A 111542-nucleotide genomic window follows, 5' to 3' on the forward strand; every position below is an offset into this window, starting at 1 on the left:
CGTCGAAGGTCATGCCTTCGTCGGTGCCTTCGGGGAACAGCGCGCGCGGTTCCAGAAAGAGCAGCTGGTCGTTGAAGTCGCCGAAGGCCTGCTCGGGCTCGAGCTGAACCTGGACGCGGGCGCCCGGCTCATGGCCCTGCAGCACGGCCTCGATCGCATCGAAGAGATCGTCGCCGCCCACCAGGAACTCCACCGGTTCGTCGAGCACGTCCAGCACGTCGCCGAGGGTGTCCTTGATCGTCCATGTGAGGCCGACCACGCATTGTTCAGAAATTTCCATTGCAGAATTCTCCCATGGACCTTCATTCCCCTTTGCCGCTCCTGGGCGGCCTCACGCCGGCGCAATTCATGCGCCGCCATTGGCAGAAAAAACCCTTGCTGGTGCGCCAGGCCCTGCCCGGCATGCTGCCGCCGGTCGAACGCGGCGCGCTGTTCGCGCTGGCCGGCTCGGAAGACGTCGAATCGCGGCTGGTGCGCCAGACCGCCAAGGGCTGGTCGCTGCGCCACGGCCCGTTCCCGCGGCGCGCGCTGCCACCGCTGCAGCAACCGGGCTGGTCGCTGTTGGTGCAGGGCGTCGACCTGCATCACGAGGGCGCACATGCGCTGATGCGGCAGTTCGGCTTTCTGCCCGACGCGCGGCTCGACGACCTGATGATCAGCTACGCCAGCGACACCGGCGGCGTCGGCCCGCACTTCGACAGCTACGACGTGTTCCTGCTGCAGGCCAGCGGCCGGCGCCGCTGGTCGATCGGCCGGCAGCGCGACCTGCAGCTGCAGCCCGACGTGCCGCTCAAGATCCTGCAGAACTTCGAACCCGAGCAGAGTTTCGTGCTCGAGCCGGGCGACATGCTCTACCTGCCGCCGCGCTATGCCCACGACGGCGTGGCCGTGGGCGACGACTGCATGACCTGCTCGATCGGCCTGCGTTCGCCGGCCGCCGCGCCACTGGGCGCCGACCTGCTGGCGCGCATTGCCGAAGCGCAGGCCGACGAACTGCAGGACATCCCGGCGGTGCACTACCGCGACCCTTTGCAGGAGGCGGTCGACCGTCCCGCGGCGATGCCGGCCGACCTGCAGTCCTTCGCGCGCAAGGCCGTCGAGGCCGCGCTGCGCGACCCCGATGCCATCGACCGCGCCCTGGGCGAGTCGATGACCGAGCCGAAGTCCAACGTGTGGTTCGACGCGGGCGAACTGCCCGATCGGCTCGAGGGCGTGCGCCTCGACCGGCGCACGCGCATGCTCTACGACGCGCGCCATCTGTACATCAACGGCGAGAGCTTCCGCGCGGGCGGCCGCGATGCCACGCTGATGCGCCGGCTGGCCGACCAGCGCGGGCTCGATGCGCGCGATCTGAGCCGCGCCAGCGACGACGCGCTGGCCTTGCTGGGCGACTGGTGTGAGGCCGGATGGGCCCATGCCGTCTGAGACGGCATGGCCTGACGGCCCCTTCGACGGCCGCCTGGCTTTCGACGCGGTGCTCAAGGCCGCACTGGACGCGGCCGCTCGCGAAGGCTGGCGCGAGATCGTGCTCAGCGACCCCGACTTTGCCGACTGGCCTCTGGGCGAGCGCGCCAGCATCGCCGCGCTGCAGGCCTGGGCCGCGAGCGGCCGCAGCCTGGTGCTGCTGGCCGAAGGCTTCGGTGTGTTCGATCGCGCGCACGCGCGCTTCGTCGAGTGGCGACGGCTCTGGAGTCATATCGTCGAGGCACGGGCTTGCAGCGGCAGCGGTGCGCCCGCGGTGCCCAGCGCGGTCTGGACGCCGACCTGGTCGCTGCACCGCATCGACCCCGAGCGCAGCCGCGGCGTCTGCAGCAGCCAGCCCGAGCGCCGGCGTGCGCTGCGCGAGCGCATCGACGAATGTCTGCGGCAGTCGCGCCCGGCCTTCGCAGCCTCGACATTGGGCTTGTAAGCCGAGGCCGCGCTCACATTTGGAAGCACCGATGCAGGCCTAGAATTTTTTGTCCTGTCCATCACCAAAGGAGATTCCATGAACAAGTCCGTCCTGCTCGGCGTCGTCATCGCTGCCGCCGCGCTCAGCGCCTGCGGCAAGAAAGAGGACCCGGCGCCCGTGGTCGTGACGCCACCGCCCGCGGCCGTCACGCCCGCACCGGCATCGCCCAGCACGCCGCCGGCCGGCACGATGGCACCTTCAGCCTCCGACCCGGCCGCCGCCACGCCGTCGCCTGCGGCCTCCTCGGCGCTCGATGCGGCCAATGCCGCCACCGAAGCGGCGCGCAACGCCGCCTCCGCGCCCAAGTGAGCCACGCATGAAAAAGCCCGCCCGGTGCGAACCGGGCGGGCTTTTTCAATGGGATGGACCGACGTGCCCCTCAGGACGGATCCTTGCCCCGCGTGCGGCCGACGGCGCTGAAGATGCCGATGCCCAACACGATGAGGGCGCCGATGCCGATGTACAGCGTGGGCACGCCGGCCACCGAGGCGCCCCAGGCGAGGCCGGCCATGAAGATCACAAATCCGATCATGTAAAGCGCGAAGGACATGGTTCTCTCTCTCCGAAACAAGGAGCGCCCAGCCTGCCTGCGCGCGAGCCCCGCGGACCCGCGCCATCGTCGCCAATCTGTGTGGGAGTCTGCTTACTGCGAGACCGTCGCGCCGGCTTCCTGGCTGGCCGCGTCGAGCAGCGCGATCGAGGCCGTATCGAGTCGAAGCGTGGCCGCGCGTGTGAGTTCGTCGAGCTGCGCGACCGAGGTGGCGCTCGCGATCGGTGCGGTGATGCCCGGGCGCGCGATCTGCCAGGCGATGGCTGCCTGCGCCGGCGTCACGCCGTGGGTCTTCGCCACGCCGTCGAGCGCGGCCAGGATGCGCAGGCCGCGTTCGTTGAGGTACTTCTTGGTCGTGTTGGCACCACGCGCGCTTTTGGCCGCATCGGCCTCGCTGCGGTACTTGCCGGTGAGGAAACCGGCCGCCAGCGCATAGAAGTTGATCACCCCCACGCCGCGTTCGAGGCACAGCGGTTCCAGCGCCTCTTCGAACACCGCGCGGTCGTAGAGGTTGTAGAGCGGCTGCAGGCTTTCGTAGCGCGGCAGGCCGAGCCGCTCGGACACGTCCAGCGCCTCGGCCAGGCGCGGCGCGGTGAAATTCGAGGCGCCGATCGCGCGCACCTTGCCGGCCTTGATCAGCGCGGCGAAGGCCTCGAGCGTTTCTTCCAGCGGCGTGTTCGCATCGTCGTCGTGCGACTGGTAGAGGTCGATGTGGTCGGTCTTGAGCCGCTGCAGCGAGGCATCGACCGCCTCGCGGATGTAGGCGGCCGACAGGCCCACCTTGTCGTCGCCCATCGGCTTGCCGACCTTGGTGGCCAGCACCACGCGGTTGCGCTTGCCGCTCTTGCGGAACCACTTGCCGATGATCGCCTCGGACTCGCCGCCGGCATGGCCCGGCACCCAGCGAGAGTAGACGTCGGCCGTGTCGACGAAATTGAAACCGGCGTCGAGCCAGGCATCGAGCAGACGGAAGGACAGGGCCTCGTCCACGGTCCAGCCGAAGACGTTGCCGCCGAAGGCGAGGGGTGAGACCTGCAGGGCGGAACGGCCGAGGGGGCGAAGTTGCATGGAATTCTCCTTGTGTGGATTAAACGAAGCCGATCGCACCGAGCAGCGCACCCGCGCCCAGCAGCCACAGCAGATGAAGGCGCGTGCGCCAGACGATCAGCGCCGCAGTGCCCGCGAGCAGCCAGAGGTGCCAGGCCGGCGCCATGCCTGTGCTGTTGCCCGCGGCCAGCACCCAGCCGGTGGCGATCAGCAGCCCCACCACGACCGGTCCCATGCCCTGCTTGAAGGCGCGCACGGCGCGCCGCTCGCGGTTGCGATGGCCCCAGCGCGTGGCGAAGTAGGTGAGGGTGGTGCTGGGCAGCATGATGCCCAGCATCGTGACCGCCAGCCCGAACAGGCCCAGCAACCAGGCGTGCGGACCCGCTTCGATACCGCCCGCCGCGTTGAGGCCGACGTTCCAGCCCATGAGGCCGACGAAGAGCACGTTGGGTCCGGGGGCGGCCTGCGCGATGGCGACGGACGAGGTGAACTGCGCATCGGTGAGCCAGCCGTGCTGCACGACCAGGTAGCGGTGCATGTCGGGCACGGTGGTGATGGCGCCGCTGATCGACAGCATCGACAGCATCAGGTACTGCCCGAAGAGCGCGAGCCAGTCGTGCCAGTGCATCGTGATGCTCATCTGCCGAGCCGCCGCCAGGTTTCGCCACAGGCGATGCCGCCCACCACGATCAGCACCCAGCCCAGCGGAATGCGTGCCAGCGCGATGGCGGCGAACACGACGGCCACGATCGCCAGGCACAGGCCGAAGCCCAGGGGATTGCGGCGCAGCGGCGTGATCAGCTTGATGCCCGTGGCCGCGATCAGTCCGCCGGCCACCGCGCCCATGCCGCGCAGCGCGCCCGCGACCTGCGGATTGCCCGCGAAATGCGCATAGAGCACCGCGAGCGCGAGGATCACGAACAGCGGCACCGTCAGCATGCCCGCCAGCGCCGCGGCGGCACCGCGCAGGCCGAAGTAGCGGTCGCCGATCATCACCGCGAGGTTGATCACGTTGGGGCCGGGCATGACCTGGGCCACGGCCCAGTCTTCGAGGAATTCGTCGGCCGTGAGCCACTTCTTCTTCTCCACCATCTCGCGTTGAACGATGGTCAGCACGCCGCCGAAGCCCTGCAGCGCGAGCCAGGTGAAGGACAGGAAAAGGTCGCGTGGGGACTGGGGTCGGGGACGGTCGGGCGCGGTGGCCGCGTCCGGAGAGGGCGGGTGCATGGCGGCGATTATCTGCGCGGGCGCGCAATGCTGCAGCGCAGGGCAACACAGGCACTGCGCCGACACGGGTCCAGACTTCGGCCTGCAATACTCGCGCCATGCAACTGCGCGCACTCCTCGAGCTCTCCAAGCAGGCCTTCCTCTCGTGGAAGAGCGACTACGCCCCGAGCATGGGCGCGGCGCTGGCCTACTACACGGTGTTTTCCGTGGCACCGCTGCTGCTGATCGTGATCTCGGTGGCGGGCCTGGTGTTCGGCCAGGAGGCCGCGCGCGGCGAGATCTTCGCGCAGCTGTCGGGCCTGATGGGCGCGCAGGGCGCACTGGCCGTGCAGGGCATGCTCGAAGCGGTCAACAAGCCGCGCGAAGGCATCATCGCCACCGTGATCGGCCTCGGCCTGCTGCTGGTCGGCGCGACCACGGTGTTCGGCGAACTGCAGGACGCGATGGACCGCATCTGGCGCGCCCCGGCACGCGACACGCGCGGTGGCGTGATGAGCCTGCTGCGGGTGCGGCTGCTGTCCTTCAGCATGATCATGGGCATCGGCTTCCTGCTGATGGTGTCGCTGGTGGCGAGCGCGGCGCTGGCGGCGCTGGGCAAGTGGTGGTCGCCGGTGTTCGGCGGCTGGGCCGCGCTGGCGCAGGGCGTCAACTTCGTGTTCAGCTTCGGGATGGTGACGGTCATCTTCGCGATGATCTACAAGCTCATGCCGCGCGTGAAGGTCGAATGGCGCGACGTGTGGGTGGGGGCGGGCGTCACGGCGCTGCTGTTCACGGTGGGCAAGCACCTGATCGGCCTGTACATCGGCAAGAGCAGCGTGGCCTCGGGCTATGGTGCCGCCGGCTCGCTGGTGGTGGTGCTGGTCTGGGTCTACTACTCGGCGCAGATCTTCCTGCTGGGCGCCGAGTTCACCTGGGTCTATGCCCGCCGCTACGGCTCGATGAAGAACCTGCCGGGCGTCGATGCGGCCCCGGCCACACCGACGCGCGACGACGCCTGATCCCCTCCGCTCAACCCGCGAAGCCGCCGGCGTCGAGGAAAGCCTGTTCCTCGGCGGTGGATGCACGGCCCAGCATGCGGTTGCGGTGCGGGAAGCGGCCGAAGCGCAGCACGATGTCCCGGTGCAGCACGGCAAAGCGCTGCGTGTTCGCGTCGAGCGATGCATTCAGTTCGAGCGAGCGCTCCTGATCGGCCGGCAGCTCGGAATGCATGAAGGGCAGATAGAAGAAGGGCTGCAGCGCCGCGTCGACCTGCCGGTCGTAGCCCGCCGCCACCGCACGCTTCGCGAAGGCCAGGGCCTGTGCGTCGGTGGCCAGCATGTGCGGGTTGTTGCGCCAGGCGTTGCGCGGGAACTGGTCGAGCAGGATCAGCAGGGCCAGTGCACCTTCGGCATCGTGGGCCCAGGCCTCGAGCTCGCCGCGTGCCGCGGCTTGATGGGCGTCCGCGCACAGCGCGATGAAGGCGGTGTCGAAGTCGTCGTTCTTGGCGAACCAACGGGCGGGACCGGCGTCGCGCCAGAAATCGACCACCTCGCGGGCGGTGGGAAGGGGCTGAGATGTCATCGCGACATTCTTGCAGGCCCGGAGACCCGGCCCCGCGTGAGCGCCGGTCACGCGGCTGGTGTCCAATGAATCCATGACGACGAAGAAACCCCGCGCGGCCGCGCCCGCGCTTCATCCTTTCGAGGCCCGTCGCAAAGACATGCGCAATGCGCGCAAGGCGCTGGTGCTGCAGGGCGGCGGCGCGCTCGGGGCCTACCAGGCCGGCGTGTATGCCGCGCTCAGCGAGACCCGCATGAAACCGGACTGGATCGCCGGCGTGTCGATCGGCGCCATCAACGCCGCGCTGATCGCCGGCAATGCGCCGGAGAAGCGTGTCGATCGGCTGCGCGAGTTCTGGCACCTGGTGTCGTCCGCGCCGTCTCAGCAGCTGCCCGCATGGTTCGGCGGCCGGGCCCAGCAGAACCAGTGGAGCGCCACCATGGCCTCGCTGGTGGGCATCCCGGGCTTCTTCGAGCCGCGCTATTCGCCGGCGCTGCTGATGGGGGGCGCCGCGCCGCTGCTGAGCTACTACGACACCACGCCCCTCCAGGCCACGCTCGAGCGGCTCATCGACTTCGACCTCATCAACGATTGCGAGGCACGCTTCAGCGTGGGTGCGGTCAACGTGCGCACCGGCAACTCGGTGTACTTCGACAACACGCAGCACCGCATCGGCCCCGAGCACATCATGGCCAGCGGCGCCTTGCCACCGGGCTTTGCGCCGGTGCACATCGACGGCGAGGACTACTGGGACGGCGGCATCGTGTCGAACACGCCGCTGCAATACGTGCTCGACCAGCACCCGCGCAACGAGCCGCTGGTGGTGCTGCAGGTCGACCTGTTCAACGCGCGCGGCGAGATGCCGCACACGCTCGCGGGCGTGACCGAGCGCCAGAAGGACATCACCTACTCGAGCCGCACGCGCATGAACACCGATGCGCTGGCCGCCAACATGAACCTGCAGCAGGCCATCGCCGACCTGATTTCCAAACTGCCGCCCGGCTTGCGCAAGGACCCGAGCGTGCTGGCCGTGCAATCGCATCTCACGCACGAGCCGATCGACATCTTTCACCTGATCTACCGCGACAAGCCCTACGAACTCGAGTCGAAGGACTACGAGTTCTCGCGCGCGGCCGTCGAGGAGCACTGGGACTCGGGTGCGCGCGACATGCGCACGACCCTGTCGCACCCCGAGACGCTGCGTGCCGAAACCACGGTCAATGGCGTCACGACCTTCGACCTCGGCGAGCACGGGGCCGAGCGGATCAAGCGGCCGGGCCTGCCCACCTGAACGCCCGATTCAGCTTCGACTAAGGAAGCGGCGCGAGACTGGCCGCATCGATTCGGCATCCCTTTCTCACCCTCAAGGACATTCACCATGCAACTCAAGGACAAGGTCGCCTACATCACCGGCTCGGCCAGCGGCATCGGCAAGGAAATCGCCATCCTGTTCGCACAGGAAGGCGCGAAGATCATCGTTGCCGACCTCAACAAGGCCGCCGCCGATGCGACGGCGGCCGAACTCAAGGCCACGGGCGCGCAGGCCATCGGCGTGGCCGTCGACGTGACGAACGAGGACCAGGTCAATGCCTCGGTCGAAGAGGGCGCGAAGGCCTTCGGCGGCATCGACATCCTGATCAGCAATGCCGGCATCCAGATCGTGCATCCGGTCGAGGAGTTCAGCTTCGCCGACTGGAAGAAGATGCTCGCGATCCACCTCGACGGCGCCTTCCTCACCACCAAGGCCTGTCTCAAGCACATGTACGCGCAGGGCCGTGGCGGCAGCGTGATCTACATGGGCTCGGTGCATTCGAAGGAAGCCTCGATGCTCAAGGCGCCCTACGTGACGGCCAAGCACGGGCTGATCGGTCTGGCCAAGACGGTCGCCAAGGAGGGCGCCAAGCACGGCGTGCGTGCCAACGTGATCTGCCCGGGCTTCGTGCGCACGCCGCTGGTCGAAAAGCAGATCCCCGAGCAGGCCAGGACGCTGGGCATCAGCGAAGAGGAAGTCGTCAAGAACGTGATGCTCAAGGAGACGGTCGACGGCGAGTTCACGACCACCGAGGACGTGGCGCGCGTGGCGCTGCTGTTCGCGGGCTTCCCGACCAATGCGCTCACCGGCCAGTCGCTGGTGGTGAGCCACGGCTGGTTCATGCAGTGATTTTTCTCCCTTCCCCCAGAGGGGGAAGGGGTCAGAGCTTCAGTTCCCAGGTCTCGCCGACGAGCGATGCACCATAGCTCTCGTGCGGCTCCGACTGCGTGAGAACGAAGCCGCGCTTCGCATAGATGTCGCGCGCGGCCGTGAGGCAGCTGTTGGTCCACAGCACCACCTTCTTGTAGCCCGCGGCGCGCGCGAAGGCCAGGCATTCGTCGGTCAGGCGCGCGCCCAGGCCCAGGCCGCGTGCTTCGGGCGACACGATCAGCATGCGCAGCTGCGCGACGGTCGCCGATTTGCGTACGAGGAAGATCGCGCCCAGCCGCTCGCCGTCGCGCTCGGCGATCCAGCCTTTCTCGCGGCCGGGCTGGAACTTGCGGAGGAAGTCGGCCGCGATGCCCGCGACCAGCACTTCGAAGTCCTGGTTCCAGCCGTACTCCCGCGCGTAGACCTCGCCATGCTGCTGCACCACCCAGCCCATGTCGCCCGGTGCCGGGTCGCGCAGCACGACCGGAGGGGCGGGCGCCTGGGCGTCCATCAAAGCCTCGATCCGTGCCATGGCTGCGACCAACTGCTGCTGCCGCGCCACGCCCAGCGGGGCGAGCAGGGCGGCCGCGTGGTCGCGCGAGGCCTGCTGCAGCGGCGCGAACATCGTGTGGCCGGCGTCGGTCAGCGTGAGCCGACTCTGTCTGGCGTCGTGCGGGTCGGGCGTGCGCGCGAGCCAACCGGCGGCCTCGAAGCGCTTGAGGATGCGGCTCAGGTAGCCCGCGTCCAGGCTCAGGTCCTGCTGCAGGTCGCGCGCCACCGGCGCCTGCCGGTGCGCCAGTTCGTAGAGCACGCGCACATCGGTCAGCGACAGCGCGCTGCCCAGGTAGGGGTCGAGCACGCCGATGCGTTGCGTGAAGAAGCGGTTGAAGCGGCGCAGGGCCTTGACGGCTTCGGACGAGACGGCGTTGGGAGGGGGCATGCCGGGATTTTGCCGTCAGTTAGTTGACTGAGTCAATAAAATACATGGCCTGCTGCTGCACGGGTCACTGGCACGCAGGGGCGACAGGAAGAGGCGCAACACCTACAATCGCTGGTTGCCCGCCACGGGCCCACGGCCAGGCCCGGCCTCCAACATTCCCCGATGAACGCCCCCGTCGACGTCTCCTTTTTCGCGCGCGCCGCCAAGCCGCTGACCAGCTACCGCAAGTACTGGGCAGCCCGCTTCGGCACGGCCAAGTTCCTGCCGACCTCGCGCGAGGAAATGGCCGCGCTCGGCTGGGACAGCTGCGACGTCATCGTGGTCACGGGCGATGCCTACGTCGACCATCCAAGCTTCGGCATGGCCGTGATCGGCCGCATGCTCGAGGCGCAGGGTTTCCGCGTGGGCATCATCGCGCAGCCCGACTGGCAGAGCGCCGACCCGTTCAAGGTGCTGGGCAAGCCGAACCTGTTCTTCGGCGTGACCGCCGGCAACATGGATTCGATGATCAACCGCTACACGGCCGATCGCAAGATCCGCAGCGACGATGCCTACACGCCGGGCGACGTCGGCGGTTCGCGGCCCGACCGCGCGGCCATCGTCTACTCGCAGCGCTGCAAGGAAGCCTGGAGCGACGTGCCGATCATCCTGGGCGGCATCGAGGGCAGCCTGCGCCGCATCGCGCACTACGACTACTGGTCGGACAAGGTGCGCCGCTCGGTGGTGGTCGATTCGAAGTGCGACCTGCTGCTGTACGGCAACGCCGAGCGCGCCATCGTCGAGATCGCACACCGGCTGGCGGCCAAGGAGCCGGTGCAGCAGATCACCGACGTGCGCGGCACGGCTTTCGTGCGCCGTGAGACCCCCGAGGCCTGGTTCGAGATCAACTCCACCAGCGTCGACGAACCCGGCCGTGTCGAGGCCCACGTCAACCCGTACCTCATGGTGTCGGAGCAGGCCAAGGCCAACGGCGCCACCTGCGCCAAGGAAGACGAAGCCCAGGTCGTGGCGGCCACGGCCGAAGCGGCCGGTGCCAAGGCCCTGGCGGCGGTGCGTGCGCGCTCGGCCGACGTGAACCCGGCGATCAAGCCGATCACCTTCGTTGCCAACCCGTCGGTCAAGCTCAAGGTCCCGCCGCGCGACCGCAGCGTGATCCGCCTGCCTTCGTACGAGCAGGTGCGTGCCGACCCGGTGCTCTATGCGCACGCCAACCGCGTGCTGCACCTCGAGACCAATCCCGGCAACGCACGCGCGCTGGTGCAGGCGCATGGCGAAGGCACGACCGCGCGCGACGTCTGGATCAACCCGCCGCCCATTCCGCTGACCACGGCCGAGATGGACCACGTGTTCGACCTGGCCTATGCGCGCAGCCCGCATCCGCGTTACGCCGACGAGAACGGCAGCCACGACGGTGCGACCAAGATCCCGGCCTGGGAGATGATCCGCTTCAGCGTGAACATCATGCGCGGCTGCTTCGGCGGCTGCACCTTCTGCTCGATCACCGAGCACGAAGGCCGGATCATCCAGAGCCGTTCGGAAGACTCGATCATCAAGGAGGTCGAGGCCATCCGCGACAGCGTGAGCGGCTTCACCGGCACCATCTCCGACCTGGGCGGCCCCACGGCCAACATGTACCGGCTGGGCTGCAAGAGCCCCGAGATCGAGGCCGCGTGCCGCAAGCCGAGTTGCGTGTACCCGGGCATCTGCCCGAACCTGGGCACCAACCACGATCCGTTGATCAAGATCTACCGCCGCGCGCGCGCGCTCAAGGGCATCAAGAAGATCCTGATCGGCTCCGGCCTGCGCTACGACCTCGCGGTGCAGTCGCCCGAGTACGTGAAGGAGCTGGTGCAGCACCACGTGGGCGGCTACCTCAAGATCGCGCCCGAGCACACCGAGCAGGGCCCGCTCACCAAGATGATGAAGCCGGGCATCGGCAGCTATGACAAGTTCAAGCAGATGTTCGAGAAGTTCTCGGCCGAGGCGGGCAAGAAGCAGTACCTGATTCCGTACTTCATCGCCGCGCATCCGGGCACCAGCGACGAGGACATGATGAACCTCGCGATCTGGCTCAAGAAGAACGGCTTCCGCGCCGACCAGGTGCAAACCTTCTACCCGAGCCCGATGGCCACGGCGACGACGATGTACCACACCAACAAGAACCCGCTGCGCAAGATCACACGCGAGAGCGAGACGGTGGACATCGTGCGCGGCGACAAGCGCCGCCGCCTGCACAAGGCCTTCCTGCGCTACCACGATGCCAACAACTGGCCGTTGCTGCGCGAGGCCTTGAAGAACATGGGCCGCGCCGATCTGATCGGCAACGGCAAGCACCACCTGATTCCCACCTGGCAGCCGCTGACCGATGGCGGCTACACCAGTGCGCGGCGCAAGAACTCGACCGTCGTGCCTGCAGCCAAGCCGACCCAGGCCGCAGCCCCCGTGAGGCTGGCGCCCGTGAAGCCCTCCAAGGGCCGCATCCTCACGCAGCATACCGGCCTGCCTCCGCGCGAGACGGGAAGCGGTGGCGCGGCGCGCGGCCCGGCGGGCGTGCCGGGCAAGGGCTTCCGCAAGGCGCGTTGAGCGCCTCGGAGGCCGACCGCTCAGGTCGTCGTCAGGCCGGCAGGCCGCTCACCTGGACCGACAGATCGAACAGCTTCGCCTTGCCCGCGTAGTAGCGGTCGATGCGCCATTCCTTGAGGATGTCGATGGCGATCTCGAAGGTTTCGAGCTCCAGCTTGTAGAGCTCCGCCACATTGAAGTGCGTATCGGATTCGAGGGCCAGCACCAGTTGTGCAAGCGTTCGAGCCGATTCGCTCGCCGGATTGGCGACGATGAATTTGCGGGCTGTTTTGATGGCGTTCACGATGGTCCTTTGGGTGCCTCTCGGGAGAGGCTGTGGCCGGGCCCGTGGCATACGGGTCAACCCGGATGCGCAAGGCTGAAATCCGGGTCTGGATGGGGATTGTCGCAAGCTTCATATGACAAATTTGTGACAGTCTTTTCCGGCCTGAAGTACACCGTGTCTCAGGGGCCGATGCGCGGCGCCACCCAGAACACCCAGGCCGCCAAGGCGATGCAATGGAGCATCGCGGTGGCGGCGTAGACCTGCAGGAAAACAGCCTTGCTGGACTTGTGTCGCAGCATCCGTTGCGCCAGTCCCGCCGCGGGCCAGCCGCCCAGCAGCGCGAACAGGTGCAGCGTCTGTTCCTGCGTGCGCCACCGGCCTTTTTGCGCTGCGTCCTTGTCGAAGGCGTAGGCGAACAGCGTGACCGCGTTGAGCGCCACCAGCGCCGCGATGCCCCACCAGGGCAGGCGCTGCAGCCACAGGCCGCAGCCCAGCAGCGCGAGCCAGAGTGGCAGCAGCCACAGCACCGACCGCGCGCCGACGGCCGCGGTGGCGGTGCGGGGTGACGCGGGCCGACGTGGCGCGGCGCGCGATGCCTCGCGCACCGTGCCGTCGCCGGCGATCGGATGCACGGCCATCGCACGCGGGCCCTTGCCGCCCACGTGGATCTCGTCGAAACCCACGGCCATGTCTTCGCTCGGCGGAGCGCCCGCGCCGCGGAAATCGCGGATGTGGAAGAACACGTCGGCCTCGCCGGGACGGCGGATGAAGCCGAAGCCGCGTGCCGCATCCCACCGGCGCACCACGCCTTTTTTCTTCATGCCTGGTCCCGACGCTCAAGCGGCCGGGCGGGCATCGCGCATCGCATGCAGCGGCACGTCGTGCGCGAGCGCCATGGCTTCGAGCGCATCGCAATCCTGTGTGCGCACGAAGGCCGCGATGGCCGCGTGGGTCGAGGAGCGGAACATGGCCTGCGCGGCTTCCGCATCGAGTCCGGCCGCCGCGCACAGGCGTTGCGCGAAGTGCGGCTCGAGCGCGGCCAGGGCAACGCGTCCGTCGCGGCAGGGGTAGACGCGGTAGCCCGCATGCCCGCCGCCGACCGTGCCGCCGGGCGTGGTCAGGCCCCAGTAGCGCGGCAGCGCGAGGTACTGGGCCGCCTCCGAGAGTGCGATCTCGATGCGCGTGCCGGTGCCGTGCGTGGCACGGTGCAGCAGGGCCTGCAGCACCGCTTCGCTGGCCATCAGCGAACCGCCCATGTCGGCATACAGCGTGGGCGGCAGTTCGGCGCCCGTGACCAGGCCGCTCTCGGCCATGTAGCTGAGGTCATGGCCCGGCGCCTCGGCCTGTGCACCGGGTGCGCCGACGATGGCAACCATCGAGAGCCGAGGGTAGCGGGCATGCAGCGCATGCCAATCCAGACCCAGCTTGACCAGTGCCGACGGCCGGAACGAGGTGATCAGCACGTCGGCACAGGCCAGTTCGATGTGCAGCAGCGCCTGGCCCTCGTCGGTCTTGAGGTCGCCCTGCAACAGCGCGATGCCTTCGTGCATCGCGTCGTAGGCCTCGGGCGCGTAGAGGCGCATCGGATCGGCGGAGCGGCCTTCGGGGGCCAGCGGCTCGAACTTGAGGCACTGCGCGCCCATCGCGTGGCAGCGCATCAGCGCGGCCGGGCCCGGGAGGTTGAGCGCCAGGCTCAGCACGCGCGTGCCGGCGAGGGGAGAGAACACGGGGGCGGCGGGACTCGGCATGGCGTGAGAAAGTAGAGGGAAATCCGGTCATTCTCGTGCGCGCCGTCCGGGAAGACGAACGCCGGAAGCCACGGAGGCCTGTTCAGTCGTCGGCGGCTGGCGGCACGTCGCCGCCCTTCTGGCGCTCGCGGAACAGGGCGGCACGCATCAGGAAGATGGTCGTGACCGGGGCGGTGAGCGAAACGAAGAGCGTGATCAGCACCGCGTGCAGGAACAGGCTGTAGCCCTGCACCGAGAAGTAGACGATGGTGGCGATGGTCAGGCACCAGACGCCCGCCGTCGCGCCCAGCGTGGGCGCATGGATGCGGCGGAAGAAGGTGGGCAGCCGCACCAAGCCGAAGGAGCCGATGGCCGCGAAGGCGGCACCCAGCACGGCGAAGAAACCGGTCAGGATCTCGGCCCAGATCGGCAGCGGGCCGACGATGAAATCGGGCGTCATTCGATCACCTCCCCGCGCAGCAGGAATTTGGCCAGCGCCGTCGAGCTCACGAAGCCGAACAGCGCGATCAGCATCGCGGCCTCGAAGTAGACGTTGCTGGTGTAGTTGATGCCCAGCACCAGCATCATCAGCATGCCGTTGATGTAGAGGCAGTCGAGTGCCATCACGCGGTCCTGCGCGGACGGGCCGATCAGCAGGCGCCACACGGCGCACAGCATCGCGACCGCCAGCAGGAAGAGGGCGCCTTTGAGGGCCCAGAACAGGATCGGGGTCATGACTCGAAGATCTCCATCAGCGGCTTCTCGTAGCGGTTCTTGATGACGTCGATGAAAGCCTGTTCGTCGATCAGGTCGAACACGTGGATCAGCAGCATGGAGCGATCGAAGGCCAGCTCGGCCCAGGCCGTGCCGGGCGTCAGGCAGCAGATCATCGACAGCACCGCGAGCGCGTTGGGGTCGCGCAGGTCGAGCGGCACCTTTACGAAGGAGGGTGTCATGGCGTCGTTGCGTCGGGTCAGGAGCAGCCGGCCCACGGTCAGTGCCGAATGCAGCATGTCGCGCAACGCGACGCACGTGAGACGGAAGGCCACGCCGGGTTTGCGCATGCGCACGGTGGCCGGCCGCAGTCCCTTCGTGAGGAGCGGCACCACGATCGCCAGCACCGCGGCGAGCAGCACGGTGGCGAGGTGCAGCGACTGGTTGAGCAGCAGCCACACCACGAAGAGCGCGAGCGACAGGGGCGGCGAAGGCATCCAGCGCTTGATCATGGCAGGGTGCCCTTGGCGGCAGGGTTGGGGATCTGTTGCGCGCCGTACACGGCGTCGCGGTAGGCCGTGGGTGCGAACAGGCCTTCGGCGGTCGCGCTGGCGTGCTGCATGACGGGGCCGGCTTCGATCGTGAGCGCGACGCAGGCCGCCAGCAGTGCCGCCACCGGCAGCACTTCCACGGCACGCAGGCTGGGCATGGCGCTCAGCGGCTGGGTCCAGAAATGGCGGATGCCGGTGCGGCTCAGCGCCACCAGCGTGAGGAAGCCCGAGACCAGCAGCAGCCCAAGGAAAGCCCAGCTGGCCTTGCCCACCACGGGGGCGTCGAGCAGGCCGTTGAGCATCGCGAACTTGCCGACGAAGCCCGACAGCGGCGGCAGTCCGGCCAGCAGCAGGGTGCAGCCGAGGAAGCCCAGGCCCAGGAAGGCCACGCCGGCCGGGATGGCGCGGCCGTAGAGCGCCTGCTGCTCGTCGTCGAGGTTCACGTCGTCGAACGCGGTCAGGTCCTCGGACAGGAAGGGCGCGTTGCCCGCGCTCTCGTGCGGTGCGATGCTGGCCCCTTCGTTGCGCCAGCGCTCGACCATGTCGATCAGCAGGAAGAAGGCGCTGACCGCCAGCGTCGAGCTCAGCATGTAGTACAGCGCGCCGGCCCAGATGGCAGGCTGGCCCAGGCCGATGGCGGTGAGCAGCGTGCCGGCCGAGATCAGCACGCTGAAGCCCGCCAGGTTCGACAGCCGTTGCGTGCCCACGATGCCGATCGCGCCGACGAACAGGGTCGAGAGCCCGATGGCGATCAGCACGCTCTGGCCGAACTGGGCCGACAAATCGGTGTCGGGCGCGAACATCACGGTCCACAGGCGCAGGATGGTGTAGATCCCCAGCTTGGTCAGCAGCGCGAACACCGCGCTCACCGGCGACACCGCCGCGCTGTACGCGGGCACCAGCCAGAAGTTGAGCGGCCAGGCCCCGGCCTTGGCGAAGAACGCGGTGGCGAGAATGGCGGCGGCTGCATGCACCAGGCCGCGGTCGCCCGCGTCGAGCTGCGCGATGCGGGCGCCCAGGTCGGCCATGTTGAGCGTGCCGGTCACGCCGTAGAGCAGCGCGGCGCCGATCAGGAACAGCGAGGAGGCCGCGAGGTTGATCGCGATGTAGTGCAGCCCGGCCGACACCCGCAGCCGGCCCGAGCCGTGCAGCAGCAGGCCATAGGACGCGGCCAGCATGACCTCGAAGAACACGAACAGGTTGAACAGGTCGCCCGTGAGGAAGGCGCCGTTGAGACCCATCAACTGCAGTTGCAGCAGCGGATGGAAGTGCACGCCCGCCTTGTCCCAGCGCGACGTGGAATAGATCGAGGCGGCGAAAGCCACCACGCCGGTGAGCGCGAGCATCAGCGTCGACAGCCGGTCGGCCACCAGCACGATGCCGAAGGGCGCGCGCCAGTTGCCGGCCAGGTACACGCCGATGGAGCCGGGCCCGCTGCCGGTGTCGGCCGCATTGACCCAGCGCAGCAGCGCCAGCGCGGCGAGGAGGCCGATCAGGCCGGAGATCACGCTGAGCGTGGACTTGAGCCGGCGCTGCTTCTCGTCGAGCAGCAGCATCAGCGCGGCCGTGAGCATGGGCACGAGGATCGGCACCGCCACCAGGTGCGGCATGGTGAACTCGAGCAAGCGGTCGAGGAAGCGGACGAACTCGTTCATTCCGCGGCCTCCTTGCGCTCTTCACCGTCCACATGGTCGGTGCCGCTCAGGCCGCGCGAGGCCAGCATCACGACCAGGAACAGCGCGGTCATGGCGAAGCCGATCACGATGGCGGTCAGCACCAGCGCCTGCGGCATCGGGTCGGCGGTGTTGGCCAGCGTGGCCTCGAAGCCGGGGATCAGCACCGGTTCGCTGTCGACGGTGAGCCGGCCCATGCTGAAGATGAACAGGTTGACCGCATAGGAGATCAGCGTCAGGCCCATGATGACCTGGAAGGTGCGCGGGCGCAGCAGCAGGTAGACGCCCGAGCCGGTGAGCACCCCGATGGCGATGGCGAGCACGGCCTCCATACTAAGCTCGCCCCCAGTCTGCGCGCACTTCGTGTCGCTCCGCCAACCCCCTACCGGGGGCGATGCCGATCGACCGGCAAAGCCGGATCGATGTCATCCCGCGAAGAAGCTGGTGTGCCGGCAAGGTGGTCAACGCGTTCATTGCGCTGCCTCCTTCTCGGCTTGTTCGTCGGACCAGCGATGGCTGCGCACCGATTGGTGGGCCAGCGCCGTGAGGATCAGCATGGTGGCGCCGAGCACCAGCGCGAACACGCCCAAGTCGAAGAAGAGCGCGCTCGGAACGTGGATCTCGCCGAGCAGCGGCAGGTGCAGGTGGGCGGTGTGGGTGGTCATGAAAGGGTAGCCCAGCGCGACCGCGCCGCCGCCGGTGGCGAGCGCCAGCAGCAGGCCGATCGCGATCCAGCGCCGTGGGTAGATGCGCAGATGCTCTTCCACCCACTCGGTGCCCGAGACGATGAACTGCAGCACCAGCGCGACCGACATCACCAGGCCCGCGACGAAGCCGCCGCCCGGCGCGTTGTGGCCGCGCATGAAGAAGTAGATCGAGACCAGCACCGACAGCGGCAGCAGCAGGCGCACCAGCACGGCCGGCACCATCAGGTAGCCGATGGCGCTGTCGGCGGCGCGGCGCGGGTTGAGCAGGTCGCTGCTGCCGTCGTCCTTCTGCTGGCGCTGCTGGGCCGGCAGCGCCATCGATTCGGGCGCTGGGCGGAAGCGGCGCAGCAGCGCGTAGATGGTGAGCGCGACCACGCCCAGCACGGTGATCTCGCCGAAGGTGTCGAAACCGCGGAAGTCCACCAGCATCACGTTGACGACGTTCGTGCCGCCGCCTTCGCTGAGCGCGCGGTCCAGGAAGAAGGGCGAGATGCTCTGCGAGAAGTCGCGGGTCATCATGGTCCAGGCCAGGGCGGCCATGCCGGTGCCGGCTGCGGCGGCGACCAGCAGGTCGCGCCCGCGCCGACCCCATGGACGCAGGCGCGCCGAGGCCGGCTGCACCGCGTCCTTGCTGCGCATCGGCAGCCAGCGCAGGCCGAGCAGGATCAGCACGGTGGTGATGGCTTCCACCACCAGCTGCGTGAGCGCCAGGTCGGGCGCCGAGAACCAGATGTAGGTGATGCAGCAGACCAGGCCGGCGGCGGCGGCCAGCATCATCGAGGCCAGCCGATGGAACTTGGCCTGCCAGGCCGCGGCGAGCGCGCAGACCGCACCGATCGACCAGGTCATCGCGAACATCGGCGAGAAGGGCGTGAGGGCCCTCGTGCTGCGTTCGCCGGGCGTGAACCACAGCGAAGCCGTGGCGCCTGCGATCGCCACCAGCACCAGCAGCAGCAGTTGCGTCTGGAGGCGCCGCGTGCCGAAAAGGCGACGGCTGCGCCGGCCGGCTTCGCTCAGGCGCGCCAGCAGGTTTTCGAAGATGCGCTGGCCGTCGAAGCGGTGCAGCAACGGCGTGTATTCCAGCCGCCCGTGCGCACGGCCGCGGCGCTGCAGCAGGTAGAGCCCGGCGCCGCCCGCGAGCGCGACGAAGCTCATCAGCAAAGGCAGGTTGAAGCCGTGCCATACCGCCAGGCTGTACTCGGGCAGCACGCCGCCCACCACCGGCATCGCGGCGGCGGCCAGCAAGGGGCCGACCGACCAGGCCGGCGCCACGCCCACCACCAGGCAGATCAGCACCAGCAGCTCGACCGGCACGCGCATCCAGTGCGGTGGCTCGTGCGGCTGCTTGGGCACGCCGTCACCGCCGCCGGGCCGCCCCAAGGCGGGGGCAGCCCCCTGGGGGGGCAGCGAGGACACGTCAGTGCCGAGCGTGGGGGCAGCAACCCTGCAGGGCGGGCCGAAGAACACGTCGAACACGAAGCGCGCCGAGTAGGCCACGCTGAAGATGCCGGCGATGGTGGCGATCACCGGCAGGCTGAAGTCGATCCAGGGCGTGGACTGGATGAACACGGTCTCGGCGAAGAACATTTCCTTCGACAGGAAGCCGTTGAGCAGTGGCACGCCGGCCATGGAGGCGCTGGCGATCACGGCCAGGGTGCCGGTGATCGGCATCAGCCGCATCAGGCCGCTGAGCTTGCGGATGTCGCGCGTGCCGGTCTCGTGGTCGATGATGCCTGCGGCCATGAACAGCGACGCCTTGAAGGTCGCGTGGTTCATGATGTGGAAGACGGCCGCCACCGCGGCCAGCGGGCTGTTCAGGCCGAGCAGCAGGGTGATCAGGCCCAGGTGCGAGATCGTCGAATACGCGAGCAGCGCCTTCAGGTCGCGCTGGAACATCGCGATGAAGCCGCCCAGCAGCAGCGTGATCGCGCCCGCCCCGCCGACCAGCCAGAACCATTGCTCGGTGCCCGAAAGCACCGGCCACAGCCGCGCCATCAGGAACACACCCAGCTTCACCATCGTGGCCGAGTGCAGGTAGGCCGACACCGGCGTGGGCGCGGCCATCGCGCGCGGCAGCCAGAAGTGGAAGGGGAACTGCGCGCTCTTGGTGAAGGCGCCGAGCAGCACCAGCACCAACACCACGGGGTAGAGCGCATGCGCGCGGATGATGTCGCCCGAAGCCAGCACCACATCGAGTTCGTAGCTGCCGACGATACGGCCCAGCACCAGCACGCCGGCCAGCAGGCACAGCCCGCCGGCCCCGGTGACGGTGAGCGCCATGCGCGCACCGCGGCGGGCGTCGCGCCGGTGGTGCCAGTAGCCGATCAGCAGGAAGGAGAACAGGCTGGTGAGCTCCCAGAACAGCACCATCTGGACCAGGTTGCCCGAGAGCACCACGCCCATCATCGCGCCCATGAACGCGAGGAAGAAGGAGAAGAAGCGCGGCACCGGGTCGGAGGCCGACATGTAGTAGCGCGCGTACAGCACCACCAGCGCGCCGATGCCCAGCACCAGCATGCAGAACAGCCAGGCGAAACCGTCCATGCGGAAGGAGAGATCGAGGCCGAGCGCGGGCAGCCATTCGAACTCCTGGCGGATCACGTTGCCGTTGGCCAGCTGCGGAAACATCCACCCGGCCTGCACGGCACAACCCAATGCCACGAGTCCAGCGAGCGTCGATTCCCGATTTCGCGCGTTGGCCGGCAACAGGGCCGCAAGAACGCTGGCAACGAAGGGGAGTGCAACGAGGAGGACAAGGGACATTGCCGACGATTCTATCGGCCGTCCCTTGACTGACGGCCAATTAACCCGTAAACGCCTGGACCGTTTTGAAGCCGAGCCAGGTCAGGCAAAGCGATCCGCAAAGATGCAGCGCGATGGTGCCGAAGGCCAGCGCCGCGCGGCCGTTCAGCAGCATGCCGACGGTCTCGGCGGAGAAGCTCGAGAAGGTGGTGAAGGTGCCGAGAAAACCGGTGATGACCATCAGGCGCCATACGGGGTCGATCTCCGGCAGACCGTTGAACACGCCGATCGCGATGCCGATCAGGTAGCCGCCGATCAGGTTCACCGCCAGCGTGCCCCAGGGCAGCAGCCCGCCGGGATTGAGCCACAACGCAAAGCCCCAGCGCAGCAGCGCACCGACGCAGGCGGCGGCGCAGATGGCGATGACGTTCAACAGCATGACCGCGACTTTAGCTGCTCGTGGCCCGGGAGTTTTGGCCAGGGCACCGCGGAACCGGCTTTGCCGGGCCGCTGGTGTCGCCCCCTGAGGGGGAAGGCGAAGCGACACGGAGTGCGCGAGCCCTCGGGGGGGAGCCAAGTGCTACCGCGGAACCGGCTTTGCCGGGCCGCTGGTGTCGCCCCCTGAGGGGGAAGGCGAAGCGACACGGAGTGCGCGAGCCCTCGGGGGGGCCTACTTTTCCGCGCCCATCATCAGGTCGGGCAGCATCGTGACGATGCCCGGGAAGATCGTGATCAGCGCGATGCACACCACCAGGCACAGGAAGAAGGGAATGGCGGCCTTGGCGATGATGTTGCTGTCCTTGCCCGTCATGTTCTGCAGCACGAACAGGTTGAAGCCCACGGGCGGGGTGACCTCGGCGATCTCCACCAGCAGCACGATGAAGATGCCGAACCACACCAGGTCGAAGCCCGCCTTCTGGATCATCGGCAGCACCACCGCGCTGGTCAGCACGATCATCGAGATGCCATCGAGCGCGGTGCCCAACACCAGGTACACCACCACCAGCGCGCTGATCAGCGCATAGGGCGACAGGTGCATGCCGTCGACCCATTCGGCCAGCTCGCGCGGGATGCCGGTGAAGGCCATGGTCTTGGTCAGGAAGGCCGCGCCGGCCAGGATGAACATGATCATGCAGCTGGTGCGCGTCGCGCCCATCAGCGCATCCTTGAAATTCTTCCAGTTGAGGCTGCGGCCATAGGCCGCGATGGCCAGCGAGCCCAGCACGCCGAAGGCCGCGCACTCGGTCGCGGTGGCCCAGCCGGCGACCAGCACCCAGACGATGAACACGATCAGCAGCGCGCAGGGAATCAGGTTGCCCGAGAGCCGGATCTTTTCCCTGAAACGGGTCGGCGGGTCCGCGGGCGGCACCTTGTCGGGGTGGCGCAGGCTCCACCAGGCGATGTAGCCCGAGAACAGCAGCATCAGCAGCAGACCCGGCAGGAAGCCGGCCAGGAAGATGCGGATGATCGAGGCGTCGGCCGCGACCGCATAGACCACCATCGTGATCGACGGCGGGATCAGGATGCCCAGCGTGCCTGCAGTCGCCAGCGAGCCGATCGCCAACTGCTCGTCGTAGCCGCGGCGCTTGAGTTCGGGCAGCGCCACCTTGGCAATGGTCGCGCAGGTCGCGGCCGAGGAGCCCGAGACCGAACCGAAGACGCCGCAGCCCAGGATGGTGGTGTGCATCAACCGCCCGGGAATGCGATTGAGCCAGGGACGCAAGCCCTCGAACATCTCCTCGCTGAGCTTGGTCCGGAACAGAATCTCGCCCATCCAGATGAACAGCGGCAACGCGGCGAGCTCCCAGCTCGCGTTGCTCTCCCAGAAGGAAGAGAACAGGTTCTTGGCCGGCAGGGTGTTCGTGAAAAAGGCCTGGCCGACCCAGCCCACGATGGCCAGCGTCATCGCGATCCAGATACCGCCCGCGAGCAGCACCAGCATGATGACGAGCAGCAGCGCGCCCATCAGAAGTGTTTCGGTCATTTCATTCCTAGTGGGGGAGCGGGAACGGATGTGGATGCGGGAGCGGGTACCGGACGCAGAGGACGCGAAGGTTTCGCGAAGGGCGCAAAAAACTCAGAAGAGAAAAGGAAAACCAAAAATTCTTCTTGGTTTCTTTTGGCTTTCTTTCGCGAAACCTTCGCGGTCGGAAGTCCGTATTCTTCAAACCTCTGAAGAGAAGTCACCCGCCGCGTGGCGCTCCTCGACCGCACGCTGGTAGCTCGGCTTCTCGCCGCGCACCACGCCGACGAGTTCGTCGACCATCGCGATCAGCAGCAGCCAGCAGCCCACGACGAAGGTCGCCTGCGGAATCCAGATCGGGATCACGACCAGGCCGGTCGCCATCTCGGCGAATTCGTAGCTTTCCCAGGTGAAGCTGGTGGCTGCGTAGGTCAGGTAGGCCACCGACACGGAGGCGATCAGCAGGCAGCCCACGTCGAGCACGCGCCGTACCTTGGCCGGCACCGCGTCGAGCAGCAGCGTGACGCGCACGAAGTCGCCGTGGCGGAACGCGTGCGCCATCGCGAGGAAGGCCGCCGCGGCGCACAGCCAGGCCACGATGTCGTTGAGTCCGCTCACATGCCAGTTCATCTGCCGGCCCACGCCGGCCAGGATCATCAGCACGAAGATCAGGAAGACGCAGAAGGCGCCGAGCGCGCCGGCGCCGTCGTACAGGGCGTTGAGGAAGCGGCGCATGGATCAGGCCTCCACGCGGCGAAGCGAGGAGCGTGGGCGCTTCATTTCTTGTAGGCGCTGACGATCGCGGCGCCGTCGGCCCCCGCGGCCTTGAGCCAGTCGGCCTGCATGATGCCGCCGACCTGGCGCATGTCGGCGTCGAGCTTGGCCGAGGGCTTGTGGATCTTCATGCCGCGTTCGGCCAGCAGCCGCTTGTACTCGGTGTTCTTTTCCTCGGCGACCTTCCAGCCGCGGGTCTCGGCGGCGCTGGCGGCCTTGAGCACGGCCTCCTTGGTCGGCGCATCGAGCGCGTCGAAGGACTTGGCGTTGACCAGGATCGCGTTCTTGGGAATCCAGGCCTGCGTGTCGTAGAAATTCTTGAGGCTCTCGTAGGTCTTGGTGTCGTAGCCGGTCGAGCCCGAGCTCATGTAGCTCTCGATCACCCCCGTGGCCATGGCCGCGCTGAGTTCGGCCTGCTGGATCTGCACCGGCTGCGCGCCCACCAGTTCGGCGATCTTGGCGGTCGCGGGGCTGTAGGCGCGCCACTTGATGCCGCGCAGATCGGCCACAGAGCTGATCTCCTTCTTGGAATAGATCCCTTGTGGTGCCCATGGCACCACGAACAGCACCTTGATGCCCTGTGCGGTGAGCAGCTTCTCCATCGCCGGCTTGGAGGCCGTGTAGAGCTTCATCGCTTCCGGGTAGGTGGTGGCCAGGAAAGGCACGCCGTCAAGCGCATAGACCGGGTTCTCGTTGGCGTAGTTGGCCAGCAGGATCTCGCCGGCCTGGGCCTGGCCGCTCTGCACGGCGCGCTTGATCTCGGGGGCCTTGAACAGCGATGCGTTGGCGTGCACCGTGATCTTGAGCTTGCCGCCGGTGGCGGCCTCCACGTCCTTGGCGAACTGCGTGATGTTCTCGGTGTGGTAGTTGGTCGCCGGGTAGGCCGTGGGCAGGTCCCACTTGGCTTGCGCGAACGCCGCCGCGCCCAGGGTCAGGCCCATGAGGGCAATACCGAACTTGTGATGCATGAGCGCACTCCGGAATGTAGTGAAGGCAGAACGAAAGGAAGCATACGAGCAAATTCCAGGCCACTTCCTGAGGCATTTCCCTGTCATCGCGGCGGGCAGAAGCGGGGTAGGGCGGGTCGAGGTTCCGTCGGATGACTTCGAGAGCATGCACAGCGATGCCGCATCTCAGGGACGGTGCGCCATATGGCGCGGCACGGCCTTCTGCAAGCTCTTCCTGACCGAAGACAAGGGGTTGGAGGTGCACTGCCCCGTCGCGGGCCATCGCATTCCGCGGTGCGGGGCGCGGTGCTGATCTGCTCGATCAGGCCACCGGGGTCAGCACCGGCCTTCCGCTGAAATGCGCTTGCAGGTTGGCGAAGGTGAGCTCGCTCATCGCCTTGCGTGTTTCGTGCGTGCTGCTGGCGATGTGCGGCGTGAGCACCACGTTTTCCAGCGCCAGCAACTCGGGCGGCACGTTGGGTTCGTCCTCGAAAACATCGAGGGCGGCACCTGCGATGCGTCCGCTTTGGAGTGCGTCGATCAAGGCCTTCTCGTCGACCACGGAACCGCGCGCGATGTTGATCAGGAAACCGGTCGGGCCCAGGGCGTCGAGCAGTGCCGCGTCGACGATGTGAAAGGTCTCCTTTCCGCCGGGCAAGGTCAGCACCAGGAAGTCCGCGGCGCGCGCGAGCGCCAACGGGTCGGCGCAGTAGGCGTAGTCGAGGTCCGGTTTCGGCGACGGCGTGCTGTAGGCGATGGTCATGCCGAAAGCCAGTGCACGCTTTGCCACGGCCCGACCGATGTTGCCCATTCCCATCACGCCGCAGGTCTTGCCGCCGAGGCTGGTCGCCAGCGGGAACCTGGCGCCGGGCCACTGGCCGCCGCGCACGAAGCGCTCGGCCTCTCCGAGCCGGCGTGCGATGGCCAGCATCAGCATGACGCCGGTATCGGCCACGCAATCGTTGAGCACGCCGGGGGTGCTGGTGACGGTCACGCCACGGCGCCGGGCGGCCTGAAGATCGATGGCGTCGAGGCCGACGCCCGAGCTCGCGATAATTTCAAGGTGCGGCAGCGCATCGATCAGCGCGGCGCTGGCGCCCACGGGTGCGTTCGTCACGATGCCGCGAATCAGCGGCGCATGGTCTGCAATGAAAGCGTCGCGGTCCTCGGACAGCCACAGCTTGTGCACCGTGTACGAACGTTCGACGGCCTCGGTCAGGCCAGGGGCCTGCGGCCCGGCCATCAGGACATGGATCTTGTCGGTGGAGGTTCGCATGGGCCGGTTATTCGGGTTGAATGCCTGCGTCCTTGGCGACCTTGCCCCACTTGACGGACTCGGCGGCCAGGAAGTCCACGAACTGCTGCGACGTACCGCTGCCAGGCTCGATGCCGGCTTCGGCCAGCGTCTTGCGCACGTCGGGCATCTGCAGGATCTTGTTGACCTCGGCGTTGAGCTTTGCCACCACGGGTTTCGGCGTGCCCGCCGGGGCCAGCAGGCCGCCCCATGTGGTGGTTTCGTAGCCTGCCACGCCGGACTCCTGCATGGTCGGAATGTTGGGCAGCACGGAAGAGCGCTTGGCCGACGTGACTGCGAGCGCACGAAGCCGATCGGACTGCACCTGCACCTTGACTGCCGCCACGGTGTCGAACATGAGCGAGGTGCGCCCGCTGATGAGGTCGGGGTGCGCCAGCGTGCTGCCCTTGTAGGGCACATGCGTCATGTCGATGCCCGCCATCGTCTTGAACAGTTCGCCCGACATGTGGGGCGCGCCACCCTTGCCGCTCGACGCGAAGGTCAGCTGGCCCGGGTTGGCCTTGCCGAAGGCAATGACCTCCTTCACCGTCTTCATCGGGACGGTGGGCGAGACCACCATCACGAGCGGCACGATGTGCGTCAGCGCCACGGGCTCGAAGCTCTTGACGGTGTCGAAGGGCAGCTTCTTGAACAGGCTTGGGTTGATGGCGTGGCTGCTGGCGACCAGCACGAGCATGTGCCCGTCGGGCGAGGCCTTTGCAATCAGGTCGGTGCCGATGATGCCCGATGCGCCCGCGCGGTTGTCGATGACCACAGGCTGGCCCCACGCCTCGGTCATCTTCTGGCCGATGACGCGTGCCGCCAGGTCGATGGCACCGCCTGGCGAGGCCGGCACGACGATGGTCAATGGCTTCGTCGGAAAGGTCTGGGCCATGCAAGGCATGGCGACGGCGATGGCCAAACCGGCGGCCGCGAAATGTCTGCGTTTCATGTGCGTTTGTCTCCTGAGGTTGAAATTTGCGCGTCCCTGCGGGCGGCGCGTCAGCGCGCGTGCTGTGCGCGCCACTGGGCGAAGTCGTCGCGCGTTTTCTGTTCTGTCGCGGGGTAGAGGCCGAGGATCGATTGGCCCTGGGCCACGCGCTCGGTGACGAAGTCCTCGAAGGCGGTCATCTCGGTGGCCTCCGCGGCGATCTCGTCGGCCAGGTGGGCAGGCAGCACGACCACGCCGTCGGCGTCGCCCACCACGATGTCGCCGGGGAAGACGGGCGCATCGCCACAGCCGATCGGTACGTTGATGTCGATGGCTTGGTGAAGCGTGAGGTTGGTGGGTGCCGAGGGGCGCTGGTGAAAGGCGGGAATGGCCAGCGCGGCGATGTCCAGTGCATCGCGGAAGCCGCCGTCGGTGACGACGCCTTCGACGCCGCGAACCATCAGGCGACCGACAAGGATCGAGCCGGCGGAGGCCGCGCGCGCGTCCTTGCGACTGTCGAAAACCATGACGGCCCCGGGAGGGCACTGCTCGACGGCGGCGCGCTGCGGATGCTTCGGATCGCGGAACACCTCCAGCGTGTTCAGGTCTTCGCGCGCGGGCATGTAGCGCAGCGTGAAGGCGGGACCGACCATGGTGGGTTTGGTGGCGGCGCCCACGGGCACCGCGCCTTGAATGACCTGGTTGCGCAGGCCGCGCTTGTAGAGGCAGGTGCAGAGCGTGGCAATGCTGATTTTTCGGAGGGCGTCGATGGTGGCGGGCAGAACTGGCATCTCAAAAAGTACGGAAGTTGGTGATTGCATTCTAGTGTTCTAGAATGCAATCACGCGACTCCGGACAAACCCGCAATCTACAATTGCCCGCAATTCCTTCACTTTTCGCTCTCGACTCCGCATGGCACGACCCAGTTTTGTCTCGGCGATCACGCTGGAAGGTATTGCCGCGCTGGGCGCTTATGAAGCTGCGGAAGGACGCGGGCAGGCCGCCAGGCACGTGTATTCCGCCCTGCGGCGCGCCATCGTCGATTGCACGCTCGCACCCGGCACGGCGCTGAACGAGGCGTCGGTCGCCGAGCAGTTCGGGCTGAGCCGCTCACCGGTACGCGAGGCCTTCCGATCCCTCTCGGCCGATGGCTTGCTCGACATCGTCCCGCAGAAGGGCACCTTCGTTTCGCGGCTCGAGCGCGCCTCGTTGAGCGATGCGCTCTTTGTCCGTGAAGCGATCGAATGCGCTGCGGTGCGTCTGGCCGCGCAAGCACCGTTGGCCGATCGACAGATCCTGTCGCGGATCGTGCTGCGTCATCGCGAGGCGCTTCGTTTCGAAGACCGCGATGGCAGCCTGGCTGCCGACGAAGACTTTCATCGCAGCATCGTGGTGCTGGCAGGTCACGCGTCCGCGTGGTCGGTCGTGCTGTCGGCGCGAACCCGGCTCGAACGGCTTCGACGCCTGGCGAACAAGACGATCCGGGGCAGCGAGGAGTCGGTGGTGTTTCACGACAAGGTCGCCACCGCGGTCCTGGAAGGCGATGCGGATCTGGCCGAGAAATTGTTGCGCGAGCACATCCGGCAGATCGAAGGGTTCATCGATCGGCTTGCCGAGATCTATCCCAAGTACGTTTCTTGAGGCGGTCGGCCACGGACGGGGCGAGCAGCGCGATGGCCGAGGTGAATCGACAGAAGCGCAGGGCATGAAGAAAGCCGCCCGATGGCGGCTTTGTTATCGCGTGCCATTGCAGGCACCACGGCGCGTCAGGGCTTGGCAGACGCCTTTGCCGTCTTGGCCGGCGCTGCCACGGCGGGTGCACCACCGAAGGCCTGCCCGTTGACCGTCAGCCCCTGGCCCGACAGCTTGGCGGCCGTCTTTTCCTTCACACCCTTCACGCGCTGCATGAAGTCGGGCCAGTCCTTGAACGCGCCTTGCTGTCGTGCGTCGACGATGCGTTTGGACATGGCGGGTCCGACCCCCTTGAGTGCGTCGAAATCGGCCGGGGTGCCTTTGTTGGCATCGACGGCGGCAAAGGACGCGCAGGCGAACAGCAAGGCCGTGACGGCCAGGATTTTCTTGAACATGAACTCTCCCTGAGTTTTTTGATTTGAAGAACACAGCACCCCCTGCGAAGCAGAAGGTGCCGCGACAGCTTAGGTGCTCTTCAAGCTCGGGAGCAAGGCAGGGATTCCCCGCAATGCGAATGGCCTACGGGCGGCCGCAGTCCTTCAGAGTTCCTCGACGCGGCGCGGCGGATAGCTGTCCCAGGCCTGGCAACCCGGGCAATGCCAGAAGTACTGGTGCGCTTCGAAACCGCAGGCCGCGCAGCGGTAGCGCATGAGTGGCCGGGTGGCCAGGTCGAGCGCGCGCTGCACCTGCGGGTGGAACTGCTCGTGCGCGAAGGTCTCGCCCGCCAGCCAGCGAGAGGCCGCTACCAGCGAAGGCTGCCTGGCCAGGTGGGCGATGTAGCCATCGCGCGGTTCGGCCGGTGCCTCACTGGACGCCTCGGCCGCCTCGGCGCGCGGCACCGGCGTGCCGCCGAGCGCGATGATCGCTTCGAGCACGTCGATCGACGGCGTCTGTGCATAGCGCGTCTGCAGCAGCGTGAGTGCATCACCCGTGCGCTGTGCGCCGACCGCGGCCTGCTGCAGCGTGGCCGCATAGATCGGCAAGGCCAGCGGCGCGCGTTCGCTCAGTGCGGCCAGCGTGTCGAAGGCCTGCGCCGGATCGCCGTTGCGCAGTTGCAGCGTCGCCGTGTCGATGGCCGGGCGAGGCGCCTCGGGCGCCAGGGCCACGGCCTGCTGCAACAGTGTGCCGGCCGCTGCTGCGTCGCCCACGGACACTTGCTCGGCCGCCTGTTCGCAGAGGTGGTGCGCACGCCGTGTGCTGTAGCTGGCCTGCTCGGCATCGTCGAGTTTCTGCGCCACGGCGGCGGCCTGCGCCCATTCGCGAGAGCGTTCGTAGATGGCCAGAAGGGCCAGCCGCGATTCGTTTTCGTAGCGCGTGCCTTCGAGCTTCTGCAGCGCGGCTTCGGCGCGGTCGAGCAGCCCGGCGCGCAGGAAGTCCTGGGCCAGCGCATGCTGCGCGCGCTCGCGGTCGGCGCGCGACAGGTCGCCGCGGCCCAGCAGGTGCTCGTGCACGCGCACCGCGCGCTGGTACTCGCCGCGGCGGCGGAACAGGTTGCCGAGCGCGAAGTGCAGCTCCTGCGTGTCGGGGTCGTTCTGCACCGCTTCGATGAAGGCATCGATGGCCTGGTCCTGCTGCTCGTTGAGCAGGAAGTTGAGGCCGCGGAAGTAGGCCTTGGGCGCCTGCCGGTTTTCCAGCTTCAGCTGGCGGATGTCGAAGCGCGAGGCCAGCCATCCGAGCACGAAGGCCACGGGCAGGCCGAGCAGCAGCCAGCTGAAATCAAAGTCCATGTTGTCTGACGGCGGGCAGGTCGGTCGGGGGGGCGGCGGGAACGGGCGCTGCGGGCATGGCGAGCGCGTCGGGGATGACGGCCGGGCGCTGCGCGGCGGCGCGGTGCTTCCACCAGCCGGGCAGCATGCCCAGCGCGCCCACCATCAGACCGCCCGCGAAGGCGGCCAGCACCACCAGCACCAGCGGCGCGCGCCACGAAGTGCCGAAGAAGAAGTAGACGGTCGCGTCGTGCTGGTTGTTCAGCGCGAAGGCGAAGAGGGTAAAAAAAATGGCTGCCTTGAGCAGCCACAGGAGGTATTTCATGATCGTCACCAGTGGCGGGACGATTCTAGGGCGTCGTCGGGCCCGGTTTCAGGCCTTGTCGGCGGCATCCAGCTCGGCGGTGCGAGCGTCGACCGCTTCGCGCAGGGCCTTGCCCGGCTTGAAGTGCGGCACGCGCTTTTCCGGAATCTGAACGCTTTCGCCCGAACGCGGATTGCGTCCGATGCGCGGCGGCCGTCGGTTGACCGAGAAGCTGCCGAAGCCGCGGATCTCGATGCGGTGCCCACGCACCAGCGCGTCGCCCATCGCGTCGAGGATGGTCTTGACGGCGTATTCGGCATCGCGGTGCGTCAGCTGCGAGAAGCGGGCTGCGAGTTCTTCAACGAGGTCGGAACGTGTCATGGGCCTGCGAAAAAAACGAAGACGAAAAAAAAGACAGAGCGGCCCGAAGGCCGGCTCTGTCTGCTGGGACAGCTTACTTGTCGCTGTTGTCCAGCTTGGCGCGCAGCAGGGCGCCCAGGCTCGTCGTGCCCGCGTTCTCGCGTGCCGACTGCTGGCTCAGGTTGGCCATGGCGCCCTGTTCGTCGACCATGTCCTTCTGCTTGATCGACAGCTGGATGTTGCGGGTCTTGCGATCCACGTTCACCACGACGGCCGTGACTTCGTCGCCTTCCTTCAGCACGTTGCGGGCATCTTCGACGCGGTCGCGCGAGATTTCCGAAGCACGGAGGTAGCCGAGGATGTCTTCGCCGAGGTCGATCTCAGCACCACGGGCGTCCACGGTCTTGACCTTGCCGGTCACGATCTGGCCCTTGTCGTTCACGGTGGTGAAGGTGGTGAAAGGATCGCTGTCGAGCTGCTTGATGCCCAGGCTGATGCGTTCGCGGTCGACGTCGACTGCGAGCACCAGAGCCTCGACTTCCTGGCCCTTCTTGTAGTTGCGAACCGCGGCTTCGCCGGTTTCGTTCCACGAGAGGTCGGACAGGTGAACCAGGCCGTCGATGCCGGCAGCCAGACCCACGAACACGCCGAAGTCGGTGATCGACTTGATCGGGCCCTTAACGCGGTCGCCACGCTTCGTGTTCTGAGCGAACTCTTGCCACGGGTTGGCCTTGCACTGCTTCATGCCCAGGCTGATGCGGCGCTTGTCTTCGTCGATTTCCAGGACCATGACTTCGACTTCGTCGCCCAGCGAGACGATCTTGTTCGGAGCGATGTTCTTGTTGGTCCAGTCCATTTCGGAGACGTGCACCAGGCCTTCGATGCCGGGTTCGAGTTCGACGAATGCGCCGTAGTCGGCGATGTTCGTGACCTTGCCGAACAGGCGGGTCGATTGCGGGTAGCGGCGCGAAACGCCCATCCACGGGTCGTCACCCATTTGCTTGAGACCCAGCGAGACACGGTTCTTTTCGGTGTCGAACTTGAGGATCTTGGCGGTGATTTCCTGGCCGGCCTGAACGACTTCGCTCGGGTGGCGGACACGGCGCCATGCCATGTCGGTGATGTGCAGCAGGCCGTCGATGCCGCCGAGGTCCACGAACGCACCGTATTCGGTGATGTTCTTGACCACGCCGCGGACAACAGCGCCTTCCTTCAGGGTTTCCATCAGCTTGGCGCGTTCTTCGCCCATGCTGGCTTCGACCACGGCACGGCGCGACAGCACGACGTTGTTGCGCTTGCGGTCGAGCTTGATGACCTTGAATTCCAGGGTCTTGTTTTCGTACGGGGTCAGGTCCTTGATGGGACGCGTGTCGATCAACGAACCCGGCAGGAATGCGCGGATGCCGTTGACCAGAACGGTCAGGCCGCCCTTGACCTTGCCGCTGGTGGTGCCGGTGACGAAGTCGCCCGATTCCAGGGCCTTCTCCAGGGCGAGCCACGAAGCCAGACGCTTGGCGGTGTCGCGCGAGAGGATGGTGTCGCCGTAGCCGTTTTCAACGCTGCCGATGGCAACGGAAACGAAATCGCCGGCCTGAACTTCGAGTTCGCCCTTGTCGTTCTTGAACTCTTCGATCGGCACGTACGCTTCGGACTTCAGGCCGGCGTTGACCACCACGTGGTTGTGCTCGACGCGCACGACTTCGGCCGTGATGACCTCGCCGGTGCGCATTTCGGAACGCTTCAGGGACTCTTCGAATAGGTCGGCAAAAGATTCAGACATGTGTCATTTCCTTCCGTCACGCAGGGTTGGCAGCTGCACGATTGCGACTGCACTGGGGTCTGGCGACGGCGGTTGTGGGCTTGGGGCCCGGTTGGTTGCAAAAACCAGCAAGTCGGTGCGCTGACGCGCGGCGGGGACCTGCTGGAGTGAAAACACCCCTCAAGACTTCTTGAAGGGCTGTAGTTCCTGCCACCAGTCCAGTACCTGCTCGATCGATTGCGCGATCGAGAGCTGGGAGTTGTCCAGGTGGCGGGCATCCTTCGCCGGCTTCAAAGGCGCGACACTGCGGGAAGAGTCCCGGGCGTCGCGTGCTTCCAGGTCGGAGCGAAGACTGTCGAGTGTAGTCGAAATACCCTTTGAAATCAACTGCTTATGCCTGCGTTCGGCACGCTGCGCCGCGCTGGCCGTGAGGAAGACTTTCAAGGGCGCGTCGGGGAAGATCACGGTGCCCATGTCGCGGCCGTCGGCCACCAGGCCGGGCAACCGGCGGAAGCGTTGCTGGAGCGCCAGCAGCGCGGTCCGTACGCCGGGCAGGGCCGAGACGCGCGAGGCGTCCATGCCGGCCGCTTCGGTGCGGATCGCGTCGCCGACGTCCTCGCCCGCGAGCATCACCTTGCCCTTGACGAATTGCAGCGGCAGTTCGTGGGCCAGGGCCGCGATCTGTGCCTCGTTGGCGGGCACGGGCTCGAGCCCGGCCCGGCGCGTGACCAGGCCGGTCACGCGGTAGAGCGTGCCCGAATCGAGGTAGTGGTAGCCCAGCGCGTGCGCAACCTCGACAGCCAGCGTGCCCTTGCCCGAGGCCGTCGGCCCGTCGATGCAGATCACCGGAATCCCGGTCGGCGTGATCGCTTCGAACAGCGTCTCGAAGTAGTCGGGGAAGGTCTTGGCGACGCAGTGCGGATCGAGGATGCGCACCGGCAGGCCGGCCGGGTTGAAGGCGGCCAGCGAGAAGCACATCGCGACGCGGTGGTCGTCGTAGGTCTTGATGCTGGCGGCGCGCCAGCCGGCCGCGGCCAGCGGATGCACGCGGATGAAGTCGGGGCCGTCTTCCACCGTGGCGCCCAGCTTGCGGAGTTCGCAGGCCATGGCGTCGATGCGGTCGGTTTCCTTGACGCGCCAGCTGGCGATGTTGCGCAGCGTGCTCGGGCCGTCGGCGTAGAGCGCCATCACGGCCAGCGTCATGGCCGCATCGGGGATGTGGTTGGCGTCGAGGTCGATCGCCTTGAGCGGCCAGGCATCGCGCGCCACACGCAGCCAGTTGGGCCCGCTCTCGACCCGGGCGCCCATCTCGCGCGCGGCCTCGATGAAGCGGATGTCGCCCTGGATCGAAGCCGCGCCGACGCCTTCGATGCGCAGGCCGTCGCCGGTGGCCGCCAGCGCGCCCAGCGCGATGAAGTAGCTGGCCGACGAGGCATCGGCCTCGACGTGGACGTCGCCCGGCGAGCGGTAGCGACTGCCGGCCGGAATCGTGAAGCGCTGCCAGCCCTCGCGTTGCACGTCGATGCCGAAGCGCGCAAGCAGGTTGAGCGTGATCTCGATGTAGGGCTTGGAGATCAGCTCGCCGACCACTTCGATCGTGATGTCGCGTGCCGAGACGAGGGGGAGGGCAAGCAGCAGCGCGGTCAGGAACTGGCTGGACACATCGCCGCGCACGCGGATCGGCGCGTCGAGCGACAGCGTGTGCGGTGGCACCGGGTGGATGCGCAACGGCGGATAGCCCGGATTGCCCAGGTAGTCGATGCGGCAGCCGAGCTGCGTGAGCGCATCGACCAGGTCGCCGATCGGACGCTCGTGCATGCGCGGCACGCCGCTGAGTTCGAAGTCGCCGCCCAGCAGCGCCAGTGCGGCGGTGAGCGGCCGCATGGCGGTGCCGGCGTTGCCGAGGAAGAGCGCGGCCTGCGGTGTGCGCAGGCGACCGCCCAGTCCGTCGATGCGCAGCGCCGCGCCCGCGGTTTCGACGTGGCAGCCCAGCGCCCGCAGGGCGTCGAGCATGACGCGCGTGTCGTCCGAATCCAGCAGGTCGTGGACCGTGGTGGTGCCTTCGGCCAGCGCGGCCAGCAGCAGCACACGGTTGGAGATGCTCTTGGAGCCGGGCAACCGAACGACGCCCGAGGCGGCGACGAAGGAGGGGATGTCGAGGAAGGGGGACGAGAACATGTTCAGGTGGCCGGCGTGCGTCGCCATTCGGAGCGGGTCTGGCGGGCCTCGGCGATCGCATTCTCCAGCGCCTGCGCGTCGCCGGCACTCAGCATCGCTTCGAATGCGAGCAGCTGGCTGCGGAAGGCTTGCGACTGCAGCAACACCTGCTCGCGGTTGGCCAGCAGGACGTCGCGCCAGACGGTCGGATCGCTGGCCGCGATGCGGGTGAAGTCGCGGAAGCCGGGGCCTGCGAGTTCGAGGAAGCGGGCGCCGTCGGGCTGCGCCGCGAGGCCGTTGATGAAGGCGAAGGCCAGCATGTGAGGCAGATGGCTCACGGCGGCAAAGGCGCTGTCGTGGGCCTCGGGCGTCATGGTCAGCACCTGTGCGCCGACGCCCGTCCAGAGCTGCGAAGCGCGCTGCACATTGGAGCGCAGCGTCGTCTTGGTGGGGGTCAGGATCACCTGCCGGCCGTCGAACAGCGAGGCCTCGGCGTGCTCGACGCCCGCGACTTCCTTGCCCGCGATCGGATGGGCGGGCACGAAGCTCGCGAACTGCGTCTGCAGGCCGCGCCGTGCCGCCTCGATCACGTCGCCCTTGGTCGAGCCGACGTCCATGACCAGCGTGTCCGCCGAAACGCCGTGGCGGATCGCCTTGAAGGTGGCTTCCGAGGCCGCCACCGGCACCGCCACCAGCACCAGGTCGGCGCCGGACACGGCCAGCAGCGCCGAGGGCGCCGCGACGTCGATCACGCCGAGCTGGCGCGCACGCTCGGTGGTGGAGGGCGACTTGCTGTAGCCCACCACGCGCTTGACCAGTTTGGCGCGCTTGAGCGCGAGGGCGAAGGAGCCGCCGATCAGGCCGCAACCGATCAGGCCGAGCTGCTCGAACATCGGGCCGCTCACGCGGTGACGGGGTAGGCGCCCAGCACCTTGTAGAAGGCGCACAGCGTCCGAAGCTCGGCCAGCGCGGCCGCCACGTTGGGCTGCGACGGATGGCCGTCGAGGTCGATGTAGAAGTAGTACTCCCACTGGCCGGTGCGCGCGGGGCGCGACTCGAAGCGCGTCATCGAGACGTTGTTGGCCTTGAGTGGCATCAGCAGGTCGTGCACCGCGCCCGGCTGGTTGGGCACCGACACCACCAGGCTGGTGCAGTCGCGGCCCGAGGCCGGCGGCATCGCGAGCGTCTGCGGCAGGCAGATGATGGCGAAGCGCGTGCGGTTGTAGGAGTCGTCCTGGATCGCGTGCGCCACGATGTGCAGGCCGAAGCGGGTGGCGGCGCGGTCACTGGCCAGCGCGGCCCAGGCCGGGTTGCCGGCGGCCAGGCGCGCGCCTTCGGCGTTGCTCGACACGGCACGGCGTTCGGCGTTCGGCAGGTGCTTGGACAGCCAGGTCTGGCACTGGGCCAGCGCCTGCGGATGGGCCAGCACGGCCTCGATCTCGCCCAGCGAATTGGTGGTGCGCAGCAGGTGGTGACGCACCAGCAGGCTGACCTCGCCCACCACATGGGTCGGCGAATGCAGGAACAGGTCGAGCGAACGCGTGACCACGCCTTCGGTCGAGTTCTCCACACCGACCACGCCGTATTGCGCGCTGCCCGCGGCGGTGGCGTGGAAGACTTCGTCGAAGCTCGCGCAGTAGATCAGGTCGGCGGCTCCGCCGAAATACTCGACCGCGGCCTGTTCGCAGAAGGTGCCTTCGGGGCCGAGCACGGCCACGCGTTGCGGCGACTCGAGCGCCAGGCAGGCCGACATGATCTCGCGCCAGATGGCGGCGATGTGCAGCCCTTTGAGCGGGCCGGTGTTCGCCTTCTGCATCTTGTCGATGACTTGCGCCACGCGGTCCGGCCGGAAGAAGGGCGTGCCCTCGCGCTTCTTGACCTCGCCGACCTGCTCGGCCACATGGGCGCGCTGGTTCAGCAGGTCGATCAGGCGCTGGTCGAGCGAGTCGATCTGCACGCGCAGATCGGCCAGGCTGGCGGAGTTGTCGGAGGGCGAGGTGGGGGTATCGGACATCGTGCGAGAAAAAAAGCGGGCGGCACCAGCACTGCGCTAGGCGTGCGACCGCTCGAATTCTCGCATGTAGCCCACCAGCGCCTGCACGCCTTCCAGCGGCATGGCGTTGTAGATGCTGGCGCGCATGCCGCCGACCGACTTGTGGCCCTTGAGCTGCAGCAGCCCGGCCTCGCGTGCACCGGCCAGGAAGGCCTCGTTGCGCCCCTCGTCGGCCAGGAAGAAAGGCACGTTCATGCGCGAGCGGCAGTCCGCGCTGATCCGGTTCGCGTAGAAGTCTGAAGCGTCGATGAAGTCATAGAGCAGCTTCGCCTTCGCGACGTTGCGTTGCTCCATCGCAGCCACGCCGGTCAGTTCGCCTTCGGTCTGCTTGCGCAGCCAGTCGAAGGTCAGGCCGGCCATGTAGATGCCCCAGGTCGGCGGGGTGTTGTACATCGACTGGTTGTCGGCGACCGTCTTGTAGTTGAAGGCGCTCGGGCAGATCTCGAGCGCATGGCCCAGCAGGTCGTCGCGCACGACCACGATCGTCAGGCCGGCCGGACCGAGGTTCTTCTGCGCACCGCCGAAGGCCAGGCCCACGCGCGACCAGTCGACGCTGCGCGAGGCCACGTGCGAGGAGAAATCGATCACGAGTGGCGCATCGGAGCCCAGTGCCGCCAGGTCGGGCAGCGTCTGGAACTCGATGCCGTTGATGGTCTCGTTGGTGCACAGGTGCACGTATGCGGCACCGGGCGTGAGCTGCCAGGTCGCAGGATCGGGCAGTCGCGTGTGCTGGTCGTCGGCGTTGCTCGCGACGATGCGCGCATCGCAATAGCGCCGGGCTTCCTTGTGCGACTTGATGCTCCAGCTGCCGGTCACGACGAAGTCGGCCACGCCGCCGCGCGACAGGTTCATCGGCACGATGGCGTTTTCACCGAGACCGCCGCCCTGCATGAACAGGATGTGGAAGTTCGACGGGACGGCGAGCAGCGCGCGCAGGTCGGCTTCGGCCTTCGCGTAGATCGCGCCGAACTCCTTGCCGCGGTGGCTCATCTCCATCACGCTCATGCCGCTGCCATGCCAGTCGAGCATCTCGGCGGCCGCCTCGCGCAGCACGGCCTCCGGCATCGCGGCCGGGCCGGCCGAGAAGTTGTAGGGGCGGGTGCCCGCCGGCCGGGTCACTTCGTGGCGGGCGCTTTGGCCGCCGGCTTGGCTGCCGGCTTGGCAGCGGGTTGCCCTGGCGCCGGCTGGCCGTTGGTCGGCGCGCCCAGGGCCTTGGCCACGCTGACGTTCAACGCCTGCAGCTTCGGATCGATCGTGGGGCGCACGTCCGTCACGAGCTTCTGCGTGAGCGCGGAACCCAACTGCGGATTCAGCTCGGCGAACTTCTTGTTGAGCGGCGAGCTGAGCCAGGCGATGAGCTGGCGCAGTTCGTCTTCGTTGAAGTTCTGTTCCAGCAGCGGGCCCACGGTGCTGGGCGCCAGTTGCACGGCCTTGTCGCGCACGATCGGGAAGGCTTCCTGAACGTATTTCTGCACTTCGGCTTCAGCGGCCTTGCCCAGGGCTTCGCGTTTCTCTGCCGGCACTTGGGTCTGCAGGTACTCGCCGCCGGCCTGAAGGATCGGTGCGACCGAGTCGTTCACCAGGATGCGGGCCATGCCGTCGATGGCGGGGCGCTGAACCTCGAGCAGCTGCTTCACGAGTGCGGCCTTGTCTTGGGCCATGGCGATCGAACTGGCTGCCAGTGCGACCGTCAGGACCGCAAGCTTGATTTTTTTCACTGAGGATTCTCCGTTGAAGATGTGGAAGTGTCGTCGGCACCGGACTCCGGTTCGCTTTCGACGATCGCGTCGTTTTCGACAATGCGTTGCAGCCCACTGAGCTTGGCACCTTCGTCGAGACCGATGAGCGTGACGCCCTGCGTGGCGCGACCCAGCTCGCGAATTTCGGCGACACGGGTGCGAACGAGCACGCCCTTGTCGGTGATCAGCATGATCTCGTCGTCGGCATGCACCAGCGTCGCGGCAACGACCTTGCCGTTGCGCTCACTCTGTTGAATGGCGATCATGCCTTTGGTTCCCCGGCCATGGCGGGTGTACTCGGTAATGCTTGTGCGCTTTCCGTAACCGTTCTCGGTCGCGGTCAGCACGCTCTGCTGTTCGTCCTCGGCCACCAGCATGGCGATCACGCCCTGGCCCGCCTCGAGCGACATGCCGCGCACGCCGCGCGCATTGCGACCCAGCGGACGCACGTCTTCCTCGTCGAAGCGCACGGCCTTGCCGCCGTCGCTGAACAGCATCACGTCGTGCTTGCCGTCGGTGAGCGCTGCGCCCACCAGGTAGTCGCCGTCGTCGAGGTTGACGGCGATGATGCCGCCCTTGCGCGGGTTGCTGAACTCGTCGAGCGCGGTCTTCTTGACCGTGCCCATCGAGGTCGCCATGAAGATGTACTGGTCGGCCGGGAAGGTGCGTTTTTCACCGGTCAGCGCCAGCACCACGTTGATCTTCTCGCCTTCCTGCAGCGGGAACATGTTGACGATCGGTCGGCCGCGCGAGCCGCGCGATCCCGCAGGCACTTCCCACACCTTGAGCCAATAGAGCCGGCCACGGTTCGAGAAGCACAGGATGTAGTCGTGGGTGTTCGCGATGAAGAGCTGGTCGATCCAGTCGTCTTCCTTGGTGGCGGTGGCCTGCTTGCCGCGTCCACCACGCTTCTGCGCACGGTACTCGCTGAGCGGCTGGCTCTTGATGTAGCCGCTGTGCGAGAGCGTGACCACCATGTCGGTGGGCGTGATCAGGTCTTCGGTCGACAGGTCGAAGGCGCTGTGCTCGACCTGGCTGCGGCGGGCGCCGAGCTTGGTCTGGCCGAACTCCTGTTTGATGATGCCGAGTTCGTCGCCGATGATCACCGAGACGCGTTCGGGCTTGGCGAGGATGTCGAGCAGGTCGTCGATCTCCGCCATGACTTCCTTGTACTCGGCGACAATCTTGTCCTGCTCCAGGCCGGTCAGGCGCTGCAGACGCATCTGCAGGATTTCCTGGGCCTGCGTTTCGGACAGGCGGTAGAGGCCGTCGGCGCCCATGCCGTAGTCGCGCTCGAGGCCGTCGGGACGGTAGTCGTCGGCGTTGATCACGCCGCCGTCGGCACGCGTGCGGGTGAGCATCTCGCGCACCAGCTTGCTGTCCCAGGGGCGGGTCATGAGCTCGGCCTTGGCCACCGGCGGCGTCGGCGATTCGCGGATGATCCGGATGAACTCGTCGATGTTGGCCAGCGCCACCGCCAGGCCTTCGAGCACGTGGCCGCGCTCGCGGGCCTTGCGCAGCGTGTAGACCGTGCGGCGCGTGACCACTTCGCGGCGATGCTGCAGGAAGACCTGGATCAGGTCCTTCAGGTTGCACAGCTTCGGCTGGCCGTTCACCAGCGCCACCATGTTGATGCCGAAGGTGTCCTGCAGCTGCGTCTGTTTGTAGAGGTTGTTGAGCACGACCTCTGGCACTTCGCCGCGCTTGAGTTCGATCACCAGGCGCATGCCCGACTTGTCGGACTCGTCCTGGATGTGGCTGATGCCTTCGATCTTCTTCTCGTGCACCAGCTCGGCCATGCGCTCCTGCAGCGTCTTCTTGTTGACCTGGTAGGGCAGCTCGTCGACGATGATCGCCTGGCGCTGGCCGCGGTCGATGTCCTCGAAATGGCAGCGCGCGCGCATCACGACCTTGCCGCGTCCGGTGCGGTAGCCGTCCTTGATGCCGTTGATGCCGTAGATGATGCCCGCCGTGGGGAAGTCGGGCGCCGGGATGATCTCCATCAGCTCATCGATGCTGGCCTCCGGGTGCCGCAGCAGGTGCAGGCAGGCGTCGACCACTTCGTTCAGGTTGTGCGGCGGGATGTTGGTCGCCATGCCCACGGCGATGCCGCCCGAGCCATTCACCAGCAAATTCGGCAATTTGCTGGGCAGCACGGCGGGCTCTCTTTCCGAGCCGTCGTAATTGTCTTGAAAATCGACTGTTTCCTTGTCGATATCGCCAAGCATTTCGTGGGCGATTTTCGACAGCCGAATTTCGGTATATCGCATTGCCGCGGCCATATCGCCGTCGACCGAGCCGAAATTGCCCTGCCCGTCGACGAGCATGTGGCGCATCGAGAAGTTCTGCGCCAGCCGAACGATGGTGTCGTAGACCGACTGGTCGCCGTGCGGGTGGTACTTGCCGATCACGTCGCCCACGATACGGGCCGACTTCTTGTACGGCCGGTTCCAGTCGTTGTTGAGTTCGTGCATCGCGAACAACACGCGGCGATGGACGGGCTTGAGCCCGTCTCGCGCGTCCGGCAGCGCGCGGCCCACGATCACGCTCATGGCGTAGTCGAGATAACTGCGACGCATTTCCTCTTCGAGGCTGATGGGGAGTGTTTCTTTGGCGAACGAGGTCATGGGCAGCAGAGAGACAGCAAGGAGCGAATTTTACGCTTCCGGCGGTGTCGTGCTGCAGCAACACTCGCCCCGTATTCCGCCACAGTCCTACGCTTCCTGCCCCTCTGGCGGCCTGTTTGTCAAAGACCCTATGGCACAATCGCCTCAACGTTTTGGGTGGTGGTCACTTAAAGCGTCCTTGATTCGCAGCGCGGCTGCGGCTTTTTCCCCAAGAGGAGAACCATGAAGAAACTGAATAAAGTGGCGATGATGTTTGCAGTCGCTGCGCTCGCCACTGCCGCCGGCGCGCAGAACCGTGTCACCGCAGCAAATGGCGGTCCCGTGATCGACAACTGGCAAAACGGCACGGGCGAGCTGGTCTGGAAGAACGGCACCAACGAACTGTGCTGGCGCGATGCCAACTGGACGCCTGCAACTGCGGCCAAGGGCTGCGATGGCGCTTTGGTTCCGGCTGCACCTGCTACGCCTGTCGCTACGCCAAGCACGCCGGTCGTGCCTGTGGCACCCCCGGCACCGCCCGTTGCTTCGAAGGTGACCTTCGCTGCTGACGCTTTCTTCGACTTCGACAAGTCGGTTCTGAAGCCTGAAGGCCGCGCCAAGCTCGACGACCTCGTGTCGAAGATCCGTGACGTGAACCTCGAAGTCATCATCGCCGTCGGTCACACCGACTCGGTCGGTAGCGATGCCTACAACCAGCGCCTGTCGGTTCGCCGTGCAGAAGCCGTCAAGGCTTACCTGGTGACCAAGGGCATCGAACGCAACCGCGTCTACACCGAAGGCAAGGGCGAGAAGCAGCCAGTGGCTGACAACCGCACCAAGGAAGGCCGCGCGAAGAACCGTCGCGTGGAAATCGAAGTGGTCGGCACCCGCGCCAACCGTTGATTCGAAAGAATCTTCGAATGAAACCCCGCTTCGGCGGGGTTTTTTTATGGGCTCTTCCATAATGGCTCCCATGACAGATCAAGTGAACGCCGATCCGGCGGAACTCGCCAAATTCTCCGAACTGGCCCATCGCTGGTGGGACCTGGAAAGCGAGTTTCGACCGCTGCACGAAATCAACCCACTGCGCCTCGAATGGATCGAAGGCATCGCGCCCATCGCCGCACAGCGGGTGCTGGACGTGGGGTGCGGCGGCGGCATCCTGGCCGATTCAATGGCACGCAAGGGCGCCGACGTGCTGGGCATCGACCTGGCCGACAAGGCGCTCAAGGTGGCGCAACTGCATGCGCTCGAGGCGTCGACGCGCGGCGTGAAATACCGCGAAGTCAGTGTCGAGGCCTTGGCCGCCGAACAGCCGGGCAGCTTCGACGTGGTCACCTGCATGGAGATGCTGGAGCACGTTCCGCAGCCGGCCTCGGTCGTGAAGGCGTGCGCCGAACTGGTCAAGCCGGGCGGCTGGGTGTTCTTTTCCACCATCAACAGGAACGCCAAGGCCTTCCTGCTCGCCATTGTCGGCGCCGAATACGTGCTGGGCATGCTGCCGCGAGGCACCCATGAGTACCAGAAGATGATTCGTCCCAGCGAGCTCGCCGCGCATTGCCGCGAGGCCGGGCTGGACCTGCGTCAGACCCGAGGCCTCGAACACAACCCGCTGACGCGCCGCTACTGGCTCAGCGCCGATACCAGCGTCAACTACATGTTCGCCACGAGGAAACCTGGTTGATGGTCGACGACATGCTCCGCGCCGTGCTGTTCGATCTCGACGGCACGCTGGTCGACAGCGCGCCTGAACTCGGTGCTGCGGCCGACAAGATGCGGACCGACCGCGGCTTGTCGTCGCTGCCGTTGGAACGCTACCGCCCCATGGCCGGTGCAGGCGCCCGCGGCATGCTGGGCATCGCGTTCGACATCACGCCGCAGTCCCCCGGATTCGAGGCGTTGCGGGAAGAGTTCTTCGTGAACTATGAAGCCCGGATGCTCCTGAACACCCATGTCTTCGACGGCGTGGCGGAATTGATCGACAGCTTGACCCAGCGCGGTCTGGCCTGGGGGATCGTGACCAACAAGTCGAAGCGCTTCACCGATCCGCTGGTCCGCTCGATTCCGATCTTCGCCAGCGCCGGTGCGGTGGTGAGCGGCGATACCACGCCGCACGCCAAACCCCATCCGGAGCCACTGTTCGAGGCCGCGCGTCGGCTGGGGGTGCCCCCCGCGCAGTGCATCTACGTGGGCGACGACGAACGCGACATCGTGGCCGGGCGTGCTGCGGGCATGCGGACGGTGGCCGCCACCTATGGTTACATGGGCGCGCAGGCCGATGCTGCGCTGTGGCAGGCCGACGGCGCCATCGATTCTCCGATGGCGCTCTTGCAATGGCTGAATAAGGTCTAAAATAGGACGCTTGGGGCTGCACTGGTTTCGACGTGGGTTCGGAATCGCAGCGGTGCATGTCGAGCTGAATGCGCTCGTAAAACAGATTCAAAAAAACTAACTGCAAACGACGAACGTTTCGCACTCGCTGCTTAATTGCCAGTGAGCCTTGCAACAGTTGGCCGATGGGCTGGGCAAGGGGGTGACAGAGCAATCTGACGCCTCCCGGCTGCAAGGATAATTACATGGGCTGGTCTCGATCCGGGTACCTTGGGTCGAGGCAAGAAAATAGGGTGCTGGCGTCCGGTGTAGCGTGCGACTGCGCGACTCCGGAAGCGAGATCCAAATCAGACCGCTAAACATGTAGATCTGTGCGATGAAGGCTTGCGGACGGGGGTTCAAATCCCCCCAGCTCCACCACTCATGACGACGCCTGCCAGTGGGAGACCACTGGCAGGCGTCGTGCTTTTCGGGCCCAGATGGTCACCTTTTGGCAGGCGTTTCGCACCGATTTCGCACGCGGGACGGAGGAAATTCGCACGCGGTGCGCTGGTGTCAGGCCACTGCCTTGAGCCGCGGCGCCTTGGGCTTCTGGTAGTCCTCCGGGATGAACTTGCCATAGGTCTGGAAGACCATCTGCACGTCGACGTGGCCAAGCTGCTCGGCCAGCCACCACGGGTTCGCGCCGGCCGTGAGCCTGGCGCTTGCGTAGGTGTGCCTGGCTTGGTAGGGATTCCGATAGCGCACGCCGAGGTGCGGGAGCTCGTCTTTCACGGGCGCTTCAAGGGCATCGTTTCCAGGTAATGCTCCCAGGCAAAAAGTACCGGCAGCGCGATCAAGTGAAAGAGTGCAGCGAGCAGCCCGACCAGGAACATCGCCAGGGCGAGAAGGGGGGCTGCCGCTACGCCCAAAATAATCTTCCACATAGCCATCTCCCAAAGCGAAAAATATCACCAAAGCAACTTCGCTTGCGCGTAGGAGCGCGCCGCGTCGGGCCAGGGCTTCTCAGGCTCATGGAGAAGGAAAGCTGGACTCACGCCCAACTGACTTCACCACGGCAAGCCGTCTCACCTTTTCGACGTTGGCATCATGTGTCCACGCGCCATGCACCCGCTTCAGGCTCGAGTTCAACTGAAGCCTTTCTCGGCTCGATATGCTTCGGTTCGTGGCTGCGATCCGGTCGGCCTGAGACATGTCGCTCGTTCGTCAGCGTGATGGCGCTGCGCAGCGCGACCTTCTTCATGCATTCCAACTGTTGATACCAGTTGCGCAGCACCGACGCGTCATTCTGTCTGCTCCTCACGAGCGCTTGCAGCGCGTCAAGATGCTGCGCGTCGGTGGAAGTCTTTGCATGCCTCCCAAGTGACGTCAGCAGGTGCGCCAGATGGTCGGACAGGCGCATTCGCCTGCCGGAGAAGGGGTCGATGTAGGCCGCATTCAAACCGAATCTTGCGGCCTGGAACTTGTTGTAGGGATAGACAACATAGTCGTCTTCGCCGGGTATGAACGGTTCTTCCATCAGCAGCCAAGCGCCAAGCAGTTGTGCAAAGCATGCAAGGGACGCCGCGCGTTCGACGCTCAGTGGGCTGTCCAGCACCCGTATCTCGACGGTACCGAACGCCGGCTTGGGCCGGATGTCCCAATGGAGGTCCTTGATGGAATCGATGATTCCGTGCGACAGGAGTTTCCCGATCTGATCGGTCAGGTCCTCCCAGGAAAGCGTGAACGGTGGACAAGGACCGGTGGGGAATGGATTCGGGCACTGGAGACGTGTCGAGGAGAAGCCGGTGTCGTGACCTTCCATGAAAGGACTGGACGCTGACAACGCGACAAAGTGCGGTACGTACCTGGCCAGTTGGTGCATCAACAGGGGCGCACGGTCGACGTCAGCACAGCCCAGATGAATGTGCTGCCCGAACACGCTGGTTTGCTTCAACACCTCTCCATACAAGGCGGACAGGGCGTGGTATCGGCTGTTGTCGAATATCTGCTGTTCCGACCATCGTTTGAACGGGTGCATCCCGCCGCCGGCGACGCCGGCCCCGTGCGCCGCGGCGGCGCTTGAAACGCGCTCGCGGAGGGCTTGAAGGTCTGCCAGGACTTCAGATGCATCCGCGCAGACGCCCGTCGATATTTCAATCATGCCCGCGGAGACCTCGGGGACGATCGCTCCGCGAAGGAGCGGCGGCATGGAGCCCACTGAATCGAGGATCTTCCGACTCACCGGTGCCAGATCGCCGGTCTGGAGTTCGATGATTTGCAGTTCGAGTTCCACGCCGACGCTGAGATCCGCAGAGGGAGCGAAGTCGAAGGGAGTGGAATCATTGGGCATGAACGTACTCGTTTGCTGATCGGTGAGCACTACCTCCTTTTGTCCAGACGTAGTGCAGTTGCGGGCTCGCCTCATTCTTCGCTGATCTGAAACAGCGCGCACCAAAGTGAGCTTTGGCGCCGACCGTGGTGATGTAGGACATCGCCCTGAGGGTCGGAAAGTGGCATTCGCACCGCAGCCCGTCTTTCTGATCGCCCTGACAGGTCTGCCGTGCGAATGGCCATCTTCGACATGAATCGCTCAGCAGGAAGACTACTGAGTCAAGCGACGGAACCGTGGTTTGCATGCACGGAAGGTCGTGGAGCCAGGAAGCGCCATCGCTTGCAGAGACGATAGAAATTCAACGGTCGAACGCAGCGATCCCTCGGAACGCTGGCGGACTTCCCGGCTGCAGAATCTGCAGCAACTTGCCAAGCGCTGCGCCGCTTCGCTCAGCCCCGACGGGGACTCGTCGCCTGCGACTGGCGTTGGCCCTTTGACGCGCGAGTGTTCGACGCAGAGGTGGCGCATCGGGCCATTGCCGGGGTCGGCCTCCATCCACTGGTGTGCCACGAGGAGGAGGACTTTTTGCTGAGAGTCTGGAGCCGCGACAGCGCTTCGGTTGCTGTGCGCGCAGGTCTCGTCTACTGATGATGGAAGACGATGCACTGCAATGACTTCGCCCCGTACATCAGGGAGCGCGGGGCGCTATGTTTCGGAGCTACTTCAGTTGCAAGATCACGGTCAGCGTTTTCCAGCGGGCACCCACGCTGTGTCTTGGATGTCTGCAGCCGTCAACACCACACGGTTCGACGCGCGGGCGTGACTGATGGCGGTGGCCAGCGTTGAAAGGGCCTCGACGTGTCGCGCCAGAACCGAAAGCGAGTTCCGTTCACTGTTGGGACCGGCACCGTCCAGACGTTCAAGCGCGGCCTTGGTGACATGGACCACGATCCGAGGGCCATAGCCGCCGCCGTCCCTGATACTGAATTCGATGCCGTCACCCTCGTCATTGGCGGTCATCTCGCCGCGGGGAATCAGGGCCGGGAAATATCATGAAAGACATAAGCGTTCCTTGTGGTTGGAACCTGACTGTGGGCTGCCGCCTTCGATCGCCCGTAGGCCAACACGCCACCGTATTGCCAATGCTTCCGCCCGTTTCGCTGCCGAGCCTCTACCCACTACAAGGGCGACGCAGAATCTCGTAATCGATTGGCTTGAACGCACCGTTGTTCGAATTCTCTGCCGAGCATGCCGTCAGACCGACGATCATGTTCATCTCCGCTTTGAGCTCGATGTAGTCCCCGGCTCGGGACAGCGGTGGCTTGACCTTCACTTCGCCGTCTTCGGCAACCGTCACGTTCATGAAGATGTTGAAGGTCGTTCCAATCTGTTCAGGACGGATCCCGAACGGCTCGAAAGCGCGATAGAGATTCTCGAAGCAGCTGGGATGGTGACCCTGATGCTTGTACAGGATCTCGAACATTTCCTGGCTGCACGGCGTCAGGAGGAAATCGTGGCGACCGACGGTGTCATCGAGTATCTGAAACATCGGACGGCTGTCGTTGGCATACAACCGGTCCCCGGTCGTCAGGTAGATCTTCGATGCATAGTCGATGCTGCGCCCCGAAGACAGTTGGCAAGCATGGTCGTTGTCAGCGAAGGCAAAAAGGTCGGAGACCTGTTCGCCCAACGGGTCATACACACGCAGAATCTCGCTGGCGCGGATACGAAACGCGACGCCAGACTGAGGCGCGATCCGGCAACAGCCGGTGGGATGGGTGGCAGACATATCGGACCTCAGTGATGGAACGGACATTGCCAGTTGTCTTCAACGGCTCGCCCGGAATACTGGCGGGCTTCCGAGGACTCGCCGAACCTGGCGAGCACGGGGTTGACGGACCCCTGCAGCTTCACGTCGCGCGCGCGGATGACGGTCTGCATGCTCTGATACTTGCCTGAAGCCTTGAGTGTTTCGAACTGCTCGTGAAAATTGAACACCAGGCATGGCACCGGGGCCCGCCGCGCCATGCGGGAAGCGTTGGGATGCAGGCCGACGATGAAGAACGACCTGCCGCCGATGCTGAAGGAGAAGTCCTCCCGGCCGGGGTCCTTGCCGACTTCCGGATCCCACGAGAAGCCTCGCTCCTTGTCGGCATCGTGCAGGGCCTGAAGCAATGCCCATAGCTCCCGCTCGAACGCTGCTTCGCTGAGATCGGCGTCATCGAAAAGTGCCACATAGCTGACAGGCGCCACCCCGGGCGTTTCGAACTCACTGGAATATGCGCGCAAGGCCTCCCAGAGGGGGCCGATGGAAGAGGGGGCGCCGAGCGATCCGAAGTTCCCGAAACGCATCCGATCCTTGTTGAGCGCGGACTTGGCGCCCACGCAAGGAAAAGCGCTGGCGGATATGAACGCCTGAACACTTTCCTGTGCGGAAGCGTCATGCCGGGGACATCCGGATTGCGCCGGTATGCTGGACGGTCCGGTGTATGTTGTTGAGGTCATGCGAACGACAGTACGGTTCGCGCACTGGCTGGCGTGCAAGGCGCAGGGGCTCAGCCCCGTCGGGTCTTCCGCCCCTGGCAAGTAGGTGTGCGCCTATCTCGCCTGCTCGGTGATGACCGAAGCCAGAGAGGACTCCAGTCGGGGGGGGCAGCGTCGAGTGATGTAGACGACGTCGCGCAAAGACGTGATGTCCGGCATGCGAGAGTTCCTTGAGGGGCTCGGGCATGTGCCGCAGCATTGCTTCATCTGCGCGGCACACCTCGACAGCGACTACCGGCGATTCGCCTCCGGCAGCCAATAGGTTCGGCCACCCAGCGAACCGCCGAAGGTCGAAGCGATGGCGCCGACGACCAACGCCAGCAACAGCGCGAGCGCCATTTGTGAGCCTCTCCGGGCGGCCTGGTCGGCGATTTGCCGCGCCTTCGCGTCGGCTTGCTGCCTTTGCTCCTCTGTCAATGGCGTGGAAGGATCGGCAGGGACGGCTGACGGATTCACAGCCTGTGCCAATCGCTGCTGCGCCTGGTCCTTCAGACTTTCGACCGACATGTCTGAAGGGGTTCGACGCCGCATCGCCTCTGCCACCGGAGCGGATGACGCGCCGGCTGTTGCTGCAGTCCCCAGCAGGTTGCCTGTACCGCTGGCGACCGCGCCAACCATCGACGCGAGAATGTAGGCGGTGACGACCGTGGCCAGACCCCAGGTCAGCAAGCCGTGCAAGGAGGCATCGGTCTTATCTGCCGCTCCCGCCAGATGGGCGGCGATCCATCCGCCGACGAACAGGGCGAGCGCGCTGCTGACAACCCACCACAGGCCGGCGGCCAGTCCGAATGTCGCGGCATCCGGCGTGCTGTGTTTGAGGGGATCGATCGTGCTGAGTCCGAGCCCGGCGCCCAGCAGACTTAGCACCATGTGAAGCGCCATGGCAATCACCACCCCCGCAAAGATGGCACCCCAAGAGACGCGGCGTACCAGCGGAACGCGAGTGGTCATGGCCTCGCGCGTGGCAGGCGCTTCACGTCCAGCCGCAGTCGGATAAGTAACGGTGTTCATGGCATCTCCTCATTGAAAGAAGTGGAGTGTTGGCTCGAGGCGTACCCGGTCCCGTAGCGGATGGCGCGCTTGTATGTAGGTCCGTGCCTGCACGGCGCGTTGGCGCTCCGCCGCGACCACGTTCTAGGGCCTGTTCACACTATTTCCGATCCCCGGAAATAGTGTGAACAGGCCCGAAACCGGGTGGAAGAGCCATCAAGGCGTCGGCTCACCAGTCTTCTCTTCTTGCTTGTTCATTCGATACCCCTTTGATCTGGACGATGTGAGCGTCTCGCCGACAGCTGCACAGCGCTCAATGGAGGGTGGTAGCGGTCACGCTAGGGGGAAGGCGTATCGACCGAGGCGCCAGGGTCTTCTTCCCCGGCGACGGATTCTTCGCTGATCAGCGACGCCTTCGAAGCCAAGCCGCATCGGCATCCTTCACAGCCAGGGGCGGTCATCCCCAACGTTCCCCCGTGGCCCGCCGTAGGGTCGGAACGTCCGTTTCGGAGCTGGCGATGGCTCTGATTGCGGCAAGTTTTTCCGACGCGTCGAGCGCGATCTCGTGATGCCTGCTTACCAGGAGGCAGGTCATGACAAACAGCTGCGCAGCCGTTGCATCGCGGTCTTTCGCTGCGTGAAGGGTGATCTCGGCGTCTTCATCGCCGGCACGCGACAGGGTGATCAGCAGGGCCAGCCGGACGTTGGCGGGCACACCGGTCTCGTGGATCAGCAAGGAGGCCGCAATCCTCGATGCTCTGGAATTGAGTTGGACGGCTTGTTCGTAGAGGACGGCGTAGGGCATCCGCACGGGTGGCAAGGCAGATGCCTGCCTGATTCAAGATGCTCCGCCTTTGCCGCGGGCTGTCCGTGCGGCAAGCCTCTCCGCCCTGCGCTCCAGGGCAGGCACGCCGTTTGCCACGATCGAGCAAAGCGCCGCATCGTGCAGGGCTCCTGCCCCGCGATGTCGCATTCCTCACCTGCAACCCAAGGATTTCCCAATGCTGGCCATGAACTACCGCGGTCCCTATCGCGTGCGCGCCGAACACAAGGCCGAGCCCGAGATCGAGCACCCCGGAGACGCCATCGTGCGTGTCACGCGCTCGTGCATCTGCGGTTCGGACCTGCACCTGTACCACGGTCTCGTGCCCGACACGCGCGTGGGGACGACGTTCGGCCACGAGTTCACGGGCGTGGTCGAGGCCGTCGGGTCGGCGGTGCAGCACCTCAAGGTGGGTGACCATGTGCTCGTGCCCTTCAACATCTTTTGCGGCAATTGCTACTTCTGCCAGAAGGAGCTCTACAGCAACTGCCACGCTACCAATGCATCGGCCACCGCCGTGGGAGGCATCTACGGCTACTCGCACACCACGGGCGGCTACGACGGCGGCCAGGCGGAATACGTGCGGGTCCCCATGGCCGACGTCGGCCCCACCGTGATTCCGTCCGACATGGATGTGGACGACGCGGTGCTGCTGACCGACGCGCTTCCCACGGGCTACCAAGCCGCCGAAATGGGCGACATCGAAGAGGGCGATACGGTCGTGATCTTCGGCGCCGGCCCGATCGGCATCTTCGCGGCCAAGTCGGCGTGGTTGCTGGGCGCGGGCCGGGTCATCGTCGTCGACCACATCGAATACCGTCTCGACTTCGTGCGCCGCTACGCGCAGTGCGAGGTGGTCGACTTCAAGCAGGTCGGCGACATGGCCATCCACATCAAGAAGATGACCGATGGCCTGGGCGCCGACGTGTGCATCGACTGTGTCGGCTGCGAAGCAGCGGGCAGCTTCGCACAAACGCTGCTGGGCGTGCGGCTCAAACTGCAGGGTGGTGCCGCGACGGTGCTGCATTGGTGCATCAACTCGGTACGCAAGGGCGGCCGGGTATCGATCGTGGGCGTGTACGGGCCGACCTTCAACGCGATGCCCATCGGCAACGCCGTCAACAAGGGCCTCACGCTGCGCATGAACCAGGCGAGCGTCAAGCGCCACCTGCCACGCCTCATCGAGCACATCCAAGCCGGGCGCATCAACCCGAAGGAAATCATCACCCATCGCATTGACCTGTGCGACGTGGCCGATGCGTACCACCTGTTCTCCAGCAAGCTGGACCATTGCATCAAGGCGGTGCTGGTGCCCCCTTCAGCCCACGCTGCCTGACAGCGTGCATTCCCCTTCCATTCCGAACCGGAGCGACCTGCACATGATCATCACAGACGCCCAAGACCATTCGCCCACCCAAGCCGAGCGCCACGCGCACATCGTGGGTTGGGGAGCCGACCTGGACCATGCCAACCGGCCGGCCTATCCGATGGAGCGCACGCCGCCGCGGCTGCCGTATCCAGTAGAGCCGCCACAGCAGCAGCACTCGCACGCCGAGGTGCTGGTATCGACCGAGCGCCCACGCATCACGCCGATCTATGGCACAACCTTGCCCCCCAAGGGACTCAGCGGCTGGTTGCGCCGTCGGGCGTTCAAGCACTCCGAGAACGACCTGAGGCACTGGCTGATTCTTTTGCTGGCCGACCGGGTGGACGTGGGGGAGGGGCTGATCGACGATCTGTCGCGGGGGCACGTGCCCAATCTCTACGCCGAAATGGGCGGCCGCGCCGAACTGCGGCACAACCCCTTGGGCGCGGCGCGCAAGGCGGCGATCGGCGTGGCTGCACTCGCGTTCATCACCGTCGCGATCTCTCGCCGGCGTCGCGCCTCCCGCTCGCGGCTGCGCTGAAGCGCAGCGGGGCGATGCCCGCCGCGCGCCGGGTGCGTTCAGGGCGCCTTGTCCAGTTGGCCGTTCAGTTCGTCGAGCACCGCATCATCGGACATGCCGAGTTCGGCACCTGTCTGCGGATTGCTGAGCGGATCGGAAGCCGTCCGCAGCGCCATCGCGTCCACGACGGCTTCTTCTTCGGGCGAGAGTTCCACACTCGCCGTGCCGTCGCCGCCCAGTGCGACCTGGTCCTCCGCTTCTTCCACGAAGTCCCACTGCGGGCCCTGGTTCCAGGGGCCGCGCACATCGCCACCCTTGGACATGTCGAAGTACACATTGGTGAACTCCGGCATGCCGGGCAGCTTGCCGGGCGGGAAGTTGGGCGTGATCGCGTACAGGGCCTTCTCGAAGGACTTCTGGTGCGCGATCTCGCGGGTCATCAGGAAGCCCAGCGCTTCCTTCACGCCGGGGTCATCCGTCAGGTTGATGAGCCGCTCGTAGACGATCTTGGCGCGCGCTTCGGCCGCGATGTTGGAGCGCAGGTCGGCGGTCGGTTCGCCGATGCTGTCGACGTAGGCTGCTGTCCAGGGCACGCCGGCGGAGTTGACCAGTGCCGGTCCGCCGCCGTAGAGCACCTGCGTCAGATGACTGTCGTTGCCAGCGCCGGTGATGCTGCGATAGGCCTCGGCTTCCAGGTCGACGCCTTCGGCGAGCCGGCCCTTCGCGCCCTTGTTGAGCATCGCGACCATGGTGCCGATCACTTCGAGGTGACTGAGTTCCTCGGTGGCGATGTCGAACAGCATGTCCTTGCGGCCCGGATCCTCTTCGCCGATGGCCTGGGTGAAGTACCGGCAGGCCGCAGCCAGCTCGCCTTGCGAGCCGCCGAATTGTTCGAGCATGAGGTTGGCGAGGCCGGGGTTCGACTCCTTGACTCGCAGGGTGTATTGAAGGCGTTTGTTGTGAGAGAACATTTTGAGAATCTCCTGGTCGTGAGGGGCATGCCGACATGCGGCGAAAGTAGGGAAGGGCGGAACGGCCCGGCGTTCATGCGGCGTGATCCCGTGGGCTGCGCAACGCGAACGCTTTCAAGTTGCGCGTGCGGTCGGCTGCTCCGTGTAGTCATTGCGCGCACCAAGGGGTGAGTGCTGCACACCCGGTCGAAGCGACGGGTCGATGGGCTTGCAGGCTCAGTCCGTTTCCTGCCCCTGGGCCTGCATCTGCCAGAGTCCTGCATAGACCCCGCCGCGCGCCACCAGCGCAGCGGGCGTTCCGTCTTCCACGACACGCCCGTCCACCAGCACCACGATCCGATCGAATGCCGCCACGGTCGACAGACGGTGTGCCACGGCCACCACCGTACGCCCGTGCATCAGGCGATCGAGCGCGGCCTGGATCTCGGCCTCCGAGCGGCTGTCCAGCGCCGAGGTGGCTTCATCCAGCAGCAGCACGGGCGCGTTCTTGAGCATCGCACGTGCGATGCTGATGCGCTGGCGCTGGCCGCCCGAAAGCCGCGCCCCCCGTTCGCCGACCACCGTGCCGTAGCCCTGCGGCAGTTCCATGATGAAGTCGTGGCACAGCGCTTCACGTGCCACGGCCTGCACCTGCGCATTGCTGGCGTCGGGATTGCCGTAGCGCAGGTTCTCCAGAATGGAGCGGTGCAGCAGCGTGATGTCCTGCGGCACCACGCCGATGGCGTCGCGCAGGCTGGCCTGGCGCACCTGCGTCAGGTCCACGCCGTCGATCGTCACCCTGCCGCGCGTCGGATCCATCACACGGCCGATCAGCCGCAGGAGGGTCGATTTGCCGGCGCCCGAGGGGCCCACCACGCCCAGCCGTTGTCCCGCGGGAATGAGCAACTCGAGGTTGTCGAACACCGGCCGGCCTTCGTCGTAGACGAATTGCACGTCATGGAACCCGATGGCGCCCGGTCCGGGGACGAAGCTGCCTGCGCCGGGCCGGTCGGAAACGTCATGGGGTACCGCGACCACCCGCAGCATTTCGGAGATCACGCCGAAGTGCTGAGATGCATCCACCAGCGACAGCGCCAGTTCGCGCGAGCCGTGCAGGATGCGGAAGGTCAGCGCGCTGATCAGCACCACGTCGCCCGCTTCGTTGAGGCCCGCACGCCAGGCTTCCACCGCCCAGATCAGCATGCCGCCCGCCATCAGCCACAGGCACAGGTCGTGGCAGGCGCGCGCCTTTTCCAGGAACAGCCAACTGCGCCGCTGCGCGCTCGCTTCGAGCCCGAAGGCTTCGCGCAGCCGCCGGTGCTCGCGCTCGCGGGCCGAGAAGGCCATCACCGTGAAGATGTTGGCGATCACGTCCACCAGCTCGCCGCCCACCTGCGATGCCCGCTCGGCAAACACCTGCTGTAGCGGCCGCGCACGGCGCCCGAAGGCGTACATGAAGCTCGCGACCACCGCCACGAAGCCGATGAGCGCCAGGGCCATGCGTGCGTCGATGGTGCACAGCACCACCACCGCGCCGACGAAATCCACGCACGGCGGCAGGATCTTCCAGATCAAGGTGCCGAAGATCGCGCCCGTGGCGCCTGCGGTGGCCGTCACCCGGTTGCCGAGGGAACCCGAGAGGTGGCGCGAGAAGTAGTCCTGCGAATGGCCCGAAAGATGCCTGAAGAGGTCGAGCCGCACGTCGACACCGCTCTTGACCACGGTGACGCAGCCCAGCCATCCGCTCAGGCGCCAGAAAATGCTCTCCGCCGCGATGAGCACGATGAAGAGGGCGAGCCAGTTCCAGATGGCGAGCGAGGCGCGATCGTTGTCGGCCATCGTGTCGACGATGAGCTTCATGCCGTACTGGACGCCGACGGCGCAGGCGGAAGCCGCCACGATCAAGGTCAGCAGGGCGCCGAAGGCCAGTGGCCGCTGGCGCACGTAGTGCCAGAGAAACGGTATCGGCCGGGCGGGCAGCAGGGCGGCGCCCGCCGCCGCTTCCGTGCTCAGGCCGCCACCGCCACGCTGGGCGGCGCCGCGTTCGCGTTGAGCCGCAGCGCGGTCTCCGCGGCCTTGTGGCCCGCGACGAAGGCGTGGTCGGAGTTGTAGTAGGCCCATTCGCTGTAGCGGCCGGCCAGCAGGATGCCGGCGTCGGCCAGCCAGTTGCGGATCGCCTCCACATGCGCCGCGCGGCAGTGGTCGTACACCACGTAGGCGATGGGCATGTCCACCTCGTTGGCGCACACGATGGCGTCGTCCGCACGCAGCAGCCCCACGCTCACGGCGTCGTCGATGCAGCGCTGGATCAGCGCCTGACCTTCCGCCGGCAGCGGTTTCGAGGGCGAATAGGTGATCTCGCAGGTCAAGCCGAAGCCGCCCGGCGCATTGCAGTGCGGGCTTGCGTTGCCCTGCACGAACACCCGGTGGAACACGGTGTCCTCGGGGTAGTAGATCCAGTGCTTGTCGGTGATGTTCTCCCGCGCGATGCCCAGGTTGACGCAGCGCACCGACACATGCCGCAGCTGCCGCGCCGCCTCGCGCACGAAGGCCGGCGCTTCGGCGCCGATGGCCTCCACCAGGTGGGGGAGCGGCATGGTGTTGATGAGGGTCTGGAAGAACACGGTGCGCCCGTCGTCGAAGGTGACGCTCTTGCGCGCGGGTGACACGGAAGTGACGCGCGTGCCGAGTGCCAGCGGGCCTTCGAGCAGCGGCAGGAATCCATCCATCAGCGCCTGGAAGCCGCCGCGCAGCGGATAGCCGAAGCGCGCATTGGGCCCGATCGGCTTGTGCACGGGCTCCAGCGCGCCCTCGATCATTTCCTCGAGATCGGGCATCGGCACCCGGCCGCCGAGCCACGACGTTTCCATTTCGTTCAGCGGAACAGCCCACAGTTTCTGGTTGTAGGGAATGGCGAAGTGCTTGGCCACGCCGACGCCCCAGACCTTGTAGATGAACTCCTCGAAGTTGCGCGGCGCCACGGCGGTCGGCGGCGGCACCGCCGCGGGCGGCGGCACGTTCGTGGTCGCGGGCGCGACCGCGGCCGCGCGCGAAGGGCCGGTGGGCGATACGCGCAGCACCGGCTTGTCCAGGCTGCCGAAGCGCGCCTCGATGGCCCCGATCAGGCATTCCTTGAGCACGTCGGGCGGCAGGCCGTGCAGCGCCGACTGGAACGGGTAGCGGGTGAAGACCTCCTTGCTGTAGATCCAGGCCTCGCGGTTCTGCCAGTGCAGGTTGTCGCCGAGCAGCCGCTCGTAGAGTGCGAGCACGTAGGGGTCGGTCGAGAACATGATGTGTCCCGCGCAATCGAAGGTGAAGCCCTTGTCCTCGATCGAGCGGCACCAACCCCCGACGCTCTCGTTCTGGTCCACCAGCAGGGCGTCACGGCCCGCGCGCAGTGCAGCGGCCAGGCCCGTGGGGCCCGCGCCGAGGATGACGACCGGGTGGCTGGGGCCGCCCGATGCGTTCGCGACGCGCGGTGCCGAAGCCGCGGCGTGCGACGGGCGCCGATGCCCCTTGTTGTCGGCGGTGAGCGCCATCAGCCCGGCCATCTGCTCGGCGGTGCGGTCCCACGAGGTCGCTTGCAGGATGGCCTTGCGCGCGGCGGCCTGCCGCGCGCGTCCCGCTTCGTCGAGGGCCAGCATCTCCTCGCAGGCCTGCACGAAAGCGCCCACGTCTTCGGCGATGCCGACCAGGCCCGCGTACGGTCCCACCACGTCCCGGATCGGCGTGCTGACGATCGGCTTGCCGGCGGCCATGTACTCGAGCGTCTTGGTCGGGCTGATGTAGCGCGTGGCCTCATTGAGGGCGAAAGGCATCAGGCAGACATCCCAACCGGCGATGAGCTCGGGCAGCTCCTGGTAGCTGCGCTGGCCCAGCCAGTGGATGTTGTCGCGGCGCGGCAGCGCGGCCGCGTCGATCTTCACGACCGGGCCGACCGCCACGATCTGCCACTCGGGGTGTGCGTCGGCCATGGCGGCGAGCAGCGAGAGGTCGACGCGCTCGTCGATCACACCGCAGTAACCCAGGCGCGGCCGCCCGATGTCAGCCTGCGCCGGGTGATCCGAATCCGCCATCGACGGCTGCGAGAAGTGCGCCGCATCCACGCTGCTGGGAAAGCAATGCGTGTCGGCATGGCGCTCGCGCTTGGACTCGTACAGGCTTTGGCCGCCCGTGAACACCAGGTCGGCCATGTGGAACAGCGCGCTCTCGCGCTGCAGCAGCTGGCGTGGCGCATGGCGGAATGCGGACAGCTCGTCCATGCAGTCGTACACCACGCCCACGGGGGAAAGGCCAGCGGCCAGCGGCATGGCCATGGGGGTGTAGAACCAGAGCCAGTAATCGGCCGTTGCGGACTCCTCCAGGTAGCCGGCGAGCAGCATCTGCAGCTGCGGAATGTGATCGTCGTGAAAACCGGTGGCGGTGCCGGCGAGGTGAGGACGCAGCACGGTCACGCCGTCGCAGGGCGAGAGCTTCTCGAGGGCCGCATGCGCGGCGCCTGGCACGGGCTCTTCCACGAAGACCACGTGGAAGTGCTGTGCAAGGCGGGAGAGCAGTTGCTGCGGACGCTGGTAGACGAAGTCCCAACGCAGATGGGAAAAGACGATCAAGGTGTTGGTCATGGGGCTTCCTGAGGGGTGGGTCGATGAAAGAGGTGAGGGGTGGCCAGGGAAGGACGTTTTCGCCGGGTCCTGCGCCTGCCAGTGCTGCAGTCGCCGCAGCGAGGGGAGGTGCACTCGCCGGTCGCCGGTGCGCCGGTCGACCTCCCAGAGCCCGCTGCGATGCCAGTTGCAACCGTCTTCCCAGTCGGGCCGGTCGATGAGCGGATAAAGGCAGATGCCTTCCAGCGGCACGCCCGCGGCGCGGCTGCGCTGTGCGGCGGCGGCCACCTCGTCGATCCATTGAGCGCGACCGTCGCCGACGTGGCCTGTCTCGGCGATGAACAAGGGCCGACCGTAGCGCTGCCATACGTCCGCCAGCATGTCCGCGAGGTCGCGCCGGCGCGGGTCGCGCACATGCCAGTGCAGGCGCTCGTTGCTCGGGTGCTCCCACTGGTTGCTGTGGTAGTAGTTCAGACCCAGCACGTCCAGGTATCGCGGCGCACCGCCGAGCGACGGCTCCAGCCTGCCGCAGAGCATGTCCCAGGCTTCGTACTGGGCGTCGTCGAGGGCGCGGGCCTGCGCGGCCCAGTCGATGAGCTCGGCGCAGTCGGCGTGGTCGGGGGCGGGCACCACATGGATCAGCGGATCGGTGTGCACGATCCGCGCACCGGGCCATGTGGCCCACAGCGCATCGGTGCCGCGCAGGGCTGCGCGGACCAGGTTGCACTTCAGCGCATGGCCTCGCTCGGTGGCGCTCGAGAGGCCGGGCTGAAAGGGGTGCATCAGCGATGTGCTGCTGGCGGCCCAACTGAGAAAGGAGATCTCGTTGATCGGCTGAAACAGCGGCGGACCGTCGCTCAGGTCCGCTGCATCGCGCAGGCATCGTGCAACGAGGTCGCAGAAGTCGGCGAAGCGGTGCGGGAAATCGGGCGCGAAGAGGTCGACACCGTCGGGCACGCCGTAGTGGTGGAGGGTCCAGATCACCTGCAGTCCGTGCTTGGTCGCGAGCCGGGCGGTTTGCAACAGCGCGCGGCATGCAGCTGCAGGACCCGCGGTGGCAAAACTGCGCCAGCCGATGCTTTCACGAACGGTGCGAATGCCCAGTGGTGCGAGCAGCGCGTAGTCTGCATCACGCCGGTCCGTGTGACCGTTTCGCTGGTTCATGGCGACGTCCTCGCCTCGGCTGTTGAGGTGGTCGGCGCCTTCGTAGCCGCCCATCCAGAAGGACCTGAACAGCGGTTCGGCGATGGGGGTGGAGGCGTGGGTCAAAGCGGATTTCCTGGGGGCATCACTCGTCTTGGCAATCGGGATGCCCATCCCGCCAGCCACTTCCTCCGCTCGACCCGGGAACGCACCTCATGGCGGCCTGACCGGTGCCGCTTGCAACGCGGCACGAGACCGTGCGGCCCGCAGCGGGCACGCCCGTTGCCACAGGGTGGGCACCATCCACGCAGGAGACCGCCACCCCATGAAAGTCGGAACACTCAACGCGGCGAGCGTCGCGCATTGCTTCGAGCCTTCGGAGCGCAAGCCGAGCGTTCGCATGCGGCATCGGCCGCGGCTGGGCTTTGTCGGCGCCGGCTGGCTCGGCCGCAACCTCATGCATGCCATCGCGGTGGACGGGGCCGCCGAGGTGCTCGCGATCGCCGACGCCGATGCGCTGAAGCGCCAGAGTGCGCGCGGCATCGAACCCGGTGCCGCTTCACTGGAGTCGATCGACGCGCTGCTCGAATTGCCGATCGACGGCGTCGTGATCGCAACGCCGGGTGCGTCGTATGCACGACACGCCGAGGCGGCGCTCGCGCGTGGCATTGCCGTGTTCGGGCTGATGCCGGTCGCGACCACCGTGGACGAGACGCGCACCCTGATCGATGCCGCGCGGCGCGCAGACCGGTTGCTCGGCGCCGACCTGTCGTATCGCCGCACGCTTGCGATGCAGCGGGTGCGCCAGTGCATTGCCGCAGACGACATTGGCGAGGTCTTCGCGGTCGACCTGGTCTCGCACAAGGCGTTGGGACCGGACCGCACGTGGTCCCGCGATCCGCGCCGATCGGGCGGCGGCTGCGTGATCGATGTGGGCGTCCCGATGCTCGACCTGGCGTTGTGGACACTCGGTTTCCCCGCCGTGCGCTCCGTCTCGAGTTGCCTGCATGCCGCCGGGCGCCGACTGGCATTGCCCAGTGCGGAGCTGGAGGACCACGCGACGGCACAGCTTGAACTTGCCGACGGCTGTGTGGTGCGGCTCGCCTGCTCGTGGAACCTGTCGACGGGGCGCGATGCAACCATCGAGGCGCGCTTTCACGGCACGCGGGGCACCGTCTCGTTCCACAACGTCAAGGGATCCTTCTACGATTTCGCGACCGAACGCTTCGAGGGCACGCGCGTGTCTTCGCTGACCTCGGCGCCGGACGATTGGGAGAGCCTCTGTGCAGTGCATTGGGCGCACTCGCTTGCGGCCGGCCGGCGCTTCGATCCCGAGATCGGGCGCCTGGTGCAGGTGGCCGAAGTGGTCGACGCCATCTACGCGCGCTGAACTCACGCTTCGCGCCGATCCTGCCTCCGGGCGAGGGCGGCGCGGCCTTCGGGTGTCAAGGCCAGGAAACGGCCCCATTCCTGCACCTGGTCTGATCTCCTCGGGGATTCACGCGGCGGCGGCACGCTGCGCGCCACGGGCGCGGCGCCGCTCGACCGGGTCGATGTCCAGTGTTTGACGGTATTTGGTGATCGTGCGGCGAGCGATGTGAAAGCCCTGCTGCGACAGTTGCCGTGCGAGCGCGGCGTCGCTCAGCGGTGCTGTCGGCGGCTCGATCTCGATGAGCTCGCGGATCAGTTGCTGCAGCGCCACCGGCGCGCTTGCGCCACCGGCCGTATGCTGCAGCCCGCGCGAAAAGAAGTACTGCAATTCGAACACGCCCGCCGGTGTGGCGATGTATTTGTTGTGGACCGTGCGCGACACGGTCGAGGCATGCACGCCCACTTCGTCGGCGATCTCCTTCAGGCCCAGCGGCTTCATGGCGAGGGGACCGTGCTCGAGGAACATCTGTTGCCTTGCGACGATCGCGCGCGCCACTTCGAGGATGGTGGACGTTCGTTGCGCCACCGTACCGACCATCCAGCGCGCCTGATCCAGGTAGGCCTTGAGCGGGCCCGTACCCGCACCGCGTCGGGTGTCGAGCAGTTGCGCGCAGGCGGTGTTGAGCCGCACGCGCGGTACCGCCTGCGCATTGAGTGACGTACGCCAGCTTCCGCGCACCTTCTTGACGGTGACGTCCGCCACCACGACGCGCGCGCCGGTCTCGCCGTGGCCCCAGCCCGGACGCGGGTTCAGCTGACGGATGCCGGCCACCGCGCATTGCACCTCGGCGGGTGTCGCGGCCAGCGCGCGCGAGAGGCTGCGCCAGTCCTGCGCCGCCAGCAGGTCGATGTGGCCCTCCAGAATGCGCCGCGCGAGCATGCGCACCGCGCAGGGCGCGATGGCATCGAGCTGAAGCCGGAGGCATTCCGCCACGTCGCGTGCACCCACGCCGGCGGGGTCGAGCGCCTGGACGCGGCGCAACGCCGTGCGCAGTTCGCATTCGGAAGACGAGGGGTCTTCACCCAGCGCGAGCGCGACGTCGGCCAGGGAGATGCGCAGGTATCCGTCATCGTCCAGCGATTCGACCAGCGCGTGCGCGAAGGCACGCTCTCGCGGGGTGAGGCGCAGCACGCCGACTTGCGCATGCAGATGGGATGCGAGCGACTCCGGCAGCGCGATGCGCTGCATCAGGTCGGCGCTCTCGTCATGCGAGAGGTGCCGCGTGCCGTCGGGCGGCGCGGCGGAGACGCGATCGAATGCAGCCGCCGCATCGAATTCGGCGTCGTTCTCGACCTCGGCTTCCGTCGGCGGGAGGACGGCGCCTTCTTGCGCGCAATCGGCCGTCGGTTCTTCCACTTCGAGGAAAGGGTTCAGCTCGGCCGCATCGCGCAGTGCCTGTGCGTAGTCCTGCGCGGAGAGCTGCAGCAGCCGCACGGCATGCTGCAGCCGCGGCGAGAAAGTCGTCAGCTGTGCCTGGTGGGTCCGCAGAGCGGTGTGGGGGTTCATGCCCCGACAGAGCGCAATCGTCGTGCCAGCCCCGAACGACGCATGGCGCGTGCTGCAGGAGCCGATCCCGGCGCAAAGTACCTGTTTCCATCGCTGCGGCGCCCGCACCGGGAATGCTTGCCGCAAGAATTGCAGCCGACGGCGTACAGACAGGAGCGCCGCATGGGCCCACACTGTCAGCCATGATCAACACTTCAGATGGCGTGCGACGGTACCCGATCCCCTGGGCCGCGGTGACGCTGGTCGGCGCTCTCGCTGGCGTCGTGGGCGTCATGCTGGCGCGACGGTACGAGCCCGGCCACCTGCTCATCGCCGCACAGGACATCGCGGCGTTGCGCGAGCGCATGGCGCACCAGGCCCACACAGCGCGACAGCTCGATCACGACCTGCGCTCGCCGGTCGGCGCGATGGCAGTGGCGCTGGAACTCCTGCGCACGACCGACGACCTCGCGCTGCGCGAGGAAGCCTTGCGCGTTTTCGGGCGCCAGATCGCACGTATGAATACGCTGACACAGCGGCTGCACGAAATCTCACGCGAGTTCAACGGTTGAGACGTCGGCGCCGGCCGCTGTTCAGGCCGATGATGGATTCCAGGGGTAGGCGTCGAAGCGCGCAACGACGCGCATCAACTCTGGAGACGACGATTTGCCGCACGCATTGATTGTTGAGGACGACGAGGACTCGGCAAGCATGATGGCCGCGCTCGTATCGCAGGAGGGCCACTCGGTGATGTGCGCGCATTCGCTCGAGGCTGCGCGTCGCCTGATGGCGATGCAGCGGCCCGACCTGCTCCTGCTCGATCTGCACCTGCCCGACGGTGACGGCTTTTCGTTGGTTGACGAAAAGACCGAGGCCTTGAACGACACGCTGCTGGTGCTCATGACAGGACAGGCCAGCCTCGAGACGTCGATCCGTGCAATGCGCCTGGGCGCGGCCGACTACCTGGTCAAGCCCATCAACCCGCAGCATCTCAAGGGGTTGCTGTCGCGCCTGATCGCACCTTCGCAACTGCGCGCCGAATTCGACGAGGTGGAAGAGCACTGGCGGGAAACCGGCCGCTTCGGCCCGCTGATCGGGCGATCGCAGGAAATGCGGCGCGTCTACCGGCAGATCACGCGCGTGGCGCGCACGGCGGTCACGGTGTTCATTCATGGCGAAAGCGGCACGGGCAAGGAACTGGTCGCGCGCGCGGTGCACGACATGAGCCGGCGCCGCGATCAGCCCTTCCTGGCCGTGAACTGCGGTGCGCTTTCGCCGAGCCTGATCGAGAGCGAGATCTTCGGCCATGAACGCGGCAGCTTTACCGGCGCCGAGCGCCGGCACCAGGGCTTTTTCGAACGCGCGCACGGCGGCACGCTGTTCCTCGACGAAGTGACCGAGATGCCACTGGAACTGCAGGTCAAGCTGCTTCGGGTGCTGGAAACCGGCACCTTCATGCGCGTGGGGTCGACACAGGTGCAGCAGACCGACGTGCGGGTGATCGCCGCCACCAACCGCGACGCGGCGGTGGCGGTGGCGAGCGGCAGGATGCGCGAGGATCTGCTCTACCGCCTCAACGTGTTCCCCATCGCCCTGCCACCGCTCCGGGAGCGCGGGGACGACGTGGCCCTCATCGCCACCGATTTCCTGCACCAGATGGCGCGGCAGGAAGGGGGCGCCAAACATCTCAGTGCGGAAGCACTCGCGCGGATTTCGGCCTGGCGCTGGCCTGGAAACGTGCGGGAGCTGCGCAATGTGCTGCAGCGGGCGTGGGTGATGGCGAGCGGCGCCGAGATCGATGAGGAATGGCTGCCGGTCCCGGTCCCGGTCCCGGTGACGGCGCAGGCACCGGCACCGGCGACCGCTCAAGAGGCGGCAGGAGCGAATCCGGTCGTCTCGCTGTCCGTGGGCATGCCGACGGCAGCGGAAAACCACTTCGTCGTCGAACTGGGCACGCCGCTTGCCGATGTGGAGCGACAGCTCATCCTGGCGACCTATGAACGCTGCGGGCGCCACCGTGAGCGCACGGCGACGCTTCTGGGCATCAGCATGAAGACTCTCTACAACCGGCTCAAGGAGTACCAGCAGTGAGCCTGCGCAACTCGGGGCTGTGCTCCGGGTCCGCAACCCCCCTAAGGGAAAAGCTTTGAAAGATTCGACGCCCGACACGGCCGAGGAAGAGAACGACGGTCAACTCGACGACGCCGTGCCGTCCTTTGGCTACCGCTTGTTGCGCGTGGTGGGCCTGGCAGGTTCGACGGGCGGCCTGGAGGCGCTGCATGCCTTTCTCGACGGCGTGGTCGCACCCGCGGGCGCAGCATTCGTCGTGGTGCTGCATCAGCCGGACCTCGGGCTCGAGCCGCTCGTGCGGCAGCTGGGCGCCTGGACGCACATGCCCGTGGTGCCGGTGACCGAGCGCCTGCGTCTGGCGCCAGACACCGTGCATGTGCTGCCGCCTGGCACCCCGCCGCACATGCGCGGCAATTTCATCGAGCCTGGCGATCCATCCAACCGGGGGCGCCATCTCCCGGCAGACCTTTTCTTTCGCGCGCTGGCGGATTCACACGGCCCGCATGGGACGGCGGTGGTGCTGTCGGGGCAGGATGGCGACGGCGCGTTGGGCATCCGGCGCATGAAGGAGCGTGGCGGCCTGACCATCGCGCAGGACCCGCACGAGTCGGCCGAAGGCGGCATGGCACAGGCCGCGTTCGCCACCGGCATGGTCGATTGGGTGCTGCCCGCACGCGAGATGGGCGAACGCATCGCCGGGTACAACCGCATCGAGGCGCAACTGCGTCTGCCGCCCGAGGACCGGGCCCGGGCCGCGGACGTGGCGGCTGGGGCGCGCGAGCGCCATCCGACATCGCCCGGGCCCCCGGGTGACGACGGTGAAAGTGCTTTCCACGACCTGCTGGCCTTCGTGCGCGACCGCACCGGCCGCGACTTCGACGACTACAAGCGTGCCACGGTGCTGCGACGCATCGGCCGCCGGATGCAGATCAACGGCATGCGGGACTTGCCGTCCTACCTCGAATGCTTGCGTTCGAGGCCGGGTGAAATCGGTGCGCTGGTGCAAGACATGCTGATCAGCGTAACCAACTTCTTTCGCGACGCCGACAGCTTTGCTGCGCTGCAGGCGCGGGTGCCGGCGCTGTTTCACGACAAGGGCCCCGAGGACGTGATACGCGTGTGGGTGGTCGCCTGCGCGACCGGCGAGGAGGCCTACTCCATCGCGATGCTGCTGAGCGAGCACGCGCGCACGCTCGACCGCCCGCCGACCATTCAGGTGTTCGCGACCGACCTCGACGAGGACGCGGTGCGGACCGCGCGTGACGGGATCTATCCTTTCGCAGCCGAGGCGGACCTTGGCGAAGAGCGCATACGGACGTTCTTCGTGCGCGAGCCACGCGGCTTCCGCGTGCGCCGGGAGTTGCGCGAACGGGTGCTGTTCGCCGTGCACGACGTTCTACGCGACCCACCGTTTTCGCGCATCGATCTCGCCAGCTGCCGCAACCTGCTCATCTACCTGAACCGCGACGCACAGTTGCACGTACTTCAGACGCTGCACTTTGCGATGCAGCGCGGCGCACCGTTGGTTCTCGGGGTGTCGGAGTCCGCGGACGGCCAGGGCGCCCTGTTCGCTGCGGCCGACGCGGCCCATCGCATCTACATACGGCGCGATGCGCCCCGATGCGGCGTGCCGGTGCTGCACAAGCCCCGCACCGGGAGGCGTGCACTCGACGCGCAGGGCGCGCTCGCAGCGATTCCGCGTGTTGCCATTGCCGCACCGCCGGCGCCTGCCACGGTGCTGCCGACGCTGCGTGGCGGTCGGGCGATGACCTGGGCTGAAATGCACCTGCAGCTGCTCGACCAGCTGGCGCCGCCGTCCATTCTGGTGGATGCCGACCACGAGATGCTGCACATTTCGTCCGCCGCCACCGCATTCCTGTACTTCGACGGAGGGGAGCCTTCGCGCAATGTGCTGCGCGCCATCGTGCCGGACTTGAAGGTCGAGTTGCAGACAGCGCTCTACCAGGCGCAAGAACAGTGCGGGGAGGTCGAGGTCTCACCGGTGCGGGTGCGTCACGACGCCGGCGAGTGGGAGGTGGCGATCAGCGTACGACCGGTTGTCGGCTTCGGCGGTGGCTTCATGGTGCTGCTGAGACACGGTGAGGGGCGTGAGGAAGCGATACGAGAAGCCCAGAGCGACAGGGATGCGCCTGACGCTGCCCTCACGGTGCTGCCGCGCCTGCAGCCCGAGCCGGTCACGCGGCACCTCGAGCGCGAGGTCGATCGCCTGAAGGCGCGCTTGCGCCAGACGGTTGAGCAGTACGAAGTGTCGACGGAGGAACTCAGGGCCAGCAACGAAGAGCTGCACGCGATGAACGAGGAGTTGCATGCAGCTGCGGAGGAACTGGACACCAGCCGCGAGGAACTGCAGTCGATCAACGAAGAGATGGTCAGCGTCAACCAGGAACTCAAGAGCAAGGTCGACGATCTGGGCCGCGCCAACAGCGACGTCCTGAATTTGATGGATGCGACGGCCATCGCCACCGTGTTCCTCGACCGCGAACTGCGCGTGATGCGCTACACGCCCAGTGCAGCCGGGATCTTCAAGCTCATCGCGAGCGATCCGGGGCGCCCGCTTTCGGACCTGGTCACGGCGCTCGACTATCCGCAACTCGCGGACGATGCGCGGACCGTGCTGCGCGCGTTGCGACCGTCCGAGCGCGAAGTGGGCGACGCGCAGGGCCAGTGGTTCCTGGCGCGCGCGCGGCCGTATCGCACCACCGAGGATTCGATCGCAGGCGTGGTGCTCACTTTCGTGGACATCACCGAGCGCAAGGCCGAGCAGGAGTTGTTGCGCCAGTCCCAGGAGCGCTTCAGCGCGATCGTCAACCAGGCGACGGTCGGGGTGGCCCAGATGCGGCTGGATGGGGAGATCACTTTCGCCAACCCCCGCTACTGCGAACTCATGGGTTACCGGCCGGGCGAGCTCATCGGCTGGCGTGCGCTCGACCTGGTACACCCGGCCGATCTGGCGCACACGCGGGCGCTCTTCCGCAGGCTGACGGAATACGGCAAGCCGTTTCAGCTCGAGAACCGCAGCGTGCGCAAGGACGGCACGGTCATCTGGCTGCACAAGAGCGGGACCGTGCTGACCGACGGCAGCGGCCAGCCGCATGCCGCATTGATCGTGTGCACGGACGTGAACGAGCGCCGATCGACCGAAGACGCGTTGCGCCAGAGCCAGGAGCGCATGCGTCTGGTACTGGAGAACGCGGTGGAATACGCGATCTTCTCGCTCGACATGGAGCGCCGCGTGACGAGCTGGAACGCCGGTGCCGAGCGGCTTCTGGGCTACGGCGAGAAAGAGATCCTCGGGTGCGCGGGCGATGTGATCTTCACGCAGGAGGACCGCGACGCCGATGCACCCGGTGAAGAACAGCGCACGGCGCTCGCCAAGGGGCGTGCGGCCGACGAGCGGGTGCACCAGCGCAAGGACGGCTCGCGCTTCTGGGCCAGCGGGGCCCTCATGCCGATGCACAACGGCGAAGGCATGGTGGTCGGCCTGGTGAAGGTGCTGCGCGACCAGAGCGAACAGCGCGCCGCGCAGCAGGAGCTGGAACGCAGTCGCACCGAATTGCTCGCGGTGCTGCGCGCCAACGAGGCCGCGCGCCGCGCGCTGGAGACCGCCGATGCGGCCAAGGACCGTTTCCTTGCGGTGCTGTCGCATGAGCTGCGCAACCCGCTCGCCTCCATCAGCGCCGCGTCCGAAGTGTTGTCGCCCGAATCCCTGCGGACGCCGGACCACGCGCGCGCCGCGCGCGTGGTCCGGCGCCAGGCATCGGTGATGAAGGTCATGCTGAACGACCTGCTCGACGTGTCGACACTCCGACAGGGCCGGCTTTCGCTCAAGCCCGAGCGCACCAGCGCGCAGGCTGTGGTCGAAGCGGCACTCGAATCGGTGCGGCCCCTGATCGAGCAGGGGCGCCATGCGCTCGAGCTGGACATCGCCGAGGAAGAGATTGCGCTCGACGCCGATCCGACCCGGCTGAGTCAGGTGCTGTCGAATCTGCTGTCGAACGCAGCCAAGTACACGCCCGCGCACGGGCGCATCGTGCTGTCGCTGCGCGCCGATGCGCAAGGTGCGGTGTTCGAGGTGGCGGACGATGGCATCGGCATGGATGCCGAGACGATCGAGACCATGTTCGAAATGTTCGTGCAGAGCGAGCGTGCACATGAGCGCGCGGCCGGCGGCCTGGGCATCGGCCTGGCACTGGCGCGCAGCATTGTCGAACTGCACGGCGGCACGGTCACCGGCGAAAGCCTCGGGCTCGGGCGGGGCTGCCGTTTCACGGTGCGCGTTCCATGCGTGCAGGTGCACTGCCCGTGGCCGTTCGCGCCGGCGCCCACGGCCACTGTCGAGCAGTCGGTGGCGTCGCAGCGGCCGCAGCGCTTGCTGCTGGCCGACGACAACGCGGACGCTCTCTGGGGCATGGGGCAGACGCTCACGATGGCGGGTTTCAGCGTGGAGACGGTGCAGAACGGCGTCGATGCGATGCGCATGGCCGAGCGTCAACGCCCCGATGCCGCGGTGCTCGACATCGGGATGCCCGGACTCGATGGCCATGAAGTGGCACGCCGCATCCGCGCCGAACCGTGGGGCCGGGACATCGTGCTGATCGCCGCCACGGGGTGGGGCCAGCCGGCCGACAGGGCCGCAGCGCTGGCAGCGGGTTTCGACGAGCACGTGGCCAAGCCGGTCACGGCCGCGGACCTGCAGCGCCTGCTGCGGGCACATGAGGCGGGCAGGCGGACGATGCAGGAAGAGTGACGGCCTGGAGAGGCTGCACACCCCATTCAATTGAAAAGAAAAACAGTCGCCTCAGCGCGCCGAAAGTCATGACACCGCCGACAACCCTTCACGCCCCGGGCGGCGCACTTCGGCGTGCCATCTTCATCGGCGCCTCTTCCGGCGGCGTGTACGCGATGCTCGAGCTCGCGGCCGCGCTGCCCGCGGACTTTCCGGTGCCGATCTTCTTCGTGCAGCACATCGGCGCCCACCGCAGCCAACTCGCGCAGCTGCTCGACAACCGGGGCCCGAACCATGCGAGGGAGGCTCGCGACGGCGACGTGCCGGCCGCCGGCACGCTCCACGTGGCGCCGCCCGATCACCACATGCTGCTCGAGGGCGGCGTGATCCGCTTGATCCGCGGACCGAAGGAACACCACGCACGGCCCGCCATCGACCCCCTGTTTCGCTCCGCTGCGCTCGAGATGGGGGCGGGGGCCATCGGCGTGATCCTGACGGGCATGCTCGACGACGGCAGCGCGGGCCTGCGGGCGATCAAGGACTGCGGCGGCACGGCCGTCGTCCAGGACCCCGCCGATGCCTTCGAGCCCGGCATGCCCCGCGCCGCCCTGGGGGCGGTACAGGCCGACCATGTGGTGCCGCTGTCGGGCATGGCGGCCCTGTTGTCGGCACTCGCACGGGCCGACCCATCGAGCGATGAAATGACGTCCGGTCAAGCGACCACGGACACGCTGCGCAGCGAGCATGCGGTGGCCGGCGGGGAGGAAACCATGCAGACCTTGAAGACGATCGCCAAGCCCTCGCCTTTCAGTTGCCCCGACTGCGGGGGCGTGCTGTTCGAGCTCGATGACAAGCGGTTGGTGCGCTACCGCTGCCATACCGGCCACGCGCTCAGCCTGCGCAGTCTTGCCGCGACGCATCAGCAGGTGACCGACGTCGCGCTGTGGACCGCCCTCCGGGCGCTGCAGGAAAAAGAAGCCATGCTGCGGCGGCTGGCCGACATGCAGCGCCACGGCGATCCCGCGTCCGCGGCCGGATGTGAGGACGAAGCCGCGGAGATCGCGGCGGTGGTCGTGGCGATGCGCCGGCTGGCAGTGACCGGGGCGGGCCCGACGCCTGTCGGCGCCTGAGGCCCGAGCGGTGCCCTTCGCGCGAAGCCGCCCGGCCGATCTGAGGCCGGCGTTCGCACTCCCGGCGGAGTGGGACTTCGTCCCACAGGGCGCTGCAACGCAGGGGCCTAGCTTGAATCTGTTCCAGCTCACCGGCTGCGCCGCGCCCACCATGTCCACCCTCGACCCTTCTGCCAGCACCGATCCCGAAGGCTCCGACCACACAGCCACGGTCGAATACCTGAAGCGGCACGGCATCGTGGTCGTGACGGCCGAATCGTGCACGGCGGGCCTCATCGCCTCGCGGCTGGCCGCTGCACCCGGTGCCGGAAAAGTACTGGAGTGCGCCTTCGTGGTGTACGACCCCAAGGCCAAGCGGCGTTGCCTGGGCGTGCCCGCCGACGTGCTGGCGCAGAACAACCTCACGAGCGAGGCCGTGGCGCTGGAAATGGCGCGCGGGGCGTTGCGCCACAGCGATGCGGGACTCGCTGTCTCGAACACCGGCGTGGCCGACGGCAGCGACCCCGATGTCGAGGCCGGCACGCAATGCTACGCATGGATCTTCCGGGATGCCGATGGCGTGCACGAGCACACCGAGACGCGCGTGTTCCAGGGCGGGCGCAATCAGATCCGTGAGGCCAGCGCAGACTACGCGCTGCGTCGCATTTCGCACTACCACGCGCGGCACGGCGCCGCCGAGACAAGTCGAGGACGAACATGACCTTGCGACCTACGCAGCAAGACATCCTGCAGGCATTGCAGGTGCAAGGCGACTTCGACGCCGAGGTCGAGCGCGAGCGGCGCATCGATTTTCTCGCGCGCTACCTCACGCGCAACGACCGGCGGGCCTATGTGCTCGGCATCAGCGGCGGTGTCGATTCGCTGGTGGCCGGCGCGTTGGCGCAGCGTGCGGTGGAGCGGGTGAGGGCAGAGGGCAAGCCTGCGAGCTTCGTGGCCGTTCGCCTGCCGTATGGCCGGCAGCGCGACGAAGCCGATGCACAGCGCTGCATCGACTTCATCGCGCCCGACGCGATGCACACACTGGACATCCGCGCGGGAGTCGATGCACTGGGGGCGACGCTGCGCGCTGCCGGTGTGCCCCTGGGTGACGCCGCCGCGGAGGACTTTCTGATCGGCAACGTGAAAGCGCGTATCCGCATGGTCGCGCAGTACGCGGTCGCTGGTGCCATCGATGGCCTTGTCGTCGGGACCGACCATGCGGCCGAGGCGCTGATGGGCTTCTTCACCAAGCACGGCGACGGCGCGGCCGACATCCTGCCGCTGGCCGGGCTTTCGAAGCGCCGCGTACGGGCCCTCGGTCTCGTGTTGGGCGCGCCCGCCGACCTGGTCCACAAGGTGCCGACCGCCGACCTCGAAAGCCTGGCGCCGCAGCGACCCGACGAAGAGGCCTTCGGATTGGGCTACCCCACCATCGACGACTTTCTCGAAGGCCGCCCGATCGACCCCGCGGCGCAGCGGATCATCGTGGGAGCCTACCTGGCGAGCATGCACAAGCGCATCCCCCCGGCGCGGCCCGGCGCAGGCGTCGACGGTTGATTCGCAGACGGCCGATCAGCGCGTCGGTGCCGCTGGCGCGGAAGGGTGCGAATGTGACGTGCCACCGGCATTCGCTCCTTGGACGGCCCCAGCCCGTTGCCACGCGTCGGCGCCCGGTCGGATCGCCGGCGCCGCGATGTCTTCCCGCTGCCGGCGCTTTTCGGCGCTGCGCACCCCGAAGCGTCGGTCGCGCTCCTCCACCATGGCGGCGTTCGCCTGGCCGTCGGCCGTGAAGCCCATCATGAGCTCGGGCATGCCCAGCGGCAGGTCTTTCTGCTGGTCGGTGTGCCAGGTGTGGAAGGTCTTGCCATAGGTGCCGACGAGCTTTGTCATCAGCGCATGCTCGGCCACCTCCGGAATGCCCGGCGCGATCAGTTGGCCCGACTTCACCTCGTGCACGTGGCTGTGCCACAGCGCCTTCTCCGCGACGGGCAGCGTGTCGAACAACCGGGCGCTCACGATGTACTCGACGCCCATGAGCTTGGCGGCGTTCTGGTTGCCGTCGAAGATCACGCACTGGATCACTTCCTCGTTGACGAAGGCGCAGTAGTGGTGGGCCTCCATCTGCGCTTCCATCCGGCCGTTGTAGAAATGGAAACCGTCGAGATAGGCGTTGAGTTCGTCCACGGGATGCTTGGCTTGCAGCGCTGCCGCGCCGGCTTCCAACGCGGCAGTGCCGGCGCGCTTGTCGGCCCCCAGGGCCTCGACCTTCGAGGGGCTGGCGTGGTCGCCGCAGGCAGCGAGGGCCGTGAGAGCGACCAGCAGCGAGGCGCTCCGCGCGAGGCTGGGAAATGAACGAGCGTCAGGGTTCATACGGCATTCAGATGAACGGCACGCCGCCGGTCACGGGAATCGTCGCACCGGAGATGTAACTCGCCTGGTCGGACGCGAGCAGCACGTACACCGCCTGCAGTTCGGCCGGTTGGCCCGGACGCTTCATGGGTGTCTGCTTGCCGAACTCCGCGACTTTTTCGGGCGGCAAGGTCGAGGGGATAAGCGGCGTCCAGAACGGCCCTGGTGCCACGCAGTTCACACGAATTCCCTTTTCGGCAAGCAATTGCGCCATGCCCCCCGAGAGGTTCTGAATAGCGCCCTTGGTGGCCGCGTAGGCGACCAGCGTGGCATTGGGCTTGTCGGCATTGACTGACGCGGTGCTGATGATCGACGCGCCCGGCTTCATGCAGGCGGCCGCAGCCTTGCTGAGGAAGAAGTTGGCGTAGACATTGGTGCGGAAGGTGCGGTCGAACTCCTCCGCCGAGATATCGTCGAGCGACTTGTGGCTCATCTGGAAGGCCGCGTTGTTGACCAGCACGTCGAGGCGGCCGAAAGCGTCGAGGGTGCCTTGCACCAGGCGCTGGCACTGCGCTTCCTCCCGGATGTCGCCCGGCATGGTGACGCAGCGGCGCCCCGCGCGCTCCACCCATTCGCGGGTGACCTGGGCGTCTTCCTCTTCCTCGGGCAAGTACGAAATCAGCACGTCGGCGCCTTCGCGCGCAAAGGCGATCGCCACCGCGCGACCGATGCCGCTGTCGCCCCCGGTGATGAGCGCCACCTTGCCCTGCAGCTTGTGGGAGCCCACATAGGACACCTCGCCGAAATCAGGTGCGGGGGACATCTGCGACTCGAGGCCTGGCGGTTGTTGGGCGGGGGTGGTGAAGGGGGGCTGTGCGCCGGCTAGGCGAGGGTCTGTCATGGGCGGGTCCTGGCTGAAGTGGGTGGTGGGGAGAGCTGGGGTGCGGGCAGGGCGCCGTACCGCACAGAAGTCGGTCTCTACGTTGGACGCTCGCGCAGCACCGGGCGCGCGAGACCGGCCCGTTCATGCGTCAGACAAGGACGACGTCAGCGCGGCGTCGCGTAGGGGTCGGCCCGGGACGAACAGGCGCAGAATTGGCCATACCGCGCAGCCGTTGGCTGGCGACCCGCGACCAGCGCCTTTCCTGCCAACCCGATTTCATGCTCCCTCCAGAAACCGCCACCGCCGAATCGCCCGACGAGCCCGCGCTGCCTCATCTCGTACGCAGTCACCTGAAGTTCCCGGTGATCGGCATTGGCGGCTCGGCCGGCGGGCTGAAATCCGCGATCCGGTTCTTCGAGCAGATGCCCGCCCACGAAGGCATGGCCTTCGTGGTGATCTTGCACCTGTCGCCCACGCACAAGAGCAACGCCGCCGAAATCCTGCAACGCGCCACCCGCATGCCGGTGCAACAGGTGACGCAGGCCGTGCCGGTCGAAGCGAATCATGTGTATGTGATTCCACCGGGGGTGGAGCTGACCATGAACGACGGCCACCTGCAGGTGTCGCCCAGCGAGCGCGTGGCCGGGCGTCACATCGCCATCGATGTGTTCTTTCGCACCATGGCCGAAGTGCACCAGGAGCGCGCAGTCTGCATCGTGATGTCGGGCACCGGCAGTGACGGCGCCGTTGGACTCACCAGCGTGAAGGAGCACGGCGGCATCTCCATGGCAGAGGCGCCCGAAGACGCCGAGCACGACGGCATGCCACGTGCCGCCATCGCCACGGGCGTGGTCGACTTTGTGCTGCCCGCGGCCGGCATGCCTCAGCGGCTGGTGGAAATCTGGCGCACGTCGCGCCACATCCAGCTGCCCGCCGCGGAAACGGCGGGTCCTTTTTCCTCCGATCCGTCCGGGCCGATGGAATCGGAAGAAGCCGAAGCCGCGCTGCAGGACGTGATGTCGTACCTGCGCGTGTACACCAAACACGATTTCCGGCACTACAAGCGCGCGACCGTGCTGCGCCGGATCGAGCGCAGGCTGCAGGTCAACCGGCTGACCGACTTGCCCGCCTACCGCAACTACCTGCGCGAGCACCCGGCTGAGGCGCCGTTGCTGCTGCAGGACATGCTGATCAGCGTCACCAGCTTCTTCCGCGACCGCGAGGCTTTCGATTCGCTCGAGAACGACGCCATCCGCCGGATCATCGAGGCCAAGCAGCCCGGAGAACGGTTGCGCGTGTGGGTGGCAGGCTGTGCCACCGGCGAAGAAGCGTATGCGGTCAGCATGCTGCTGCGGGAGCAGGCCGACCTGCTTTCCAAGCCGCTCGAAATCCAGGTCTTCGCCACAGACATCGACGAACGCGCCATTGCCACGGCGCGCAAGGGTGTTTATCCGCAAGGCATCGCCGAAGACGTGACACCCTCGCGCCTGCGCCATTTCTTCGTGAAAGAGCAGGGCCAGTACCGTGTGGCGACGGTGGTGCGCGAGCCCGTGCTTTTTGCGCTGCACAACCTGCTGCGCGATCCGCCGTTCTCGCGGCTGGACCTGGTGTGCTGCCGCAACCTGCTGATCTACCTGGACCGGGCGGCGCAGTCGCACGTGCTGGAGATGTTTCGTATCGCGCTGGACGGTGGCGGCTACCTGTTCATGGGAACGTCGGAATCGACCGATGCGGTAGGCAACCTCTTCACTGCGGTCGACAAGAAGCACCGGATCTTCCGCGCCAATCCGGGCTATCCGCCCGGGCGGCTGTTGCCGCTGATCAGCGACCCGGCACTGAGCGCCGACTACAGCGCGCTGGGCCCCGCACCGCTCAGCGCGGTTCGGCGCGCGAGCGACGCACCTGCCACTGCCGAGATGCACCAGCGTGCGATCGAGCAGTTCGCTCCGCCCAGCGTATTGATCAGCAGCCAGCACGAAGTGCTGCACCTGTCGAACGGGGTGGGGCGGTTCCTGGAGCGCGCGGGCGGCGAACCGTCGAACAACCTGCTCAACAACGTGCGCCCGGACGTGCGTATGGAACTGCGCACCGCACTTTTCAAAGCCTCGCAGTCCTCGCGCAGCGTGGAGACGCGCATCGTGCAGAGCGATGAAGATGGCAGCCCGATATTGCTCAACATCACCGTGCGGCCGCTGCCGCCGCATGCGGGGCAGTCGGGCCTCATCCTGGTTGTGTTCGACGAAGTGGAAGGGAGCATGCCGTCGCAGACGGGCGACAACGGCGAGCGGGCGCCCATGCTGCTGGTCGGCCAGCTCGAGGACGAGATCCGCCAGCTCAAGTTGCATCTCCAGGACACCGTCGAGCATGCCGAGACGTCGACCGAAGAGCTGAGGGCCTCGAACGAGGAACTGCAGGCCATCAACGAAGAACTGCGTTCGGCCACCGAGGAACTGGAGACCAGCAAGGAAGAGCTCCAGTCGATGAACGAGGAGCTCGTGACCGTGAACTACGAGCTCAAGGTCAAGGTGGAGGAGCGCGGCAATATCAACGACGACCTGCAGAATCTGATTTCTTCGTCGGAGATCGCTACCGTGTTCGTCAACCGCGGCATGCATGTCAAGCGCTACACGCCGCAGGCTGCGACCCTGTTCAACCTGATTCCGACGGACCTGGGGCGCTCGCTCTTCGACATCACCAGCCGTTTGGATTACACCGAACTGTCCAGCGACACAGAGTCGGCCTTCAAGAACCTGCGCACCATCGAACGGCAAGTGAGCAGCACGGACGGACGCCACTACGCCGCGCGCATCCTTCCCTACCGCACGGCGGACGACAAGATCGAAGGCGCGATCCTCAATTTCTTCGATATCACCGACCTGCGCCTGGCCGAAGAGCGGGTGCGTGCCAGCGAGGAGCGGCTGCGCCGGGTGGCCGCCACCACGCGCGATTTCGCCATCATCACCACCGATGCGGCGGGCCTCATCACCAGCTGGAACCGGGGTGCGTGGCGAATCTTCGGCTACAGCGAGGAGGAGATGCTTCAGCGACCGATCGCCACCATTTTCACGCCCGAAGACCAGGCCCATGGCATCCCCGAACAGGAGATGCGCACCGCTGCGCGGAAGGGGCGGGCCGAGGACGAACGCTGGCACTTGCGCAAGGATGGCAGCCGGCTTTACTGCAGTGGTGTGACCACGCCGCTCGAGGAGGGCGAAGGCGGTGGCTTCGCCAAGATTGCGCGCGACATGACGGACACCAAGCAGCAGGAGCTGGCCCAGGAGCACCGGCTCATCAAGGAGAGGAGGACCAGCCTCAACGCGCAGATGGCCAATGAGCTGAAGGACCGCTTCCTCGCGGTCATGTCGCATGAATTGAAGCAGCCACTCAACCTGATCCAGATGAATGCCGAGTTGCTGATGCGCCTGCCGGTGAGCACGGAGAATCCTTCGGTGCGGCGCGTGGGCGATGCGATCCGCCGCGCGGTGAACAGCCAATCGCGCATCATCAACGACCTGTTGGACCTGTCACGGATTCGCACCGGCAAGCTGCGCCTGAACCGGGTAGCGCTTGACCTGGGTGACCTGGTGCAGGCGGCGGCCGAGGCGGCGGTGGCGGGCGCCTCCGGCAAGAAGATCGGACTCGATGTGAGGTGCGAGTCCGCCGTCGTTTGCCATGGCGACCGGGTGCGAGTGGAACAGGTCGCCTGGAACCTGCTGTCCAACGCCGTCAAGTTCACACCCGACGGCGGCCGGATCACGGTGCGCGTGTCGAGTGCGGACGGCTTCGCACAGCTCACCGTCGCCGACACCGGCTGCGGCATCGCGGCGGATTTCCTGCCGCATGTGTTCGGCATGTTCAGCCAGGCCACGCACGACGCGGCGCCGCCCAACGGCGGCCTGGGCATCGGACTGGCGCTCGTCCATGAGCTGGTCGCTGCCCATGGCGGGCGCGTGGAAGCGCGTTCCGAGGGCACGGGCCAAGGCGCGGAGTTCAGCGTGTGGCTGCCGCTGCAGGGCGCCGATGTGCCGCTGCAGCGAGAGGTGGCGCACAGCGTGGACTTCAAGGGGTGGCGCGTGTTGGCGGTGGACGACTATGCCGACGCGCTCGCAACGTTCGCCGAAGTGCTGCGGCTGGAGGGGGCCATCGTGGACACCGCGGCCAACGGCAAGGAGGCCCTGGCGATGCTCCAGGCACAACCTTACGACCTGCTGGTGTCCGACCTCGGCATGCCGGAGATGGATGGCTTCGCCTTGATTGGCGAGGTCCGGCGCATCGACGCCACGCGCGAGCTGCGTGCCATCGCGGTGTCGGGCCTCGGCCGACGGGTCGATGCGCGGCGCGCGCTCGAGGCGGGTTTCAATGCCCACCTGCCCAAGCCCGCCTCGATCGACGAACTCAAGGCGGCGATCGGCCGACTCTGATCAGGCGCTCGGAGCAGACTGCGCGCCCCTTGCAGTCCGGGCGTTGCGTGCCAACGCGTTGCGGCCTTCGGGGGTGATGGCCGTGACCACGGCGCGCGCGATGCGCCTCTCGCCGCTGCGCAGTTGCTCCGGTGGTTCTGTCAGCGCCTCGACCAGCGATGCGCTTCGAAGGGCGAGGATTCGGTGGATGTCTTCCTGTATGGAGCACACGACCGGCAAGGGCCGTTGGGAGAGCAGTTCGAGCAACTGGAAATAGTCGGCCACGCGCCGATCTCGGGGCGTTGTCTTTTTTCGCATGCAGGTTACCTCGTTGGGGATGTTCAAGGGGAGCGTCATGCCTTCCCCGGCAATCTGCGTGCCTGCGCTCGCCGTTCCCGGCCTCCCTGTCCGCCGGTGGATCTTCGGCGTGGAAACTTCGATGCCTGGCGAGGCGACGCCCGGCGGTCGATCCGCAGCGGCCGATGTCGGACGAGCAACAGCAGCGAGATCAAGCAGTTTGCACAGATGATGGTCGACGGCCATACCAAGGGCCTCGCCGATGTGAAGAAGCTGGCGGCCGCGAAAGGCACCGATTTGCCCGACGGACCCGATGTGATGCACAAGGCCGTGGCCCTGGAATTCAAGGCGCTGACGGGTGACATCTTCAACAGCCGCTATATCAAGCAGGCGGGTGTGGGCGACCACGAAGCCACCGAGAAGCTGCTCAAGAAGACCCAGGTCGAAGCGAAGGACGCCGACCTCCAGGCCATGGCCGGAGAGATGCTGCCCGTCGTGCAGGCGCATCTGAAGCACGCACAGGACTTGGCGGCAAAGAAGCAGGCCGCTTCCGGCGTTCCCCGCGGCTCGACGCAGCGGCGGGGAGGTTCAGGCTGCGAGGCTCGGATCCAGGGCCCCGCATCCGCGCCGCTTGAAACGGTTCAGCCGACGGCTTCCTCGATCTGAGTGGCCTCGGCCAACAGACCGAGACGCTTGTCGGTGGCCTCTTCTTCGGCCAGGCTTTCCTTGAGAAGAGGTATCGCCTCGGCAAAGCCTAGCTTCTGCGCCATGAGGCACAGCGACGTGTAGCCCGCGATCTCGTAATGCTCGGCCTTTTGCGCGGCGCCGATGAGTGCGGCATCCAGTACCGGTCCCTTGTCGATCAGGTCGACCAGCGACATCGTCTCTTCGACCAGGCCTTCCATCCCCTCGCACTTGACGCGCTTGATCCGAAAGCCGCACAGCTCGGCAAGCTGGTCGAGCCGCTCGACCTGCGTGCGGGTTTCCAGCAGATGGTCTTCAAAGGCCTGTTTGAGTTCGGGATCGGTAGCGGCACGCGCGAGCTTGGGGAGCGAGCGTGTCATCTGCTTTTCTGCGTTGTGCGTGTCCGAAATCTCGTGCACGAACAGGTCCATCACGGTCTTGACTGGCATGGGAAGCTCCTGGATTGAGTGAAGTGGCAGGACTTAAGTTGCGATGCGCATTGGCCTGCCTGTGTAGTCCATCCGCGCACCCCTTCGCCAGTGCGCTCGTAGGAACGGGTCCTGGCGCATGGCGGCCACGGCCTACCTGTGGTCGCCTCGCTGCGCAAGGCGCTGCACCTACAGCGGTTTGCCTGGCGTTCCGGCGTGCCGCTCGACAGACGGCAACCACATGACGCTCTGCTCAAAAGGACCAAAACCGGGACGACATCCAGCGGCTGGGCTTCGCCAACGGTGGGTGCGGGGACGTGCGCACCCGGCCTCGGTTGCTGAGCCATGGCCAGGCGCATGGCGGTGGCACACTGCGCGGCCTACTTTTTTTTGCCGGACGCGGTGACCGCCTTGGTCACTGTCACCGACACGGGATCGCTTGCCGGGAAGGACTCCTCGATGCCGCTGTCGATCGCGTCCTCCGAAGGGTCCTGGGTCACCGGGGGTACAGGCAGATCCGGATGCTTCGGATGATGGGCCGCCGTGGGAAAAGGGTAGGGCTTGGTGCTGGAATTTTCGGATGTCATGGGGTACCTCATGCGGAGGGTGGGGTGGCCAGAACGGGGACGGCGGCGGGGCCTTTGTCCCTGTCCCGATTGCCAACGGCCTCGTTCGGGCATACACCGCCCAAGAGGCTGCTGGGCGCGGCGGTTATCTGTCCTTTTTCTGAGCTGGGGCGCCGGGCACGGGCTCGCGATTGGTTTCAGGCGTGAGGTCTTCGGTCAGGTTGTAGGGCGCGGAGTCGTCATGTTTCGTGCTTTCCACGTTCATTTTCTTGTCCTGCATGCGCTCGCGCGGCGCTGGCCCCGAGATGTCTTCGCCCGCTGCGTTCTTCTTGCCGGTAAAGCTGTCGGCCCCGCCCATGTTGTCGACGCCACCGCTGGTGGCAGGGCGGGTCCCGTCGCCTGATGCGGTCACAGGTCTGTCGCTCATATCGTTTCCTTTCATCGTGTGGGGGGGGCATGTCGGTCACTGCGGAACAGGATCCCGCGCAGGACGCATCGTTGCGTACGAGCCGATACGGATGAGCAAAGCGTCTGGCCCATGACACCGGGGCCATGTAGGAACAGGTCCGTAGGCGCTGACCAGCTTGGCCTGCACGGCCTGTCTCAAGTCTCGGCGTCGCTGATGACCCCCCAATCCACTGCTTGGTGTGGATAGGACGACGGATCGTGATCGAGGCACCCGCGATCTGGATGTCCCTTGCCTCCCGCCCAGGCTTGGCGTTCGATCGCCATGGCGACGGCCTTTGTCACACGGCGTGTCGGTCTGATCAGGGCCTGTCATGTGACGCCGGCCTACAAGGTTCGTGTTCTGACTGAAAACAAAATGACTACATGGAAGTCTTGGATGATGAAGTGTTGGCCTCTGCCGCTTACGTGCTGCGGATTCGTGCCGCCAACGGCGATCGGGGCGCTTTGCGGGAGGCCGAACGGATCGAGCGAATCCTGAAGGCTCGACTCGGTCCAACGCCCTCCGGCCACGTGCCTTTGGACATCACGCGAAGCGAGCGAAAGCCGTGGTGGCGGTTCTGGTAGCCGTATCCCGCTGAAACGGAGGTAGCGCCATGGATTGGGTGCCGCTGGCATGGGCGACGTTGGGCGCCACATTTTCTGCAAGCTGCTTTGGCCTCTATGCCCGGCTCAGCGCTGCGGCGAGTTCGTTTGACCGTGATCTGATGGTGCTGGCTGCCGTCGGGGCTTCGCTCGGGATGCTCACTGTCTGCAAGCCTCACTGGATGTGGTGACGGATCGAGAGATTTAGGGCCTGTTAACACTATTTCCGGGGTCGCGAAGGCAGGCCTTCCCGAAGGGGTGGCTGAATCAGGGGCCGTCTGCGGCGTTGCCCGCGCTTGCAAGGCCAAAGCCTTTCTGCGCGCGGGCGCCTTGCATCCAGCCCCTGATTCAACCAACGCGATCCCCGGAAGTAGCGTTAACAGGCCCTAGATTCGAAAGACGAACCCCATCATCAGCGTGGCGACAAAAGCGGCGAGGAAAACCCGCCGCTCTTTCGCCAGTTGCTCTGGCGAGTCATGGGTAAACGACCCTCGCTCTTCCTCCAAAAAACGCATTCTTCATCTCCAGTCTGGAGTTGAGAATGCGTCGAAACGTGACGGTGTTTTGTAGGCGCGCATCCAGTGAGGTGGCGCTCTTGAAGCCCTGCGATGCGCCGCCGTTGGCGCGGCCATCGAGATCGGAACGGGCAACGCGAGGAGGCCTGCCCTGCAATGGCGCTGAGGACCCGGGCGACACTGTCGCCGAGTTGGCGGCCTGGATGGCGACCCGTCAGGGTTTCTCGGGCTGGAGGTAGCCCGCGTAGCACTCGGGACTCTTCTCGCTGCCTTGCACGCAGTCGGAGTGCCTGTACAGCGCATCGATCTCGATCACGGGGACTGCTTTGCCTCTGAGGCGTTGCGAGCCGACCAGGCGGCCATCGATGCTCAACAAGCCGAATGGGGCTACCAGCCTCCGGTCGTAGTCGCCCGGTCCACAGGCGACGAATTCCTGCGCGTCGCGGGGCCACTGCAGCACGCGTTGCGCATCGAAGGTGGCATGCAGCAAGGTGAAGCACTGGCGCCCACCATCGCGCGCATCGATGGCGTTGATGCCGCCGCTCCAGCGCACCCTCATGCCCGGGGTCAGAGGCGTCAGCGCCTCGGCGGGCGAGATGTCGACGATCTGATCCTTAGCGGTGTGCGCGGGCCGATCGGCTTCTCGCTTTGCGGTGGCGACGGTGGAGGGGGCTTCGCGATCGGCCGACGTGGTGCAAGCCGCCAGCAGGACGGGGGCACAGAGCATCACGAAGAGGTGTCGATGTCGATGGAATGGCATCGCTCCATCGTAGCGTGACGGCGCGATGTGACCGCGCGGTTGGTGGCGAGCCGGTTTCGAAAAGGCGATTCTGCTGCCTCGTATCGAATTTATAATTCGAATTACCCCGTCAGAGATGTGTCGCGCAACGCATGGGGCTCGCGCGCCATAGCGGGAGCCCGGAAGGTAGACCGTGAGATTTGTCGTCATCCCTGAATCGAAGAACTGCTGGATCTGGGAGCTGCGAAGCGCGCAGGATTTCCTCGTGTTGAGAAGTCCGGCCAGTTTCACTGCCAAGTTCCAGGCCGTGGCCCAGATCGAAGCCTTCAGGCGCACCATTCACGTCGCAGGCATCTACGATCTCGTGGGCGCCAGGATGGACACGCCAGAGGACCGGGTCGCGTCATAAAGCACTGCCGGCGAGCCGCTTCGCGGTCGGTTGCGTCCGCGCGATCACCGACGCATTGTTCGTCTCGGCGGCCTGCTCGCGCCCGCCCTCGAGCGCCACACGCCGGGGTTGCCTGACGGAGGGGAGATGGCAGCGTCAGAATGCCGCCAACGGAAATCCTTGCAGCAACGGTGCGAGTCGGATTCGACCTTCGAGCGCTCGCCGCTCCGACCATCGTTGCCGTCTGTCCTGTTCCCTGAGCCAATCGGCGGCCGTCGGTTGCCTCATGCCTTCCTCCACGGAGAGTGCCTGGATGAGGGCAATGGCCTGCTGACGTTGAAGCATGCGGGCAGTGTGCTGTAGCCGGGTGACCATCCACGTAAGCGAAGACCACGAATCTCCGGATGGGCATTGTCCGACGCGACTGATTCGGGCCGGTGCGTCGGTGTCGATCCCAAAGAGCCCGGTGTGCGTTGTGTCGCCTTGCCGCAATCCCGTCCAGAAAGTGCGTATTTGCAAGGTCGCGCGGGAGGTGCCGTTCTACGATGGGTCCAACGTCGTGCGGTGTGCGCGGCGGAAAATTTTCCAGGACAACCCATGCGCCGTTCCATTTCTCTCCGTTCCACCGCTGCAGCCGTCATCGCGTTGACCTTCGCCTCGCTGGCAGTCCCGAACCTGGCCCATGCCAAGCGCATGGGCGGAGGCAAGAGCGTCGGACGCACGGCACCGGCCGCGCCAGCCGCACGGCCTGCGACGCCTGCGCCGGCCGCGGCGACTCCCGCAGCCACCGCACCCGCAGCCGCCGCACCTGCAGCCGCCGCACCGGGCGCGCGCGGCCCCGGCTTGATGGGCATCGCTGGCGCGGCCGTGGTCGGCGGCGCGGTCGGTTCCATGGCTGGCAATGCCATGGCTTCTCCCAACAAGGAAGCGAAGGAGGCTGAAGCCAAGGCCGCCGAGAAGGAAGCGTCCGACCTGCAGAAAAAGGCCGACGAAGCGAAAGCGAAGGCAGACGCCGCGCGCGCTTCCGCGCGCTAAGGCTCCAAGCGCGACAAGCCGCCCCTGGGGCGTAGCCGCTTTCCCTCAGGTCGAATCGCGCAGGACAAGCTGGAAGGCCAGTTTGAAGCCGCGGCCGGGCCGGCTCGCGTCGGGGCCGTCCAGCCGCGCAATCAGCAGATCGGCCGCGAAGCGGCCCATGGTCTGCTCGGAGCGCCGCACGGTGGTCAGCGTCGGATGCAGAAACTGTGCGGCCGGGATGTCGTCGAAGCCGGCCAATGCAACGTCCTCCGGAATGCGTCGCCCCGCCGTACGCAGTGCGGCCATGGCGCCGACGGCCAGCAGATCGTTGGCCGCGAACACGGCGCTGTAGCGAAAGTTGCCAGCGAGTTCGGCGGTCATGGCGCTTGTCCCTGCGGCTTGCGTGAAATCGTCGGCTGCGATCATGCAAGGGATGAGCCCGGCTTTCTTCATCGCTGCCTCGAAGCCACGTTGGCGCTCCTTCCCGGGACCCACCGGGCAGGAGAGCATGGCGATGCGCTTGTGTCCCTTGTCGATCAGGACCTGCGTCATGGCCTTCGCCGCTGCTGCGTTGTCGATGTAGACCTTGTCGATGGCGCGCGACGGCTTGTAAGACTGGCTCGCCACCTGAACCATCGCCATGCCGCCCCGCACGGCCTCGAGCAACTCGGCTTCGTCGACGTGGAAGAACACCGCCATCACGCCGTCGACATGTCCCTGCGCGAGCCACTGGAGGGCCCGCCGCTCGCGCTCGGGCGTACCGTCGGTGTCGAAGATCATGGTGTCGTACCCCGCCGCATCGGCCGCCGTCTGGAATCCCCGGATCAGGGCCGGGTAGATGGGGTTCGTGATGTCCGGGACGATGCAGGCCAGCGTGCGGGTGCGCGCTGACTGAAGATTACGGGCCATGCGGTTGGGGACATAGCCGAGTTGTAGTGCGGTCTGCAAGATCCGCTGGCGCGCCTCTTCGGAGACCGTGCAGGGCTCCACGCGATTGAGCACCAGCGACACGGCGGTCTGCGACATGCCCGTGGCGACGGCGATGTCGCGCTGCGTCGGGCGTCGCTTGGACGTTTCCGGCGGCTTGGCCTTGCCGCCGGTGGCCGCCGATGAGCGGGGCGTGGCGGGCTTGGGGCGGCTGTCTTTCGGACTCTTCATGCGCGGTTCAATCAATAATACGTATTTATACGTACTCGATGTGGTTAATGGACATCGGATGGGATGATGCCCCGAAGGACCGAGGATTTCTTCATGAACAGCTCACGTCGTGCATTCACCCTGTCGGGGATGAGTGCGGCGTCGCTTGTGATCGCCCCGAACCTTCATGCCCAACCCCGGGCCGACCACCTCACCGTTCTTGTGGCGCAACCGGCCGGCGGCATCACGGATGTCTTCGCGCGCGCCGTTGCACCGGCGATCGGGCGGGGGCTCGGGCGTGTCACGGTGGTCGAGAACATCACCGGGGCGAGCGGCTCCATCGCCGCCCATCGCTTGCTGGCGGCCGTGCCAGATGGTTCCACGCTTTTTGTGGGATCTCCCTCGGAGGTCGTGCTGGCGCCGCTGACCCTGCGTGCGGTCCGCTACCAACCCACCGATTTCAGGCTTCTGGGCCTGCTCAACGATTCGCCGCTGGCGCTGTACGCGCGCAGCGACCTGCCCGCGAACAACCTGGACGAACTCGTCGCCTTGTCGCGCCAGCGCGGTGACAGGCCGCTGAGCTACGGCAGCACGGGGCAGGGGTCGCTGTTCCACCTCGTGACGGAATTGCTGCGCTCGGCCACGGGCCTCCAGGCCACGCACGTGCCCTATCGCGGCGGCATTCCCATGCTGACCGACCTGCAGGGCGGGGTGATCGACTTCACGATGCTTCCGGTGGATGCGCTGCTGGGCGGCATGGTCGCCGGCGGCCGCATGAAGGTGCTCGGTGTTTCGTCTGCACGGCGACTGGCCCGATTCCCCGCCGCCCCGAGCTTCGACGAGAGCAGCGCGGCGCCGGCCCTGGGCCGACCGAGCATCTGGGTCGGCTTGCTGATCCCCGCCACGACGAACGAGGGTGTCAGCCAGCGCTTGCACAGGATCATTGCGGGCGTGCTTGGCGATCCGGAGGTGCGCAAGGCCATCGATGCCGCAGGGGGCAGCGTCCCGCCACCGATGTCGATCGCGGAGGCTGCGCGCTTCTACGCGGCGGACGCGGTGAAGCTGCAGGCATTGGCAACGGCCGCGCGCATCGAGCCGCTGTAGGCGCCGAGCCGAGCCCGGAGGTCTGCGCGGCCGTTTTCGACGGAGAGAGTGGGCCACCGAGCGGGCTTTCGAAGCGATCCGCAAAGTCAATTGACTGCAAACAAAGGGTCTCAGATGGGGGTGCGAGGCCTTCGCGCGGGTGATGGGCAGTCGCTATAGTGCGCGAATTCCAGATTGATTCATTCAACAGAGGGGGACATATGCCCGATGACCTGACCACCGTGCTCACCGACTACTACGACGCGGTGCCCTACGATTCGCATCCGTTTCCGCAGACCGCGGCGGAGCATCTGGAAGCGCTGGCCTTCCTGTTCGGGCTCGAGAGCCAGCCGCCGGCGCAGGCGCGGGTGCTGGAGCTGGGCTGTGCGTCGGGCGGCAATCTGCTGCCCTTCGCCGCGCGCCATCCACAAAGCAGTGCCCTGGGCGTGGACCTCTCCAGCGTGCAGGTGGCCCAGGGCGTGCAGGCGATCGGCCAGGCGCGGCTCGGCAACGTCGAATTGCGCACTTTCGACATCGCCGAGATCGACGCCTCCTTCGGTCTGTTCGACTACATCGTCTGCCATGGCGTCTACAGCTGGGTGCCGCCTTCGGTGCAGGACGCGATCCTGCGCGTGTGTTCCGAGAACCTCGCACCGCACGGCGTGGCCTACATCAGCTACAACGTCTACCCCGGCTGGAAGGCGCGCGAGATCGTGCGCGACGCGATGATCCTGCGCGGCGGGCCGCGCGAGCTGCCGGCGGAGAAGCTGTCCTATGCACGCGGCATGCTCGACTTCCTCGAGGAATCGGCGCGCCCCGACAGCGTGCTCAAGAAGACGCTAGAGGAGACGATGCCGATCGTGCGCACGCAGAAAAGCTCCTATCTCATCCACGAGTTCCTCGAGCCCTGCAACGCGCCGTGCTACCTCAAGCAGTTCGTCGAGCGCGCCGAGCACCACGGATTGGCCTACCTTGCCGATGCCGAGCCCTCGACCATGTTCGTGCAGAACTACGCAGAGAAGGTGCGCGAGCCCTTGCTGCGCGAATGCGGCGGCAGCCAGCTCATGGTCGAGCAGTACCTCGACTTCCTGGTCAACCGCACCTTCCGCCAGACGCTGCTGGTCAAGCAGGCACGCGCCGGCGGCATCCGCTACGGCATCGACACCGCGCGCCTGCGTGCGCTGTCCTATGCGGGCGTGTTCCGGCCCGACGATGGCGCGGCGATCAACCTCGAGGGGCCGGAGCAGCACTGCACCGCGATCCGCAACATCAAGGTCTGCTTGAGGGTGCCGATGCACAAGGTCGTGGCGCTGGTGCTCGACCGGCACTATCCCGCCGCGGTGCCGCCCGAGGTGCTGTTCGCCGAGGTGTGCCGCCACACCGGGGCGCCGATGGCCCAGGTTGAGGCGCCGGTGATGGCGCTGCTCGAGGAACTGCTGATCCTGGGCGCGGTGCGCGTGCGGCTCAGCCCGATCGAACTGGCGGCGCAGGTCTCGGCGAGGCCGCGCGCGCTGCCTGCGGTGCGGCTGGACCCGGGCCTGCCGCTCTCGGCGGGGCCCTCGGCTTCGGTCTGCAATCTCTGGCATGAGCAGGTCGCGCTGTCGCCGATCGAGCGCTGCCTGCTGCCCTTGCTCGATGGTGCGCACGACAGTGAGGCGCTGGCCGAGCACTTGGTCCGCGAGGCGAGGGCGGATCGCCTGAGCTTCCATTCGGAAGGCGTGCCGCTGCGCGACCCCGGCGCCTTGCGCCCCTTCGCCGATCAGCAGGTGGCGCGCGCGCTCGAAGACCTCCGGCGCAAGGGCCTGCTCGCCGCCTGAGGCTGCCCCGGTTTTTTGGCCACCCCCCAAAGGAAGAAACAACATGACGACACGCTTATGGACTTCTCCGCTGCGCCTCACGGTCGCGGCCGCGGTCGTGCTGGCCGCCTCGGCGCCCCTGCATGCCGCCTCGGTCGCGCCGGTCGCCGCGCCCAACGGCATGGTCGTGACCGCGCAGCATCTGGCCTCGCAGGTCGGTGTCGACGTGCTCAAGAAGGGCGGCAACGCGGTCGATGCGGCGGTCGCCGTGGGCTACGCGCTGGCCGTGGTCTACCCGGCCGCGGGCAATCTCGGCGGCGGCGGCTTCATGACGCTGCAACTGGCCGACGGCCGCAAGACCTTCCTCGACTTCCGCGAGAAGGCGCCGCTGGCGGCCACGGCCAACATGTACCTCGACAAGGAGGGCAACGTTGTCAAGGGCCTGAGCACCCATGGCCACCTGGCCGTGGGCGTGCCCGGCACCGTGTCGGGCATGGAGTACGCGCGCGAGAAGTACGGCACCTTGTCGCGGGCCGCGCTGATCGCGCCGTCGATCGCGCTGGCCGAGAAGGGCTTCGCGCTGGACCAGGGCGACATCGACATGTTCAAGACGGCCACCGGCGATTTCCAGAAGGATGCCGTGTCGGGTGCGATCTTCCTGAACAAGGGCCAGCCCTTCGCGGTCGGCCAGAAGCTGGTGCAGAAGGACCTGGCCAAGACCCTGAAGGCGATCAGCGCCAAGGGCACCGACGGCTTCTACAAGGGCTGGGTCGGCAGCGCCATCGTGGCCTCCAGCCAGGCTGGCAAGGGCATCCTCACGCAGGCCGACCTCGACCAGTACCAGACGCGCGAACTCGCGCCGGTGGAATGCGACTACCGCGGCTACCGCGTGGTCTCGGCGCCGCCGCCGAGTTCGGGCGGCGTGGTGATCTGCGAGATGCTCAACATCCTCGAGGGCTACCCGCTCAAGGACCTGGGCTTCCGCTCGGCGCAGTCGGTGCACTACCAGATCGAGGCCATGCGCCACGCCTACGTCGACCGCAACAGCTACCTGGGCGATCCCGACTTCGTGAAGAACCCGCTCGACCGGTTGCTCGACAAGGGCTATGCCGAGAAGATCCGCGGCGTGATCGACCCGAACAAGGCCGGCGTGTCGAAGGACATCAAGCCCGGCGTCGCGCCGCATGAAGGCAGCAACACCACGCACTACTCGATCACCGACCGGTGGGGCAACGCGGCCTCGGTGACCTACACGCTCAACGACTGGTTCGGCGCCAAGGTCACGGCCGCCAAGACCGGCGTGCTGCTCAACAACGAGATGGACGACTTCACCTCGAAGATCGGCGTGCCCAACATGTACGGCCTGGTGCAGGGCGAGGCCAACGCCATCGCCCCGGGCAAGCGCCCGCTGAGCTCGATGAGCCCGACCATCGTGAGCAAGGACGGCAAGCCGGTGTTCGTGGTCGGCACGCCGGGCGGCAGCCGCATCATCACGGCCGTGCTGCACACCATCCTGAACGTGGTCGACTACGGCATGAACGTGCAGGAGGCCGTCGACGCGCCGCGCTTCCACCAGCAGTGGCTGCCCGACGTGACCAACGTCGAGACCTTCGCGCTGTCGCCCGACACCCGCAAGATCCTGACCGACATGGGCCACAACCTGGGCGTGCCGCAGCCGGCCAACCATCTGGCGGCGATCATCGTGGGCGCGCCCTCGCTGGGCGGTAAGCCGGTAGGCAACAATCGCTTCTACGGCGCCAACGATCCGCGGCGCAATTCGGGCCTGGCGCTCGGCTACTGATCTTCCTTTTCCAACTGTTCGACGGCCGCGCGATCCGCGGCCGCTTTTCTTCCGATGCATCTGCAGGACATCCTCTACACCCAGGGCTTCGGCACGCGGCGCGTCTGCGCCGGCCTGATTCAGCAAGGCTTCGTGACCGTGAATGGCGACCCGGCCACCGACGCCGGCCAGGACATCGCCGTGACCGAAGGCATGCCCTTCACCGTGCAGGGCACGGCCTGGGAATACCACGACAAGGCCTATGTGCTGTTGCACAAGCCGGCCGGCACCGAGTGCTCGCAGAAGCCCTCGACCTGGCCCAGCATCTACACCCTGCTGCCGTCGCCGCTGCGCCTGCGGCCCAACAAGGGCGCGGTGCAGGGGGTGCAGGCCATCGGCCGGCTCGACCAGGACACCACCGGCCTGCTGCTGCTGACCGACGACGGCCAGTTCATCCATCGCATGGGCTCGCCCAAACACCATGTGCCCAAGGTCTACGAGGTCACGGTCAAGCATGCGCTGGACGAGGCCCAGGTGCAGAAGCTGCTCGACGGCGTGGTGCTCGACGACGATCCGAAGCCGGTGCGCGCCGCGGCCTGCGAGGCGGTCGGGCCGCTGCATCTGCGCCTGACCCTGACCGAGGGCAAGTACCACCAGGTCAAGCGCATGGTCGCGGCCGTGGGCAACCGGGTCGAGGCGCTGCATCGCTCGCGCATCGGCGGCCTGGCGTTGCCGGAGGCGATGGCGCCCGGGCAATGGCGCTGGCTCACGGCCGAAGAAGTGGACGCCCTGCGCACCGCGCGACCCAAAGGGTGACGGAATAGGGGCCGCGGCAGCTTTTGTCTGCGCGAGGTCAGCCACAGGCAAGGCTGGTACGTTATCGTTCGGACTGCTGTCACGGAAGCTTTCCCTTGCGATTCATTGCACCCCCGACCGGCCGCTTCGCGGCCTTTTTCCTGGCCTGCGCCTTCCAGGTGCTGCCCGCCGCGGCCGCCACGCCACCGCCGCCCCCGCTGTTCGTCCTGAATTCTCTGGATGCGACGGTCAGCGTGATCGATCCCCTCACCTGGACCGAGAAGCAGCGCATCCCGACCGGCAAGGAGCCGCACCACATCTACATGACCCCCGACGAGAAGTCGGTCATCGTGGCCAACTCCGCCGGCGACTCGCTGACCTTCCTGAACCCCCGCACGGCCGAGGTGCAGCGCGTGGTCTACGGCATCATCGATCCGTACCAGCTGCAATTCTCGCGCGATATGAAGTGGTTCGTCACGGCCGCCAACCGGCTCAACCATGTCGACATCTACCGCTGGGACGGCAAGGACCTCAAGCTCGCCAAGCGCATCGTCACCGGCAAGACGCCCAGCCACATCTGGATCGACGCCACCAGCACCATCGCCTACGTGACGATGCAGGACAGCGACGAACTCATCGCGGTCGACCTGCCCACGCAGACCGTCAAGTGGCGCACCGCCACCGGCCCGATGCCCGCGGACATCTTCGGCGTCCACAACGACCGCACGCTGCTGGTCGGCCTGACCGGCAGCGACGGCGTCCAGGTGTTCGACGTGGCCGGCCCGCAGCCCAGGATCGTCGGCAAGATCCCGACCGGCAAGGGCGCGCACGCGTTCCGCTCGGCCGGCGACGGGCTGAGCGTGTTCGTGAGCAACCGCGTGGCCAACACCGTGAGCCGCATCGACCTCAAGACCCTGCAGGTGATCGAGAGCTATGCGGTGCCCGGCGGCCCCGATTGCATGGATCTGTCGGCCGATGGCAAGACGCTCTACGTGACCTCGCGCTGGGCCAAGAAACTCAGCGTGATCGATCTGGTGAGCCGCAAGGTGGTGAGGCAGGTCAACGTCGGGCGCTCGCCGCATGGCGTGTGGACCCTGGACCATGCCAAGCGCTGAGCGTAGCGCGCGTTGCCGCGTCGTTGCGGGGCTGCTCGCCCTGTGCATCGGCGGCGGCGCCATGGCCCAGGCGAAGTGCGAGAAGCCGCTGTACCTGACCTTCGACACCGGCCACATGGCCGTGGCGCCGCTGATCGCCGAGGTGCTCAAGCGGCAGGACGTGCGCGTGACCTTCTTCGGCGCGGCCGAGCGCACGCAGACCGAGGGCGACAGCCTCGACAACCACTGGGCGCCCTGGTGGAAGGCGAGGGCGGCCGAGGGCAACGAGTTCGCCTCGCACACCTACGACCACGTCTATTGGCGCGGCGACGTGCGCGGCACCGAGCCGCAGTTCCGCGTCCGCCCCTCGGCCGGCGCGCTGGCCGGACGCGAGTTCACCTGGAGCGCGGCCAAGTACTGCGAGAACATCGCCAAGGCCAGCGACCGGCTGCAGCACATCACCGGCAAGAAGCCGTTGCCGCTGTTCCGCGCCCCCGGCGGCAAGACCTCGCCCAAGCTGCTGGCCGCCGCCAAGGCCTGCGGCTACGAACACGTGGGCTGGGCGCCCGCGGGCTTTCTGGGCGACGAACTGCCCAGCGAGAAATTCAGCAACGACAAGCTGCTGCAGCAGGCGCTCGACAAGATCCGCAGCGGCGACATCCTGCTCGCGCACCTGGGCATCTGGTCGCGCCAGGACCCCTGGGCGCCGGCCGTGCTGGAGCCGCTGATCGTCGGCCTCAAGGCCAAGGGCTTCTGCTTCCAGACGCTGCGGCAGCACCCGCAGTACGCCGTCTGGATCGTCTCGCACCCCTGAACGCCCCGTGGACACGGTATGGAATGGTTGACTGATCTTTTTGCAGGCTGCCAGCAATGGCTGTTCGAGGCGGTGGTGCAGCCGCTGGTCTACGCCGTCGGGCTCGGCGGCTGGGTCGAGGACGCCTTCGATGCGACCGGCTGGCTGCTGGTCGGGCTGATCCAGATCGCGGTGCTGATCGCGGTGATCGGGCCGCTGCAGCGCTGGAAGCCGGTCGAGCCGGTGGTGGACCGACGTGCCATCCGCACCGACGTGCTCTACACGCTGATCCATCGCCTCGGGCTGTTCCGCCTGGGCATCTTCTTCGTGCTGCAGCCCTTTTTCGACGACGGCCTGGGGCTGCTGCGCGGCGCCGGCTGGGGTTCGCTGCACCTTGACGAGCTCTGGCCCGGCGTCACCGACGTGCCCTGGATCGCGTTCGCGGTGTACCTGGTGGTGCTGGACTTCGTCGAATACCTGATCCACCGCGGCCAGCATCGCTTCAACTGGTGGTGGAGCCTGCATTCGCTGCACCATTCGCAGCGCCAGATGACCATGTGGAGCGACAACCGCAACCACCTGCTCGACGACGTGATCCACGACGTGATCATCGTCATCGTCGCGCAACTGATCGGCGTGGCGCCGGGGCAGTTCATCGCGATCGTGGCCTTCACCCAGCTCAGCGAGAGCCTGCAGCATGCCAACCTGCGCTGGAGCTTCGGCGCGATCGGCGAGCGGCTGTGGATCAGCCCGCGCTTCCACCGGCTGCACCATGCGATCGGCATCGGCCACGAATCGAAGGGGCCGCAAACGCTGGGAGGACACAACTTCGGCGTGCTGCTGCCCTGGTGGGACATGCTGTTCCGCACGGTGAACTTCGAACCGCGCTACGACGCCACCGGCATCCGCGACCAGGTCGAGCCCGATGCGCAGGGCCGTGTGCGCGACTACGGCAGCGGCTTCTGGTCGCAGCAGTGGCGCGGCTTGCGCCGGCTGGCCGGCCGCGGCTGAGGCCTCGCCGACGGGCAGGCGACACACCGTCGCGAGACGGCGTTATCCTCGGCACCCCATGCCACTCCTTCTCGACTCCTTCTGGCGTGCCGTCGCCTACTGCATGCGGCCCCGGGTGATCCTGCTGTCGCTGCTGCCGCTGGCCCTGATGGTGCTGCTGGCGTCGGGCTTCGGCTACTTCTTCTGGAGCGCCAGCGTGGCGTGGATGCGCGAGGCGCTCGACGCCTGGCCGATGCTGGCCAGCTTCTGGGGATGGATCGGCGGGCTGTTCTCCAGCGACGTGCCGGCCCTGCTCGCGCCGCTGGTCGTGGTCTTCGCAGCCACGCCGCTGATCGTGCTGGTGTCGCTGCTGATCGTCGCCGGCATGATGGCCGGGCCGCTCACACGCCTGGTGGCCGAGCGCCGCTTTCCGACGCTGGAACGCAAGAAGGGCGCCTCCTTCATCGGCAGCGTGGTGCGCTCGCTGGCCTTCACGGTGCTGGCGCTGCTGGCGCTCGTGGTGTCGATGCCGCTGTGGCTCATTCCGCCGCTGGTGCTGATCCTGCCGCCCCTGATCTGGGGCTGGCTCACATACCGCGTGATGAGCTTCGATGCACTGGCCGAACATGCCAATTCCGAGGAGCGGCAGGCGCTGCTGCGCCAGCACCGGCTGCCGTTGCTGACCATCGGCGTGCTGTGCGGTTACCTCGGCGCCGCGCCGAGCATCGTGTGGGCGTCGGGACTGCTGTTCGCCGCCGCCTTCTTCGTGCTGGTGCCGCTGGCGATCTGGATCTACACGCTGGTGTTCGCCTTCTCGGCCCTGTGGTTCGCGCATTACAGCCTCGACGCGCTGGCCCAGTTGCGCCTGCAGCGCGCGGCCGCCGTGCCGCCGCCCCTTCTTCCTTCTTCCGAAGAGACCGTGCCGGTGCCCGGTCCTTTGCTCCGATCGGACATCCCATGAATCGACATTTCGGCCTGATCGTCGTCGGTGACGAAATCCTGTCCGGCAAGCGCCTGGACAAGCACATGCCCAAGGTCATCGAGCTGCTGGCCGCGCGCGGCCTCTCGCTGGCCTGGGCCGAGTATGTGGGCGACGTGCCCGAGCGCATCACGGCGGCGCTGGCGCGGGCCTTCGCTTCGGGCGACATCGTGTTCTCGACCGGCGGCATCGGCGCGACGCCCGACGACCACACCCGCCAATGTGCGGCCGCCGCGCTGGGTGTGCCGCTGGTGCTGCACCCCGAGGCCGAGCAACTGATCCGCGAGCGCATGCAGGACACGGCGCGCGAGCAGGGCACGGTCTACGAGCCCGACCGGCCCGACAACATCCACCGCCTGAACATGGGCGTGTTCCCGGCCACGGCCGAGATCATCCGCAATCCCTACAACAAGATCCCCGGCTTCAGCGTGGGCGACGTGCATTTCGTGCCCGGCTTCCCGGTGATGGCCTGGCCGATGATCGAGTCGGTGCTCGACGACCGCTATGCTGCGCTGTTCGCGCAGGGCCAGGCAGCCGAAAAATCGGTCATCGTCTTCGGCGCCATGGAGGCGACCCTCACGCCGCTGATGCTGGCCATCGAGGCCACGCACGAGGGCGTCAAGGTGTTCAGCCTGCCCAGCGTCGACCATCCCGAGTACGGCCGCCACATCGAACTGGGCGTCAAGGGTGCATCGGACCGGCTCGAGGCGGCGTATCGCCAGCTGATCGAGGGCCTGCACGCTTTTGACGCGCGTCTTGGCCCCGAGATGGTGCGGTAGGATGGATTGCACCAAATTGGCGTCTTTTTCTCGCTTTGACGGGGCACCGAACCCGAAAGAGCCGCTTTGGGAATGCCCCGCAATGGCACAGAACCTGCATTCCCTTGCACACGTATTTCCAACCACCCCCCTTTCAACCAGGAGAAACTGATGGCAAAGACCGTCGCCGATGTACTGAAACTCGTCAAGGAAAACGAGGTCAAGTTCATCGACTTTCGATTCACCGACACCCGAGGCAAAGAGCAGCACGTGACCGTGCCGGTGTCGCACTTCGATGAAGACAAGTTCACTTCGGGTCATGCGTTCGACGGTTCGTCGATCGCGGGTTGGAAGGGTATCGAGGCCTCGGACATGCAGCTCATGCCCGACCCGAACACCGCCAACATCGATCCCTTCTTCGAAGAGACGACGCTGATCCTGACCTGCGACGTGATCGACCCCGCCGACGGCAAGGCCTACGATCGCGATCCGCGCTCGCTGGCCAAGCGCGCCGAGGCGTACATGAAGGCCTCGGGCCTGGGCGACACCGCCTTCTTCGGACCGGAACCCGAATTCTTCGTGTTCGACAGCGTTCGCTGGAAGAACGACATGTCGGGTTGCTTCGTCAAGATCGACTCCGAAGAAGCCTCGTGGAACACCGACAAGGAATACGAGCACGGCAACACGGGCCACCGCCCGGCCGTCAAGGGCGGCTACTTCCCGGTGCCCCCGGTCGACAGCTTCCAGGACATGCGCTCGGAAATGTGCCTGGTGCTCGAAGCCCTGGGCATCCCGGTCGAAGTGCATCACCACGAAGTGGCCAACGCCGGCCAGATGGAACTCGGCACCAAGTTCAGCACGCTGGTCCAGCGCGCCGACTGGGTCCAGCTGCAGAAGTACGTGATCCAGAACGTGGCCCATGCCTACGGCAAGACCGCCACCTTCATGCCCAAGCCCATCGTCGGCGACAACGGCTCCGGCATGCACGTGCACCAGTCGGTCTGGAAGGACGGCAAGAACCTGTTCGCCGGTGACGGCTACGCAGGCCTGTCGGAATTCGCGCTGCACTACATCGGCGGCATCATCAAGCACGCCCGTGCCCTGAACGCCATCACGAACCCCGGCACCAACAGCTACAAGCGCCTGGTGCCCGGCTTCGAAGCCCCGGTGAAGCTGGCCTACTCGGCCAAGAACCGTTCGGCATCGATCCGCATCCCGTTCGTGGCCAACCCCAAGGGCCGTCGCGTCGAGGCACGCTTCCCCGATCCGCTGATGAACCCGTACCTCGGTTTCGCCGCGCTGCTGATGGCCGGCCTCGACGGCGTCGAGAACAAGATCGATCCGGGCGAAGCCGCCACGAAGGACCTCTACCATCTGCCGCCGGAAGAAGACGCGCTGATCCCGACCGTGTGCCACAGCCTCGACCAGGCGCTGGAAGCACTCGACAAGGACCGCGCCTTCCTGACCAAGGGCGGCGTGTTCACCGACGCCTACATCGATGCCTACATCGAGCTGAAGATGCAGGAAGTCACGCGCCTGCGCATGGCCACGCACCCGGTCGAATTCGACATGTACTACTCGTTGTAAGAGGCTCGCCCCCAGGCTTCGCGCACTGCGTGTCGCTTCTCCTTCCCCCTGCCGGGGGCGACACCAGAGGCCCGGCGAAGCCGGTTCCTCGGTGTCTCACGAAGGGAAGCGGGCCGGGTGGGCTGAGTTCTGATGGTATTGAAAGGACGGCTTCGGCCGTCCTTTTTCATTGGAGGGGAACACCGGGGCAGGGCGTTGCTCGAATTGCCTCAAAATGCCCTTTGCTTCGCGCCCAGACTTCCCAGGACCATGAAGAAACTACTTTTCCCACTGCTGTTGATTCTTCCGCCCGCCCTGTTGCCGGCCCAGGCCCAGGAGCGCGTCTGGCGCTGCGGCAACGAGTACACCAACAACGCCGCCGATGCGCAGAAGCGCGGCTGCAAGGTCATGGAAGGCGGCAACGTCACGGTCGTTCAGGGGGCGCGGCCTCCGGGCGCGGCGGCCTCGTCGGGTGGCGGCGCCGCGGCCCGTGCCCCGGCCGGCAGCCCGCGCGTGGAGGGCTCGGACCAGCGCGCGCGCGACGGCGAGGCCCGCTCGGTGCTTCAATCGGAATTGCGCAAAGCGGAATCGCGACAGGCCCAGCTGCTCAGGGACTACAACAACGGCGAGCCCGAGAAGCAGGGCGGCGAAGCCCGCAACTACCAGAAGTACCTCGACCGCGTGGCGGAGATGAAGGCCGAGCTCGCGCGCAACGAAAGCGACATCGCCGGCATCCGCCGCGAGATCGGGCGCCTGCCCGCGGCGGCGCCCTGACATGGCTTTCGGCAAGACCGCCTCTTCGCTCAAACGGTTCCAGCCCTTCGACCTGCTGTCCACGCTCATCGCGGTGGTCAAGGACGACGGCTCGGTGCTGTTCGCCAACGCCGCGCTCGAGGACGCGCTGGGCACTTCGCGCCGCACGCTCGAAGGCTCGCAGTTCGGCGCCTGCTTCCAGGAGCCGCAGGTGCTGCGCACCGCCATCGACGGCGCGCGCAGCAACGACTTCGCCACCTTGCGCTACGAGGCCTTCCTGCGGCGTGTCAACCACGAACTGATGCCGGTGCAGGTGACGCTGGCGCAGGGCGACAAGCCGGGCGAGCTGATCATCGAACTCTCGCCGCTCGAGCAGCAGGTGCGGCAGGACCGCGAGGAGCGGCTGATCGACCAGGCACAGGCCAACAAGGAACTGATCCGCAACCTGGCCCACGAGATCAAGAACCCGCTGGGCGGCATCCGTGGCGCGGCGCAGCTGCTGCAGATGGAGGTCGAGTCGCGCGACCTGATCGAATACACGCAGGTCATCATCCACGAGGCCGACCGGCTGCAGACGCTGGTCGATCGGCTGCTGGCGCCGCACCGCCGCCCGCACGTGGTGGGCGACGTCAACATCCACGAAGTCTGCGAGCGCGTGCGCTCGGTCATCCTCGCGGAGTTTCCGCGCGACCTGCACATCGAGCGCGACTTTGACGTCTCGATTCCCGAGTTCCGCGGCGACCGCGAGCAGCTGATCCAGGCCACGCTCAACATCGTCCACAACGCCGCACAGGCGCTGGTCGAGCGCCGCGCGGCCGGCGATGCGCGCATCACTTTCAAGACGCGGATCGCGCGCCAGGTCATCTTCAACAAGCAGTGGTATCGACTGGCATTGGAATTGCATGTCATCGACAACGGACCGGGTGTACCCGATGCCATCAAGGACCGCATTTTCTATCCGCTGGTGTCGGGCAGGGACGGCGGAACTGGCCTCGGATTGACGCTGGCGCAGACCTTCGTGCAACAGCACCATGGGGTGATCGAGTGCGACAGCGTGCCCGGCCGGACCGATTTCAAGATATTGATACCGCTGCCCTAGCAGCAAGACGACCAAGGAGTTGCATGAAGCCGATCTGGATAGTAGATGACGACCAATCGATCCGCTTCGTGCTGGAGAAGGCGCTGCTGCGAGAAGACCTGCCCACGCGCAGCTTCACCAATGCACGCGAGGTGCTCGCGGCCCTCGAGCTGGCCGACGACGACGAACAGCAAGGCCCCCAGGTCCTGGTGAGCGACATCCGCATGCCCGGCGGTTCCGGGCTCGACCTGCTCGACAAGATCAAGGCCAAGCACCCCGGGCTGCCCGTCATCATCATGACGGCCTTCTCCGACCTCGACAGCGCCGTCTCGGCCTTCCAGGGCGGCGCCTTCGAATACCTGCCCAAGCCCTTCGACCTGCCACGCGCGGTCGAGCTGATCCGCCGCGCCGTCGGTGAAAGCCAGCGCGAGGAGGTGGCCGAGGAACGCATGGCCGCCGCGCCCGAAATGCTGGGCCAGGCACCCGCGATGCAGGACGTGTTCCGCGCCATCGGCCGGCTGTCGCAGAGCAACGTGACGGTGCTGATCACCGGCGAGTCGGGCTCGGGCAAGGAACTGGTCGCACGCGCGCTGCACAAGCATTCGCCGCGCGCCAACGGGCCTTTCGTGGCCATCAACACCGCCGCCATCCCCAAGGACCTGCTGGAGAGCGAACTGTTCGGCCACGAGCGCGGCGCGTTCACCGGGGCGCAGACCATGCGCCGTGGCCGCTTCGAACAGGCCGAGGGCGGCACGCTCTTCCTCGACGAGATCGGCGACATGCCCTTCGATCTGCAGACGCGGCTGCTGCGCGTGCTGAGCGACGGTCATTTCTACCGCGTGGGCGGCCACAACTCGGTCAAGGCCAACGTGCGCGTGATCGCCGCCACCCATCAGGACCTCGAGCAGCGCGTGAAGCTCGGCGGTTTCCGCGAAGACTTGTTCCATCGGCTCAACGTGATCCGCCTGCGGCTGCCCGCGCTGCGCGAACGCGGCGAGGACGTGCCCGCGCTCACGCGCCATTTCCTGCAGCAGAGCGCCAAGCAGCTCGGCGTCGAGCCCAAGCGCATTTCCGATGCGGCCCTCACGCAGCTCGCGACCTTCGGCTTTCCGGGCAACGTGCGCCAGCTCGAGAACATCTGCCACTGGCTGACCGTGATGGCGCCCGCGCAACTGATCGAGACCAAGGACCTGCCGCCGGAAGTGATGGCCGCGCCGGCGGCCGATGCGGTGGCCGTCCAGGCCCTGGTGCCACCGCCGACGGTCTACGCCATGGAGCACGATGGCGACGCACCGTTCGCGGCCGTCGCCTCGCCCGTGATGCCGGCCGCCGCTGCACCCGAGAACGCCGCCACCGCGGAGTGGGAAGGCGGACTCGAAGTCGAAGCGCAGCGTCTGCTGTCGGCCGGCCGCACCGACGTCTGGGAAGTGCTGTCGCGCCGCTTCGAATCGCGCCTGATCCTCACGGCGCTGGCCAGCACGCGCGGTCGCCGCATCGAGGCCGCCCAGAAGCTCGGCATCGGCCGCAACACCATCACTCGCAAGATCCAGGAGCTAGGGCTGGAGTGACCCGCCTTTTTCCTCAGCACCCCTGTCTGTGCGCGGAACACCGCGGAACCGGCTCCGCCGGGCCGCCGGTGTTGCCCCCTTGAGGGGGAGGGCGAAGCGACACGCAGTGCGCGAAGCCTTAGGGGGTGGGTCGATGCCGCGGAACCGGCTCCGCCGGGCCGCCGGTGTTGCCCCCTTGAGGGGGGAGGGCGAAGCGACACGCAGTGCGCGAAGCCCTTCGGGGGTGGGCCAATTTCACCGGCTTCTCTGACCCAGCGTGCGCGAATCGAGCTGGAAGTTGCCGCTCTTGTCCCAGAGCCAGGTGTCGACGTAGGTGTGCGGACCCAGCCGGCCCGGAGGCGGCAGGGGCGACGCCTTGCGGATCAGTTCGGCGATCATGCCCGGCACTTCGGGCGCATGGCTGGGCCGGCGGCTGAAGCCCACGTAGAGCACCTTGCCCGTGTCGTCGATGTCGGTCTCGACCACCACCACCGCATAGACCAGCGGTGGGATCTTGCCCTTGTAGATCCGCGTGGGATAGGTCTTGTAGATCTGGCCCGAGCCCAGCTTGCGATAGGCGCGCACGGCCGGGGTCTGGTTGGTGATCAGCCGCACGGGCTCGACTTCCGAGGTGGGCGCGATGGGGGGCGCGGACTCGGCGGCAGCGCCTGGCGTGGCCGTCGCATCGGGCGGCGCCGTGGGCTTCAACGGCGCACAGCCGACCAGCAGGGCGCCCACGATCGCAGCGGCTGCTGCAAGGTGCCGACCGTGCGTGCTGCGCATGGTGTCAGTCCGCGGTGTCCAGCGTCAGCACCACAGGCGCATGGTCGCTGGGCTTTTCCCACTTGCGCGGCACGCGGTCGATGATGCAGCCCACGGCACGGGGCACCAGCGGTGCGCTCACCAGGATGTGGTCGATGCGCAGGCCGCGGTTCTTCTGGTAGCCCAGCATGCGGTAGTCCCACCACGAGAAGCTCTTCTCGGGTTGCTCGAACAGCCGGAACGCATCGGTCAGGCCCAGCTGCAGCAACGCATGGAAGTGGTTGCGCTCCTCGGTCGTGTGGTGGATGGTTTCCTTCAGCCCGATGGGGTCGAAGCTGTCGCGGTCTTCGAGCACGATGTTGAAGTCGCCCAGCAGCACGAGGTCGGGGTGGGCTGCCATCTCGGCCGCAAGCCATTCGCGCAGTCCGTCGAGCCAGCGCATCTTGTAGGCGAACTTGTCGCTGCCCGGCGCCTGGCCGTTGACGAAGTAGCCGTTGACGACGCGCAGCGGGCCGCGGGCCGTGTCGACGGTGGCGCTGATGACGCGCGAATGCTCGTCGGTGAAGCCGCCGATGTTCTTCGCCACGTCGCGCACCGGCGCGCGGCTCAGGATCGCCACGCCGTTGTAGGTTTTCTGGCCGAAGTAGGCGGCCTGGTAGCCGGCCGACGCCAGCACGTCGAGCGGGAACTTGTCGTCGCTCATCTTGAGCTCCTGCAGACACAGCACGTCGACGGGGTTGGCGATCAGCCAGTCGAGCACGTGCTGCAAGCGGGCGGTGAGGGAGTTGACGTTCCAGGTGGCGATTTTCATCATCAAATCATAGTGTTTTGCATCCACAGACCGTGCGCTCGATCATTGCAGGGACGCTGCCTGGCGAACCGGCGTTCAAGGGCTTGGGACGAAGCCCGGAACAGTGCCTCCGGCGGCCAGACTTCGAGGTCGCCTCAGCGGACTTCGCGTCGGCTCTCGAAAGCCTGTTGACGCTGCGCGATCACCAGCGCATCGATCGCGCGCTTCGAAGCCAGGAAATCCGTGCCGCAGGTGCGACAACGGTAGGCCCTGATGCCAGGGAGCAGCCTCATCCAGAAGCTCCGCTCCATGCGGTCGGCCGCGACCGGCTCGCAAGCGCATCTCAACCCCGGAAATCTCTTGTGCAACGCCATTTCGCCATCCTCCCGATAGAACCCGCCCGACCATTGTCAGGAGAAGGCGCGCGATGCTAGCGTAGCTTCAAGTAACGAACATGTCGGTCCGGACAGGGATCTGCGGGGCTTGGATTCGCCAGCGCACGCGGCCCCCCGTTGGCCAGCGCTGGCCGCAAGAAACCTCTGCCCTGATGGGGCCAGGTGGCCTCACCGCGGACCGTTCCGATGCGGGGAACGAGACAGCGCGGCCAGCTTCTTCTTCGCGCTTTGCAGCAGGCCGAGTCGTTCGGTCGGCAACTGTGCCCTGGTTTGTCCGGGCGCGATGATCTCGAAGGTCGAAGCGGCCGCGAGCCTGGTGACGAGTGGGTCGCGATGCGACGGATCGCTGAGCCGGGTCATCGACACCACATGCACCTGCAGATGGCGATGGAGGCTCTTCGAGAGCTTCTGGCAGGCGGCCGTCATGGCGGCCTCGTCGGGCGTCACGGCGCCATGCACGACGACGAGTTCGATGACGTTGTTGTCGTCCTCTCCCAGGATGAAGGCGCGGACCACCGAATCCTTGAATCTGGAGCGCAGCATCGCGCGGATCGGCTCGGCTGCCGCGAACGACTTCAAGGCGATGCTGCGCAGTTCGCGATGGAAGACAAATGAAGGGTCGACCCTGACGGTCCCGGGTTGATCCGCATGCAGCTTCTGCGATGCCAGGATGCCGCTCCGGACCAGATGCTCGAGCGTGGATTCGAGCTCGCCGGGCTCGAGCTTTGTCCGCTGGGCCAACTCCTTCGACGAAAACCAGTGATCCGGCGCCGAGTACACGACCTGCATGAGCTTCTGCACGGCGGGGGACAGGAGAAAATCTGCAGCACTCAAGGGCGTTCCGACGGGTTGTGAATTCGAAAAGGCCTGAATTATGAAGAACGCCAGCCTGCGATGGGTTGGGCGGCAACCACGCGCCGCGGCGCGGCCCGGATCGGCGTGGTGATGCGTTGTGCGACGACGCCCGCCCGGGACCACCGGGGCGGGGATGCTGTCACAATTGTTTACGAAGCCGCGCGCTTCTTTGAGAGGCGCCCGGTGGGATGACCGATGAACGACAGCTGTGGGCACGGCCTGCAGCGTCACATGCCGCGCGCCCGAAGAAAACCAACTCGCCGTGACAGGTTCCCTATGTCGATTTCAATGCTCCAGTCGCTCTCCGAGACGAACTTTCCCGTGACGATCAAGGGCGGCGAAGACGTCGATGCGGTCCATATCCTGGTGATCGCGGGCCACGTGGAAGCCAACATCGCGAAGGCGGTGCGAACCCCCGCCGGATGGATGAACCCCACCGCCACCGTCACCGCCATCACGCGCACCGGCCTTCAGATGCTGCGGCTCTTTCCCAGAAGGCCCGGCTCGCGCAAGCGACTGGGCGCCGACTGAGCTGAAATGCGCAGCGCGGCCCAGGGGTCGCAGGGTAACGATTTCGGGGCCGGCGCGTCGAGCGCCGACCAGCCCTGAAGTGCGCCGCGTTCCCGGTCGACGGCCTCGGTGACGGCGCCTGTGGTGGGAACCCGCAGCCCGGCCGATATGCGGATTCCGAGCAAGCCAGTTCCTTTTTCTTCGTTCCGCATCGCGTCCCCGACGCGAAGAATCCCGGGCTTCCGCTGCCCCGGATCACAGGCACATGCCGCCCTCGGCGGGTCTGCCGGGCGTCGTCCCTGGAACGAAGAAAGAACACCATGAGCCATCTCAACGACTACCTTGCCGAGAAGCGCGCGGCCGTGCTGGCGCGCAGCGCCGCCATCGAGGCCGGCACCGCGCAGCCGGCGCAACTCAAGGCCACCGTGCGCGCCGAAGGCCGCAGCGGCGTGCGCCGCCTGCGCATCCGCGACCACCAGGTGATCAGCGACAGCCCGCCCGATTTCGCGGGCTATAACCTGGGCCCGAGTTCGCCCGAGCTGCAGCTCGGCGTGCTGGGCACCTGCGTGACCCACATCTTCCTGATCCAGGCGGCCGAGCGCCAGGTGCCGCTGGAGAGCCTCGAGGTCGAGGTCACCGGCATCATCGATCCGCGCGGCGGCAAGCCCGGCCATGAGCAGACGCCGATCTGGCCGCATCAGATCGCCTACACCGTGCACATCGATTCGCCCGCCAGCCGCGCCGACATCGACGCGCTGTTCGAGGCGGTCGAGCGCAACTGCCCGATCCTGAACCTGCTGCGCAACCCGCAGACCATCCGGGCCGAGGTCAAGCTGACCAATGCCCTGGCCACCCAGGCCGACACCCGCCTCGCAGCCTGAGCAGGAACACCGCGCCATGTCTCTCACGCTCGACCACATCGTCATCGCCGTCCACGACCTCGACACCACCATCGCCGACTACACGGCACTGGGCTTCAACGTGCAGCGTGGCGGCGACCATCCCGGCCGCTCGACGCACAACGCATTGGTGGTGTTCGCCGACGGCAGCTATTTCGAACTCATCGCCTGGAAGGCGCCCGCGCCGCAGGAACGCTGGTGGCAACTGCTGCAGCGCCACGGCGAGGGCATCATCGACTTCGCCCTGCTGCCCCGCAGCGTGGCCGACACCGTGAGCCAGGCCGGACAACGCGGCCTGGTGCTCGACGGTCCGCTCGAAGGCGGCCGTCTGCGCCCCGACGGCGAACGGCTGCACTGGCAGACGGCGCGGCCGCCCTCCACCGATCTGCCCTTCCTGTGCGGCGACATCACGCCGCGCGCATTGCGGGTGCCCGAAGGCGGCGCACGCGTGCATCCCAATGGCGCGCTCGGCGTGGCCAGCCTGGCCATCGCGGTCCACGACCTCGACGCCACGCTGGCGCGCTACCGCGCCTTGTTCGGTGATGGCGCCCATGTCGCGATCGGGCAGGCCGTGCCGCTGCCGGGGCAGGGCCTGCGGCTCGCGGTGATTGCATTCGGCAGCAGCGCGCTGGTGCTGTCCGCGGCGCGTGAGCCTGTCGAAGGGCAGGTCGAAGGCCCTTATGCGCTGGTGCTGCGCACCGCGGATGCCACGCAGCCGCTCGGTGCGGTCGACTTGGTGCGCAGCCATGGTGCGCGCATCGAATTCGAGCGCGCGGGCGCCCCTGCGCCGGCCGTGAATCGCGACTGATTTCCGCCTGAAATTTCGGGTGTCGATGCAGGCATCGCTTATCTGCCGATCGCATAACGATGCTACTTAATCGGTGCCCAAAGCACAGACGCCTGACTACGATTTCCAGGGCCGGCGAAGCGCTTGCGCGCGCCGCCGGGCTCTTCTTCCTCTCCATCGAAAGTACTTCGTGATCGTGTTTTCCAGAAGGTTTGAGCGCGCGGCTGCGGCCGCTGCCGTCGTGGCTTTGATGGCGCTGGTCGCCGCGTGCTCCAAGACCGCCGACGCACCGTCCGCCACGGCTGCCGCGAATCCCTCGGCGCCCGTGACCGGCGGCACGCTGGTCTATCTGGAGCAGCAGGCGCACAGCAACCTGTACCCGCCCGCGGGCGGCTTCTACCCCAACGGCGGCATCCTCAACCAGGTCACCGACAAGCTGACCTACCAGGATCCGAAGACGCTCAAGGTCGAACCCTGGATCGCGGAGTCGTGGACGGTCAACGACGCGGTCACCGAATACACCTTCAAGCTGCGCGAAGGCGTGACCTTCTCCGACGGCACGCCGCTCGACGCGGCCGCGGTGGCGAAGAACTTCGACACCTTCGGCAAGGGCAACAAGGAACTCAAGCAGCCGGTGTCCGAGGCCATCAACAACTACGACCGCAGCGAAGTGATCGACGCACGCACGGTCAAGTTCCATTTCAAGAAGCCGTCGCCGGGTTTCCTGCAGGGCACCTCGGTCATCGGCTCGGGGCTGGTGTCGCTGAGCACGCTGGCCCGTCCCTTCGAGGAGCTGGGCGACGCGACCAAGATCATCGGCTCCGGCCCCTTCGTCGTGACCAGCGAGACGCTGGGCAAGGAACTGGTGCTGTCGGTGCGCAAGGACTACGCCTGGGGCCCGACCACGCTGGCGCACCAGGGCCGCGCGCGCCTCGACGAGATCAAGCTCATCGTGACGCCTGAAGATAGCGTGCGCATCGGCGCGCTCTTGGCGGGGCAGGCCGGCTTCATCCGCCAGGTGCAGGCCTACGACGAGAAGCGCGTGAAGGACCAGGGTTTCGCGATCTACGCGCCCTCGACGCGCGGCGTGAACAACAGCATCAACTTCCGCCCGGACAACCCGCTGGTGGCCGACGTGCGCGTGCGCCAGGCGCTGCTGCATGCAACGAACACCAAGGAGATTGTCGAGACCCTGTTCTCCTCGAACTACCCGCAGGCCACCTCGGTGATCGCGGCCACGGCGGCCGGCTACGTGGACCTGTCGGCCAAGCTCGGCTACGACGAAGCCAAGGCCAAGCAGCTGCTCGACGAGGCCGGCTGGACCGTCGGCGCCAACGGCGTGCGCACCAAGGACGGCCAGGCGCTGGTGTTGCGTGCCTACGAGGCGCTGCCCCAGCCGCAGAACAAGGAGACGCTGCAACTGGTGGCGCAGCAGTGGGCCAAGATCGGCGTCAAGCTCGACGTGCTCACGGGCGACACGGGCAGCAAGACCCTCGACAACCTCGACCCGGCCAAGACGGCGGTGTTCCCGACCATGGTGGGCCGCGCCGATCCCGACGTGATCAAGAGCCAGTACTACCCGACCAACCGCAACGTGCTGCTGCAGAAGGGCGGCGTGAGCGACAAGGTCAAGGCCTTCGAGGACGCCAAGCTCAACGCCCTGCTCGAAGGCATTGCCAGCGAGGTCGATCCGGCCAAGCGGCTGGCGCTGGTCGGCGAGGTGCAGAACTACCTGATCGACCAGGCCTACGTGATCCCGATCTTCGAAGAGCCGCAGGCCTTCGCAGGCGCGCCGTGGGTCAAGGACGTGGGCTACGAAGCCGTGGGCCGTCCGAGCTTCTACGCGACCTGGCTGGCCCCACACTGAGCTGACGGATGAGCATGTATCTCTGGCGCCGCATCGCGCAGGCCCTGCTGGTGCTGTGGGCCGCCTTCACCGCGTCCTTCGTGCTGCTGCAGGCGCTGCCGGGGGATGCGGTGCTGATCAAGTTCCTCAACCCCGACCTCGGGCTGGGGCCCGAGGAGATCGCCGACATCCGCGCCGCCTACGGCGCCGACAACCCGGTGTGGGAGCGCTACTTCCACACGCTGTGGAATTTCCTGGGCGGCAACTTCGGCTACTCGATGCAGGCCGGCGTGCCGGTGAGCCAGGGCCTGGCGGTCAACCTGCCGCCCACGCTGCGGCTCGCGAGCTTCGGCTTCGGCGTGGCGCTGCTGCTGGCGGTGGGCCTGTCCTTCCTGTCGAACCTCACACGTTTCGCCTGGCTGCGCGCGGCGATCCAGTCGCTGCCCTCGCTGTTCATCTCGGTGCCGGTGTTCTGGCTGGGCATCATGCTGATCCAGGTCTTCTCGTTCCGGCTCGGCCTGATCCCGGTGATCAATCCCGGCAAGTGGGAAGGGCTGGTGCTGCCCACGCTCACGCTGGCCGTCCCGATCTCCGCGCCGCTGGCGCAGATCCTGATGCGCAACATCGACCAGGTGCTTGCGCAACCTTTCGTGACCGTGGCGCGGGCCAAGGGCGCGACACGCAACTGGGTGCTCTGGAAGCACGTCGCACGCAATGCCGTGCTGCCGACGCTGACCATCGCGGGCATCCTGTTCGGCGAGCTTCTGGCCGGCGCGGTGGTCACCGAGGCGGTGTTCGGGCTCAACGGCCTGGGCAGCCTCACGCAGCAGGCCGTGGGCAACCAGGACACGGCGGTGCTGCAGGCGATCGTCGTGATCTCCGCTGCGGCCTTCGTTCTCATCAATCTCGCGGTCGACCTGTTGTATCCGGTGCTCGACCCGCGCCTGCGCGTTCAACTGGGCCACTGACACCATGAGCCTCACTCTCGAAATGGATTCGCTGGCGCCCACGGGCACGGCGCGCACCGCGGCCGCGAACCCGGTGGCGGTTCCGGCGAAGACCACGCCCGCATGGCGCAAGGGTTTGCATACGGCGTGGCAGGCCCTGCGCCGTGCGCAGCCCGGCCTGCTGCTCGCCTGGCTGGTGATTGCCACCGTCACGCTGTGGGCCGTGGCGCCGGGCCTGTTCTCCGGCTACAGCCCGGTGCAGGGCACCTCGGGCCAGCATCTGCTGGCACCGAGCGCCACACACCTGCTGGGCACCGACGGGCTGGGTCGCGACCTCTATGCGCGTGTGGTGCACGGCGCGGTGCATTCGCTGTCGGGCGCCTTCCTCGCCGTCACCGTCGGTCTGTTGCTGGGCACCTTGATCGGCGTGCTCGCGGGCTCGGTCGGCGGGTTGGTGGAAGACGCGCTGATGCGCGTGGTCGACGTGCTGCTGGCCGTGCCTTCGCTGCTGCTGTCGCTGAGCATCATCATCATCCTGGGCTTCGGCACGCTGAATGCCGCGCTCGCGGTCGGCATCGCCTCGGTGGCGGGTTTCGCGCGTCTGGTGCGGTCCGAAGTGGTCAGGGTGCGCCGCGCCGAGTACGTCGAAGCGGCCTTCGGCAGCGGCGGCAGTTTTCGCAGCGTGCTCTGGCGCCATGTGCTGCCCAACTCGCTGACCTCGGTCGTCGCCATGGCCGCGCTGCAGTTCGGCACCGCCATTCTCTCGATCTCGACCCTGGGCTTCCTGGGCTATGGCGCGCCGCCGCCCACGCCCGAATGGGGCCTGCTGATCGCCGAGGGCCGCAACTACATCTCGACCGGCTGGTGGCTCACCACCGTGCCGGGCCTGGTCGTGGTGGCCGTGGTGCTGTCGGCCAACCGCATCAGCGTGGCGGTGGCGAAGGGGCGCCGATGAGCACGCTGCCGCAGCCGGTGCTGGCGGTCGAAGGCCTGTCGATCGGCTACCGCGAGAAGGACACGCTGCAGCGCGTGGTGCACGACGTCTCCTTCGTCATCCACCCGGGCGAGATCGTCGCGTTGGTGGGCGAGTCGGGCTCGGGCAAGACCACCACCGCGCAGGCGGTGATCGGCCTGCTGCCCGAGAACGGCCAGCGCGAAGCTGGCGCGATCCGGCTCAACGGCGTCGACGTCGCGAACTGGTCGCAGAAGCGCTTCGACGGCATCCGGGGTTCGGTCGTGAGCCTGATCCCGCAGGACCCGACGAGCTCGCTGAACCCGGTGCGCACCGTGGGCGAACAGGTGGCCGAGATCCTGCGCATCCATCGCCGCGTGGAGCGGCGCGAGATCGACGCCCGCGTGGTCGAGCTGCTGGCCCGCGTCGGCCTCTCGCAGCCCGCGCTGCGCGCGCGGCAGTACCCGCACGAGCTTTCGGGCGGCATGAAGCAGCGCGTGCTGATCGCAATCGCGATCGCCTTGCAGCCCGCGCTGATCATTGCCGACGAGCCCACCAGCGCGCTCGACGTGACGGTGCAGAAACGCATCCTCGACCTGATCGACGAACTGCGCTTGGCCTACGGCACGGCCGTGCTGCTGGTGACGCACGACCTGGGCGTGGCCACCGACCGCGCGAGCCGCATCGTGGTGCTGCAGGGCGGCCGCATCCAGGAGCAGGGGCCGACGGCCGAACTGCTGCGCAAGCCGAGCAGCCCCTACACACGCCAGCTGCTGGCCGATGCGCCTTCGCTCGCGATGGCGGACTTCCGGCCGGAGCGCACGCCGGCGGCGTCGGCGGAAGACGACTTCGCCATCGTGGTCGAGCACCTGGTGCACGACTTCGCCGTCGGTGGAACGATCGGCAAGGGTGGGAGCACCTTCCGCGCGGTCGACGACGTGTCCTTCCGCGTGCGCCGCGGCACCACGCATGCGATCGTGGGCGAGTCCGGCTCGGGCAAGACCACCACCATCCGCGACATCGTGGGCTTTCGCCAGCCGACAAGCGGCCGCATCCTGATCGAGGGCACCGAGCTCACGACCCTGCGCGGCGAGGCGCTGCGGCAGTTCCGCCGCAAGATCCAGCTGGTCCACCAGAACCCCTTCAGCTCGCTCGACCCGCGCCAGACCATCTTCCAGATCATCGAGGAGCCGCTCTGCAACTTCGACCTGCTGGATGCCGCCGAGCGCAAGCGCCGCGTGGAGGACATCCTCGCGCGCGTCGGCCTGCCGCCCGCGGTGCTGCAACGCCGGCCGCATGCGCTGTCGGGCGGGCAGCGCCAGCGCGTGGCGATCGCGCGCGCGCTGGTGCTCGCGCCGCAGGTACTGGTGCTGGACGAGGCCGTGTCGGCGCTCGACGTGACCGTGCAGGCGCAGATCCTGCGGCTGCTCGACCAACTGCAGGCCGAACTCGGCCTGACCTATCTCTTCATTTCGCACGACCTCGCGGTGGTGCGCCAGATCGCGGACACCGTGTCGGTGCTGCAGAACGGGCGGCAGGTCGATGCCGGTCGCGTGGAAGACGTCTTCCTCTGGCCGCACAGCCCCTACACGCGCGAACTCATCGACGCCATCCCCGGCAAAAGGAACTCCGATCTTGTCCAACATTCAACGCCTGGGCTTCTTCAGCCGGCTTCTTGACGACGCCACCGCCGCCGAGCGCTACCGCCTCGTCACCGAACAGATCGTGCACGCCGAAGCCCTGGGCTTCGATTCGGCCTGGGTCGCGCAGCATCATTTCCACGAGGCCGAGGGCGGCCTGCCGTCCCCGCTGGTCTTTCTCGCTTCGGTGGCGGCGCGCACGCACCGCATCCGGCTCGGCACTGGCATCGTCACGCTGCCGCTGGAGAACCCGGTGCGCGTGGCCGAAGATGCGGTGGTGCTCGACCTGATCGCCGGCGGGCGGCTGGAGTTCGGCGTGGGCACCGGCGGCACGCCTTCGTCCTTCACCGCCTTCGGTCAGCAGAGCGAGCAGCGCGCGGCGGTGTTCGCCAGCCACCTCGCGCAGTTGCGCGAAGCCTGGGCCGGTCGGCCACTGCCGGGCGGCGACCGCCTGTACCCGGTGTCGGCGCAGCTGCCCGACCGGGTCTGGCAGGCCAGCTTCTCGGTCAGCGGCGGTGCGCGCGCGGGCCTGGCCGGCGACGGCCTGATGCTCTCGCGCACGCAGCCGCGGCCGGCCGATGCGCCGCAGGCCACGCTCGCCGACATCCAGCTGCCGATCATCGAGGCCTACCTGGCTGCGCTGCCGGCGGGCCGCGCGCCGCGCATCGTGGGCTCGCGCTCGGTGTTCGTCGCCAACGACCGCGCGCTCGCGCGCCGGCTGGCGGAGGAGGGCCTGCGCCGCAGCCTGGCGCGCCAGAACGATCCGGCGCTCGCGGGCGTGCAATTCACGCTCGACGAACTGATCGCGCGGCAGGACGTGCACGTGGGCACGCCCGACGAGGTCATCGCCTCGCTGCGCGCCGATCGCACGCTGCTGCACGTGACCGATCTGGTGTGCCAGGTGCACTCGGTGGACCCGCCGCACCGCCACATCCTGCGTTCGATCGAGCTCATCGCCACCGAGGTCGCGCCGGCGCTCGGCTGGGCCGGGCCGTCGACGTCCGCCACGCCGTCCCATTCTTCCCTCGCACCTCTTCAGGCCATCGCATGACTGTCTCTTCTCTTCCGGACGTGATCGACCAACTCGTCGGCATCCAGCCCGGCGACGCGCTCGACGCGATCCGCGCCCAGCGCCAACAGGCACGCCTGCACGCGCAGCAAAGCCACCTCGCGCTGTTCGAACCCGCCGATCTCGCGGCCTCGACCTTCACCGCCGCCGAGCGCCATGCCCTCGCGGTCTTCGTGGCCGGCCTGCATGGCCAGGTCGAGCTGGCGGCCTTCCATGCGGGCGCGCTGCTGCTGGCAGGCGCCGCAACGGACCTGCTGGACGCCGTGACCGCCGAAGCCGCGGCCGGAGCGGGCCACGGACCCTACGGCAGCTACCCGGCCGGCCCGCTGAGCGCGGAGAACGCGCCCGGTCCGCTGTACGTGGCCGGCGAGGTGCGCCGCGCCGTGCTCGGCACGCGGCTCGCCGCGGGCCTGGCGCATGCGCACCGGCTGGTGTTCCATCCGCGCGATGCCGAGGCCGCGTGGCTGCAGGCGCTGCTCGATGCGGGCTGGTCGACCACCGAGATCGTCACGCTGTCGCAGCTGGTCTCTTTCCTGAGCTTCCAGATCCGCGTGATCGCGGGCCTGCGCGCGCTGGCCGCCTCGGCCGGCTCCGCATCGTTGGCCACGGCCTGAACGCACTTCTTCCTCTTCCATGAGCACCCTCACCCTCTCGCATCCCGGCAACGTGCCGCCCAACGCCTTCACGCAGGCGCAGCTCGAATGGCTGCCCTGGCTCGAACCGCTGCCGCAGGAAGAATTGACCGAGCGGCACCTGGCGGGCCTGGTCGATGCCTCGCGCGCCAAGTCGCCGTACTTCATGCTGCTGGCGCGCGACCCGGACATCCTCGGCGCGCGCACCCGCACCGACAAGGACATCTTCTACAACCCCGAGGCCGGCCTGCCGCGCGCCGAGCGCGAACTGGCCGCCGCGGCCACCTCGCGCTACAACGGCTGCATCTACTGCGCGTCGGTGCATGCGCGCTTCGCGACGCATTTTTCGCCGCGCTCGGCCGACATCCAGCGCCTGCTCGACGAAGGCGTGGGCGCGGCGTTGGACCCGCGCTGGGACGCGATCGTGGCCGCGTCGGTCGCACTGTCGGCAACGCCCGTCGCGTTCGACGCCACCCATGTCGACGCCCTGCGCTCGGTGGGCCTCGACGATCTCGCGGTCTCCGACGTGGTCCATGGCGCCGCCTTCTTCAACTGGGCCAACCGGTTGATGCTGTCGCTGGGCGAGCCGCAAGGGCCGGCCGCCTGACAGCGGGGCACGCCCGGTCCACGGCGTCACTTGGACCAGGATGCGCAATGAATCCCGGCATGGAGTGGGGCGTTTTGGACGGTTCGGCCCTGTCGATCCGGTGGCGTATGCTCCGCTTTCTTTTGTGTCAAGGTTCAATTTCGCAATGGCAAAAACATTCGTTCAAGTGCAAAGACAAATCGCGCAGCTGCAAAAGCAGGCCGATCAGCTTCGCAAAAAAGAAGCCGACGGCGTGCTGGCCCGCATCCAGGAAGCGATCAGCGTGTACGGCTTCAGCGCGG

108 protein-coding genes and 1 other RNA gene (2 of these 109 only partly in view) are annotated in these 111542 nt (G+C 66.9%); 51 read left to right on the top strand and 58 right to left on the bottom strand.

Going from position 1 to position 111542, the window contains the following annotated elements; translation table 11 throughout:
- Positions 1-280, bottom strand: partial view of an FKBP-type peptidyl-prolyl cis-trans isomerase gene (locus ACSFBC_RS10360; protein WP_435510242.1) — the 5' portion only. Its footprint begins 245 nt before the window's first position; only the first 280 of its 525 coding nucleotides appear in the window; the start codon lies at positions 278-280; its stop codon lies beyond the left edge, outside the window.
- Between the two features lie 14 nt (positions 281-294).
- On the opposite strand from ACSFBC_RS10360, the gene ACSFBC_RS10365 reads away from it, so the two are divergent.
- From ACSFBC_RS10365 to ACSFBC_RS10375, 3 genes are all read left to right on the top strand, one after another.
- Positions 295-1425, top strand: coding sequence for a JmjC domain-containing protein (locus tag ACSFBC_RS10365; RefSeq protein WP_435510243.1), 1131 nt, complete (start codon positions 295-297; stop codon positions 1423-1425).
- Complete coding sequence (locus ACSFBC_RS10370; protein ID WP_435510244.1) at positions 1415-1909, top strand: hypothetical protein; 495 nt, start codon at positions 1415-1417, stop codon at positions 1907-1909. The genes ACSFBC_RS10365 and ACSFBC_RS10370 overlap by 11 nt, the downstream gene beginning before the upstream one ends.
- 78 nt (positions 1910-1987) lie before the next feature.
- Positions 1988-2260: a hypothetical protein gene (locus ACSFBC_RS10375; protein WP_435510245.1), complete on the top strand. Its 273-nt coding sequence runs from the start codon at positions 1988-1990 to the stop codon at positions 2258-2260.
- 70 nt (positions 2261-2330) lie between these two features.
- Here the strand turns inward: ACSFBC_RS10375 and ACSFBC_RS10380 are convergent, their stop codons facing one another.
- The 4 genes from ACSFBC_RS10380 to ACSFBC_RS10395 form a co-directional block, all read right to left on the bottom strand.
- On the bottom strand, positions 2331-2501 hold the full coding sequence (locus ACSFBC_RS10380; protein WP_435510246.1) for a hypothetical protein: 171 nt from the start codon (positions 2499-2501) through the stop codon (positions 2331-2333).
- 93 nt (positions 2502-2594) lie between these two features.
- Positions 2595-3569: an aldo/keto reductase gene (locus ACSFBC_RS10385; protein ID WP_435510247.1), complete on the bottom strand. Its 975-nt coding sequence runs from the start codon at positions 3567-3569 to the stop codon at positions 2595-2597.
- Positions 3570-3588: 19 nt separating this feature from the next.
- Positions 3589-4188, bottom strand: a complete 600-nt coding sequence (locus ACSFBC_RS10390) for a chromate transporter (RefSeq protein ID WP_435510248.1) — start codon at positions 4186-4188, stop codon at positions 3589-3591.
- Complete coding sequence (locus ACSFBC_RS10395; protein WP_435510249.1) at positions 4185-4775, bottom strand: chromate transporter; 591 nt, start codon at positions 4773-4775, stop codon at positions 4185-4187. Before ACSFBC_RS10395 ends, ACSFBC_RS10390 begins: the two co-directional genes overlap by 4 nt.
- A 98-nt stretch (positions 4776-4873) precedes the next feature.
- Between ACSFBC_RS10395 and ACSFBC_RS10400 the strand changes: the two genes are divergently transcribed.
- A complete protein-coding gene (locus ACSFBC_RS10400; protein ID WP_435510250.1) occupies positions 4874-5773 on the top strand; it encodes a YihY/virulence factor BrkB family protein in 900 nt (299 codons plus the stop codon).
- Between the two features lie 10 nt (positions 5774-5783).
- On the opposite strand, the gene ACSFBC_RS10405 is transcribed toward ACSFBC_RS10400, so the two are convergent.
- A complete protein-coding gene (locus ACSFBC_RS10405) occupies positions 5784-6335 on the bottom strand; it encodes a DUF924 family protein (protein ID WP_435510251.1) in 552 nt (183 codons plus the stop codon).
- Positions 6336-6408: 73 nt separating this feature from the next.
- On the opposite strand from ACSFBC_RS10405, the gene ACSFBC_RS10410 reads away from it, so the two are divergent.
- Both ACSFBC_RS10410 and ACSFBC_RS10415 read left to right on the top strand, forming a co-directional pair.
- Positions 6409-7605, top strand: a complete 1197-nt coding sequence (locus ACSFBC_RS10410) for a patatin-like phospholipase family protein (protein ID WP_435510252.1) — start codon at positions 6409-6411, stop codon at positions 7603-7605.
- 87 nt (positions 7606-7692) lie between these two features.
- Positions 7693-8475, top strand: a complete 783-nt coding sequence (locus tag ACSFBC_RS10415) for a 3-hydroxybutyrate dehydrogenase (RefSeq protein WP_435510253.1) — start codon at positions 7693-7695, stop codon at positions 8473-8475.
- A 31-nt stretch (positions 8476-8506) separates the two neighbouring features.
- On the opposite strand, the gene ACSFBC_RS10420 is transcribed toward ACSFBC_RS10415, so the two are convergent.
- Entirely contained in the window at positions 8507-9436 is a 930-nt protein-coding gene (locus ACSFBC_RS10420; RefSeq protein WP_435510254.1) for a bifunctional helix-turn-helix transcriptional regulator/GNAT family N-acetyltransferase, read from the bottom strand.
- 162 nt (positions 9437-9598) lie between these two features.
- Between ACSFBC_RS10420 and ACSFBC_RS10425 the strand changes: the two genes are divergently transcribed.
- On the top strand, positions 9599-12019 hold the full coding sequence (locus ACSFBC_RS10425) for a YgiQ family radical SAM protein (RefSeq protein WP_435510255.1): 2421 nt from the start codon (positions 9599-9601) through the stop codon (positions 12017-12019).
- 31 nt (positions 12020-12050) lie between these two features.
- On the opposite strand, the gene ACSFBC_RS10430 is transcribed toward ACSFBC_RS10425, so the two are convergent.
- From ACSFBC_RS10430 to ACSFBC_RS10505, 16 genes are all read right to left on the bottom strand, one after another.
- Positions 12051-12302: a hypothetical protein gene (locus ACSFBC_RS10430; RefSeq protein WP_435510256.1), complete on the bottom strand. Its 252-nt coding sequence runs from the start codon at positions 12300-12302 to the stop codon at positions 12051-12053.
- 161 nt (positions 12303-12463) lie between these two features.
- The gene (locus ACSFBC_RS10435; RefSeq protein ID WP_435510257.1) at positions 12464-13105 is read right to left on the bottom strand and encodes a DUF1294 domain-containing protein; all 642 of its coding nucleotides are present in this window, start codon (positions 13103-13105) and stop codon (positions 12464-12466) included.
- Between the two features lie 15 nt (positions 13106-13120).
- Positions 13121-14032 (bottom strand): CoA transferase, encoded by a 912-nt coding sequence (locus ACSFBC_RS10440; protein ID WP_435510258.1) that lies wholly within the window; start codon positions 14030-14032, stop codon positions 13121-13123.
- Between the two features lie 82 nt (positions 14033-14114).
- A complete protein-coding gene (gene mnhG / locus ACSFBC_RS10445) occupies positions 14115-14471 on the bottom strand; it encodes a monovalent cation/H(+) antiporter subunit G (protein WP_435510259.1) in 357 nt (118 codons plus the stop codon).
- Positions 14468-14746, bottom strand: coding sequence for a K+/H+ antiporter subunit F (locus tag ACSFBC_RS10450; protein WP_183026276.1), 279 nt, complete (start codon positions 14744-14746; stop codon positions 14468-14470). The genes mnhG and ACSFBC_RS10450 overlap by 4 nt, the downstream gene beginning before the upstream one ends.
- Positions 14743-15234 carry a Na+/H+ antiporter subunit E gene (locus ACSFBC_RS10455; RefSeq protein ID WP_435510637.1) on the bottom strand — a complete coding sequence of 164 codons (492 nt, stop codon included), beginning with the start codon at positions 15232-15234 and terminating at the stop codon, positions 14743-14745. Before ACSFBC_RS10455 ends, ACSFBC_RS10450 begins: the two co-directional genes overlap by 4 nt.
- On the bottom strand, positions 15234-16931 hold the full coding sequence (locus ACSFBC_RS10460; RefSeq protein ID WP_435510260.1) for a monovalent cation/H+ antiporter subunit D: 1698 nt from the start codon (positions 16929-16931) through the stop codon (positions 15234-15236). The genes ACSFBC_RS10455 and ACSFBC_RS10460 overlap by 1 nt, the downstream gene beginning before the upstream one ends.
- A complete protein-coding gene (locus tag ACSFBC_RS10465) occupies positions 16928-17281 on the bottom strand; it encodes a Na+/H+ antiporter subunit C (RefSeq protein ID WP_286552988.1) in 354 nt (117 codons plus the stop codon). The genes ACSFBC_RS10460 and ACSFBC_RS10465 overlap by 4 nt, the downstream gene beginning before the upstream one ends.
- 138 nt (positions 17282-17419) lie before the next feature.
- On the bottom strand, positions 17420-20419 hold the full coding sequence (locus ACSFBC_RS10470) for a monovalent cation/H+ antiporter subunit A (RefSeq protein WP_435510261.1): 3000 nt from the start codon (positions 20417-20419) through the stop codon (positions 17420-17422).
- A 40-nt stretch (positions 20420-20459) separates the two neighbouring features.
- A complete protein-coding gene (gene crcB / locus ACSFBC_RS10475; protein WP_435510262.1) occupies positions 20460-20837 on the bottom strand; it encodes a fluoride efflux transporter CrcB in 378 nt (125 codons plus the stop codon).
- Positions 20838-21068: 231 nt separating this feature from the next.
- Entirely contained in the window at positions 21069-22382 is a 1314-nt protein-coding gene (locus ACSFBC_RS10480; RefSeq protein WP_435510263.1) for a TRAP transporter large permease, read from the bottom strand.
- A gap of 180 nt (positions 22383-22562) precedes the next feature.
- A complete protein-coding gene (locus ACSFBC_RS10485; protein ID WP_435510264.1) occupies positions 22563-23096 on the bottom strand; it encodes a TRAP transporter small permease in 534 nt (177 codons plus the stop codon).
- Positions 23097-23137: 41 nt separating this feature from the next.
- On the bottom strand, positions 23138-24103 hold the full coding sequence (locus tag ACSFBC_RS10490; RefSeq protein ID WP_435510265.1) for a TRAP transporter substrate-binding protein: 966 nt from the start codon (positions 24101-24103) through the stop codon (positions 23138-23140).
- Positions 24104-24404: 301 nt separating this feature from the next.
- The gene (locus ACSFBC_RS10495; RefSeq protein ID WP_435510266.1) at positions 24405-25358 is read right to left on the bottom strand and encodes a 2-hydroxyacid dehydrogenase; all 954 of its coding nucleotides are present in this window, start codon (positions 25356-25358) and stop codon (positions 24405-24407) included.
- Positions 25359-25365: 7 nt separating this feature from the next.
- Entirely contained in the window at positions 25366-26328 is a 963-nt protein-coding gene (locus ACSFBC_RS10500; protein WP_435510267.1) for a tripartite tricarboxylate transporter substrate binding protein, read from the bottom strand.
- Positions 26329-26378: 50 nt separating this feature from the next.
- The gene (locus ACSFBC_RS10505) at positions 26379-27098 is read right to left on the bottom strand and encodes a ribonuclease activity regulator RraA (RefSeq protein WP_435510268.1); all 720 of its coding nucleotides are present in this window, start codon (positions 27096-27098) and stop codon (positions 26379-26381) included.
- Positions 27099-27219: 121 nt separating this feature from the next.
- On the opposite strand from ACSFBC_RS10505, the gene ACSFBC_RS10510 reads away from it, so the two are divergent.
- Positions 27220-27948, top strand: coding sequence for a GntR family transcriptional regulator (locus tag ACSFBC_RS10510; protein ID WP_435510269.1), 729 nt, complete (start codon positions 27220-27222; stop codon positions 27946-27948).
- 125 nt (positions 27949-28073) lie between these two features.
- Here the strand turns inward: ACSFBC_RS10510 and ACSFBC_RS10515 are convergent, their stop codons facing one another.
- The 11 genes from ACSFBC_RS10515 to gyrA all read right to left on the bottom strand — a co-directional run bounded on the left by ACSFBC_RS10515 (position 28074) and on the right by gyrA (position 40704).
- Entirely contained in the window at positions 28074-28394 is a 321-nt protein-coding gene (locus tag ACSFBC_RS10515; protein ID WP_435510270.1) for a ComEA family DNA-binding protein, read from the bottom strand.
- 144 nt (positions 28395-28538) lie between these two features.
- On the bottom strand, positions 28539-29726 hold the full coding sequence (gene lapB, locus ACSFBC_RS10520; protein WP_435510271.1) for a lipopolysaccharide assembly protein LapB: 1188 nt from the start codon (positions 29724-29726) through the stop codon (positions 28539-28541).
- Positions 29716-30030, bottom strand: a complete 315-nt coding sequence (locus ACSFBC_RS10525) for a LapA family protein (protein ID WP_435510272.1) — start codon at positions 30028-30030, stop codon at positions 29716-29718. The genes lapB and ACSFBC_RS10525 overlap by 11 nt, the downstream gene beginning before the upstream one ends.
- 48 nt (positions 30031-30078) lie before the next feature.
- The gene (locus ACSFBC_RS10530; protein WP_183026286.1) at positions 30079-30390 is read right to left on the bottom strand and encodes an integration host factor subunit beta; all 312 of its coding nucleotides are present in this window, start codon (positions 30388-30390) and stop codon (positions 30079-30081) included.
- A 73-nt stretch (positions 30391-30463) separates the two neighbouring features.
- On the bottom strand, positions 30464-32149 hold the full coding sequence (gene rpsA, locus ACSFBC_RS10535) for a 30S ribosomal protein S1 (RefSeq protein ID WP_435510273.1): 1686 nt from the start codon (positions 32147-32149) through the stop codon (positions 30464-30466).
- 159 nt (positions 32150-32308) lie between these two features.
- Complete coding sequence (locus tag ACSFBC_RS10540) at positions 32309-34306, bottom strand: bifunctional 3-phosphoshikimate 1-carboxyvinyltransferase/cytidylate kinase (RefSeq protein WP_435510638.1); 1998 nt, start codon at positions 34304-34306, stop codon at positions 32309-32311.
- A 2-nt stretch (positions 34307-34308) separates the two neighbouring features.
- Positions 34309-35178, bottom strand: a complete 870-nt coding sequence (locus ACSFBC_RS10545; RefSeq protein WP_435510639.1) for a prephenate dehydrogenase — start codon at positions 35176-35178, stop codon at positions 34309-34311.
- 8 nt (positions 35179-35186) lie between these two features.
- Positions 35187-36299, bottom strand: a complete 1113-nt coding sequence (gene pheA, locus ACSFBC_RS10550; protein WP_435510274.1) for a prephenate dehydratase — start codon at positions 36297-36299, stop codon at positions 35187-35189.
- 36 nt (positions 36300-36335) lie between these two features.
- Positions 36336-37403: a 3-phosphoserine/phosphohydroxythreonine transaminase gene (gene serC / locus ACSFBC_RS10555; protein WP_435510640.1), complete on the bottom strand. Its 1068-nt coding sequence runs from the start codon at positions 37401-37403 to the stop codon at positions 36336-36338.
- A gap of 50 nt (positions 37404-37453) precedes the next feature.
- The gene (locus tag ACSFBC_RS10560; protein WP_435510275.1) at positions 37454-38056 is read right to left on the bottom strand and encodes a DUF2059 domain-containing protein; all 603 of its coding nucleotides are present in this window, start codon (positions 38054-38056) and stop codon (positions 37454-37456) included.
- Complete coding sequence (gene gyrA / locus ACSFBC_RS10565) at positions 38053-40704, bottom strand: DNA gyrase subunit A (protein WP_435510276.1); 2652 nt, start codon at positions 40702-40704, stop codon at positions 38053-38055. Before gyrA ends, ACSFBC_RS10560 begins: the two co-directional genes overlap by 4 nt.
- 222 nt (positions 40705-40926) lie before the next feature.
- Between gyrA and ompA the strand changes: the two genes are divergently transcribed.
- The 4 genes from ompA to ssrA all read left to right on the top strand — a co-directional run bounded on the left by ompA (position 40927) and on the right by ssrA (position 43434).
- Positions 40927-41586 (top strand): outer membrane protein OmpA, encoded by a 660-nt coding sequence (ompA, locus tag ACSFBC_RS10570; protein ID WP_435510277.1) that lies wholly within the window; start codon positions 40927-40929, stop codon positions 41584-41586.
- Between the two features lie 70 nt (positions 41587-41656).
- Positions 41657-42367, top strand: a complete 711-nt coding sequence (gene ubiG, locus ACSFBC_RS10575) for a bifunctional 2-polyprenyl-6-hydroxyphenol methylase/3-demethylubiquinol 3-O-methyltransferase UbiG (protein ID WP_435510278.1) — start codon at positions 41657-41659, stop codon at positions 42365-42367.
- Positions 42367-43035, top strand: coding sequence for a phosphoglycolate phosphatase (gene gph, locus ACSFBC_RS10580; RefSeq protein ID WP_435510641.1), 669 nt, complete (start codon positions 42367-42369; stop codon positions 43033-43035). The genes ubiG and gph overlap by 1 nt, the downstream gene beginning before the upstream one ends.
- 12 nt (positions 43036-43047) lie before the next feature.
- Positions 43048-43434: a transfer-messenger RNA gene (gene ssrA / locus ACSFBC_RS10585) on the top strand.
- Positions 43435-43569: 135 nt separating this feature from the next.
- On the opposite strand, the gene ACSFBC_RS10590 is transcribed toward ssrA, so the two are convergent.
- The 8 genes from ACSFBC_RS10590 to ACSFBC_RS10625 all read right to left on the bottom strand — a co-directional run bounded on the left by ACSFBC_RS10590 (position 43570) and on the right by ACSFBC_RS10625 (position 49667).
- Entirely contained in the window at positions 43570-43788 is a 219-nt protein-coding gene (locus ACSFBC_RS10590; protein ID WP_475544558.1) for a hypothetical protein, read from the bottom strand.
- Positions 43785-43940 carry a hypothetical protein gene (locus ACSFBC_RS10595; RefSeq protein ID WP_435510279.1) on the bottom strand — a complete coding sequence of 52 codons (156 nt, stop codon included), beginning with the start codon at positions 43938-43940 and terminating at the stop codon, positions 43785-43787. Before ACSFBC_RS10595 ends, ACSFBC_RS10590 begins: the two co-directional genes overlap by 4 nt.
- A 161-nt stretch (positions 43941-44101) precedes the next feature.
- The gene (locus ACSFBC_RS10600) at positions 44102-45346 is read right to left on the bottom strand and encodes a YbdK family carboxylate-amine ligase (protein ID WP_435510280.1); all 1245 of its coding nucleotides are present in this window, start codon (positions 45344-45346) and stop codon (positions 44102-44104) included.
- Positions 45347-46069: 723 nt separating this feature from the next.
- Positions 46070-46348: a hypothetical protein gene (locus tag ACSFBC_RS10605; RefSeq protein WP_435510281.1), complete on the bottom strand. Its 279-nt coding sequence runs from the start codon at positions 46346-46348 to the stop codon at positions 46070-46072.
- A gap of 151 nt (positions 46349-46499) precedes the next feature.
- A complete protein-coding gene (locus ACSFBC_RS10610; protein WP_435510282.1) occupies positions 46500-47117 on the bottom strand; it encodes a DUF1989 domain-containing protein in 618 nt (205 codons plus the stop codon).
- An 8-nt stretch (positions 47118-47125) separates the two neighbouring features.
- On the bottom strand, positions 47126-47833 hold the full coding sequence (gene gntA / locus ACSFBC_RS10615) for a guanitoxin biosynthesis heme-dependent pre-guanitoxin N-hydroxylase GntA (RefSeq protein ID WP_435510283.1): 708 nt from the start codon (positions 47831-47833) through the stop codon (positions 47126-47128).
- Positions 47834-48103: 270 nt separating this feature from the next.
- On the bottom strand, positions 48104-48883 hold the full coding sequence (locus ACSFBC_RS10620) for a hypothetical protein (RefSeq protein WP_435510284.1): 780 nt from the start codon (positions 48881-48883) through the stop codon (positions 48104-48106).
- Positions 48884-49319: 436 nt separating this feature from the next.
- A complete protein-coding gene (locus tag ACSFBC_RS10625; protein ID WP_435510285.1) occupies positions 49320-49667 on the bottom strand; it encodes a hypothetical protein in 348 nt (115 codons plus the stop codon).
- Positions 49668-49863: 196 nt separating this feature from the next.
- Here ACSFBC_RS10625 and ACSFBC_RS10630 point away from each other — a divergent pair, with 196 nt between their 5' ends.
- On the top strand, positions 49864-51021 hold the full coding sequence (locus ACSFBC_RS10630) for a zinc-dependent alcohol dehydrogenase (RefSeq protein ID WP_435510286.1): 1158 nt from the start codon (positions 49864-49866) through the stop codon (positions 51019-51021).
- Positions 51022-51064: 43 nt separating this feature from the next.
- A complete protein-coding gene (locus ACSFBC_RS10635; protein WP_435510287.1) occupies positions 51065-51592 on the top strand; it encodes a hypothetical protein in 528 nt (175 codons plus the stop codon).
- Positions 51593-51630: 38 nt separating this feature from the next.
- Here the strand turns inward: ACSFBC_RS10635 and ACSFBC_RS10640 are convergent, their stop codons facing one another.
- The 3 genes from ACSFBC_RS10640 to ACSFBC_RS10650 form a co-directional block, all read right to left on the bottom strand.
- The gene (locus tag ACSFBC_RS10640) at positions 51631-52542 is read right to left on the bottom strand and encodes a manganese catalase family protein (RefSeq protein WP_435510288.1); all 912 of its coding nucleotides are present in this window, start codon (positions 52540-52542) and stop codon (positions 51631-51633) included.
- Positions 52543-52758: 216 nt separating this feature from the next.
- Positions 52759-54465 carry an ABC transporter ATP-binding protein gene (locus tag ACSFBC_RS10645; protein ID WP_435510289.1) on the bottom strand — a complete coding sequence of 569 codons (1707 nt, stop codon included), beginning with the start codon at positions 54463-54465 and terminating at the stop codon, positions 52759-52761.
- Positions 54466-54530: 65 nt separating this feature from the next.
- Positions 54531-58340, bottom strand: coding sequence for an FAD-dependent oxidoreductase (locus ACSFBC_RS10650; protein ID WP_435510642.1), 3810 nt, complete (start codon positions 58338-58340; stop codon positions 54531-54533).
- A 250-nt stretch (positions 58341-58590) separates the two neighbouring features.
- On the opposite strand from ACSFBC_RS10650, the gene ACSFBC_RS10655 reads away from it, so the two are divergent.
- Complete coding sequence (locus ACSFBC_RS10655; protein WP_435510290.1) at positions 58591-59655, top strand: Gfo/Idh/MocA family protein; 1065 nt, start codon at positions 58591-58593, stop codon at positions 59653-59655.
- Positions 59656-59763: 108 nt separating this feature from the next.
- Here the strand turns inward: ACSFBC_RS10655 and rpoN are convergent, their stop codons facing one another.
- Positions 59764-61203 carry an RNA polymerase factor sigma-54 gene (gene rpoN, locus ACSFBC_RS10660; protein WP_435510291.1) on the bottom strand — a complete coding sequence of 480 codons (1440 nt, stop codon included), beginning with the start codon at positions 61201-61203 and terminating at the stop codon, positions 59764-59766.
- 182 nt (positions 61204-61385) lie between these two features.
- On the opposite strand from rpoN, the gene ACSFBC_RS10665 reads away from it, so the two are divergent.
- The 6 genes from ACSFBC_RS10665 to nadE all read left to right on the top strand — a co-directional run bounded on the left by ACSFBC_RS10665 (position 61386) and on the right by nadE (position 70665).
- A complete protein-coding gene (locus ACSFBC_RS10665; protein ID WP_435510292.1) occupies positions 61386-61754 on the top strand; it encodes a histidine kinase dimerization/phospho-acceptor domain-containing protein in 369 nt (122 codons plus the stop codon).
- A gap of 94 nt (positions 61755-61848) precedes the next feature.
- Positions 61849-63273 carry a sigma-54-dependent transcriptional regulator gene (locus ACSFBC_RS10670; protein WP_435510293.1) on the top strand — a complete coding sequence of 475 codons (1425 nt, stop codon included), beginning with the start codon at positions 61849-61851 and terminating at the stop codon, positions 63271-63273.
- 55 nt (positions 63274-63328) lie between these two features.
- Positions 63329-68020: a PAS domain S-box protein gene (locus tag ACSFBC_RS10675; protein WP_435510294.1), complete on the top strand. Its 4692-nt coding sequence runs from the start codon at positions 63329-63331 to the stop codon at positions 68018-68020.
- A 68-nt stretch (positions 68021-68088) separates the two neighbouring features.
- A complete protein-coding gene (locus ACSFBC_RS10680) occupies positions 68089-69129 on the top strand; it encodes a chemotaxis protein CheB (protein ID WP_435510295.1) in 1041 nt (346 codons plus the stop codon).
- 151 nt (positions 69130-69280) lie between these two features.
- Positions 69281-69829 (top strand): CinA family protein, encoded by a 549-nt coding sequence (locus ACSFBC_RS10685; protein WP_435510296.1) that lies wholly within the window; start codon positions 69281-69283, stop codon positions 69827-69829.
- Positions 69826-70665, top strand: coding sequence for an ammonia-dependent NAD(+) synthetase (nadE, locus tag ACSFBC_RS10690; RefSeq protein ID WP_435510297.1), 840 nt, complete (start codon positions 69826-69828; stop codon positions 70663-70665). Before ACSFBC_RS10685 ends, nadE begins: the two co-directional genes overlap by 4 nt.
- Positions 70666-70680: 15 nt before the next feature.
- Here nadE and ACSFBC_RS10695 read toward each other — a convergent pair whose 3' ends face one another.
- A complete protein-coding gene (locus ACSFBC_RS10695; protein ID WP_435510298.1) occupies positions 70681-71478 on the bottom strand; it encodes an OBAP family protein in 798 nt (265 codons plus the stop codon).
- A 7-nt stretch (positions 71479-71485) separates the two neighbouring features.
- A complete protein-coding gene (locus ACSFBC_RS10700; RefSeq protein ID WP_435510299.1) occupies positions 71486-72358 on the bottom strand; it encodes an SDR family oxidoreductase in 873 nt (290 codons plus the stop codon).
- Between the two features lie 260 nt (positions 72359-72618).
- On the opposite strand from ACSFBC_RS10700, the gene ACSFBC_RS10705 reads away from it, so the two are divergent.
- Entirely contained in the window at positions 72619-76761 is a 4143-nt protein-coding gene (locus ACSFBC_RS10705) for a CheR family methyltransferase (protein ID WP_435510300.1), read from the top strand.
- Here ACSFBC_RS10705 and ACSFBC_RS10710 read toward each other — a convergent pair whose 3' ends face one another.
- Positions 76762-77283: a hypothetical protein gene (locus ACSFBC_RS10710; protein ID WP_435510301.1), complete on the bottom strand. Its 522-nt coding sequence runs from the start codon at positions 77281-77283 to the stop codon at positions 76762-76764. It lies immediately after the preceding gene.
- On the opposite strand from ACSFBC_RS10710, the gene ACSFBC_RS10715 reads away from it, so the two are divergent.
- On the top strand, positions 77266-77703 hold the full coding sequence (locus ACSFBC_RS10715; protein ID WP_435510302.1) for a DUF4142 domain-containing protein: 438 nt from the start codon (positions 77266-77268) through the stop codon (positions 77701-77703). The two genes, ACSFBC_RS10710 and ACSFBC_RS10715, sit on opposite strands and share 18 nt — an antisense overlap.
- Here the strand turns inward: ACSFBC_RS10715 and ACSFBC_RS10720 are convergent.
- From ACSFBC_RS10720 to ACSFBC_RS10730, 3 genes are all read right to left on the bottom strand, one after another.
- Positions 77679-78170, bottom strand: a complete 492-nt coding sequence (locus tag ACSFBC_RS10720; RefSeq protein WP_435510303.1) for a YciE/YciF ferroxidase family protein — start codon at positions 78168-78170, stop codon at positions 77679-77681. The genes ACSFBC_RS10715 and ACSFBC_RS10720 overlap by 25 nt on opposite strands.
- Positions 78171-78529: 359 nt before the next feature.
- Complete coding sequence (locus tag ACSFBC_RS10725) at positions 78530-78736, bottom strand: hypothetical protein (protein WP_435510304.1); 207 nt, start codon at positions 78734-78736, stop codon at positions 78530-78532.
- A gap of 124 nt (positions 78737-78860) precedes the next feature.
- Positions 78861-79142 (bottom strand): hypothetical protein, encoded by a 282-nt coding sequence (locus ACSFBC_RS10730; RefSeq protein ID WP_435510305.1) that lies wholly within the window; start codon positions 79140-79142, stop codon positions 78861-78863.
- Between the two features lie 404 nt (positions 79143-79546).
- Here ACSFBC_RS10730 and ACSFBC_RS10735 point away from each other — a divergent pair, with 404 nt between their 5' ends.
- Positions 79547-79747 carry a hypothetical protein gene (locus tag ACSFBC_RS10735; RefSeq protein WP_435510306.1) on the top strand — a complete coding sequence of 67 codons (201 nt, stop codon included), beginning with the start codon at positions 79547-79549 and terminating at the stop codon, positions 79745-79747.
- Positions 79748-79776: 29 nt separating this feature from the next.
- Positions 79777-79956 (top strand): hypothetical protein, encoded by a 180-nt coding sequence (locus tag ACSFBC_RS10740; RefSeq protein ID WP_435510307.1) that lies wholly within the window; start codon positions 79777-79779, stop codon positions 79954-79956.
- A gap of 538 nt (positions 79957-80494) precedes the next feature.
- On the opposite strand, the gene ACSFBC_RS10745 is transcribed toward ACSFBC_RS10740, so the two are convergent.
- The gene (locus tag ACSFBC_RS10745) at positions 80495-81007 is read right to left on the bottom strand and encodes a YciI family protein (RefSeq protein ID WP_435510308.1); all 513 of its coding nucleotides are present in this window, start codon (positions 81005-81007) and stop codon (positions 80495-80497) included.
- A gap of 205 nt (positions 81008-81212) precedes the next feature.
- Between ACSFBC_RS10745 and ACSFBC_RS10750 the strand changes: the two genes are divergently transcribed.
- The gene (locus ACSFBC_RS10750; RefSeq protein ID WP_435510309.1) at positions 81213-81428 is read left to right on the top strand and encodes a hypothetical protein; all 216 of its coding nucleotides are present in this window, start codon (positions 81213-81215) and stop codon (positions 81426-81428) included.
- Positions 81429-82004: 576 nt separating this feature from the next.
- Positions 82005-82442, top strand: a complete 438-nt coding sequence (locus ACSFBC_RS10755; protein ID WP_435510310.1) for an ABC transporter substrate-binding protein — start codon at positions 82005-82007, stop codon at positions 82440-82442.
- 45 nt (positions 82443-82487) lie between these two features.
- Here ACSFBC_RS10755 and ACSFBC_RS10760 read toward each other — a convergent pair whose 3' ends face one another.
- Entirely contained in the window at positions 82488-83594 is a 1107-nt protein-coding gene (locus ACSFBC_RS10760) for a LacI family DNA-binding transcriptional regulator (protein ID WP_435510311.1), read from the bottom strand.
- Positions 83595-83672: 78 nt separating this feature from the next.
- On the opposite strand from ACSFBC_RS10760, the gene ACSFBC_RS10765 reads away from it, so the two are divergent.
- The 13 genes from ACSFBC_RS10765 to ntrC all read left to right on the top strand — a co-directional run bounded on the left by ACSFBC_RS10765 (position 83673) and on the right by ntrC (position 98591).
- Positions 83673-84662, top strand: coding sequence for a tripartite tricarboxylate transporter substrate binding protein (locus tag ACSFBC_RS10765; protein ID WP_435510312.1), 990 nt, complete (start codon positions 83673-83675; stop codon positions 84660-84662).
- 200 nt (positions 84663-84862) lie between these two features.
- Positions 84863-86458, top strand: a complete 1596-nt coding sequence (locus ACSFBC_RS10770; protein ID WP_435510313.1) for a methyltransferase regulatory domain-containing protein — start codon at positions 84863-84865, stop codon at positions 86456-86458.
- 160 nt (positions 86459-86618) lie between these two features.
- Positions 86619-88238 (top strand): gamma-glutamyltransferase, encoded by a 1620-nt coding sequence (gene ggt, locus ACSFBC_RS10775; RefSeq protein WP_435510643.1) that lies wholly within the window; start codon positions 86619-86621, stop codon positions 88236-88238.
- Between the two features lie 54 nt (positions 88239-88292).
- A complete protein-coding gene (locus ACSFBC_RS10780; protein WP_435510314.1) occupies positions 88293-89033 on the top strand; it encodes a pseudouridine synthase in 741 nt (246 codons plus the stop codon).
- 95 nt (positions 89034-89128) lie between these two features.
- Positions 89129-90127 carry a YncE family protein gene (locus ACSFBC_RS10785; RefSeq protein WP_435510315.1) on the top strand — a complete coding sequence of 333 codons (999 nt, stop codon included), beginning with the start codon at positions 89129-89131 and terminating at the stop codon, positions 90125-90127.
- Positions 90114-90920, top strand: a complete 807-nt coding sequence (locus ACSFBC_RS10790) for a polysaccharide deacetylase family protein (protein ID WP_435510316.1) — start codon at positions 90114-90116, stop codon at positions 90918-90920. Before ACSFBC_RS10785 ends, ACSFBC_RS10790 begins: the two co-directional genes overlap by 14 nt.
- Before the next feature lie 18 nt (positions 90921-90938).
- Complete coding sequence (locus tag ACSFBC_RS10795; protein WP_435510317.1) at positions 90939-91910, top strand: sterol desaturase family protein; 972 nt, start codon at positions 90939-90941, stop codon at positions 91908-91910.
- A gap of 58 nt (positions 91911-91968) precedes the next feature.
- Positions 91969-92850 (top strand): EI24 domain-containing protein, encoded by an 882-nt coding sequence (locus tag ACSFBC_RS10800; protein WP_435510318.1) that lies wholly within the window; start codon positions 91969-91971, stop codon positions 92848-92850.
- On the top strand, positions 92847-93647 hold the full coding sequence (locus tag ACSFBC_RS10805) for a competence/damage-inducible protein A (protein WP_435510319.1): 801 nt from the start codon (positions 92847-92849) through the stop codon (positions 93645-93647). Before ACSFBC_RS10800 ends, ACSFBC_RS10805 begins: the two co-directional genes overlap by 4 nt.
- A gap of 150 nt (positions 93648-93797) precedes the next feature.
- A complete protein-coding gene (glnA, locus tag ACSFBC_RS10810; RefSeq protein WP_435510320.1) occupies positions 93798-95213 on the top strand; it encodes a type I glutamate--ammonia ligase in 1416 nt (471 codons plus the stop codon).
- 249 nt (positions 95214-95462) lie between these two features.
- Positions 95463-95966 carry a hypothetical protein gene (locus ACSFBC_RS10815; protein WP_435510321.1) on the top strand — a complete coding sequence of 168 codons (504 nt, stop codon included), beginning with the start codon at positions 95463-95465 and terminating at the stop codon, positions 95964-95966.
- A 1-nt stretch (position 95967) separates the two neighbouring features.
- Positions 95968-97044: a nitrogen regulation protein NR(II) gene (gene glnL, locus ACSFBC_RS10820; RefSeq protein WP_435510322.1), complete on the top strand. Its 1077-nt coding sequence runs from the start codon at positions 95968-95970 to the stop codon at positions 97042-97044.
- Positions 97045-97067: 23 nt separating this feature from the next.
- Positions 97068-98591 carry a nitrogen regulation protein NR(I) gene (gene ntrC / locus ACSFBC_RS10825; RefSeq protein WP_435510323.1) on the top strand — a complete coding sequence of 508 codons (1524 nt, stop codon included), beginning with the start codon at positions 97068-97070 and terminating at the stop codon, positions 98589-98591.
- A 234-nt stretch (positions 98592-98825) separates the two neighbouring features.
- On the opposite strand, the gene ACSFBC_RS10830 is transcribed toward ntrC, so the two are convergent.
- From ACSFBC_RS10830 to ACSFBC_RS10845, 4 genes are all read right to left on the bottom strand, one after another.
- Positions 98826-99353 carry a hypothetical protein gene (locus ACSFBC_RS10830; RefSeq protein ID WP_435510324.1) on the bottom strand — a complete coding sequence of 176 codons (528 nt, stop codon included), beginning with the start codon at positions 99351-99353 and terminating at the stop codon, positions 98826-98828.
- A 4-nt stretch (positions 99354-99357) separates the two neighbouring features.
- Positions 99358-100143 carry an exodeoxyribonuclease III gene (gene xth, locus ACSFBC_RS10835; RefSeq protein ID WP_435510325.1) on the bottom strand — a complete coding sequence of 262 codons (786 nt, stop codon included), beginning with the start codon at positions 100141-100143 and terminating at the stop codon, positions 99358-99360.
- Between the two features lie 134 nt (positions 100144-100277).
- The gene (locus ACSFBC_RS10840) at positions 100278-100415 is read right to left on the bottom strand and encodes a hypothetical protein (protein ID WP_435510326.1); all 138 of its coding nucleotides are present in this window, start codon (positions 100413-100415) and stop codon (positions 100278-100280) included.
- 270 nt (positions 100416-100685) lie between these two features.
- Entirely contained in the window at positions 100686-101318 is a 633-nt protein-coding gene (locus tag ACSFBC_RS10845) for a hypothetical protein (protein WP_435510327.1), read from the bottom strand.
- A 249-nt stretch (positions 101319-101567) separates the two neighbouring features.
- Here ACSFBC_RS10845 and ACSFBC_RS10850 point away from each other — a divergent pair, with 249 nt between their 5' ends.
- The 11 genes from ACSFBC_RS10850 to ACSFBC_RS10900 all read left to right on the top strand — a co-directional run.
- Positions 101568-101903: a hypothetical protein gene (locus tag ACSFBC_RS10850; protein ID WP_435510328.1), complete on the top strand. Its 336-nt coding sequence runs from the start codon at positions 101568-101570 to the stop codon at positions 101901-101903.
- A 299-nt stretch (positions 101904-102202) separates the two neighbouring features.
- Entirely contained in the window at positions 102203-102763 is a 561-nt protein-coding gene (locus ACSFBC_RS10855; protein WP_435510329.1) for an OsmC family protein, read from the top strand.
- A 16-nt stretch (positions 102764-102779) separates the two neighbouring features.
- Positions 102780-103589, top strand: coding sequence for a VOC family protein (locus tag ACSFBC_RS10860; RefSeq protein ID WP_435510330.1), 810 nt, complete (start codon positions 102780-102782; stop codon positions 103587-103589).
- A gap of 229 nt (positions 103590-103818) precedes the next feature.
- Positions 103819-105435: a TIGR04028 family ABC transporter substrate-binding protein gene (locus ACSFBC_RS10865; RefSeq protein ID WP_435510644.1), complete on the top strand. Its 1617-nt coding sequence runs from the start codon at positions 103819-103821 to the stop codon at positions 105433-105435.
- An 8-nt stretch (positions 105436-105443) separates the two neighbouring features.
- Positions 105444-106382: an ABC transporter permease gene (locus ACSFBC_RS10870; RefSeq protein WP_435510331.1), complete on the top strand. Its 939-nt coding sequence runs from the start codon at positions 105444-105446 to the stop codon at positions 106380-106382.
- Positions 106383-106386: 4 nt separating this feature from the next.
- On the top strand, positions 106387-107316 hold the full coding sequence (locus ACSFBC_RS10875) for an ABC transporter permease (RefSeq protein WP_435510332.1): 930 nt from the start codon (positions 106387-106389) through the stop codon (positions 107314-107316).
- The gene (locus tag ACSFBC_RS10880) at positions 107313-108992 is read left to right on the top strand and encodes a dipeptide ABC transporter ATP-binding protein (protein WP_435510333.1); all 1680 of its coding nucleotides are present in this window, start codon (positions 107313-107315) and stop codon (positions 108990-108992) included. Before ACSFBC_RS10875 ends, ACSFBC_RS10880 begins: the two co-directional genes overlap by 4 nt.
- Positions 108949-110004, top strand: coding sequence for a putative FMN-dependent luciferase-like monooxygenase (locus ACSFBC_RS10885; RefSeq protein WP_435510334.1), 1056 nt, complete (start codon positions 108949-108951; stop codon positions 110002-110004). Before ACSFBC_RS10880 ends, ACSFBC_RS10885 begins: the two co-directional genes overlap by 44 nt.
- On the top strand, positions 110001-110636 hold the full coding sequence (locus ACSFBC_RS10890) for a CMD domain protein (protein WP_435510335.1): 636 nt from the start codon (positions 110001-110003) through the stop codon (positions 110634-110636). Before ACSFBC_RS10885 ends, ACSFBC_RS10890 begins: the two co-directional genes overlap by 4 nt.
- Positions 110637-110655: 19 nt before the next feature.
- On the top strand, positions 110656-111261 hold the full coding sequence (locus ACSFBC_RS10895) for an alkylhydroperoxidase domain protein (RefSeq protein ID WP_435510336.1): 606 nt from the start codon (positions 110656-110658) through the stop codon (positions 111259-111261).
- Between the two features lie 40 nt (positions 111262-111301).
- On the top strand, positions 111302-111542 hold the 5' portion of the coding sequence (locus tag ACSFBC_RS10900; protein WP_435510337.1) for an H-NS histone family protein. It continues 230 nt past the right edge of the window; the window shows 241 of its 471 coding nt (coding positions 1-241); it begins with the start codon at positions 111302-111304; the stop codon falls past the right edge of the window.

Origin of the sequence: Variovorax frigidus (assembly GCF_051216515.1) — a bacterium.
Lineage (GTDB): Bacteria > Pseudomonadota > Gammaproteobacteria > Burkholderiales > Burkholderiaceae_C > Variovorax.

Bases quoted from the DNA above. Each gene is read 5' to 3' on its own strand.
- ACSFBC_RS10425 (WP_435510255.1), top strand. From the start codon at position 9,599: ATGAACGCCCCCGTCGACGTCTCCTTTTTCGCGCGCGCCGCCAAGCCG.
- ACSFBC_RS10680 (WP_435510295.1), top strand. From the start codon at position 68,089: ATGACACCGCCGACAACCCTTCACGCCCCGGGCGGCGCACTTCGGCGT.
- ACSFBC_RS10795 (WP_435510317.1), top strand. From the start codon at position 90,939: ATGGAATGGTTGACTGATCTTTTTGCAGGCTGCCAGCAATGGCTGTTC.
- ACSFBC_RS10790 (WP_435510316.1), top strand. From the start codon at position 90,114: ATGCCAAGCGCTGAGCGTAGCGCGCGTTGCCGCGTCGTTGCGGGGCTG.
- ACSFBC_RS10800 (WP_435510318.1), top strand. From the start codon at position 91,969: ATGCCACTCCTTCTCGACTCCTTCTGGCGTGCCGTCGCCTACTGCATG.
- lapB (WP_435510271.1), bottom strand. From the start codon at position 29,726: ATGGACTTTGATTTCAGCTGGCTGCTGCTCGGCCTGCCCGTGGCCTTC.
- gph (WP_435510641.1), top strand. From the start codon at position 42,367: ATGGTCGACGACATGCTCCGCGCCGTGCTGTTCGATCTCGACGGCACG.
- ACSFBC_RS10850 (WP_435510328.1), top strand. From the start codon at position 101,568: ATGAACGACAGCTGTGGGCACGGCCTGCAGCGTCACATGCCGCGCGCC.
- ubiG (WP_435510278.1), top strand. From the start codon at position 41,657: ATGACAGATCAAGTGAACGCCGATCCGGCGGAACTCGCCAAATTCTCC.
- ACSFBC_RS10480 (WP_435510263.1), bottom strand. From the start codon at position 22,382: ATGACCGAAACACTTCTGATGGGCGCGCTGCTGCTCGTCATCATGCTG.
- ACSFBC_RS10650 (WP_435510642.1), bottom strand. From the start codon at position 58,340: ATGGGCGGCTACGAAGGCGCCGACCACCTCAACAGCCGAGGCGAGGAC.
- rpoN (WP_435510291.1), bottom strand. From the start codon at position 61,203: ATGAACCCCCACACCGCTCTGCGGACCCACCAGGCACAGCTGACGACT.
- nadE (WP_435510297.1), top strand. From the start codon at position 69,826: ATGACCTTGCGACCTACGCAGCAAGACATCCTGCAGGCATTGCAGGTG.
- ACSFBC_RS10860 (WP_435510330.1), top strand. From the start codon at position 102,780: ATGTCTCTCACGCTCGACCACATCGTCATCGCCGTCCACGACCTCGAC.
- ACSFBC_RS10755 (WP_435510310.1), top strand. From the start codon at position 82,005: ATGCGCCGTTCCATTTCTCTCCGTTCCACCGCTGCAGCCGTCATCGCG.
- gntA (WP_435510283.1), bottom strand. From the start codon at position 47,833: ATGACCTCAACAACATACACCGGACCGTCCAGCATACCGGCGCAATCC.
- ACSFBC_RS10805 (WP_435510319.1), top strand. From the start codon at position 92,847: ATGAATCGACATTTCGGCCTGATCGTCGTCGGTGACGAAATCCTGTCC.
- ACSFBC_RS10410 (WP_435510252.1), top strand. From the start codon at position 6,409: ATGACGACGAAGAAACCCCGCGCGGCCGCGCCCGCGCTTCATCCTTTC.
- ACSFBC_RS10530 (WP_183026286.1), bottom strand. From the start codon at position 30,390: ATGACACGTTCCGACCTCGTTGAAGAACTCGCAGCCCGCTTCTCGCAG.
- ACSFBC_RS10525 (WP_435510272.1), bottom strand. From the start codon at position 30,030: ATGAAATACCTCCTGTGGCTGCTCAAGGCAGCCATTTTTTTTACCCTC.
- ACSFBC_RS10735 (WP_435510306.1), top strand. From the start codon at position 79,547: ATGGAAGTCTTGGATGATGAAGTGTTGGCCTCTGCCGCTTACGTGCTG.
- ACSFBC_RS10765 (WP_435510312.1), top strand. From the start codon at position 83,673: ATGAACAGCTCACGTCGTGCATTCACCCTGTCGGGGATGAGTGCGGCG.
- ACSFBC_RS10375 (WP_435510245.1), top strand. From the start codon at position 1,988: ATGAACAAGTCCGTCCTGCTCGGCGTCGTCATCGCTGCCGCCGCGCTC.
- ACSFBC_RS10655 (WP_435510290.1), top strand. From the start codon at position 58,591: ATGAAAGTCGGAACACTCAACGCGGCGAGCGTCGCGCATTGCTTCGAG.
- glnA (WP_435510320.1), top strand. From the start codon at position 93,798: ATGGCAAAGACCGTCGCCGATGTACTGAAACTCGTCAAGGAAAACGAG.
- ACSFBC_RS10715 (WP_435510302.1), top strand. From the start codon at position 77,266: ATGATGGTCGACGGCCATACCAAGGGCCTCGCCGATGTGAAGAAGCTG.
- ACSFBC_RS10370 (WP_435510244.1), top strand. From the start codon at position 1,415: ATGCCGTCTGAGACGGCATGGCCTGACGGCCCCTTCGACGGCCGCCTG.
- ACSFBC_RS10875 (WP_435510332.1), top strand. From the start codon at position 106,387: ATGAGCCTCACTCTCGAAATGGATTCGCTGGCGCCCACGGGCACGGCG.
- ACSFBC_RS10380 (WP_435510246.1), bottom strand. From the start codon at position 2,501: ATGTCCTTCGCGCTTTACATGATCGGATTTGTGATCTTCATGGCCGGC.
- ACSFBC_RS10465 (WP_286552988.1), bottom strand. From the start codon at position 17,281: ATGGAGGCCGTGCTCGCCATCGCCATCGGGGTGCTCACCGGCTCGGGC.
- ACSFBC_RS10710 (WP_435510301.1), bottom strand. From the start codon at position 77,283: ATGGCCGTCGACCATCATCTGTGCAAACTGCTTGATCTCGCTGCTGTT.
- ACSFBC_RS10685 (WP_435510296.1), top strand. From the start codon at position 69,281: ATGTCCACCCTCGACCCTTCTGCCAGCACCGATCCCGAAGGCTCCGAC.
- ACSFBC_RS10505 (WP_435510268.1), bottom strand. From the start codon at position 27,098: ATGCCAGTTCTGCCCGCCACCATCGACGCCCTCCGAAAAATCAGCATT.
- ACSFBC_RS10510 (WP_435510269.1), top strand. From the start codon at position 27,220: ATGGCACGACCCAGTTTTGTCTCGGCGATCACGCTGGAAGGTATTGCC.
- glnL (WP_435510322.1), top strand. From the start codon at position 95,968: ATGGCTTTCGGCAAGACCGCCTCTTCGCTCAAACGGTTCCAGCCCTTC.
- ACSFBC_RS10625 (WP_435510285.1), bottom strand. From the start codon at position 49,667: ATGCCCTACGCCGTCCTCTACGAACAAGCCGTCCAACTCAATTCCAGA.
- ACSFBC_RS10400 (WP_435510250.1), top strand. From the start codon at position 4,874: ATGCAACTGCGCGCACTCCTCGAGCTCTCCAAGCAGGCCTTCCTCTCG.
- ACSFBC_RS10815 (WP_435510321.1), top strand. From the start codon at position 95,463: ATGAAGAAACTACTTTTCCCACTGCTGTTGATTCTTCCGCCCGCCCTG.
- ACSFBC_RS10725 (WP_435510304.1), bottom strand. From the start codon at position 78,736: ATGACATCCGAAAATTCCAGCACCAAGCCCTACCCTTTTCCCACGGCG.
- ACSFBC_RS10620 (WP_435510284.1), bottom strand. From the start codon at position 48,883: ATGAACACCGTTACTTATCCGACTGCGGCTGGACGTGAAGCGCCTGCC.
- ACSFBC_RS10890 (WP_435510335.1), top strand. From the start codon at position 110,001: ATGACTGTCTCTTCTCTTCCGGACGTGATCGACCAACTCGTCGGCATC.
- serC (WP_435510640.1), bottom strand. From the start codon at position 37,403: ATGCCGGAGGCCGTGCTGCGCGAGGCGGCCGCCGAGATGCTCGACTGG.
- ACSFBC_RS10450 (WP_183026276.1), bottom strand. From the start codon at position 14,746: ATGACCCCGATCCTGTTCTGGGCCCTCAAAGGCGCCCTCTTCCTGCTG.
- ACSFBC_RS10895 (WP_435510336.1), top strand. From the start codon at position 110,656: ATGAGCACCCTCACCCTCTCGCATCCCGGCAACGTGCCGCCCAACGCC.
- ACSFBC_RS10855 (WP_435510329.1), top strand. From the start codon at position 102,203: ATGAGCCATCTCAACGACTACCTTGCCGAGAAGCGCGCGGCCGTGCTG.
- ACSFBC_RS10610 (WP_435510282.1), bottom strand. From the start codon at position 47,117: ATGTCTGCCACCCATCCCACCGGCTGTTGCCGGATCGCGCCTCAGTCT.
- ACSFBC_RS10630 (WP_435510286.1), top strand. From the start codon at position 49,864: ATGCTGGCCATGAACTACCGCGGTCCCTATCGCGTGCGCGCCGAACAC.
- ACSFBC_RS10695 (WP_435510298.1), bottom strand. From the start codon at position 71,478: ATGAACCCTGACGCTCGTTCATTTCCCAGCCTCGCGCGGAGCGCCTCG.
- ACSFBC_RS10840 (WP_435510326.1), bottom strand. From the start codon at position 100,415: ATGAGGCTGCTCCCTGGCATCAGGGCCTACCGTTGTCGCACCTGCGGC.
- ACSFBC_RS10485 (WP_435510264.1), bottom strand. From the start codon at position 23,096: ATGCGCCGCTTCCTCAACGCCCTGTACGACGGCGCCGGCGCGCTCGGC.
- ACSFBC_RS10435 (WP_435510257.1), bottom strand. From the start codon at position 13,105: ATGAAGAAAAAAGGCGTGGTGCGCCGGTGGGATGCGGCACGCGGCTTC.
- ggt (WP_435510643.1), top strand. From the start codon at position 86,619: ATGGTCGTGACCGCGCAGCATCTGGCCTCGCAGGTCGGTGTCGACGTG.
- ACSFBC_RS10635 (WP_435510287.1), top strand. From the start codon at position 51,065: ATGATCATCACAGACGCCCAAGACCATTCGCCCACCCAAGCCGAGCGC.
- ACSFBC_RS10870 (WP_435510331.1), top strand. From the start codon at position 105,444: ATGAGCATGTATCTCTGGCGCCGCATCGCGCAGGCCCTGCTGGTGCTG.
- ACSFBC_RS10605 (WP_435510281.1), bottom strand. From the start codon at position 46,348: ATGACCGCCAATGACGAGGGTGACGGCATCGAATTCAGTATCAGGGAC.
- ACSFBC_RS10365 (WP_435510243.1), top strand. From the start codon at position 295: ATGGACCTTCATTCCCCTTTGCCGCTCCTGGGCGGCCTCACGCCGGCG.
- ACSFBC_RS10545 (WP_435510639.1), bottom strand. From the start codon at position 35,178: ATGTTCGAGCAGCTCGGCCTGATCGGTTGCGGCCTGATCGGCGGCTCC.
- xth (WP_435510325.1), bottom strand. From the start codon at position 100,143: ATGAAAATCGCCACCTGGAACGTCAACTCCCTCACCGCCCGCTTGCAG.
- ACSFBC_RS10420 (WP_435510254.1), bottom strand. From the start codon at position 9,436: ATGCCCCCTCCCAACGCCGTCTCGTCCGAAGCCGTCAAGGCCCTGCGC.
- ACSFBC_RS10720 (WP_435510303.1), bottom strand. From the start codon at position 78,170: ATGCCAGTCAAGACCGTGATGGACCTGTTCGTGCACGAGATTTCGGAC.
- ntrC (WP_435510323.1), top strand. From the start codon at position 97,068: ATGAAGCCGATCTGGATAGTAGATGACGACCAATCGATCCGCTTCGTG.
- ACSFBC_RS10600 (WP_435510280.1), bottom strand. From the start codon at position 45,346: ATGCCCAATGATTCCACTCCCTTCGACTTCGCTCCCTCTGCGGATCTC.
- ACSFBC_RS10415 (WP_435510253.1), top strand. From the start codon at position 7,693: ATGCAACTCAAGGACAAGGTCGCCTACATCACCGGCTCGGCCAGCGGC.
- ACSFBC_RS10390 (WP_435510248.1), bottom strand. From the start codon at position 4,188: ATGAGCATCACGATGCACTGGCACGACTGGCTCGCGCTCTTCGGGCAG.
- gyrA (WP_435510276.1), bottom strand. From the start codon at position 40,704: ATGACCTCGTTCGCCAAAGAAACACTCCCCATCAGCCTCGAAGAGGAA.
- ACSFBC_RS10745 (WP_435510308.1), bottom strand. From the start codon at position 81,007: ATGCTCTGTGCCCCCGTCCTGCTGGCGGCTTGCACCACGTCGGCCGAT.
- ACSFBC_RS10385 (WP_435510247.1), bottom strand. From the start codon at position 3,569: ATGCAACTTCGCCCCCTCGGCCGTTCCGCCCTGCAGGTCTCACCCCTC.
- ACSFBC_RS10770 (WP_435510313.1), top strand. From the start codon at position 84,863: ATGCCCGATGACCTGACCACCGTGCTCACCGACTACTACGACGCGGTG.
- ACSFBC_RS10515 (WP_435510270.1), bottom strand. From the start codon at position 28,394: ATGTTCAAGAAAATCCTGGCCGTCACGGCCTTGCTGTTCGCCTGCGCG.
- ACSFBC_RS10640 (WP_435510288.1), bottom strand. From the start codon at position 52,542: ATGTTCTCTCACAACAAACGCCTTCAATACACCCTGCGAGTCAAGGAG.
- ACSFBC_RS10880 (WP_435510333.1), top strand. From the start codon at position 107,313: ATGAGCACGCTGCCGCAGCCGGTGCTGGCGGTCGAAGGCCTGTCGATC.
- mnhG (WP_435510259.1), bottom strand. From the start codon at position 14,471: ATGACGCCCGATTTCATCGTCGGCCCGCTGCCGATCTGGGCCGAGATC.
- ACSFBC_RS10705 (WP_435510300.1), top strand. From the start codon at position 72,619: ATGCTCCCTCCAGAAACCGCCACCGCCGAATCGCCCGACGAGCCCGCG.
- ACSFBC_RS10780 (WP_435510314.1), top strand. From the start codon at position 88,293: ATGCATCTGCAGGACATCCTCTACACCCAGGGCTTCGGCACGCGGCGC.
- ACSFBC_RS10740 (WP_435510307.1), top strand. From the start codon at position 79,777: ATGGATTGGGTGCCGCTGGCATGGGCGACGTTGGGCGCCACATTTTCT.
- ACSFBC_RS10405 (WP_435510251.1), bottom strand. From the start codon at position 6,335: ATGACATCTCAGCCCCTTCCCACCGCCCGCGAGGTGGTCGATTTCTGG.
- ACSFBC_RS10665 (WP_435510292.1), top strand. From the start codon at position 61,386: ATGATCAACACTTCAGATGGCGTGCGACGGTACCCGATCCCCTGGGCC.
- ACSFBC_RS10830 (WP_435510324.1), bottom strand. From the start codon at position 99,353: ATGCGCAGCACGCACGGTCGGCACCTTGCAGCAGCCGCTGCGATCGTG.
- ompA (WP_435510277.1), top strand. From the start codon at position 40,927: ATGAAGAAACTGAATAAAGTGGCGATGATGTTTGCAGTCGCTGCGCTC.
- ACSFBC_RS10470 (WP_435510261.1), bottom strand. From the start codon at position 20,419: ATGTCCCTTGTCCTCCTCGTTGCACTCCCCTTCGTTGCCAGCGTTCTT.
- ACSFBC_RS10730 (WP_435510305.1), bottom strand. From the start codon at position 79,142: ATGAGCGACAGACCTGTGACCGCATCAGGCGACGGGACCCGCCCTGCC.
- pheA (WP_435510274.1), bottom strand. From the start codon at position 36,299: ATGTCCGATACCCCCACCTCGCCCTCCGACAACTCCGCCAGCCTGGCC.
- ACSFBC_RS10490 (WP_435510265.1), bottom strand. From the start codon at position 24,103: ATGCATCACAAGTTCGGTATTGCCCTCATGGGCCTGACCCTGGGCGCG.
- ACSFBC_RS10865 (WP_435510644.1), top strand. From the start codon at position 103,819: ATGGCGCTGGTCGCCGCGTGCTCCAAGACCGCCGACGCACCGTCCGCC.
- ACSFBC_RS10395 (WP_435510249.1), bottom strand. From the start codon at position 4,775: ATGCACCCGCCCTCTCCGGACGCGGCCACCGCGCCCGACCGTCCCCGA.
- ACSFBC_RS10540 (WP_435510638.1), bottom strand. From the start codon at position 34,306: ATGTTCTCGTCCCCCTTCCTCGACATCCCCTCCTTCGTCGCCGCCTCG.
- ACSFBC_RS10595 (WP_435510279.1), bottom strand. From the start codon at position 43,940: ATGTGGAAGATTATTTTGGGCGTAGCGGCAGCCCCCCTTCTCGCCCTG.
- rpsA (WP_435510273.1), bottom strand. From the start codon at position 32,149: ATGTCTGAATCTTTTGCCGACCTATTCGAAGAGTCCCTGAAGCGTTCC.
- ACSFBC_RS10700 (WP_435510299.1), bottom strand. From the start codon at position 72,358: ATGACAGACCCTCGCCTAGCCGGCGCACAGCCCCCCTTCACCACCCCC.
- ACSFBC_RS10440 (WP_435510258.1), bottom strand. From the start codon at position 14,032: ATGCCGAGTCCCGCCGCCCCCGTGTTCTCTCCCCTCGCCGGCACGCGC.
- crcB (WP_435510262.1), bottom strand. From the start codon at position 20,837: ATGCTGTTGAACGTCATCGCCATCTGCGCCGCCGCCTGCGTCGGTGCG.
- ACSFBC_RS10500 (WP_435510267.1), bottom strand. From the start codon at position 26,328: ATGAAACGCAGACATTTCGCGGCCGCCGGTTTGGCCATCGCCGTCGCC.
- ACSFBC_RS10495 (WP_435510266.1), bottom strand. From the start codon at position 25,358: ATGCGAACCTCCACCGACAAGATCCATGTCCTGATGGCCGGGCCGCAG.
- ACSFBC_RS10460 (WP_435510260.1), bottom strand. From the start codon at position 16,931: ATGAACGAGTTCGTCCGCTTCCTCGACCGCTTGCTCGAGTTCACCATG.